Genomic DNA, 115,343 nt, shown 5'->3' on the forward strand with positions numbered 1-115,343 from the left:
TACTCTTGGTAATCAAAAACGCACGACCAGCGACCCGCTTGGCCGTAAGCTGATCGATGAACTGTTTGACCGCGACAACAGCCTGGGCTGGACGCCATTCCAGCAGCATAACTACGATATTCAGGGGCGCTGTTTTCAGTCTCTGTATGCCGATACCCTGCCCTCTCATGATGATGAAGAGGATGACGCGGCTATGATTACTCAGACAATAACCCGTAGCTGGGATGACTGGGGTCAGCTGGCAGCAGAAGCGAGTAAAGACGAAAACATAGCCGGCCATCATGTAACCGACCCGGTGCTGCTCACTGCCACTCACTGGACAACTGGCGACAATAAGGCGCAAAGCACGAAGCAGGTGACTTATCACGACGCCACGTCAAAACTGCCGATCAGGGCTGATTTGCTGACGCTTGAAGAACAGGTTTACAGCTCTACCTACCAGGACTGGGATGCAGGCCGCCGTTTGCGCCAGAATACTGACGAAAACGGGCGTGTAACGCGTTATGACTATGATATTTATGGTCGGGTCATCAAAACTACCCTGCCTGACGGATCAATGATTGAAAAGCAGTATGTGCCATTTTCATCTTCAGCGCTGCCAGTGCTGATTAGCATCACTGCTCCGGGAGACAAAGAGGCCACCACGCTCGGTACCCAAAAATTTGACGGGCTCGGCCGCCTGCTTGAGACCCAAAACGGCGGCAGAAAATATCGTTATGTCTACGTCAACGACTGGCAGCAACATCCTTCCAGCGTCACCGCACCGGATGGTGCCGTACAAAACTTCACCAGCGATCCGGCACTGGGCGAGGCGCCAACACGAATTTTTGCTAACCACAATACCTGCAGCGGTAGCGTGACGCAGACATTCAGCTACAACACCAATACTGGCCAGCTTAACAGCAGTAGCGAAGGTAGCAACACCGAAAGCCAATGGTCATACTTTCCGTCTGGCCGGGTCGAAGAGAAAACCATTGATATCTTAGCTGGCGGTGATAAATCCAGTAGTTTTAAGTATTCACTGCTGGGTTCGCTGCAAAGTTCTGAAGACATCGGCGGCGAACAGCAGCTGCGCCATTACAGCCCGCAGGGTTATCTCTCCAGTATCACTACGGACCAACTGACTATTGTTCTGCAATATGATGATTTGAAGCGCTTGTCTTCATGGACCGCCACCGATTTGATCTCCAACGACACGGTAACCACAAGCGTGACGCGTGACGAACAGGGGCGCGAATCCCAGCGCTCAATGAAGTACAGCAGTGGCGAGGTGCGCACTATTAAACAGTTCTGGGGTGTAAATCATCAGCTCAGCGCTCGCCAGCATGAACTGGGCATCCACACCGAACTGGCAGAATATTTTACCTACGACAATCGTAACCGCCTGGTGGTTTTCCGCTGCGAAGGCACTCGTCTGCCACAGCTGGAGAGTGGCGAAACCTTTACGCAACAGACCTTCAGCTTTGATGCATTGAGTAATATTGTCAGCTGCGTCACTAAGCTAACCAGCGGTGATCTGCACACTACCACCTACCTGTTTGAGAATCCGGATGATCCCTGCCAGTTAACCGGGTTGCAAACTACCGTCGGTAGCGCTGATCCGACGGTTATCAAACTGAAATACGACGCCTGTGGCCGCATGACGCAGGACCAGGCTAAGCGTATTCTCAGTTATGATGCGCTTGGCCGATTACAGGGCATTGAGGGAGCCAGTGATTACAGCTACGACGCGCACAATACCCTCGTCAGCCAGAAGATCACCGCGTCGGGTGAAAATCATCGTCTTTACTATCAGGCCAGCCAGCTGGTCAACGAATGGATCACGGCTGGCGATGGACAACAGGACGCGGCCAAAGACAAAAATATTTCGCTGCGCTATGCCGCGGGTGGCAACGTAGCGGAAGTACATCATGATAAAGGTGATACAGAAGTTAACATGATCACTACCGATGCCAAACAGAGCGTGGTGACGGTAAACGATGATCGGGTAATTACCTATTCCGCCTATGGCGTCAGTGATAACGGTAATCAACTGGAAGACGATGCCGATAAAGTCACTTCAATAGCAGAATTCCACTTTGAATACCGCGATGATTCCGCGCGCTCTGCGGTAATTTACAGTAATGGCTGGAATCAGGCACCGGTTCAGGTACGATTACTGTTATGGGACAAAGATAACAAACCCGTTAAACTGAGTCAGCAGCAACTGTTGCAGGATAATCGCCTGAAGTTTTTCCTGCATGACGGTACGCAGCTGGCAATGAAGCCGATTTCTGATGGTAATAGCGGGCTGACTTACTGGAATGTCGCCGGAGATTACGACAAAGTCGTCGAATATAAAGGCTCGGTGCAATTTACCAAACCGATTACGCGCTCAATAGCGACCTTTAACACAGTAGAATTAGAGGTAGATGCCTGGTCACCAACGGCTAAGCCAATTAAAAAACTGGTGGTCAGTTATGTTATCGATGGTAAAGAAACATTAATCGCCAGCGAGTCTTACAACGCTGCGAGAGTGAACTGGAAAGCAAACTGGTGTTTGCCTGCTGGTGAAGTCACGCTGAAGGCCACGACCACCGACAGTGAAGATCAGTCAATTGTCACCACCCACCTGTTAACCATTCCTGCTCCTAAGGATAAATCGTGGGTAATTATCAATACTCCATCAAACAATGCTGAGTTTACCGCCGCTGAAAAGGTCGCGGTCAACGTCTCATTCCAGGCTAAAGAAGGCAAAAAGTTAACCGGCGTCGCATTATCCTTCGACGGTGATACCATTGAAAATATCAACGTTGATCAGAGTTTTATTAATAAAAACTATACCATCACCATGCCAGACTACACGGCACAATTAACGGCGGCTCTGTGGAGTAATGAAAATGGTGAGGAACAACGTCACAATATTTATCTTTCTGCCCTACAGGAATCCCGCCAGGTTAACAGTTCATCCGGGCAGGATGACAATGAATCGACAGCCGTAATCTATTTTGCTACCGCTGAGACAGGTAATATGTACCAGATTTATGCTCAGCTGGATTTACCGCATGTATCGGAAACCTCTAAGGATCATGAAGAATTAACGATTGAAACCTTGCAAGCTATTAACTACTCCAATACCAGCAACTGGGAAATGACCACCATTCCTGCTGCAGATAAACAGTATTTTGATGGCTACCCTAATCGTAAACAGTGTTATATCTTCTACCAGGAGTTCAGATTTATTTATACCTCTACACCTCAGGCGCTGGTTTCTGTCAAAAATACCGGCACTACCTATAGCGGTGGTTCTATGGGGGAATGGTCAAACTTCCCTCTTTTTAAACCGGTTAGTGCTTTACTCGGCCAAAAAGGGGCCGACTATAATATTAACTTCTGGACAGTTGTACCGAAGCCATATAGCGATCCTTGGCAGATGGGGTTAGCTTTCGATACCCGCTGGAATTTACATGAATATGTTTATCAGGGGGTAACATTTGAGTATGAAATGGATGCGACTTATAACTTTACTGATAAAACCATACCGCCATATCAGTATTTCTCGATCTATCGCATGCAGATATGCAGCCCTGAGCTGGGTTCGGATTTTGATCAGATGGACTGGAACAATATCAATAACAACTCTGTTGTTGAAGTGATCGATGTTTATGGCAACCATGGCACAATCACCATAAAGTATAAAGCTGACTCATTTATCCCGCTCTTTCCGTAATTAAATCACTTCCCCCCTCTGACAGAACGGAGGGGAGGAAGTCAGCAATGATAATCATCACGCCTGCAACTTAAGGAAATTAATATGAAAACATCAAATAAAAAGAATAAGAATATTTTTTTTCGCGATATACCTGAATGCATTCAGGATAACGCAGATAAAGTTAAATATATTTCTGAATTCCATTTAGAATATCGCGATGATTCTGCTCGTTCGGCAGTAATTTACAGTAATGGCAAAAATCAGGTAGCAGCGCGCGTTCGCTTGTTATTACTTGATGAACAAAAAAATCCGGTAAAAATCAGTCAAAGCGAGCTTCTGAAAGATGGGCGTCTAAAGTTTTACCATCTTGATGGAACCCGGATTGAAATGAAACCACTCTCGGATCAAAATAAAGGCCTCACTTACTGGCATCAGGCAGGAAATAACGATAAGGCAGTAACCTATAAATCGACGGTGAAATTTATTAAACCAACAACTCATGCCTTAGACGAGTATAAAGTCGTTGATATAGAGGTGTCGGCCGCAGCGCGATCCGGAACATCAATCAAAAGATTAATTATCAGCTATAAGAAATGGCAAGGTGAATGGAAAATTCATGATATGCCTTATGACACAAAATCGTTAAAAGTGTCTAAACGCTGGTTGTTTATTGCAGAGGATTTCTTACTTCAGGCTAAAGTTATTGACGACCAGAATAAGGAGTTTGTGACTACGCACGATCTTGCTATCCCAAAACCGAAAGACTACCCATGGGTAAATATCAACTATCCTGGCGAGACTGATACCTTTTCCCCCGGTGAAAAAATAAAAACCAATATTGTTTATCAGGCACATGATGACAAAACCTTAACCCGAGTATCAGTTAACGGCGAGGGAAATAATCTTAGCGGTAACACTTATGCGATTTCAGAGCAAATTTTAACCATGGACGATAGCGAGAGATTTTTGATGATCGCGACCGGAATCGCCTCTGATAGCAAAATTGCCAGCCAGAGAATGTGGGTTTACCCAAAAGAAAATCAACATAGCCTAGAGGAAATTTCACTATCTGAGACCTCCTCCCTGAAAGAGGATACCGATAATGAATCGGTTGCGGTACTGTATTTTTCCACCGCAGAAAGCATCTCAACCTGGGAGTTTTATGCCGTACTTGAACTGGCTAATGTATCTGATACAACTAAAGATAAGGAGGACCTAAAAATCGAAACCATCGAAAGCATTAATTTCTGAGATAAACGTAAAATTATTACTTAATAATATAAGAGTGACTCTTTCGACCCGGTATCCCCACCTGAAAAATGAGTTCTTTCCCAGGTTAAATCCGAGGAAAAGCAACAAATGCATATTTAAATGGAGAGAGATATGACTAAGGTGCATATAACTACTAACATTGAATACGACATGAACAGCAGGACGTTTATTTGTCGCCATCATGATGATCTTACACTCACTCATACTCAAAGCCGTTGTTTTGAAGCGTTGCTGCAAACAGAGTCGTGGCAACCGATGCATAAGGATGAATTAATCTCTCTGCTATGGGGCAAGTGCAACCGGCATTTTAATTACGAACCTGCATTGATTCAGAAGATATATCTGTTAAGAAAAGCCCTCTCCTCTATTGGCCTTAATGATATTATTATCACTATTCCGCGTTTTGGATATCAGATAAATGAAAAACATGCCAGAGAGATACGATTCAGTAAAACAGAAACGCCGCGCAAGGGTTTTATCTATGAGATGTTTGATAAAATCAGCATTCTGTTAAGAGCATAGCCCTGAATGTGACCATTACTTAAGGAGTTGTTATGCTGCCAACAACACCCTGGTATTTGACTTTAAATATTCTCAGCGATGAACATGTCCATCAGCTGTTCAATGCTTTGATTGCAGCCAGTCTGTCGATATTGTTTAACATTTATAAGGATTGCTCATGGAAACGAAGAATTTCCGAGGGAATCATCTGCGCCATGCTGGCGTGGTTTGTGGTGGACCTGTTAATGCTGCTTAATATTTCACGCGACTGGGAAACCCTCAGCAGTGTATTTATCGGCCTGTTAGGAGCCGAAGATATTCGTAAAGGGTTTAAATCTTTTTTCCGCAACTACTGGGATAAAAAGAGTTAGCACAATTAAAACATCCCGTTAGTGCTGTTTGCGACTAACGGGATAAAAAAACTGAATAAAAATAGCCAGTGAAAAATTACACCATCAAGATCAGAATAACGACAGATATCATTTAAAAGGAGTTAAAATGACATTATCTAAAAAAACGAACACCAACGGTTTTTTTCGAGAGATAGCCGAGTGCCTTCAGGATGACGCGGATAAAATTAAATATATTGCTGAATTCCACCTGGAATACCGTGACAGCACCGATCGCTCAGCGGTCATTTACAGTAATGGCTGGAACCAGCTACCGGTAAAAGTGCGCCTGTTATTATTGGATGCGGATCAAAAACCCGTAAAACTGTCTCAGGGGCAGTTGCTGAAAGATAACAGGCTGAAATTTTTTCTTAACGATGGCACTCCCGTAGCAATGAAGCCGCTGTCAGATAAAAATAGCGAATTGACTTACTGGAATATCGCCGACGATTACGCCAATGCGGTAGAGTACAAACAGGTAGTCAAGCCACCGGCCGTAAATTTTATCAAACCCGACACGCCAGATTCATTGTCAGAATATGATTTTGTCTTTATCAAGGTAGCCGCGCAGACCGGTTCTGATATTAATATAAAAAAATTGACGGTAAGTTATATTTATCGAAATAAAGAAACCGTTATCGAAGCCACAGACTATGCCAGCAACACCGTCACATGGTCAAAATACCATACCCTTCCAGCCGGGAACATTGTCTTAAAAGCCAGCGTGACGGATCAACTGGATAATACCGCCGTAGCCACTCACAACATAGTGGTCCCTTTTCCAGAGCAGGAATCCAGCATTATATTCAACCGGCCAAATAATTTACCTAACCCCAGTTCAGCCCACGCGCGCCCAGGCGATATTGTTCCGGTAAGCGTAGCCTTTCAGACTATCGAAGATGACGATATCAATTTTATTGAATTATTTGTCGACGATGAGAAAGTCGTTAGCCAGGGTGTCGATGGAACTTTCTTTGAAAAACAGTATCAATTCACCATGGCGGATAGCGCCTACACGACGGTCAAGGCTAAACTGGGCAATCAAAAACAATTCAGCTGTTTCGTTTATAATCGTGATGAGAGCCAAAATCTCAATCTCCCCTCTGATTTATCACCGGCTGCGCATCACGCAGAAGATGATAATGAATCGTTCGCTATAGTCTATTTCTCTACTGCGGAAAACAGTATGGACTATGAGATCTATGCTCAGCTGGACTTACCCGAAGTATCAGATAAAACCAAAGATCATGAACAGCTGGAAATTGAGACACTGCAGAGCATCAACTATTCCGACACCACTAACTGGAATGTGATTGCCATGCCAACATCAACTAAGCAGTATTTTGAAACTCAACGTCCGTGGACCGGAGAAGATGACACTTATTTTTGCGATCAAGAGTTTCGCTTTGAGTTTACTCCATCGCATCCTGCTTTCTTATCAATTAATAACATCGGTGTTTTGGCACCAAGATTACCGCTTTCAGATAAAACCGTGTTCAATTACAACAATGATGTCAGTGCCTTACTGCCCTGGCAAACGTTAGACGGCGCGTTTAATATTAACACCTGGTCAGTAATGAATAACGGGGAATATTATGGCTTTATGCCGGGATATGACTCTCCGACCAGCTGGGAAACGAAAGATCTGGATGTTGAACTGGTCTCTTATTTTGAAGTGGCGGGGTCCTACTTTGTGACCGATCCTGCAACACCTCCTTTTACCTGGATCTCCGTGCATCGCTCTCAGCTGACTTACTATAAAACCTATGCCGCAACCGAAAGTTACCGCTGGGGAGCGCACAACAATGACTCGGTGATTGAAGTCAGAGATCTCTATGGTAATTACGGTAAAATTACCGTGCGATATAAACCAGATAACTGGGAACCGATCTTTCCGGTAACGGAATAAACTCTGCCGAGCGTGCTCTGCTCAGGCAGCCTCACTCTTCTCTGAAGATCAAAATATCCCGTTAGCCGCAAAACAACGACTAACGGGATGAGGGATTATTTATTAAGCTGGAACAGCGACATTCCGGACATATCGCTAAAGGTCTTATACGAGGCCTGCAGCGCAGTTTGTTGCATCATGTAAGTGGAAATAGTGCTGTTGTAATCCACATCCACCAGGTCGCTCATCTGGGTGCTGTAAATCAGACTGCGGTCATCACCCAGTGAATCAAGATTATCCAGTTCACTGAGTTGCGTGCCCAGCTCCGAGCGAACCGTCAGTACATTGTTCAGCGAGTTCCGCAAGCCGCGGTTAGTTTTATCAATTGCCGCGCTAAAGTCGGCCTTTGTCGCTTCATCTGCCCCTTCCTGTGGCGTACGCAAAGCGGTAATGGCGCTATCAAGCATGTTGAACAGGCTGGTCTCGCTGCTGCTGCCGTCAGGTTCTTTCACCGAGTTACCGGTGATCGCCATAAAAACGCTATTCCCGGTATGACTTACCGTCATGGTGCGGCTGGCATCGACTTTTTGCGTGATGGCATCATTGCCACCGACATAGCTGACGCTACCGTTGCTGTCGTCAAAGGGTGGCGTATCGCTTTTATAGCCAGCAAAAATATAGCGGCCATTACCATCGGTGGTATTGGCCATATTCAGCAACTGCGCACGAATACCTTCCAGCTGAGTAGCCAGTGAGCCGCGATCATCGTCGCTCAGCGTGCCGGTGCCAGCATTAACCATCAGCTGCTGGGCATCCTGAATGCTACTGGTAACGCTGGAAAGTGTATTCTCTTCCAGCGAGATATTCTGCGTAGCAAAGGTGCGCGCCAGTGAATACTGGCTGTTTTGCGCCTGAGACTGCGCCAGCACTACCGCACGCGACGCAGCAATCGGATCGTCCGAGGGGTTAATCACGCGTTTGCCCGTAGAGAGCTGTTCGCCCGCCTTCATCCAGGATGACTGGGCATCCGAAATGCCCTTCATTTGCTGGCTATACATCATGCTGGTACTGAGTCGCACGGTCGTTAATCCTTATTCAATTCAATCAACCACGAATGCCAATCAGCGCGTTAAAAATCGCTGAGGCGGTTTGCAGAACCTGCGCATTCGCCATGTAATACTGTTGAAACTGCTGCAGCGCGCCATATTCTTCATCGAGGTTGACGCCTGAAACCGACTGCTGACGATTACTCAACTGCGTCACCAGATTATCCTGGGTAGCACTGGTGGTTTTCAGCGCGCTGGTGTTGTTACCCACTTCACTCACCAGACTGGCATACGCCTGGCTCAGGGTGCTGTTACCGTTCACCACTTTTTTGGTCTGTAAATCCAGCAGCTTCTGAGCATTACGGTTATCACTGGCACCGCCCGCTTCTGCGGCGGCGGCAATTTTGGCCTCATCGGTAATGACCACATCCATATTCACCACCGCATTGGCGACCGGCTTCACGGTAAAACTGTCTTTCGCGCCAGGCGTACCACTGATGTTGACCTGCAGTCCATCAAAACTGAGCGTTGGCTGACCACTGTCCGGGTCCGTACCTGCGGTCGCCTTGACGCTGGTGTTATCTGACAGGCGCGTAACGTTCCAGTTTGATCCGTCGTAACTGACATTGTAATCAGTGGCCTGCACCGCACTGCTGTCCTTCAGCTGCGCGCTGAGCGTGGTCGCCGAGCTATTTTTGCTGTTACTGATGACCGTCGGACCACCGAAGCTGAAGAAGTCTTTACCCGCATCGCCATTGCTGTCGACGCCGGCTTTGTGCTGACTGTTAAAGCTGTCAGCAAATGTCATTGCCAGCTGGCCAAGACGATTGCGCGCCGCATCCAGATTCTCACTGCGGAAACTCAACAGGCCGCCCAGTGAACCACTGGCGATCAATTTTTCCGGGATCTCGACATTACCCGCCTTTGCATCAACGTAGCCGACCGTGGTGCGGGAGGGATCACTGCTGGATGCCATTGCCACCAACTGACTGGCGTTAGCGCCGTTGACCAGCGAAGTACCGTTCGCTAATGACAGGTTATAGCTGCCATCCTGCTGCGATACCGTCACACCCACCAGCTTATTCAGCTCGTTAACCAGCTGATCGCGCTGATCGAGCATACCGTTGGGTTCAGCACCGGCACCTGCGCCGGTCAGCTTACTGATTTGCTGATTAAGGTTGGCAATCTGTCTGGCATAGCCATTAATCTGGTCAACGCTGGCTGAGATCGAGGTATTGACGCTGCTATCCATACTGCGCAGGTACTGATCGGTCACCTGAAACTGATTCACCAGCCCATCGGCCTTACCCAACAGCGTCTGACGCGCAGAAGGATCGTCTGCGTTACTGACCACATTCTGCAGATTGGTGAAAAAGTCTTGCAGGGTACTGGACAGATTACTGGACGATGTCGACAGCATATTATCTATATTCGATATTTGCTGATACTGAGTACTGGTGGCACTACTTTGTGCGCTGGCACCGCGCAACTGCGCGGTAATAAACGCATCATACTCGCGATTGACACCGGTCACCGTTACGCCGTTGCCGTAATAACTGCCGCCATTAAGAGTGCTTTGTGCCTGTGCCAGAATCGCTGTCTGACGCGAATAACCGGCAACGTTGTAGTTACTGATATTATTACCGGTAGTGCTTAACGCCGCCTGCGCAGCGCTCAAACCGCTCATGGCGGAGTTAATTAAACTGGACATGTCGGTTCCTTATTATCCCGCACAATCTTCGGGCCGGCATTGAATAAAACGATTGCCGGAGTGCGTATTTCACTGCACCCGGCCTGTCAGGGTTATCGGCGTTTTACCGCAAAACTTGAGTAGAAATTCAGAACAATTTCGTTAAATCGCTGCTGTAAGCTTTAACCACTTTTTCGCCCATGCTCCTGAATTGCTGAATCATTCCTGTCAGTTTTTGCGCATATTTCGGATCGGTAGCGTAGCCTGCGGCCTGCAAGGCCTGCGCGCCCTGTTCGGCAGTTTGCGCGCTGGCAACGGCGGCATAGCGGGGATTATTAGTGATCAATTTAACGTAATCGTTTAATGCTTCGGCGTAAGAGTTGTAGACGCGAAAGCTGGCCTTCACTTTTTTCGCTACGCCATGCTCATATTCGGTGGTGGTAATCTCGGTTTTATCGCCCTGCCAGCTGCTGTTGGCTTTGATACCAAACAGGTTGAAGCTTGGCTTGCCGTCACGGGTCAGGATCTGACGCTGGCCCCAGCCAGACTCCAGTGCCGCCTGCGCCAGAATCAGATGGTGTGGAATACCACTTTCAGCGCTGGCCTGCTGCGCCGGTTGTGCCAGTCGGGCAATAAATTCGCTGCTGTCACCACTTAGCGGCACTGCCGTTGTCGGTATTTTCGGCAGCGCGCGGCGCACCCTCTGTTCCAGTTCGACGGCCGGCAGCGTATTGATAAAGCTCTTATCCAGCGGCATCGGCAGCGTACCGGCAGACTCGTCCGGCTTTGCTGCCGGACTCATCTGCCTGACGATGGTGTCGGCGAGGCCGAGCCCTTTCGCGCCAATCTGCTGCGCAATCTGCTGATCGTACATTGAGGTGTACATCCGCGTTTGTTCAGTACTGAGCATGCCATCCTGCGGCAGCGCCTGCCGCATACTTTTCAGCATCATCTGCACAAACATCCCTTCCACCTGTTTCGCCACCTGTAACGCTTTTCCCTTCGGATCGTGACTCGCCTGGCGTTTCAGATCGTTAAGCGACTGGCTGTCATACGCCGCGCTCATCAGCGATTGCGATTGATTCATCAGTCAATTTCCAGTCTGGCGCGCAGACAGCCGGCGCTCTGCATCGATTGCAGAATCGACATCAGCTCCATTGGCGTTGCCCCCAGCGCATTCAGCGCCCGCACAACATTATTCAGATTGGCGCTGGCACTCACCCGCTGTAATGCGCCACCTTCCTGACGCAGATCGATCTGAGTTTGTGGCGTCACCACCGTCTGGCCGCCACCAAACGGCGTATCCGGCTGATTAACGTCCAGCGACCGGTTCACCGTGACCGACAGATTACCCTGCGCGATGGCACAGGTGCTGAGCGTCACTTCGCGGTTCATTACCACCGAACCGGTGCGTGAGTTGATGATCACTTTGGCATCCTGAATCGGAACAGACACCTCAATATTCTGGATATCCGCCAGCAGGCGTACCTGTGAGCTGTTATGCGCCGAGGTTCTGATCTGCACGGTACGCGCATCCAGCGCTTGCGCCGCCGCGTAACCACTGCGGCTGTTTATCGCATCGGTAATGCGCTGCGCCATACTGAAGTCTTCTTCATTCAGTTGCAGATTGATCACGTTGGCGGTGCCAAAATTGGTTGGCAGTTCACGTTCAATGGTCGCGCCACCGCTAATGCGTCCGCCGTTGAGCTGATTCACCTGAACGCTGCTGCCTCCGGCGGCGACACCGGCACCGCCGACCAGGATATTGCCCTGCGCCAGCGCATACACCTGGTTATCGACCCCTTTCAGCGGCGTCATCAGCAGCGTGCCGCCGCGCAGGCTTTTCGCATTCCCCATTGATGAAACCACCACGTCGATCTGCTGCCCCTGGCGGCCAAACGCCGGCAGTTTGGCGGTGATCATCACCGCCGCGACGTTTTTCAGCTGCATATTGGTGCCCGGTGGCACGGTAATTCCAAGCTGTGACAGCATGTTATTCAGCGACTGAGTGGTGAACGGCGTCTGCATGGTCTGATCGCCGGTGCCATCCAGCCCGACCACCAGGCCATAACCGATCAGTGAGTTATCGCGCACGCCCTGCACGCTGGTCAGATCGCGGATTCGATCGGCAGACGCCAGCGAACTGACGGCAAGCAGCAGGAAAAATGCCGCGCGAAGAATAAGTGATTTACGCATTACTACCTCTTACATCGGTGACGCATTCAGGAAGAATCGTTGCAGCCAGCCCATATTCTGCGCCTCATTGATATAGCCGTTACCGACATACTCAATTCGCGCATCGGCAACCTGGGTAGAGACTACCGAGTTACTGCCGCTAATGGTGCGCGGGTTAACCACACCGGAGAAACGAATAAATTCCGTGCCCTGGTTAATGGCAATTTGCTTCTCACCCACCACTTTCAGATTGCCGTTAGGCAGCAGCTGATTGACGGTCACCGTAATGGTGCCGGTAAATGTGTTATTGGCTGACGCGCCGCCTTTCCCGGCAAAGTCATTTTTGCCTTCACCGGCCAGCGCGGTTTTATCCCCGCCCAGCAGCCCGGTCAGTGCGCGCGGCACCGCGGTCAGGCCGACGGCTGAACTGCCATCGCGGCTGGCGTTAGCCGAAGAACTTTTACTGGCGCTGACGTTTTCCTGTAACGTAATGGTCAGGGTATCGCCAATATTGCGCGGGCGGCGATCCTCGAACAGCGGCTGGTAGCCGTAGTTCATTGGCATGACGCCCTGAAAAATCGAACCGTTAACCGTCGGTGGCGATGCGGGCAGCGGCTGCGCCGTTGTCGAGCCTTCCACCAGAGGCGTGCGCGGAACTAAGGCACAACCGTTGAGGGTCAGCAGCACAGTTGCCACTAACCAACGTCCAGGCTTGTTATCTGATTGCTTCGCCACGGAATCACTACCTTTTAAAAGTCGGTTATGAAGGCGGACTGACGCCCGCCCTTACTACACCTTCAGCGGCGTTACAGCTGCGTCAGTTTCTGCAACATCTGATCGGAGGTGCTGATCGCCTTGCTGTTAATTTCATAGGCGCGCTGGGTCTGAATCATGCTGACCAGCTCTTCAGCAACATTGACGTTAGAGGTTTCCACATAGCCCTGATACAGCAAACCAGCACCGTTCAGGCCAGGAGTACTGTCGGTTGGCGCGCCTGATGCCTGAGTCTCCTGATACAGGTTCTCACCGACGCTTTCCAGACCGGCATCATTGATAAAGGTACTCAGGGTTAACTGCCCGACCTGTACCGGCTGGGTTTGCCCTTGCTGGGTTACACTGACGGTGCCGTCGCGACCAATGGTCATGCTCAGGGCATTGGCCGGAATGGTAATGGCAGGCTGGATCGGAAAACCGCCGTTCGTCACCAGCTGACCATTCTGGTCAGTCTGGAATGAACCATCGCGGGTATAAGCCAGCGAACCGTCCGGCATCTGCACCTGGAAAAAGCCCTGGCCATTAATCGCCACATCTTTAGACGAATCGGTCTGCGACAGGTTGCCCTGGCTGTGCAGACGCTCGGTGGCGACCGGACGCACGCCAGTACCGATCTGTAAACCGGACGGCAGCGTGGTCTGTTCGGAGGACTGCGCCCCAGGCTGACGCAACGTCTGGTACATCAGATCTTCAAATACCGCACGCTGGCGTTTAAAGCCGTTGGTGCTGACGTTCGCCAGGTTGTTGGCGATGACGTCCATATTGGTCTGCTGGGCATCGAGGCCGGTTTTGGCTATCCATAAAGAACGAATCATGTTTTTTTCCTCTGTCCTTAACTGCTCATGTTAAGGATCTGGTTCGCGCGCTGTTCGTTTTCGTCGACGCTGGAAATCACCTTCATTTGCATCTCGAAACGGCGTGCGTTGGCGATCATATCGACCATAGTTTCTACCGGCTTGACGTTACTGCCCTCCAGCACTCCAGGCATCACTTTCACCGTCGGGTCGTTTTGCAGCACCGCGCCACGCTGCTGCTGGGCGCTGGCGGTGAGACGAAACATCCCGTCGTCACCGCGCGTTACTTCCTGCGCATCGGCTTTTACCAGCTTCAGTCGCCCGAGCTGTACCGTGGCGTTAGGCGGATCGCCCGGATTCAGCGCGGTAATCGAACCGTCGGCCGCAATAGTGATTTCGGCATTTTGTGGAATAGCAATTGGCCCGCCGTCACCCATCACCAGGTTGCCCTGGATAGTCAGCTCGCCGGTCGGACTGATCTGCATATTGCCGTTGCGGGTATAGGCTTCGCTGCCGTCAGCGGCCTGCACCGCCAGCCAGCCATCCTGCTGCACCGCAACATCCAGCGGGCGCTCGGTGTAATCCATGCTGCCCTGTGACATATCAGCACCCGGCGTTGATGCCGTGACCAGCGTACGGGTGGGTAACGACATCCCTTCGACCGGCACGGCGCGCAGCGCATTGAGCTGTGCACGAAAACCCGGCGTCGCGGCGTTGGCGAGGTTGCTGGCGGTAACCGCCTGCTGATTGAGCGTCTGACTGGCAGCGCCCATCGCGGTATATATCGCGTGATCCATAAGGCAATCCCGTTAGCGCATCAACGCAGGTTAACCAGCGTATTCAGGATCTGATCCTGCGTTTTAATCGTCTGGGCATTCGACTGGTAGTTACGCTGGGCGACAATCATGTTCACCAGCTCTTTACTCAAATCGACGTTGGAAGACTCCAGTGCGCCCGCAGTCAGGGTGCCGAGATTACCGGTACCGGCGAGGCCCAGCAGTGGCTGGCCCGATGCGTCACTGGATGCCCAGACGTTATCGCCTTTTGAAGAGAGGCCTTCCGGATTGGCGAAGTTAGCCAGTGCGATCTGACCAAGCAGCTGGCTTTTTTCGTTGGAGTAATTGCCAACCACGGTGCCATCATCGTTAATCTGATAACTGGTCAGCTCGCCAGGTTTGTAACCATCCTGAGACGGATTACCAAAGGTATTTGCGCCGGTGTTCTGCTGCATACTGTTCAGAAAACTGAGATTAAATGTCTGCGCGTCAGAACCGCTTAATTCGCCCATATTGATTTGATGAACCGCGTCAGAAGTCATCACGCCGTTAGAATTAAAGGTCATGTTAAACGCGGTAGTTTCAGTGCCGGTGCTGCTGTCAACCGGATGAACTGACCAGCTATTGTCTGCAGTGCTGCTCTTGACGAAGTAGAGGTCAATGGTGTGCGCATTGCCGAGCGAATCGAAGGTGGTTACCGTGCTTTTTGCATTGAAACTGGCACTGTCAGCGGCATTAAAAGGCGTTACGCCTGGCGCGGTGGACGTGGAATTCAGGTTCGCGACCAGTGAAGCTGTCTGGGTCGCTTTCGCCGTCATCTGCGTCGTGGGCACGCTTAGCGTAACCGGATCGGCACCGGTCTGAATGGTTGGCGGGCTGCCTGCTGCCGGATAACCGGTCAGTGCCAGTCCCTGCATATTGACGATATTACGCTGGGCATCCAGCGTGAACTGACCATTACGACTGTAATAAACCGCGCCGCTGCTGTCCGCCATGCGGAAGAAACCCTGCTGGTTGATGGCCACATCAAGGCCACGGCTGGTGGTGGTTGGCGTGCCGTCATTAAAGTCCTGGATAACACCGGCAACTTTCACGCCCATACCGACCTTCGAACCGGCAAACATATCGGCGAAAGCGACGGTGCTGGATTTAAAACCTGAGGTAGCGGAGTTAGCGATATTGTTACCGATGACGTCGAGATTGCTGGCCGCCGCATTTAAGCCGCTGACCGCCTGGGAAAATGCCATGTGTCACTCCTGAGAAGGATAATAATTATGATGATTAAATAATCTGGCGGATCGCATCGAGCCTGGTGGTGCCCATGGTGCCCAGATCTAAAATTGCCCCGCTGGCATCGGCTGTGACACCGTTTACTAAGGCATAATTGAGTGGCTGGGCCACCAGCTGATCCGCGCCATTGCTGGCCGCCAGCGTAAAGCTGTATTTGCCGTCCGGCGCGGTGGTGCCATCGGTCAGCGTGCCGTCCCAGCTAAAGGTATGAACACCGGCGGTCTGGCTGCCTAAATCGAGGGTGCGCACTACGCTGCCACTGGCATCTCTGATGGTGACGGTGGTTTTATCCGCCGCGTTTGCCAGCTCAAATCCAAATGGCGTGGTCTGTCCACTGCCTGCCAGAATCTGCGATCCGGTCACCATCACGCCGTGGCCAATCAGCGCCGAAGCCTGTAATGACTGGTTGCTGTTAATCTGGCCAGAGATAGAACCGAGGGTGGTGTTCAGCTTCTCAATCCCGCTGACGGTATTGATCTGCGCCAGCTGAGTGGTCAGCTCGTTATTTTCCATCGGGTTGGTCGGATCCTGATTTTTAAGCTGGGTGACCAGCAGCGTCAGGAAGTTGCTTTGCAGGTCGGACGCACTGCTGGCGGTCGAACTGCTGCTGATACTGGTATTATCCAGTGACTGATTAACGTTAACTGCAATGCCCACTGCGCTTCTCCGTTATTGACCCATGGTCAGCGTTTTCATCATCATCGATTTGACGGTGTTGAGGACTTCGACATTGGCCTGGTAGCTGCGCGAGGCAGACAAGGTATTAACCGTTTCGCCTACCACGTCGACGTTGGGCATCCTGACGTAGCCCCTGGCATCAGCCATCGGGTTGCCGGGCTGATACACCAGTTTGGCTGGCGTCGGATCGTCAATCACCTGCGCCACTTTCACACCGCCGGTCGCCTGACCGGGTGCCGCGTTAACCTGAAAAACCACCTGCTTCGCCACATAGGGCTGTCCATCCGGACCGGTAACGCTATCGGCGTTGGCAAGGTTGCTGGCACTGACGTTCATGCGCTGTGACTGTGCCGCCATCGCCGAACCGGCGATATCAAAAATATTGAGAAGTGCCATAACTTATTGCCCCTGAAGGACGTTCATCATCCCTTTAATCTGGCCGCTGATAAGCGTCAGATCGGTCTGGTATTTCAGGCTGTTGTCTGCAAACTGTGTACGTTCACGGTCCATATCCACCGTATTGCCATCCATCGCGGGCTGGTCAGGAATGCGGTACATCAGATCGAGTGAAGGCGGTTGCAGATTCTGCACCGGAATATGACGTGCCGACGTCAGCGCCAGCGACAGTCCTGAACCCTGCGCACGACCCTGTTCAAGCGCACGTTTCAGTTCGCTGGAAAAATCAATATCACGCGCCTGATAGCCAGGCGTGTCGGCGTTGGCGATGTTGGACGCCAGGATCTCCTGACGCTGGGCCCGCAGGTTTAACGCTTCGGTGCCAAAACGCAGAGCCGCGTCCAGTTTGTCGAGCATGTTTCCTCCGCAAGTGAGAATTTCGAGCGGACAGGATAAGCGCGCAAGGGGAAGGGCTATCGAATGAATAGCGCTAAAAAGCGTCGCTATATTCCGGCTTGGGCTAATGCGCAGGCGAGTAGAATCAGTGCCATATTGGGAAATGGGGAGCGGATAATGCGTAGCGCAACGCCTCTGCTGGTGGGCTTGTTCGGCCTGTTCAGCCTTCAGACACCGGCTGCGGATTTAACCGCGCAGCTAAATCAGTTTTTCAAAGCACGCGATGCACAACATGCTGACAGTATGCAAGTGGTGCTTCGCACCCCTGCCGCACAGTGGCCACCCTGTGAAACCCCGCACTTTTCGCTGCCGGGCAACAGCCGCCCGTGGGGCAATATCAGCGTGGCGGCAAATTGTGGCCAGCAGCGCCGTTATTTACAGGTGCAGGTGCAGGTCAGCGGCCAGTACGTAGTGGCAGCACGTCAGGTCACGCGGGGAACCACGTTAGCCAGTGCCGATCTTCAGTTAATGCGCGGCCGTCTTGATACCCTGCCAGCACGCGCAGTGCTCAATCCACAGCAAGCGATTGACGCCATCAGCGTGCGCGATATCCCGCCGGGACAAGCGGTTACGCTATCGATGGTGCGCCAGCCATGGCGAGTTAAAGCCGGGCAGAATGTGATGGTCATTGCGCAGGGAGAAGGCTTTAATGCCAGCGGCGAAGGACGCGCGCTCAATAATGCTGTCGTCGCGCAGTCGGTACGCGTCAGGATGGGAAATGGTCAGATAGTTAACGGGAAAGTCGCTGCTGATGGGAATGTTCTGATAACGTTATAAACCCCTAAAGCCGGTGCTTTATCTGCCGATAATAAAATTAACATACAGAGTATTATTAGAAAATATTTCGCCTGAACCCACAGGAGTCAGATTATGAGCATCGACAGAACGCAAGCAGTTAACCCGGTCAGCACTGTCCAGCCACGTGAAACTCACGACGCTGGCATCAGCAAACTGCGCCCAAGCGAAATGGTCAAAACCAGCGAAGCCGGCACTCAGGTGAAACTCAGCGACGCCCAGTCTCAACTGATGAAGCCAGGCAGCGAAGACATTAACGTTGCCCGCGTTGAGCAGTTGAAAACGGCCATTCGCAACGGCGAACTGAAAATGGACAGCAGTAAAATTGCCGATGCGCTGATCCAGCAAACCAAAGACGATCTGCAGAGAAAATAACCGTTATGAACGCATTACTGACCGCACTGGATAAAATGCTGGAAGTGCTTTCGTCACTGGCGAAAGTCATGGACGCCGAGCAGCAGCAGCTCTCTGCCGGTCAGCTCAACAGCAACCTACTTCAGCAAATTACCGAAGATAAAAGTTCGTTACTGAACACCCTGAGCTACCTTGATGAAATGCGGCGTCAGGCAGAAAAACAGGCTGACTTATCTGCGCCCTATCCTGCTCAGGCGGCACTGGCCGAGCGCTGGGAGACCATCCAGCAGCGCACCGTGAAATTGCATAACACCAATCAGCACAGCGGCCTGCTGCTCAACCAGCAAATAGCCTACAATGAGCAGGCGCTCGCGCTGTTGAAACCTCACCAGTCACAGGCGTTTTATGGCCCGGATGGACAGACGTTGAGCCCTTTTGGCCGCCGTAAAATCTGAACCCCCAGCCAGCACGAAAGCCGATAACAGCTCCCGTAAAAAAATTCCGCTATGCAGGCGCGGCGACCTCACCGCGCCTGCCGGCAATTTGCCTCTGGCGTGATCAGGCCACCGTCCGGCGGGCAAAATCACGCGGGCGAAAGCCCATCAGTCCGAGCATCAGGAAGTAAACACCACCACCGACGGCACACACTGCCGCCAGCCGCGCCAGCCGCCAGGCCATATTGCCAATATCCCATGCCGGCATCAGCAGGTTCATCCCGACCAGCGCCGCCGCCATCACCAGCACGGCAATTAACAACCGCAGTAAAAAGCTAAACCAGCCCGGCTGCGGGTGGAAGATCTTTTGCTTGCGCAACTGCCAGTAGAGCAGAGACGCATTCAGACAGGCCGCCAGGCCAATCGACAGCGCCAGGCCCGCATGTTTAAGCGGGCCGATAAACGCCAGGTTCATCAGCTGGGTGATCACCAGCGTAACAATGGCAATCTTAACCGGCGTCTTGATATCCTGCCGCGAGTAGAAACCCGGTGCCAGCACCTTAACGACAATTAATCCCATCAGGCCGACGGAATAAGCAATCAGTGCCTGCTGGGTCATCAAAGCATCAAAGGCGGTGAATTTACCGTACTGGAACAGCGCAACCGTTAGCGGTTTCGCCAGAATGCCGAGGGCCACTGCGCTTGGCAGCGCCAGCAGAAAGCAGAGGCGCAAGCCCCAGTCCATCAGGCGTGAATACTCATCGTGATTACCACTGGAGAAGCTTTTCGCCAGCGATGGCAACAGAATAGTGCCTAACGCCACGCCCAGCACCCCAGAAGGAAACTCCATCAGGCGGTCGGCGTAATACATCCACGACACCGAACCTGATACCAGGAAGGAAGCAAAAATGGTGTTGATAATCAGCGAGATCTGGCTGACGGAAACGCCAAGAATTGCCGGTCCCATTTGACGCATCACCCGCCAGACGCCAGCGTCTTTCAGATTAAGGCGCGGCATCACCAGCATGCCAATTTTCTTCAGATGCGGCAGCTGATATCCCAGCTGCAACACGCCGCCCACCACCACCGCCCACGCCAGTGCCAGCACCGGCGGATTAAAGTGAGGCGCAGCAAATACGGCAAACCCAATCATACTGACGTTAAGTAACGTCGGCGCAAACGCCGGCACTGAAAAACGGTTCCAGGTATTGAGAATCGCACCGGCAAGTGACGCCAGCGAAATCAGTAAGATATAGGGAAACGTAATCCGCAGTAACGAGGACGTTAAGTTAAATTTATCGGCGGTATCGGCAAAACCGGGGGCCGTGACCAGAATCACCCAGGGCGCAGCAATCATGCCGATAAAGGTCACCACCGCCAGTACCAGCGTCAGTAATCCCGCGACATACGCGACAAACACCCGGGTAGCCTCTTCACCCTGCTTGCTTTTGTATTCAGCGAGGATCGGCACAAACGCCTGCGAGAATGCCCCTTCGGCAAAAATACGCCGTAACAGATTGGGCAGTTTAAACGCGACAAAAAAGGCATCGGTGGCCATTCCGGCACCAAATACCCGCGCCACAATCGCATCGCGGGCAAAACCTAATACGCGCGAAAACATAGTCATCGAGCTGACCGCAGCCAGCGATTTCAACAGGTTCATGGTTTACTGCAATTCCTGAAAATAAAGAAAGTCCGGTAAGTAACCGCCTGAGCGAGAGGCCCTCGCCCGATAAACAGCGGCTAGTCTACTGGTACGCAGGGAAATAACCACAAACGTTTGTTACAACGGATTATTCTTTGTCTGCTTCACGCCACAGTTTTTCCACCACCCGCTGCGCCATTAAAGCCTGTTCGCCGGAAGTTTGCGGCATAGTCTGATTTTTCGCGCAGTCGATAAAATGTCGCGCCGCGCCTTCGAATCCGCGCTGCGCCAGCGTCGTTTGCCAGCCCGGAATCGGATCGATCAGCAGCTTGCCGTCAGTTTCCTGCTGCCAGTCACGCATATCGTTGATCTGGTAAACGCTGCCGTCGCATACCGCCATGACCGATTCGCGCTGGCTACCGGCACGGCGATGCATGCTGGTGGTCAGCTGGCAGTCACCCACTGCAAAATGGTGCTCGGCATACAGCATCTCGCCAGCATCATTGGTTTGTAAAATGCCGTCGCGCAGACTCCCCACGCCGCCGCCAAGCCACAACGCGGTATCCACCACGTGCAGATAGTCGTCCAGCAGGGTGAAACGTAAATCATGCGGCCCGACACTGTTGCTGCGATGTTTATCGATGCGAATCGATGCGCAGCCGGATAGCTGTGCTTTCAGTTGCAGATAACGCGGCGCAAAACGACGATTAAACGCCACCATTAGCTTACGGCCGCGCTTTTGCGCCAGTTCCACCAGCTGTTCAGCCTCGCTTAACGTCTCCGCCAGCGGTTTATCAACGCAGACATCCACTCCGGCACGCAGTAACTCACCAACAATATGAAAATGCGTTGGCGTACTGCTGTGAACAAACACCGCATCTGACTGCGCCGCCAGTTGTTCAAGGCTGGAATAACAGGGCATGCGATAACTGTCACAGATCGCCGTGGCTTTTTGCTGATTCGGCGAGAAAGCCCCGGCTAACGCCCAGCCGTCGGTTTTGGTCACCACCGGCAACCATGCCTTCTGAGCAATGCCGCCCAGCCCGACGATGCCAACCCGCAGTTGCGTTGTCATATCAGGCTCCTTTTTCTGCCAACAGTGAGGCAAGCTGCTGTTTCAGCGTGGCCACCTCGCTTTCCAGCACCCCAACGCGCGCGGCCAGCTCATCGCTGTAAGCACTCTCTGGCAAACCGGCTTCCGCCAGTTCAGTTTCGCTCACTTCGCCGCTGAACAGGTGCATATAACGACTTTCACGCCTGCCAGGCTCGCGTGCCAGCCGCACCACAAACGGGCCATCTTCCCGGCTGAGTAACTTCTCCAGTGTCTGCTCGACTTCTGCCATATCGGCGAACTCATGCAGACGCCCACTGCGGGTACGTAATTCGCCCGGCGTCTGGGCACCGCGCAGCAATAAAGTCGCAACCACCGCCACTTCCGCACTGCTCAGTTTTAGATCGCCGAAGGCAGAGTTGCAGAAGCGCTGTTCATATTTCACTACCCGATTGCCAAAGCCGCTTAGCGTACTGAGCTGATGTTTTTTCACCAGCAGATCCAGCGTGTCCTGCACCGCATTTTCGCTTAGCGACATCACCGGTTCGCGATTGGACTTTTGATTACAGGCGCTTACCACGCCGTTCAGCGACATCGGATATTGTTCCGGTGTGGTGACCTGCTTTTCCAGCAGACAACCGACCACGCGAGCCTCGACGGGCGTCAGCACGATTTTCATATCAGGGTTCAACCTCTGTTTGTTATTGGCCGCGACGCTCGACTGTCCAGTCAGGCGCGGTTAACGACGTCAGCACATGATCCTGCCAGCGACCGTCAATCAGCAGGTAATCTTTGGCATAGCCCTCTTTCTGGAAGCCAAGCCGTGCCAGTAAATCGCCGCTGCGGGCATTGTGCGGCATATAATTGGCCATAATACGATGCATGCGCTGCTGGCGCTGCATATAGCGTATCGCCGCCTGCAGTGCCTCAAACATCATTCCCTGCCCCTGCCACTTCTCACCCAGCGAATAACCGAGATAGCAGGCGTAAAATGAGCCGCGCAGTACATTACTGAAATTGGCAACACCCCGCACTTCATTCTCGTCAGGATCTAAAATAATGAAATAGAAGGCGCTGCCCTGCTTATGCATTTCGGCAATCAGCCCCAGTCGCGCTTGCCAGCCGGAAGGATAGCAGTGGCTGTCATCGCGAACCGGCTCCCAGGGTTTTAAAAAGGCGCGGTTTTCCGCGTAATAATCCGCCAGCCGCCAGGCATCCCGCTCGTGGACCAGACGTACCACTAAGCGGTCAGTTGTCAGGCGCACTTTCGGCGCAGCAGAACGATAGCCAAACATCTTATCTCCCAAACCCATGGCCGATAAAAAAATTGATTGAAAATCACACTACGGCTAAACCCTCAGACAGAGCGCAAGCTATCCGCCATTTTTGCCAGCCTGCTTTCACTATAACCGCCATCTCTGTTCATGGTAAATTGTTGACGACAATTGTGATGACTTTTCAGTGGAAATTACTGAAATCATGACACTAATTGCACAATTAAGATGAAAAACATCGATTGGCAAGTGCTGTTTAACGCTGTGGCAAGGCCGGGATACCTGACTGAGTGGCGGCCAGCCTCCGGTTTGCCCTCTCCGGCAATCTGACCCATACTTCTTCAATACATTCAAAACATTGATAACGGCAGACGCTGCGGTCAATGTTCTTAGGAGAGGGTCTGATGAAACTGTATATCTATGAGCACTGTCCATTCTGCGTTAAAGCACGCATGATTTTTGGCCTTAAAAATCTGCCGATTGAACTGGTGGTAATGCTCAATGACGATGAAGAGACGCCCAAACGTCTGATTGGGCAAAAAATGGCCCCCATCCTGCAAAAAGAGGATGGCAGCTGCATGCCGGAAAGCATGGATATCGTGCACTTTATCGATAATAAAGATCGTGAACCGTTGATCACCGGACAAACTAATCCGGCCATCTCCAGCTGGCTGCGTCAGGTTAATGAATACGTGAATAAACTGCTGTTGCCACGTATTGCCGAAGCGCCTTTTGCTGAGTTTGCTACGCCTGAAGCACGGGCATATTTTAAAAACAAAAAACAGGCCAGCATCGGCAACTTTGAAGAACTGAAGCAGCACTCACCCGGCTTGATCAAAAAGATCAGCGACGATCTGCGTCAGCTGGATAAACTTATCGTTAAACCCAATGCGGTCAACGGCGAGCTGTCGGAAGATGATATTCACCTGTTCCCATTACTGCGTTCACTGTCGCTGGTGGCCGGCGTGGAATATCCGACGCGGGTGGCAGAATACCGTGACAATATGGCGAAACAGACACAGATAAATCTGCTGTCTTCAGTAGCGATTTAATCCCCTCGGTCAGAGAACTGAGCCGCCAAAGGCTCAGTTCTCTGCACTGCTCTCTCTGCTAATTTCTTATCCGATTTAAGTGATATCCTGGTGACTCTTGCTGCCCGCCAGGGCAAGCTATGCGCCAGTATTACCGCAGTTTGCGCGACGAAAATATCGAGGACAGTGATGAATAAAATTTTTCCTGGGCTAATTGCCCTGATTTTTGCCGGTTTGCTTGCCGGCTGTAACCAGCTAACTCAATACACCATCAGCGAGCAAGAGATTAATCAGGCACTGCAAAAGCACAACAATTATGAGAAACAATTGGGTGTTGCCGGGCTGGTTGATGCGCATATTGTGCTGAGCGATCTCAGCAGCCAGATTGGCCGTGAAGAACCGAATAAAATTACCCTCACCGGCAATGCAAAAGTGGATATCACTTCGCTGTTTGGCCCACAAAAGGCCGATATGAAACTGACGATGAAAGCGCAGCCGGTATTTAACAAAGAAGAAGGCGCTATCTATCTGAAGGATATGCAGATCGTTGATGCTCAGGTGCAACCGGAGAAAATGCAGTCGGTGATGAAAACCCTGACGCCGTATCTCGATCAGTCGCTGAAGAGCTACTTTAACCAAAAACCAGCTTATGTCCTCAGCAGCGACCGCAGTAAAGCGGAGTCGCTGGCGAAGCGATTTGCTCAGGGTATTGAGGTCAAACCCGGAGAACTGGTGATACCCTTTACTCAGTAACTCGCCGCCCTCGTGAAAACGGGGGCTTTTTTTTATCTGGCAGCACAAAGCAAGTGCAATCGGTTGCCTTTATCCCTATGCTTAGACCCCGGCTCAAAACCGCCATACGAATTCCCTTCTTAGCCGGAGCATAACTGATGACTGCACAACCCCAGCAATTACTCATTCGCCGCCCTGACGACTGGCATATCCATCTGCGTGATGATGAAATGCTGCAGACCGTGGTGCCGTTTACCAGCGAGGTGTGCGGTCGGGCAATCGTGATGCCGAATCTGGTTCCGCCGGTTACCAGCGTCGCCAGCGCGATAGCCTATCGCGATCGTATTCGCGCGGCCGTACCCGCCGGGCATGATTTCACGCCGCTGATGACCTGTTATCTGACGGATTCCCTTGATGCTGATGAAGTGGAAAAGGGTTTTAGCGAAGGCGTATTTACCGCCGCGAAACTTTATCCGGCGCATGCCACGACCAATTCGAGCCACGGCGTTACCAATATTGCCGCCATCGCGACGGTACTGGACCGGATGCAGAAAATCGGTATGCCGTTACTGATTCATGGCGAAGTGACCGATGCCCATATTGATATTTTTGATCGCGAAGCGCGCTTTATCGACACGGTGATGGAGCCGCTGCGCCGGCAGTTCCCACAGCTGAAAGTGGTATTTGAGCATATCACCACGAAAGAAGCCGCCGCCTATGTGCAGGAAGGCAATCGCTTTATTGCTGCCACCATCACTCCACAACACCTGATGTTTAACCGCAACCATATGCTGGTCGGCGGCGTGCGCCCGCATCTTTACTGCTTGCCGATTCTGAAACGTAATGTACATCAGGAAGCACTGCGCCAGGTTATCGCCAGCGGCAATGACCGCTTCTTCCTCGGCACCGATACTGCCCCGCATAGTCGCCAGCGCAAAGAAGCCAGCTGTGGCTGTGCCGGGGTGTTTAATGCGCCGACTGCGCTACCGGCATACGCAACGGTATTTGAAGAGATGAACGCCCTGCAACATCTGGAGGCATTTTGCTCGGAAAACGGCCCGCGCTTCTATGGCCTGCCGCTTAATGAAGGCACCATCAAGCTGGTGCGCAAGCCGTTTACCGTCACCGACAGCATTCCGCTGGGCGACGATACGCTGGTGCCATTCCTCGCTGGCGAGACGCTTAACTGGTCGGTAGAACTCTGATAAAAAACTGGGAAGCCGCCGCTTCCCATTTTTATGTTGCTTCCGCGATTAATTGACTGTATAAATGTACAGTATACTTATCGGAGGCTCTCATGCGTGTAGAAGTCACTGTAGCAAAAACCACCACCCTGCCCGCGGGTGCGCTTGAAGCGCTTACGCAGGAACTTACCAAACGTATCGATAAGCAGTTTCCTGAATCGGATAACCGCGTATCGGTACGCTATGCCAGCGCCAATAATTTGAGCGTGCTGGGTGCCGGAAAAGAACAAAAAGATCTCATCAGTGACATTCTGCAAGAGACCTGGGAAAGCGCGGATGACTGGTTTATCACTGATTAACCACACCGCCAGCTGTAACCATGAAATGCTGTTGTTTGCCGGGTGTCGCCATCCGGTTTTTTTGTTTTTACCGCTCTCCTCGCTTCACCTTGCTTAAACACCCACCACCTGTATAAACTATTGCTAAACGATGACCTACTTTGCGCTTGTCATGTTTTACAGGAGGTGTTACCCATGACTGCAGATAAACCCGAAGAGGCAATGACATTCGGTGAATTGCTGGCTTTGATCAGCGATCAACAGCGTCGCTTGTCGGTGCTGGAAAATGCCTTTTCATATCTTTCCTTTTGTCTGGACGAGAAGTCGAATCAGCTAATGATTCACAGTCTGCGTCTGGAAGCGCAAAACCAGAATCGCGATGAGACTATGCAACAGCATTTTACGCGTCTCGCCGATGAACTGGAAAAACGCAATGGCATCCTCAAAGTCCAGCCGGATGCTACCGTCTGATGATTAACTCCCGCTGCTGCGGGAGTTTTTTATTTTCCATATTGCTTATCTTTTACGCTTAAATATTCATCAACCAGCTATGCATTTCACTATCTGCACACTTTTCATGCTATCTGTGTTAAATATGCTGTTATAATCAATTCGCTCTATGTAAAAAAGGCCGCATTGGAACCTCGATAAATCACTTCGTTTTGACGAGTAATAAAGGGGGTTATAATGGACAGTAACAAAGACGTAATCCAAACACATCCCCTGGTCGGATGGGATATCAGTACGGTAGACAGCTATGACGCCATGATGATTCGTCTGCATTCGCTCTCATCTGGCGAGCAACCAGCCGATGAGGCTGAAGTGGGACAGACCTACTGGTTAACCACTGATGTTGCCAGGCAGTTTATATCGATTTTAGAAGCTGGCATTGCGAAGATAGAAGCAACTGAATACCAGGATCGTGATTACAAAAAGCATTAACTTTTCACTTGTTGCTTCGGGGCACCCAATATGGGTGCCTTTTTATTGCCGGTAAGTTTTTGCTATTCTGCGGAAAACGATTGCATGAGTCAGGAGTAACACAGATGGTTTACGATTTAATCGTGGTTGGGAGTGGCTCCGTTGGCGCGGCTGCCGGCTTTTATGCCACGCAAGCGGGGCTGAAAGTATTAATGATAGACGGCGCGCATCCGCCGCATCAGCAAGGCAGCCATCATGGCGAAACTCGTTTGATTCGCCATGCATACGGTGAAGGCGCACGCTATGTACCGCTGGTGCTGCGCGCACAAACGTTGTGGGATCAGCTGGAACAGCTGAGCGGCGAGCGCATTATGCAGCGCAGCGGCCTGATTAATCTGGCCCCGGTTAACTCTGAATTTATCAATAATGTCATCGACAGCGCGCAGCAATATGGCCTTGATGTACAGATTTTACAGGCTGATGAGGTTCGTCAGCGTTGGCCGCAGTTCGCGGTTCCGGATGACTATATTGGCGTGTTTGAGCCACAGTCTGGCTACCTGAAGTCAGAAGTTGCCATCAAAAGCTGGATTCGTCTGGCTAAAGAAGCCGGCTGCGCGCAGCTGTTTAACTGTCCGGTACAAAGTATTGAGAAAGATGGCGATTTTGAGGTGGTGAATACCCTCGATGGCAGTTATCGCGGCCGCAAGCTGCTGCTCAGTGCCGGAACCTGGGTCAAAGCGCTGTATGCTGACCTGCCGATGACGCCGGTACGTAAAGTGTTCTCCTGGCATCAGGCCGATGGACGTTATAGTGAAAACAACAAGTTTCCGGCATTTGCCGTCGAAATGGTCGATGGCATCCATTATTACGGTTTTCCGGCTGATAATAACGCGTTAAAGGTTGGCAAACATGAAGGTGGCCAGCCGATTGATCGTCCGGAACAGCGTAAAGCCTTTGGTGCCTTTGCCGAAGATGGCAGTGAAGTGTTTAACTTTATGCGTCAGTTCCTGCCTGGCGTAGGTGTCTGCCTGCACGGTGCCGCCTGTACTTATGATAATTCCCCGGACGAAGACTTTATTATCGATACTCTGCCCGGCCATCCTGATCGATTAGTGATTACCGGTTTAAGTGGACATGGATTTAAATTCGCCAGCGTGCTCGGCGAAATCGCCGCGCAGTTTGCCGCCGGAAAAGAATCAGAATTTGATTTAGCGCCGTTTGCTTTATCGCGCTTTCAATAAAAAATGACTCGCTAACCGTTATTCCTCAAAAATAACGCAGCGGCACAAGAAACTGTGCCGCTGAAGAGATTCAGGTATTAATCATTTATTTGCGAACCAGGCAGCAAAGAGCTGCCTGGTTATATCATTCATCGAATGATTACTTCGCGGCTTTTGCGGCATCCCTCTCTTTCTGACGACGCAGTTTCAGCTTATTAATCAGCTTGTGCGCTTCGGCTTTCGTGCCGACCGCCGGTGCTGAACCACTTAACGGCTTATTGGCTGTTTCACGGGTAAACCAGACGGTAATCAGACCAATAACCGCAGCGCCCATCAGATAATACGCAGGCATCATCAGATTGTTAGTGGTATCGACCAGCCAGGTGGTGATCAACGGTGTAGTACCACCAAATAATGACACCGACAGGTTAAAGCCGATTGCCAGCGCACTATAACGAATATCAGTGGCAAATAGCGCCGGTAGCGCTGAAGGCATGGTGCCGCTAAAGCAGGTATGCAGTACGCCGAGGATCATCAGGCCAAGGAACACCAGACCAAGGTTGCCGCTGCCAATCAGCATCAGACAAGGGATCGCCAGCAAAATAAGCCCCGCCGCACCCAGCGCAATCACCGGACGACGGCCGAGACGGTCGTTCCAGTGCCCCCAGAACAGGGTCAGCGGCATCATAACGAACATCACCACCAGCACCAGCATCAGACCACTTAACTCACTCAGGCCAAGAATACCGGTCAGGTAGCTTGGCATATAAGAGGTCAGCATATAGTTCGAGACATTAAACAGCAGTACCAGACCGATACATTTCAGCATCTGCGCGCGATACTTGCTTAGCATCTGCAATACGCCCAGGCGCGGTTTGCTGTGCTCCAGCTGCTCCTGTTTCTCCATATGCTTCTGGAACGCTGGCGTCTCTTCCAGTTTCAGACGGATATACAGACCGAACAGACCGAGTGGTGCTGCGATAAAGAATGGGATGCGCCAGCCCCAGCTCAGCAGATGCTCAGTCGACATGGCGGCAGTCATGCCGGTAACCAGTCCGGCACCCAGCAGATAGCCTGCCAGAGTACCGAACTCCAGCCAGCTTCCCATAAAGCCACGGCGTTTATCGGTAGAGTATTCGGCGATAAAGGTTGCTGCACCGCCGTACTCACCGCCGGTCGAGAAGCCTTGCACCATACGCGCCACCAGTAACAGTACCGGGGCCATTATGCCAATGCTTTCGTAACTGGGTATGATACCGATACAGAAAGTACCAATCGACATCATGATCATGGTGATTGCCAGTACCTTCTGGCGGCCGATTCGGTCGCCCAGCGGGCCAAATACCAGGCCACCCAGTGGCCTGACCAGGAAGGCGGCGGCAAAAGCACCGAAGGCAGCCAGCAGCTGTGCCGCCGGGCTGCCACCCGGGAAGAATACCTTACCGATGGTCACGGCCAGATAGCTGTAAACGCCGAAGTCGAACCATTCCATGGCGTTACCCAGCGCTGCGGCACCCACCGCCCGCTTCAGCATGTCTTTGTCGACGATGGTGATATCATCCACCGTCAGCTCTTTTTTCGGACGTTTATTCCAAAAATGCTTCTTCTGTTTTTCTGTTGCTGTTGAGTCGTTCATACCGTTCTCTCGAAAATGACGCGATCAATTTTTACAGCACCATAGCTTTCTTCGCCTGTCATAAAGACCTGTAAACTGAGGGGAAGAAAGCTATAACGCAGCAGTAAAAGCCAGGCTGTTAGTGTGGCACAACAAAACCTGAGATTAATTTACATTTCTTTAATTTATACAAAATAGCGTATTTTTTCAAGTTTTCAGCGGTAAGCGCTGTTATTTCACACAATTCAAGTCGGTATTGCCATAATAATGGCACTGAAAAAATCACATCGCGCAGGTAAATATTTTTCTCTAACAGACTCTGAAAAAAGGTTCTGACTTAGCCTGGCAGAAGAAAATAATTCTGTATTTTTCGTTTCTCACCTGGCGCCTTTACCCGATAAAACTAAGATAAATATCGCCTTTCGGGAGCAGGCTTATTTACATAAAATAACAAAATGCTGACGTAAATTTATATTAGATTCAAATTTTTAGAATGCCAGAAAACTCTCACCGGTTTTCTTCAGCCGTTATGCTGCGCCAAATAAATACTCCACCCACAGTTTGAGATGACAGTTTTACGATTATATTGAATTCAATCAGGTAATTTTATTCAAAATATTTGAATGAATTTATTTAATTTAACCCTACAATAAACATTGTCTTGATTTTTTATTTCCAGTTGTTCAGTCTCATTTCTATTCGTAAATTTGAGGATGCACCACGTGCAGTTAAAAAATACGCCAACCCGATTTGGCTCCCTGTCAATTACCTTACACTGGCTGGTCGCACTGACTGTTTATGGCATGTTTGCGCTTGGTTTGTGGATGGTGACATTGGGTTATTACGATAACTGGTATCACCAGGCACCCGAACTGCATAAAAGCATCGGTATGGTGCTGTTTGCCGTGATGATCCTGCGACTGCTGTGGCGCTTTATTTCACCGCCACCGAAACCACTGAGCAGTTATACGCCGCTGGTGCGCATCAGTGCGATTGCCGCACATCTGCTACTGTATCTGGTGCTGTTCGCCATTTTAATTACCGGATATCTGATCTCAACCGCTGAAGGCAAACCGATTGAGGTGTTTGGCGTTGTTCCGGTCCCTGCCCTGCTGGCGGGGGGCGCAGAGCAAGCCGATCTGTCCGGCGATATTCATCTGTATCTCGCCTGGAGCGTGGTTATTATTTCGGTTCTTCATGGACTGGCCGCGTTAAAGCATCACTTTATTGATCGTGATATCACTTTGAAACGGATGCTGGGTCACCGCATCGATTAACCTTGTTAACGGAGAAACATAATGTTGAAGAAAAGCGTACTGGGATTAGCCGCTGCTGCCATGCTGATGAGCGCCGGTTCTGCCGTCGCGGCAGACTACAAAATCGACAAAGAGGGACAGCATGCATTTGTGCAGTTCCGCATCAAGCATCTTGGCTATAGCTGGCTGTACGGTACTTTTAAAGACTTCGACGGTAGCTTTACCTTTGATGAGAAAGATCCGTCAGCCGACAAGGTTAACGTCACCATTAACACCAACAGCGTCGATACCAATCATGCTGAGCGTGACAAACACCTGCGCAGTGCTGACTTCCTGAACACCGCTAAATTCGGGCAGGCGACTTTTGTGTCGACCAGCGTGAAGAAAGACGGCGACGATCTGGATATCACCGGTAATCTGACGCTGAATGGCGTGACCAAACCGGTTACGCTGGAAGCGAAACTGCTGGGTGAAGGTAAAGATCCATGGGGCGGCTACCGCGCTGGCTTTGAAGCAGAAGGTAAAATCGCACTGAAGGATTTCAATATCACCAAGGATCTGGGCCCAGCTTCACAAGAAGTTGAGCTGATTATTTCGGTGGAAGGCGTTCGCCAGTAATCCAGCCGGATTACGGAGAATAACCAAGGCGGCTGCGGCCGCCCTGTTGCATTCGCCGTTACTTATTGCCGTCAGGCACAGGGATATGCAGGGTAGTATTCAGCAAGCCACGCGACTTATTAAATATCTTATTTCCATTCTCACGACCGGCACGACGCGCACGCTGCTCCTCCGGTGTCAGAGCCAGCTCTTCCATACAGAGTGGGCTGCAGCAGTTTTTAAACTTCTCGGCGCAGTCAGGACACTGAATAAACAGCAGATGGCAACCGTCATTCTTACAGTTGACATGGGTATCGCAGACAGTGCCGCACTGGTGGCAATGAGCAATCACATCATCAGAGATGCGCTCCCCCATCCGCTCATCAAAGACGAAGTTTTTACCTTTAAAACGAACCGGTAAACCCTGCTCACGCGCACGACGGGCATACTCAATAATGCCGCCCTCGATATGATACACATTTTCAAAACCGTTATGACGCATCCAGGCGCTGGCTTTTTCGCAGCGAATTCCTCCGGTGCAGTACATCACAATTTTCTTATCTTTGTCTTCCTGCAGCATATCAACCGCCATTGGCAGCTGATCGCGGAAAGTATCCGCCGGGATTTCCATCGCCTGTTCGAAGTGACCCACTTCATATTCGTAGTGGTTGCGCATATCGACAAACACCGCGTCAGGATCGTCCAGCATCGCGTTGACTTCTGCCGCTTTCAGATAGGCGCCCACGTCACTGGCATCAAAACTGTCATCGGTAATGCCGTCAGCCACGATACGATCGCGCACTTTCAGCCGCAGAACCCAGAAAGATTTACCATCATCGTCAAGTGCGATGTTCATTCGCAGATTATCCAGCGCCGGATCGAAAGCATAAAGCGTCTCTTTCATCTGCTGATAGAGGCTCTCAGGCACGCTAATCTGCGCGTTGATGCCTTCAGCTGCAACATAGACGCGGCCAAACACTTTCAGCCGGGTAAATGTCTGATACAGCGAATCACGAAAGGCTTTTGGATCGTTGATGGTGAAGTATTTATAGAAAGAGACTGTGGTGCGCGGCTCAGTTTCAGCCAGCATGCGCGCCTTCAGCTCTTCATTGGAAACAAGGTTATGTAACACTGGCATGGTGTACGTTCCTGTGAGCAATAGAGAGAAATTTTAGCGGCGACATGATACCTGAATCATCGCTGAATGATAGCGGTGACGGCATTTTTCTACCCTGCTGCTACTCTTTTCACCACCGCACATACTGACTTGACCCTGGTGACGAAAACACCGAGCATCAAATTAGCGCACTTACTATCACTATCGTGAATAAAATGGAGTCACCCATGAGTCTACTGTTTACCCCCATGAAAATCGGCAAATTGTCACTGGATAACCGCATTATCATTGCGCCAATGTGTCAGTACTCTGCTGAACAGGGGAAAGCGACAGCCTGGCACCGTATCCATTTGGGCCACCTGGCGCTGTCGGGAGCCGGATTAATGATCCTTGAAGCCGCCGCCATCGAAGCCGCTGGCCGTATCACGCCGCAGGATTTAGGGCTGTGGGACGAGGTTACCGAGCAGGCGCTGGCTGAGGTGATCAATGATGTGCGTAAATACTCTGCTATGCCGCTGGGGATTCAGCTGGGGCACGCCGGGCGTAAAGCATCCACTGACGTGCCATGGCGTGGCGGCGGTTTTCTGCCAGCCAGCGAAGGCGGCTGGCAGACCTCGGCACCTTCGGCGGTGCCGTTTAATGACAGTCACGAAGCCCCGCAGGCGATGTCACTCGCGCGCATTGAAGACGTTAAACAGGCTTTTGTCGACAGTGCTGTCCGCGCCGATCGCCTCGGTTTGGATCTGATTGAAGTTCACGCCGCGCACGGTTACCTGCTGCATCAGTTCCTGTCACCGCTGTCCAATCAGCGTGATGATCAATACGGCGGTTCGCTGGAAAACCGAATGCGCATCGTGCTGGAGATCTTCAGCGCAGTGCGCCAGGCCTTCCCTGCCAGTAAGCCGGTTGGCGTGCGTATTTCTGCCACAGACTGGGTTGAAGGCGGCTGGGATCTGCAACAATCGATCGCCCTGAGCCAGGCGCTGGAAGCCATCGGCTGTGATTATATTCACGTTTCCAGCGGTGGCCTGTCTCCACAGCAACAGATCGCTGTCGGTCCTGGCTATCAGGTTCCGTTTTCACAGGGGATTAAACAGGCGGTGAGCATTCCGGTTATCGCGGTGGGTTTGATTACTGAGCCGGAACAGGCAGAAGCCATTCTCAGTGAAGGAAAGTCTGATGCTATCGCGCTGGCGCGCGGCATGCTTTACGATCCGCGCTGGCCATGGCATGCGGCGGCAAAACTGGGGGCTAAAGTAAACGCGCCGGAGCAGTACTGGCGCTGTGAGCCACATGAAGTAAAAGGATTGTTCAAACAGTAAGCATTTTTTGCCTGCGGAGCACTCCGCAGGCCGTTTCCAGGCCACCGACAAGTATATATTTCTTTAACAAACCTCACATTACCAGCCAGTTATTTTAGCCTGAGCAAAAAAAATGGCACAATAGGCCATAATCAACAGAATAGTTAAACGCCATAATACTGGCTCATAACATCGAAACTGGAAGAATATGACACAGTTGCCACACTTTTCTCGCGAATTGTTACATCCGCGCTACTGGTTTACCTGGATAGGGATTGGTCTGCTTTACCTTATTGTCTTGCTGCCTTACCCGGTGCTCTACCGGCTGGGCTGCGGTCTGGGCCGCTTATCGATGCGCTTTCTGAAACAACGTGTGTTTGTGGCGCGCCGCAATCTGGAACTGAGTTTCCCGACGATGCCAGCCGCAGAGCGAGAGGCAATGGTGGTTCGCAACTTTGAATCAGTCGGCATGGGTTTGCTGGAAACCGGAATGGCTTGGTTCTGGCCCGACTGGCGCATCAAACGCTGGTTTGCCGTCAGTGGCCTGGAACATATCGACCACGCGCATCAGCAGGGTAAGGGTGTATTGCTAATCGGTATGCACTTTCTGACGCTGGAACTGGGCGCACGTATTTTTGGTATCTATAACCCAGGAATTGGTGTTTATCGTCCAAATGACAATAAACTGCTCGACTGGCTGCAAACATGGGGACGCATGCGCTCAAATAAAAGCATGCTCGATCGTAAAGACCTGAAGGGCATGATCCGCGCGTTGAAAAACGGCGATATTATCTGGTATGCACCGGATCACGACTATGGCCCTCGTAGTAGCGTATTTGTGCCGTTCTTTGGCGTTGATAAAGCGGCTACCACTAAAGGCAGCTATCTTCTGATTCGCAGTGGTAAACCAGCGATCATCCCTTTTGTGCCACGTCGCCTGCCGCATGGTAAAGGTTATGAGATGATTATCCTGCCGGACGTCGACGATATGCCGCTGGATGATGAAATGGCGACCGCTGCGCATATGAATCGCGTGGTTGAAGAAGGAGTATTAATGGCTCCGGAACAGTATATGTGGCTGCATCGCCGCTTTAAAACGCGCCCGGAAGGGGAACCGTCACTGTACTGAGTGCAGAACGCCGCCCTATAATTAATTGAAAATGTACAGGAGCCGCTTTCGGCTCCTGTAGTAATGGCATTCAGGGTCATTTATCCGCCCACTGACTGATCAACCCGTTACACATCGCTTCACTGCGATTAATTAAACCTATCCATTATTCATCTCTAAAATAATTAAATTCTGCCGTAATGATTTAATCGAATTAATTAATTATGGATATTTTTACAACATTGAGTCGAGATTAATAAAATCTAGCATAGCAATGTCGGGGAGCTTAACGCCCGCAAACTATTTAAGAATAATTAGCTTATCATAACCGCCGCTTTCACTGTCAATATGGGTTTTGGCATCCCGGTAATCGTTCATCACCAGCTCAACAATCTTGTTGAAGTGCTCGCAGCGGGCACCTTGCTTTCTGGTGATGGTGATTGTCGACTGTGTCTCTTCAACATGGTGGTAAGCGGAGTCCTGCATGTAGTCCATCTTGTAAACCCTCTGGAGTTTTCTCTAATGATAGTACTCTTACAGATTGTATGGGAAAAATCCTTTGGATAAAATCCGAAAAATTAGCGGTATCAGTGGATTAACTCCACTTCAATCACGTCAGATCAGTATGAACGATTTGATGTTGGACAACGATGTTCAGCCCACGATTTAGAAACTGCCAGGCAATACATTTTCCGGTCACCATACTGATGTAAACGATAAAGTACGTAACCATCCGGCCCTCAGTCCAGTGCAGCGTGGATAATTCTCTGTCAGCTGTGTGAATAGCCCAGCATGGCTCAGTCTTTATGTTTTTTCTTTTAACCGCTGTTCCGCTTTCGCTCCAGCCAAGGTTACGACTAACTGAAAATTCCCGTGCGTTACGCATCGCCTCTGCCCTATTGATCATTGCTGTTTTCCATAATAAACATAGTATGTCAGACCACTCACAATTACTGGTCCAAGAAAGATACCGATTATTTCTTGTCGAATATTGGTGAAAGTAATTTCATAAGTGTCTCTCAGTGGAAACTTTAATCCCGCCAGGATATTTTCTTTAGATATGCCTTTCACTCTCATCAATGCGATAGTTTCAGCCAACATTTCTTCCATATAGCGCAGAATAAAAGATCGTTGATACCCACTGTGGTTTAAAAAACACCTTAGTTCTCTCAACAAGTAAAATTTCGGTGTGAGAAATTGATGGACTTTTTCGTGATAAATCGTAATCAATATATCTTCAGCAGCCTCAGCGGATGTTTTCTGATGATGATCATATCTGCGACCAATTTTAATATCTCCCCAAAAATCTGCGCTCCCACTTCCAGCGTGTAATTCATTAGTGAATTTTAATGTGGGTCGATAGCGCCATCCCTTATGATTTTGCATTGCGGCTATCCTGGCCAGATCACTATTGACCTCTAAGCTGTAGCGCGGCACGATGGAATTTCTATAGGTGGTGCGGAACGTATCCCTCGGCCCCTTCTTCAGCAATAACGCCATTACCGTATTTACCCCGATCAGCGTTATGGCCTGCGCCAGATCGCTGGCGGCGGCGTCAAGATCGGCCTCATCGTTGGCATTGTAGGTTTTAGTCGCAAAATCGCAGAGTTTGCTGCCAGCGTCTATGGCAACGCCGCCAACTGCTGCCCAGCCCACGACCAATAAGATAATATCTGCAATTTCACCGATGCCGATAAAATGCGATCCAGCCCATAAAACCACCGTCGCCGCCATGGTAGCCAGTGCAGCCGGTGATGTTAACGCCAGTAGCTGATTGCCGATATCTTCAGGAAGTAAACGGGCTGCTTTAATTATTGAGGCTTCCAGCCGCGCAGGCAAATCCATTGTGGTGATATCCATATCCTGATCTCCATGTAGTGAGTCGATATTAATTCATATTCTTCTCGGTACTGCTGGCTGATAATAAACGATCTGTTGTGATATTTAACAGAGCCTCAGATAAAAAATTAAATATGCAGATTTAATTATGCTTAATAATATTAATTTTAATTAAAATAATAATCTCATCATTATCAATTAGCTTTTCAACCGCTGAGTTTATGCACTTTCCGACGAAAAAATCAGTCACCAACCGGTCCTCCGGCTAACCCCATGATAGCTGGGTATAAATTGACCTTAATTTTTTTTTCATCATCGCAGTTACCCTGCCAGATCTTCGACTATCCTTGTCAGATTAAGCCTAACTTGATCAGGGAGAAAAACTGATGAGCATGTTCTCAACACTGGAAGAAGCTATTGATAACGCGCGTGAAGAGTATCTGGCCAATAACCCGGAGCTGACTGAGGATGAAGCCTCAATCGCCCAGTTTAATCTGCAAAAATACGTGATGCAGGATGGCGATATCATGTGGCAGGCAGAGTTCTTCACTGATGAAGGTGACGAAGGCGAATGCCTGCCGATCCGCAGCGGTGAAGCGGCACAGTCGATCTTTGATGGTGATTTCGATGAAATTGAGCTGCGCCAGGAGTGGCAGGCAGAAAACACGCTGCATGAGTGGGATGAAGGAGAGTTCCAGCTGGAACCGTCCGTCGATACTGAAGAAGGCAGAGCGGCCGCTGAAGAGTGGGAAGACGACAATACTGACGCCGATAATCTCTACGCGGATGATGATCGTTAATTACTCGTAGGGGCCATGTTGCGCATCGACCGGCAGCAGCAGTGTATCGACCACTAATGACAGTGGCAGATCGATGATGGTGAGAACACGCCACGGCGTATCACGCACGTCCCACTGCACGCCAGGATAGTACTGATTACCGTGTCCCTGTCCGGGCACGGTTCTGCTGATAATACTGCCACACCCGGTTAAGGTCAGCAGGCTTACAGCAATAACAGCCACTCGGCCAAATTTGCCAGTCATGCGTATTCTCTCGGTAATCATCTGTGAACCATTGGTAAAAAAAAGGCGGCATTTCTGCCGCCTTTTTACTATTTCGCTGACTGAATCGCCAGCGGATTAAGCTTCAATGTCTGATATTTTTCAAACCAGTCATGATACTTATCAGCATCCTGCCACAAACGGTAGTGGAGGCGTGATAACGTCACCGGATCGCTAAGCAAATTCAGTCGCTGATCGCGACTGAGTTTTTCCGGCGAATCACTTAATGCCTGTTCAACCCGACGGTCACGTGCATACTCCAGCAGATCGCTTTTCAGGTGACGTGAAGTCGCCATCGCGCTCGCCAGCGCATTAAATGAAGGATGGAATAATGCATGCATAAAGCCATTCTTCAACGCGCGGTCGCGATTCAGATGCAGATAGGCATCGGTATCCAGCAGCTCTTTCGGCGGATCGTACTCTTCCGGAATCAGGAACAGCTTGGCACGTTTCGAGCCGAGTCCCAATGTTGCCCGGCTGGAAAATACCGAAACAAAGGGTGACAGAATCAACGAGAAGACTATCGGTGACAGCCACCACAGGAAGTTAAGATCCAGCCAACCCATACCGACGGCCCATACCACACCCAATAACAGCTGCGAACCATGTCGGGCAAACGCTTCGCTCCACGGGGTCGCATCGTCATCACGCTGTGGTGAGTTCCATACCACTTCCCAGCCGAGGAAGGCACTGACGACAAACACCGTGTGGAACAGCATGCGCACCGGTGCCAGCAGTACCGAGAACAGCATTTCCAGCAGCAGCGAGAAGAATAGGCGAATTGCACCACCATAAGGTTTGGCACCCTTACACCAGATCAACACCACGCTCAGCAGCTTCGGCAGGAACAGCAACACCAGCGTGGTCGAGAACAGCGCTATCGCCAGCTCCGGACGCCACTGCGGCCACACCGGGAACAACTGCCTCGGCTGCAGGAAGTACTGCGGTTCCATCAGAGTATGCACCACCTGCAAGGCGGTGGATAACGCGAGGAACATAAACCACAGCGGTGCCGAGAGGTAGGACATCACACCGGTCAGGAACACCGCACGGTGCACCGGGTGCATGCCTTTAACCAGGAACAGTCGGAAGTTCATCAGGTTACCGTGACACCAGCGACGGTCGCGTTTCAGCTCATCCAGCAGGTTTGGCGGCAACTCTTCATAAGAACCCGGCAGATCGTAAGCAATCCATACTCCCCAGCCGGCACGACGCATCAACGCGGCTTCGACGAAGTCATGGGAGAGTATCGAACCGGCAAACGAACCTTCGCCCGGCAGCGGAGCCAGCGCACAGTGCTCAATAAACGGTTTCACACGAATGATGGCGTTATGGCCCCAGTAGTGTGACTCACCCAACTGCCAGAAGTGCAGACCGGCGGTAAACAGCGGACCGTACACGCGAGTAGCAAACTGCTGACAGCGCGCATACAGCGTGTCCATACCGGATGCTTTCGGCGAAGACTGGATAATACCGGCGTTAGGATTGGCTTCCATCATGCGCACCAGTCCAGTCAGACACTCGCCGCTCATCACGCTGTCCGCATCCAGCACTACCATATAGCTGTACTGGCTGCCCCAGCGACGGCAGAAGTCATCGATATTACCGCTTTTACGCTTCACACGACGGCGACGGCGGCGATAGAAGATCTTCCCTTCCCCACCGACATCACGCACCAACTCCATCCACGCTTTTTGCTCGGCCATGGCGATATCGGCATCATAGCTGTCGCTGAGGATGTAAACGTCAAAGTGCTGTTGCTGACCGGTACGCACCACGGATTCCCAGGTGGCACGCAGCCCGGCAAACACGCGTTCAACGTCTTCGTTACAGATCGGCATGATCAACGCGGTGCGGTGCTCAGGATTGATCGGCTCATCACCCGTGGTTGAATACGATATGCTGTACTTATCGCGACCAATCAACAGTTGTAAAAAGCCCATCAGCGCGGTCCAGAAACCGGCCGAAACCCAGCAGAACAGAATGGCAAACAGGAACAGTATCCCGGTCTGCAACACGTAAGGCAGGATCTGCAATACCGACTGCTGCCAGTTCTGGTTGATCATCTCCATCGGATCGATCAGTGCCCAGCCCTGGTAGGGCAGAATGGTTTTCATATACCAGGTGGCAACCACCGTCTGCGCCAGGGTCAGCAGCAGCAGAATGTAACGGCGAATGGAGCCAACATGACGCCATTTATCTTCCCTTTTCTGCTCTTCGGCACTGGCATAGCGATGGGTGCTTTTACGGCCACGCAACGAATCCCAGGCTCGGGCCACCGGGTTGGTGCGCCAGGCTTCCGGGAACATGAGCGAGCGCTTTACCGGCGGCATCGCTTTCAGCGTGGTACGATCTAAATAATCTTTATCGAATTGCTCACCACCAGCAACAGAATCTGGCCACGTGGTTTCAATACGTGACTTGACCGATTCCAGAGGCGCATCGTCAGGACGCGCCTCAACCGGGCCATTCTGGCCCAGTTGATGATGAAGCTTGCTGTACACTTCCGCTTTCTCGCCCTCAGCAGGCAGCGAGTGCTGAAGCGCCTCTTTCCGCTCAGCGGACAGAGGCAGCAAGTCGATGTAATCAGCGGGTGTTACAATTGGCTTATTCATTGGCAGGCAACTGATAGCTCCATGTTTCCGTCAGCGTTTTGTCACCATTAACCAGTGCAGCACGCATTTCGGTCGGCTGTTTGTTGTCTTTCACTCGCAGACGTAAGACTAAACGCCAGCCTTTGGTCACCGGGTTATAGCGCACGCTTTGCTCAACCACTTCACCGTTATCACCGACGCTAACCTGCGGGGTAACCGGCGTGTTGTCGGCCAGCTTGCTCATTTCCGGGCCAACAAAATCAACCAGGAAGGCAACGGTGCCGTCCGGCTGACGCACCAGATTAGACTGCTTCACATCACCAGTAGAACGCAGTGTGCTCTTCACATAAGCAGTTTCCGGCGAGTGCAGCTGGCTTTCATCGCGAGTGAAGTGCAGACGATATTTAAAGTTCATCTCTTTGCCAGCTTCTGGCAGCGTTTCCGGCGTCCAGAAGGCGACGATGTTGTCGTTGGTTTCGTCCGCAGTCGGGATCTCTACCAGCTCAACGCGTCCTTTACCCCAGTCACCCTGCGGTTCAACCCAGCCACTTGGACGTTGATCGTAGCGATCGTCAAGATCCTGGAACTGGCTGAAATCGCGACCGCGCTGCAGCAGTCCAAAGCCTTTAGGATTCTCAACGGTGAAAGTACTGACCGCCAGATGCTTAGGATTGTTCAGCGGACGCCAGATCCACTCACCGTTACCGGCGTGAATCGAGAGACCATTAGAATCATGCAGCGCCGGACGATAATTCACCATCGGAGAAGGCTGATTTGGCCCAAACAGGAACATACTGGTCAGGGGTGCTACGCCCAGTTTGCCGACTTTATCGCGCAAATAGACTTTCGACTGCACGTCGACAGTGGTCTCTTTACCCGGATGGATGACAAAACGGTAAGCGCCCGCCGCACGTGGGGAGTCCAGCAATGCATAGATCACCAGATGTTTGTCCTGCGGTTTTGGACGCTCAATCCAATACTCTTTAAAACGCGGGAACTCTTCGCCGGAAGGTAAGGCGGTATCGATCGCCAGACCACGCGCCGAAAGTCCATAAACCTGATCGCCGCCGATAATGCGGAAGTAGCTCGCGCCTAAGAAGCTGCCTATTTCGTCATTTTTATCTTTGCTGTTAAGCGGGTAAAGCACTTTAAAACCGGCGTAACCAAGATTTTTCACGGTTTCCGGATCGTGTTTAACGTTACCGAAATTAAAATAGTCAGGATTATATTTAATCTCACGCACCGTCGTCGCGGTGACTTCGTTCAGTTTCACCGGCGTATCGAAATACATACCCTGGTGATAGAACTCAAGCTTGAACGGGGTTTTCAGCTTGCTCCAGTAAGCTTTATCATGGTTGAACTGAATCTGCTGATAATCAGCAAATTTCATGTCACGTAACTGAGAAGGCAAATTGCTTTTTGGCGCTTCGAATCCTTTACCGGCCAACTCTTTCGCCTGTTTTGCCACATCATCAATGCCGAAAGCCCAACCTGAACTTGCGTACATTGAAAGCAAAACTGCCGCGCCAATCCAGCGCATCTTCATCAGTTTTGGTTCATTTTTCATTTTAATCAGCACATCCCCCCCTTTCGTGTGCTTAAATCAATCCCATCAATCTTAATGGATAATTCAGGTTTCCGACAGCCTGCGCGGGATTATGTTCCCGTGTTTTTTGCCTCTAAGCGCCGATATCTCAAGCGTTTAGAGGATACGGATTTGGCTGATAGTATACTCTTTGTTGCTGCAGTAAAGTAAGCCCGTGCTTTAGCATGGTTCAGGGCGAACCAGGGGTTTAAAACGGTCAAAGAATGGATAATTATGAGTATAAAAAAACCACAACGTGAGTATTTTCTTGATTCAATTCGCGCTTATTTGATGTTACTGGGAATCCCCTTTCACATGTCACTGATTTACTCCAGTCATCAGTGGGCGGTAAACAGTGTTGAATCCAGTGACTGGCTGACGCTATTTAACGACTTTATCCACGCTTTTCGCATGCAGGTTTTCTTCGTTATTTCCGGCTATTTCTCTTTTATGCTTTACCTGCGCTACCAGCCCCAGCGCTGGTTGAAGGTGCGTATCGAGCGCGTCGGCATTCCGATGCTGACGGCCATTCCCCTGGTGACCCTGCCGCAGTTCTTTTTGCTTAAATACTGGACTCCGGCAATCGGTGACTGGAGCAGCTTCGACCTGTATCAAAAATACAATTCCCTGGTGTGGCATCTGGTGTCGCATTTATGGTTTTTGCTGGTGCTGGTGATCCTCACCACGCTCGGCATAATGTTGTTTAAAATATTGCGCGATGGCGGCGAAGAAAAAAGGCCAAAAGCAGACTATTCCGAACTAAAATGGCGACAGCTGACGCTGAGTTTTATTGGATTTGGCTTAATCTGGGGCAGCATTCGTCGGCTGCTGTTTATTTTCCAGCCGGCTTTACTCAGCGATGGTCTGTTTAATTTCGCCATCATGCAGACGCTGTTCTATCTGCCGTTCTTTATGCTGGGCGCAATGGCGTGGAAGCATCCGGCAATTAAAGCGCTGTTTATCAAATTTAATCCGTGGACGCTGGTGGGTTCGACGGCGGCCTTTATCGCCTACCTGCTTAATCAGCGCTACAGCACTGGCGAAGGCTGGTTATATGAAATTGATGCCGTGATTACCATGCTGATGGGGCTGTGGATGGTCAATGTGGTATTCGCCTTTGGCCATAAACTGCTGAACGCGCACTCACCGCGCATCACCTATCTGGTTAATGCTTCGCTGTTTATCTATCTGGTGCATCACCCGTTAACCCTGCTGTACGGCATTTTTATCACTCCGAACATCAGCAGTAATACGCTGGGGTTCTTTGTCGGACTGGCTTTTGTTTTTGGAATCGCCTTCGTGCTGTATGAAATTCATCTGCGCATTCCGCTGCTGCGCTTCCTGTTTTCCGGTAAGCCGCAGCGCGTCGAAAAATCATCACAGCAGGTAAACAGCTGATTTTTCCTGTTTAACCAACGGCCTGTTTCACGCAGGCCGTTAGCTGCGATACCTCAGGCTACAACAACCACTCCACCGGTAACCGCCATACCAGGCGCACCAGCAGGCGCTGCATAAAACGGGTGCGCGGTTCATGCTTGTGCACCACCTCGCCCGCTTCGCCTTCATATTCAACCCAGTTTACCCTGCCCCACTTATCAAGGCGCAACTTCCAGGCTTTATCGCGCATCCGGCTGACAAAACGCTGATGGACCGACGTGGCCAGCGCTTCGCTCTCGATAACAAAGCCCATTTCGGTGTTCAGCACTGCCGAACGCGGATCAAAATTAAACGAGCCAATAAACACTTTCTCATCGTCGACGCTAAAGGTTTTGGCATGCAGACTGGAGCCGGAATTACCGGTCAAACCCCGGTCGTGCGGCGCATCACGGTTATCATTGTGAGGTTTTAACTCATAGAGCGTAATGCCGTGGCGCAGCAGTTTTTTGCGCCATTTAGCATAGCCGGCATGAACCACCGACACATCATTAGCCGCCAGCGAATTGGTAAGAATGGCGATTTTCACCCCTTTACGCTTTAGCGCCAGCAGTTGTGCCACGCCCGCGCGCGTTGGCACAAAATAGGCCGAAATAATATCGAACTGCCGCTGGGGTTTACCGATGACCTCCAGCATGCGCTGCGGCAACAGCGTGGAGGCTTTCGCTTTGCCCAGCCCTTTGCGCGGATCGTCGCTCAGCAAGCGGGTTTTGGCCCAGATTAATTCCAGACTTCCACTCTCCAGCCGGGCAACGAACGGTGAGGAGTGCAGACGTTGTAAGTATTGCTGTACCTGCGGATTATCACGCCAGGCGGCCGGCAGCTGCACCGCAGAAAGCGGTTCGTCGCTGCTGCTCTCCACGACTGAGTTCAGTGCCGAGACCGCCCGGCTGTGCCAGTAACGCTCAAAATCAGCACTGACCTCTTTAACCACCGGGCCGAGCGCCATCACGTCAAGATCGGAAAACAGCGGTTCATCACCGGTGCCAAAATACTCATCGCCGATATTACGCCCGCCAACAATGGTTGCCGTACCGTCGGCAGTAAAGCTTTTGTTATGCATCCGCCGGTTAAGACGAGCAAAGTCGGTGAGATAGCCGAGCGCACGCAGGGTACGAAAGGAGAAGGGATTAAACAGACGAATCTGGATATTTTGATGCCGGTTCAGCTCGCTTAGCGTCTCATCCAGCCCCATGGTGTTGTTATCGTCGAGCAACAGCCGCACCTTCACACCGCGCGCGGCGGCCTCAAGCAGCGCACTGAACAGTAAACGCCCCGACATATCGTTTTGCCAGATGTAATACTGAATATCGAGGGTGCGTTCGGCCATTGATATCAGAAAATAGCGTGCGGCAAATGCATCCATGCCATCTTCCAGCGGATGTATACCACTGTGCTGGGGATGACCGTCAACCTGTGGCGCAACCGCACGCGCCAGTCGGGTCTCGCCAGCCGCATTGTCCGTATCAGCGTTGACAGCAAACGCTTCGACCATAATGATTCCTTTTATTTAACATAACAGCGCCTGACAACTCTGGATTGATTATCCCCCTGAACACCCTTTTTTGTCATGCGACTCATCTGATTGCTGGCAGCTACAGGCGAATAGTTGCTTTCAGCATTTAGTCTAGACTTAGCGGAAGCTAACGCGTAGCTATTTGCCATGGAGAAACGCCACATGCCCGCTCTAACCCATGCATCGCGGATACCGCGTCATCGTCCTCAACTGTTCAGCAGTTTTTTTCAGGGCAGCTTTGCCTGCTCAACCGCCTGCCGCGCTGAAGGCAAGCGCGTCGATCTGGTCGTCAGCAGCGGGCACGATATGTTGCTGAACAACGACTATGCCGCGCTGGCTGACCATCAACTGTTAACCGCTCGCGACGGCGCACGCTGGCATCTGATTGAGCCGCAACCCGGAGAGTATGACTGGTCATCATTTACGCCGATGCTGCACGCCGCTGAGCGCCACGGCATTGAAATCATCTGGGAACTGGCGCATTTTGGCTACCCGTCACACGTCGATATCTGGCAACCGGCGTTTGTCGACAGCTTTGCCCGCTTCGCCCGCGCGATGGCTGAAGTGATGCGCGATGAGGGCTTTAGTCGGCCATTTTTTACCCCGATCAATCAAATCTCGTTCTGGTCATGGGCCGGTGCCGACGTCGCCTGGCTGAATCCTAACGCCAGCGGACGGGGTAAAGAACTGAAGTTGCAGCTGGTTCGCGCCACCCTTGCGGCCACAGATGCGATCCGTGAGGTGCTGCCACAGGCTCGCTTCGTGCTGACGGATCCGCTGGTGCACGTGGCAGCGGCAGACGACACGGCGCAAGCGCAAGCGGATGCCCGTCGACAGCATCAGGCGCAGTTCGAGGCGTGGGATATGCTGTGCGGGCGCCTGCATCCTGAGTTGGGAGGCAAGCCGGCCTATCTCGACATTATCGGACTGAACTACTACCCGGATAATCAGTGGAACACCCGTGAAGAGACGCTGACGCCGGAGCATGCCGCCTACCGACCGCTTAACCTGCTGCTGGAAGAGGTCTGGCAGCGCTATCAGCGCCCGCTGCTGCTGGCCGAAACCGGAGCGGAAGGCGAAGCGCGAGTCGGCTGGCTGCGCAGCGTCATAGATCAGGTAAACATCGCGCTGGATAACGGCATCGCGCTGGAAGGCGTGTCGCTTTATCCGCTGGTTGAGTATCCGGCGTGGGCAGACGATCGTCGTTCACCCGGCGCGCTGCTGGGATTAGCTGATGCCAATGGTAACCGCACGGTGTATGAACCGTTAGCCTTAGAGTTGCGTAGCCAGCAGATTAAAATCAGGCGCGCTGATTAAGGCCGCGGATTGTCGCTCTTGAGATAGCAAGATTGCGCATCGACCATCTGACTGGAAGGATGACGCACGTCGGAGAGCCAGGTCATGGTGAACAGGACAATGACGCAAACCAGGCAGGCAGAGAGTAAACCAATAAGCGCAATTAGCTTGTCGTCTCTGTTTTCCATCATTTTATCCCCTTTATCACTGCTGATTCGCTGGAATGCGCCTTATGTCATCCATAGCGTAATCATCAGGACGAAGATTATAAGTGTAAAAGAAGTCACTGCAAGTACCACGATAGCAAACTGCGCATCATCCAAAGGAACACGTGGCTCTTTTTCTAAATCAGGTGGAGTCGGATTTTTCATTTTGGCTAACAATTAACAAGTGCAAAACATGTTTAAAGAGACTTCAGAACGCATGGATTTAAAGCCGCGAACATCTCTGGTGTGCAAACTTAATCACGATATATGTCCTGATGCACATATAAACATAAACATAACTAACCTATTATTATCATCATTGTCATAATCTGCTAACAGATCAATGTTGGTGAAATGACAATCATTATTCGCAGCTTACCACATAATATCAGTGAAATAACGTGAAATCTGCTTTTGCCACTCGGGCCTCAGGCAGCGATACCAGTCAGCTTCGAGGTGAATTTCGGTCGGTTCAGCGCTGAACTGCCTCAGGTTTATCAACCAGGCTTAACTGTAACGTAGTGCAGTATTTTCCACTGAAATCAGCTTCACACTACCGATCCAGCAGCAAGTGATCACAGCGACACAAATGCACCCGGATGATAAAAAAAAAGCGGATGGAATTGCTTCCACCCGCTTTTGTCGTCTGCCTGCGGCTTACCACGCCGCACCGATTATCAGAAGTCGTAACTCATGGAGACTTTCAGGGTACGTGGTTCACCCTGATAGATGTAAGTCCCGCTGTTGTCTACGCTTGCCCAGTAGTTTTCGTTGGTAACGTTATCGACACCAACGCGCCATACCAGGTCGTTCTGCTGCACTTTCATGCTGTAGCGCACGCCCAAATCCAGCGTGGTGTAGCTGTCGAGCTTTTTAGTATTGCCGCTGTTGGCATACTGCGCACCGTTATGGTTTACCAGTGCAATCGCGGTCAGCCCCTCTACTGGCTTGATATCATATTCCGCACCCAGCACCATATTGTAGCTCGGTACACCCACCGCTTTCTTGCCATCGTTGGTGCCGCTGGCGGTTTGGGTCTGCGTTGCATCAATCCAGCTGGCGCTGCCGTTAATCCGCAGGCCCAGTACCGGCTCACCAAACAGGTTCAGTTCAAGGCCACGGTTACGCTGTTCACCATCCAGAACATAGGCATTATTGGCATTAAGCACCGCGGAAGGTAACTTGATTTCATACAGCGCCAGTGAGCCACCGAAGCGCTGATAATCAAACTTCACGCCGACTTCATTCTGCTTAGAGTGAATCACATCGGTGGTACTACCGTAGTTAACCGCACCGCGCGGTGCAGCAGAACCCGGCTGCAGTGATTCAATATGGTTGGCATACAGGGAAACATGCTCCCACGGTTTGACCATCACGCCCACTGCCGGCGTCCAGCGACTCTCGCCGAAGCGCGCATCAGTGTTCTCAGTCGCGGTGCCGTAATTGTATTCGCGCGTGATCACTTTTTGATGACGGGTGCCGAGGGTTAACTGCACTTTATCATCCAGCACGCCAAGGGTATCGGTCAGTAAAATCCCCTGGGTGCGGGTACGGCCGCGCATGCCTGGATCATCCAGATCGCCACCAGCGAAATTCAGCGTCGGTGAAGTGATGGCCGGCGTATTATAAATATTGGTCGGCACCCCCGTCAGCGCCATATCGTAAGCCGCTTTATGGCGCTGGCTGGTGGCAGAGTAACCGAGGTTAACGTTATGGCTGACAAAGCCGGTATCAAATTTACCGCGAACACCAAACATGCCGCTGTAGGAATCATTGATATTGGTGACATCCATACGGCCCATGGTGGCAGAACCGTCAGCACTGGTTAGCGTTGGTGAGCCATAAGCACCACTCTCGTGCGAGTGCTGGGTGCCGACGCCGCCATACAGCGTCCAGTTATCGGTCATATCAAATTCGCCGCGCAGCATGGCAAACTCGCTTTCCAGATCGCTGTAGACCCATTTCTGACTGGTATTATGGGTCGCTGAAGGCGGTTTAGGGATAAAATCAACGCCGCTGACGTTAACGCCGATACGGCCGCCATGAAACGTCTGTTTCTGATAACCCATATCCAGTGATGAGCGCAGGCGATCGCTGCGGTAGTCCAGCCCGACGGAAGCTACCGTGGTACGGCGTTTTTCGCCATGTACTGCGGTATCGCCTTCGCGCTGTACCAGGTTGACCCGCGCACCGAACTGGTTGTCATCACCAAAACGACGGCCAGCATCCAGCGAGGTTCCAATCTGAGAAGACGACGTGTAATCGAGGCCAAGACGCGTCAGCGGCAGATCGTCAGCATGTTTTGGCTCAAGGTTAATCATACCGCCGACGCCGGTGGCAGCAGCGCCGTTCATCAGTGCATTGGCACCTTTAAACACCTCAACGCGATCGACCATGCTGGCGGAGATAACCTGACGCGGCATAATGCCTGCCAGACCGCCTAAGGTCATATCATCGCCGTCCAGCTGAAAACCACGAATGCGATAGCTTTCGCCAAAGTTGCCGTAACCCTGCACGGTCTGGACGGTAGCGTCATTGCGCACCACGTCAGCAATGGTTTTCGCCTGCTGATCTTCGATCATTTTGGAGGTGAAACCGATAACGTTAAACGGTACATCCATGGCGTTTTGCTGACCGAGCATCCCCATACGGCCACCGTTAGCAATCTGACCATCCAGATAAGCCGGGACTAATTCATCACCACCGGGATTGAAAGTACTCTCCGGAGTGGCAACCACCGTCATGGTCTGTTCGGTGTTATTACTGTCGTCAGGCTGTGTCGCCGCAACTGCCGGCAAGGTGGCCGCGCTGATGAATACTGCCAGCAACGTACGGTTGAATCGCCCGGCAGTATACAATGAGCTGTGCATGGTTATTTCCCTAATGGCAAAAGAAGTGATAATCGTTATTATTCCGATTGGGATTATCCTTAGCGACCTTACAATTGCAAGCACAAATTACACTCATGCCCGGGAACTTTTACCGGCCTTTACAATCCATTAACTCCATGTCAGGCACGACGTAACAACCAGATAAACCAGGGCGCGCCGATGAAGGTCGCCAGCAATCCTGCAGGTATCTGATACGGAAAGATTATTATCCGACCTACGCCATCAGCCAGCAGCATCAAGCCCGCTCCCGCGACTATTGCCACCAGTAACTGTGGCATTGCCCGGCGAAAACCAGCCATTCGTGCCAGATGCGGAGCCATTAAACCGACAAAGCTTAATGGCCCGACGCACAGGGTTGCAGCCGCAATCAATGCTGAAGCCAGTAGCAGGATCAGCATCCTTGAGCGCTTCAGCGGTATGCCGATTGCCTGAGCGGTAAAACTGCCTAACGGTAAAATCGTTAACCAGCGCGATAATAGCGGCGTCAGCAGCAGTAACAGCAGCGCCAGTGCAGCGGTCCAGCTGGCCTGACTGGCGGTAACCCGGTAGGTCGAGCCGGACAGCCAGCTTAATACCGAACTGATGCGCGGATCGCCACTGACGAGGAACAGCGTCAAAAGAGTGCCGTAGACGGTACTCAACGCCACCCCGGTCAGCAACATCCGCGTCGGGGACAAGCCACCGCGTTGCGCCAGCAGTAGAATCACCATCAGCGTCAGCGCCGCCCCAAGACACCCGGCGGGAAACTGCCAGATGACGTTATTACCCGGCACAAAAAACATCAGCAATACCATGGCGCAGGCGGCACCGGCACTGACACCCAATACCTCCGGGCTGGCCATCGCATTCCCGGTCATGCGCTGAATTAAGGTGCCGGCGGCCGCCAGCATTGCGCCAGCCGCCAGCGCAGCGACCACACGCGGCCAGCGGAATTGCCATACCGCCTGGCTGTCCACCCAGCGGCTCAGCGCATCACCACTGAACAACGCCAGCATTACCATCATCACCAGCAACAGAAAAACTGCCGCCAGCAGCGCAGGCGTCAGCGCCCTCTCCTTGTGCGATGAATGTCGGTGTTCGCCGGAAACCTGCTGGTGCCGCAGGCGCGTCAGCAGCCACAGCATCACCGGTGCGCCAACCAGCGCCGTTGCCGCACCGGTCGGAATCTCGATCCATACCCGCGCCAGCAGCATTACCGCCTGATCGCTGATTAACAGCAGCACGGCACCGGTCAACGCCGACAGCGCCAGTCGTGCGGGCAGCCGTCGGGCACCAAACAATCGCGCAATCACTGGCGCAAACAGGCCGATAAAACCTATCATCCCGGCAACGCTAACCAGCATCGCACTCAGTATTACCGCCAGCATCAGGCCGGAAAATCGCACCAGCGCCAGCCGCATCCCGAGATTGCGCACCACGCCATCTTCCAGCCCCAGCAAATTCAGCGGCCTGATCATCAGCACCACCAGCAGTATCGCCAGCAACATGCGCGGCCAGAGGAAATTAACCTGACTCCAGTCGTTCTGATTCAGCATGCCGCTGCTCCAGATAAACAGATTCTGCAAGCGGTCGTGGTTAAACAGCGCCAGTAAGCTTTTCACTGCGCCACAGTACATGCCGAGCATCAGCCCGGCGAGAATCAGCGTTACCGGCGACATCCGCTTGCCGCTGGCCACCAGCATCACCAACAGGCCGATGACGATAGCGCCTGCCAGCGTCGCCAGTTGCTGACCGGTCTCGCCCCAGCTGGCCGCATACAGCGTCGCCAGGGTCAGACCTAATTGCGCTCCCGCAGAGACGCCAAGCGTTGAAGGTTCTGCCAGCGGATTACGTAAAATCTGCTGAAATAACGCACCGGCCAGCCCCAGCCCGGCACCGACCAGCAGCGATAACAGGGTGCGCGGTAGCATGCTGTAGTGAAACAGCATCTGACTGATATCAAGCTCATCTGGGGTGAAAAACGCCTGACGCCACAGCGGCAGCGCCAGCTGGCTGTGAAAGTTACTAAAAGTCAGCAGCAGCGCCATCAATAATATCAGCGGAAAAATCAGGATTTTCATGCATTCTCCAGCAGCGCGTTCTCAAGCAGTTGGCAGAAACGCATGGCCGAAAAACCGGCTCCGTAAAACCATACCGCCGGAATTAAATGCAACTTTTCTTCGCGTACAAACGGAATGCTGCGCCACAGTGCGGAGTGGGCTATTTGCTGTACCGGATCGTTGTCGCCATGAATCAGGCCAACCGCTCGCACATTTTTCACCTGCGCCAGCGCTTCAATACCGACAATGGTACTGCCCCAATAGCTGCTGCCACCCTGCCAGCCATTTTTTAAACCCATCTGATTCATCGCGTCAGCGAACAGACTGTTATTACCGAAAACCATCACCCGACGGCTGTCGAGAAAAGAGAAGATTAACAGCGGCTCGCTGGCGTAAGCACTGAGACGCTGGCGATGTTGCAGAAAGCGGTTATCCATCCATTGCAGATGCGCTGCGGCCTGCTGCTGATGGTCAAGCAGTGCGCCGAGCGCAATCAGGTCACGGCGCATCAGGGTCAGCGGCATTGATTTACCGTCGGTAAAGTCGCCGCCCCATACCGGTGCGATGGAGTGCAGCGCCTCTGCTGTCGGTCCGTAGCCGTTGGAGCGAACGATCAGTGAAGGTTTCAGCCGCTGCATCATTTCGAGATTGGGTTCGGTACGCAATCCGACATCCAGTACGCCATCAGGCAGCGCCGGCTCTGCCAGCCAGCGTCGATAATTAGGAATATCAGCAATCGCCATTGGCGCGATACCCAGCGCCATCAGCAGCTCAACCGGCCGCCACTCCAGCACGATAATGCGCGTCAGATCGAACTTTTCTGCCTGGCTAAGTGAGGAAAAGAGCAGCGGCGACAGCGCCATCAGCTTAAGAAACTGGCGCCGATTGGGCGCATTAACCGTAATAGTCATGGAAACTTAATGATTATTATTCTGATTTGGGTGGCACAGTATGCAATAACGTGCGGAGGGATGCCAATGGCACTGTTTTTGCCATTCGGCCGGGACGACACCAACAATGTCAGGAGCCGTTTCCGGCTCCCGCTCTGAGCGACGTACCGCGCATTAGTTCCAGCGGCGGAAAATCAGTGACGTATTAATGCCGCCGAACGCAAAGTTGTTCGACTGAACATAGTCAGTATCAATCTGGCGCACGCTGCCGGTTATGTAATCCAGTTCACCGCAATCATCCGCAGGCTGAGTGAGATTCAGCGTCGGCGCAAACCAGCCTTCGCGCATCATCTCAATGCTCATCCAGGCTTCCAGCGCGCCGCAAGCGCCGAGCGTATGACCAAAGTAACTCTTCAACGAAGAGATCGGCGTGTCGCGACCAAATACCGCCGCAGTCGCCAGACTTTCCGCCACATCGCCACGGTCGGTGGCCGTCCCGTGAGCATTAATATAGCCAATATCCTGCGCCCGCAGCCCGGCGCTGCGCAATGCTCCTTCGATGCAGATTTGCATGGTTTCGCGCTGCGGCTGAGTAATGTGCGCCGCATCGCAATTGGTATGGAAACCGACCAGCTCAGCATAGATGGTGGCCCCGCGCGCTAAAGCATGCTCCAGCTCTTCCAGAACCAAACTGCCAGCACCCTCACCAATCACCAGCCCATCACGCTTAACATCAAACGGTGACGGGGTGCTTTTAGGCGCGTCATTACGCTGGCTGGTGGCAAACAGGGTATCAAATACCGCCGCTTCCGACGGACAAAGCTCTTCGGCACCGCCTGCCACCATCACCGTCTGGTAACCGTGACGAATCGCTTCCCACGCATAGCCAATGGCCTGGCTGCCGGAAGTACAGGCGCTGGATGTCGGAATTACCCGGCCGCGTAAGCCAAAAAATAGCCCGGCATTGACGGCGGTGGTATGCGGCATCATCTGAACATAGGTAGTACCGGTAATATTATTGGTGTGTTTCTCGGTCAGCATAGTGGCGAACTCACTTACCGGGCCAGTACTGCCGGTGGAGGAGCCATAAGCTATTCCGGTTTCGCCGTGGGTCAATACCGGATGGCCAATCAGGTTTGCCTGCTCCAGCGCCAGTTCACTGGCACGTGTTGCCATCAGTGAGACCCGCCCCATCGAGCGAATGCGCTTGCGCGTGTAGTGTTCCGGCACGCTGAAATTGTCGACTGGCGCGCCCAGCATCGTATGCAGCCCCTGATAAACCTGCCACTCCGGCATCTTGCGCACCGCGTTCTGCCCGGCGCGTAAGCCCGCAGCGACATCTTGCCAGTTCTCACCGAACGCCGTGACGCCTCCCATCCCGGTGACCACGACCCGCCGCATCACAGCATGCCTCCGTTAACCGAAATCACCTGACGGGTAACATAGCCGGCGATATCCGACATCAGATAACTCGCCAGTCCGGCGACTTCATCCGCCGCGCCCATCCGCTTCATCGGGATCATTTTCAGCGCTTCGTCGATCGCCGCCTGTTCCATCTGAATCATGCCGGTATCAATCAGCCCTGGCGCGATGCAGTTAACGGTAATTTTGCGTTTCGCCAGCTCAATCGCCAGCGCTTTGCTGGCACCAATAATCCCGGCTTTGGCCGCGCTGTAGTTAACCTGGCCGCGGTTGCCCATGATACCCGAGACCGACGACAGGGTAATAATCCGCCCCCCCTGCCGCAGACCAATCATCGGCATCACACATGGATGAATCACGTTATAGAAGCTGTCGAGATTCGTATGAATCACGCCGTCCCAGTCCTGCTCGCTCAGCGCCGGAAAGGCACCATCGCGGGTGATACCGGCGTTACTGACCACGCCGTAATAGGCGCCGTGCTGCTCAATATCCTGCTCCAGCCGTTCGCGACACTGTTGACGGTCGGCAATATCAAATCCCAGCACCCGCGCTGAGCCACCGGCCGCTGCAATTTGCGCCACGGTCCGATCTGCGCCAGCCCGGTCACTGTGGTAATGGACGATAAGGGTAAATCCGTCGGCCGCCAGCCGCAGCGCAATGGCGCGGCCAATTCCTTTACTGGCACCGGTGACTAATATTGAGCGAGTCATGAGTTGCTGTCCTGTTGCATAAGTTGAATCAATTCCTTGTCATCTGGCTGGTAAGTATTCAGCCTGCCACTGGCACAGGGTTCGCCGTTAACCATGATTTCACCTTCAAAGCTGGCAATTTTTTCATCGTGCATCAGTAGCGTGACCTTCACATCCAGCAACCCGTCGGCTGGAAATACCGGCTGGCTACAACGATAGCCACGCCCACCGAGCAGCATTCCGGGCCGCAGTTCATTATCACCACGCTGACGGGCATGCCAGCCCGACCATACGCCGATGGTTTGCGCGATAATCTCGATGCCAAACCACGCCGGCAGCTGCCCGTCGGCATTGAGAAACGGTGCCAGCACGCCATCACCGCTGACGCGCACCCGGCAGTGGGCAGTTTCATCGCTCACCGCCACTACCTGCTCCAGCAACACCATTGGTGTGGCATGCGGTAAATAGTGTTCAGCACTCAGCAATGCGGCCATCGGGCACTCCTAAAATCAGGCAGGCATTATTGCCGCCAAAGGCAAATGAATTAGACAGTATCAGCGGCTTTTCCAGCGCCTGTGGGGCAGAGAGTAATCCGCAGCGCGGCAGGCTGCTATCGATCTCACCCATTGAAAAATCCTGCGCGGGCAGCGGCAAATCACGCGTCAACAGCAGCCAGCACAGCGCGGCTTCGCACACTCCGGCGGCCCCAAGGGTATGTCCGGTCAGATGCTTGGTTGAACTGCACGGCACCTGCCCGGCAAAGATGTCATGGATCACCTGCGCTTCCACCCGATCGTTGAGGCGGGTGGCAGTGCCATGCAGGTTGATATAGCCGAGATCGCGCGGCTGTATCCCGGCCTGCTCCAGCGCCATCACAATGGCCCGCTTTGCCCCTTCGCCCTGCGGATGGGGAGCCGACATATGATACGCGTCGGACGACTCACCCACACCGAGTAAGGCTACCGCCTGCGGCTCGCGCGTTAACAGCATCAGCGCCGCGCCTTCGCCAATCGAGATCCCGTCGCGCTGTGCACTGAACGGTGCGCAACGCGCAGCTGACAGCGACTCCAGACTGTCGAAACCATTAACCGGCATGCGGCTCAGGGTGTCGGCTCCGCCGACAATCGCCACATCGGCCAGACCGGCTTCAATCAGACGCTGGCCGCTAATAATGGCGCGTGCGCTTGATGAACAGGCAGTCGACAGGGTATAAGCCGGGCCGCTAAGGCCGAGCAGGCTGGCCAGAAAGCGCGACGGATCGCCCAGCTCCTGTTGGGCATAGTGATAGCCCTCATCAGCGCCGCTGATAAAGCGGTCAGCTTCATCCACTCCGGCAGTGCTGGTGGCTAAGATCACCGCCACTCGCCCGCGACCAAAACGGGCAATGGCGTCATCAACCTCGCGGCGAATCTGCGCCAGCGCCGCCAGCAACAGGCGGTTATTGCGGCTGTTATGCCGAGCCAGTTCGGCCGGTAACTGCGGCAGTTCAGCATCAACATGGCCAATCCAGCAGTGACGCCCGCCGGTCAGCCAGTCGTTGGAAGGCCGCAGACCTGGCGCATCCCCCCGCACCAGATTAGCGGCGATATCATCCAGCGAATGCCCCAGTGCGTTCAGCATGCCGACGGCGGAAAAATAGATCATGAGGCATCCAGTTGTTGAATAAAGATCTGATAACCAAAAGCAAATTGTTGCACGCTAACCGGCTGACGCTGTTCACCACGCATCAGATAACGAATCTCGGTAATCAGCTTGCCGTCAGCATCACGCAGCTGGCGGCGGTCGCCGCTATCACGCAGCGTCCAGCCCGCGGGCAGCTGTGACTGCCACACCGCCAGTGGCCAGTGGCTCAGCATAATATCCGCCAGCACCTGGCTGGCTGGCGGCATTTCCGGCAGCGCTATCGACTGTTCAGTTTTGATGCCCTGGCTGTCGTAGCTGACGCGGAACAAACGGATCCCCAGCGTCGACAGCCCGATAAGCGTCAGCTGCTGCTGGTCGGCACTCAGCATCACCATCAGTGACTGCTGTTTGCCTTTAAAGCTACCGGTTAATAACTGCTGCTGGCTAAACGGTGGCTCAATGCCTGGTGCGGGCAGCGTCACCTGCACTCCAGGCTTGAGCCACGCCTGCGGGCGCGTCGGATCACTGTGACTGACGCAGCCGCTAAGCAATAAAGCGATCGCTATCGCCTTCCACCAGGATGTCATCGTCTTTTCCTTCTGGATTCAGGTAACGCCAGCGGAGCCAGCAAAAAGGCGGTGAAAATACCGCTGCACAGCACAATACCAAAACTGCTGATGGCCTGCGTCTGGCTGAACACCAGCATTCCCAGCGTCAGTAAGGTGGTGGTCATCGCCAGCGATACCGCCAGCAGCGAGGTGATCGGTGTCCCACGCGGATTACTGAAAAACAGCGTGTAATTAATACCAATCCCCAACACCAGCACCAGCGCCAGCAGTGAAAACAGATTCAGCGAATGGCCGCTGAACGCCAGCCCTGCCAGCCCGCCGCCGAGCGATAACACCGACGGCAATACGCTGACCAGCCCGCGACGGACGCCGAGCCGCAGCATGTAACTGATGGCGATAACCGCCAGCGCCGCCAGTAACAGCCAGCTCAGCATTACGCGATAAAAACTGAACAGCTGGTCAAAAGTGCTTTTGCGATCGATCCATGCCACACCGGGCAGCGCCTGCGCCAGCTCTGCCAGTTGCGCACTGTTATGCACGCCGCTGACCGGCACCAGTGCGCCACTGCGGCCATTCGGCAGGCTCAGCCACAAGAGTCGCCAGCCTTCACTATTGGGGCTTTGCAGCCAGGTTTCCGGCGTCACCGGCATCGCACGCAGATCGGGCTGAGCCATCTCAATGCCCGCCTGTCGGAGCTGCGCCATCACCGTCGGTGTCGCCTGTTTCAGCAGCGCTAAATCACGTTGCTGCTGCGCCTGCGAGGCCAGCGGCGGCTGACGCCATGAGGTCAGCCAGTGCTGCTGCTGCGCGAGTTGCAGCTGGGGAGCCAGCGCTTCCAGCCGTTGCAGCGTCTGTTCCGCGCTGTCGCCCCAGACCATAAACCAGGTCTGGTCGGCACGCTGCCCGGTCAGCTGCGTCAGTTGCGCATCCTGCTGCAACAGCTGCGGCGGCAGCGCCTGCAACTGTGAAATATCGTCATCCACCTTCAGTATCGCCAGGCCCGAAAGAGAAACCAGCGCCACCAGCAGCGGTAGCCCGAGCTTCAGCCAGCGCTGACGCCGCCAGGCCGCCAGCCAGCGCGCCATTAACAACATCGCCGGCACCGGACGCACCGGCAAACCGCGTACCAGCCACGGATACCAGCAGATCACCGTCAGGCAGGACGCGGTTAAACCACTGGCAGCAAAGACCGCCAGCTGACGCAGTCCGGGAAACGGCGCTAACAACATAATCAGATAGGCGATTGCAGCGGTCGCCAGCGCCAGCAGCAGCGCGGGCATCACTTTGCGTAAACTCTGCTGCGCGCTGACATCGGCACCGTGCACCATGCGCTCGGTAAGATAATAGAGAGTATAATCCGCCGAGATGCCGACAATACTGATGCTCATCACCAGCGTCATCAGGTGCAGCTCGCCAAAACACAGCAGCGTAATGGTCGTACCCGCCAGCGCGCCTATCGACACTGACAGTGCGCATAGCAGCAGCGGGCGCGGTGAACGAAACAGCGTAAAGATCAGCAGCAGCACCCCAATCACCGTCGCCACACCCAGCGTCGAGACATCATGGCGCGCCTGCTGGCTGGCGAAATCGCTGTACAGCACCGTGCCGCGCGTCAGCAGTTGGGTGTCGGGATATTGTTGTTGCAGCCGCGAAGCCAGTGACTGTAACTGCTGCACCACCGCGTGACTCTGCTGCATATCAAACGAATGGCTTGCCAGTTCACCGTGGATAAAATACCACTGGCGTCCCTGTTTATCGCGCGCCACCAGCCAGCCATCGCGCAGCGCCAGCTGGCTGGCGTTCTGCTGCATTGCCAGTTGAGCGCCGCGCACCAGCAGCAACGGATCGTTAGCCAGCTCCTGACCACTGACACCGGCAAAGGCCGAATAGAGCTGCGCCAGAATCCAGTCTGCCTGCGCGCTGCCGCCGTCGGCCAGCCGCTGGCGAGTGGCAGCATCAATCAGCGCATTACGATGTTGCCAGGCAAACTGCCCCCACCGCTGTTGCTGTTGCGCATCTATCGGCCCTTTGACATTTTTCAACGTCGGCATCGCCTGCAATGCATGCATAAACGCTTCTGCCACCGCCGCACTACCCTGCTCGCCAGGGCTAATCAGCCAGACCATTTGCCGATCGAGCCGCTGCATAAACCCCTGCTGTAAATCGTCCGGAATGACGCCCATCGCCTGCTTGGGTAATAACGCCAGCACGCTACTGTTAATCGTGGCGCGCGGCAGCAACAGCGCTAAAGTGGCGATCAGCAGCAGGCAGACGGCGATCCAGCTGAAGGCGGCGAAGCGCAGTCGCTTAGAAAACAAAGCGTTGTTTTTCATCTGCGCTTAACGTCCGTGGCGTCAGCCGCTGATTGGTGAAGCGGATCTCAGTCACATCGCCCTGCTTATCATTGAGTTCAATGGCATCCAGCTGGTTTTTTCCCTGCAAAGTGATGGTATTGAACAGCTTATCCAGCGGAGTGCTGGTTGGCGTCAGCACGATGCGCCAGCTGTCGCCCGCCAGAGGACGAAAATCGATGGCGAAATTCTGCTCCAGTACCGTGCGGTCGGCCTGAAACAGCGCCCGCAGCAAGTGGTTAAACTGAAACATCTGTGGATTGCTGTCGGCGGTGATAATCTGCGGCGGCTGGCCGTTCATCACCTGCACCATGCGTTTTTCATCCAGCACCAGCGTTAACGGAAACGGCTTTGCCTGCTGCCACCACAACCCTTTATCCTGGGCAATCAGCAGTTCACCGCTGGATTTCAGTGGCTGAGCCATCCCTTTAATCTGGCGCTGCTGGGTAAAATCGGCGCGCACCACCGGCTGGCTGGCAAAGCGCTGTTGCAGTTCATCCAGCGTTACCGCCTGAGCACTCAGACTGAACAGCATCAGTGCGGTCAGTAATAGCTTTATCATGGTGTCACTCCCAGGCGCTCAAACAGTATCGCTGGCGAGACAAAGCTGATCTCTTTCGATTCAATGCTCACCGCCACCTGAATGGTGTAGCCGCTGGTGGTGCGTTTGCCGCTGACACTATCGAAAATTTGATAAGCGATGCGCAGGCGATTTTCAAATTCCTCTATCGTCGCCTGCACCCGAATACGCTGCTCAAAACTCAGCGTGCCGCGATATTTCACCCGCGTATCGACCACCGGCCAGACATAGCCGGAAGCCTCCATCTGGCGGTAGCCATAGTTAAATTTCGCCAGCAGCGCCTCACGCGCGACTTCAAAATAACGGAAATAGTTGCCGTGCCACACCACGCCCATCGCATCCACATCGTGGAACGGCACGGTCATTTCCAGCTCGATGGAAAATCGTGGATCGTTAATCACGCTCACTCCTTATTCTCCGGCTGCGTGTCTGGCAGCGTCCAGAAATCGAAAAAATTAAACCAGTCGAGCGGCGAGATCAGCGCATGATGCGCCAGCCGTTCGGCATAGCGATCCACCACCTGCTGTAACGCCTGCTGACGTTCGGCGCGCGGTAATAACAGCGGATCGGCAAAAGACTCGCAGTAAATACGCAGCTTGCCGCGTTGTTTTAGGGCAAACATCAGCAAAACCGGACAGCGTAACGCGGCGGCAAGAATAAATGGCCCTTGCGGAAACGGTGCCGGACGGCCGAGAAACTCACTCCATACCACCCGACGTGAGCCACCGCGTTGGCGGTTTATCGCTGTACGATCGCCGACGATCGCCACCCATTCACCGGCATCGAGTTTCTCTTGCAGCATAATGGCCGTTTCCGGGCCGATATCGCTGACCGGAATCAGATTCACCCCAGACAGTGGTGCAATCTCTTCCTGCACCTGACGAAAACGCGGCGCGTTATCGGTAAACACCAGCGCATTAATCACCAGCCCACTGACCTGCTGCGCCATTGCGCGGCAGGCTTCAATATCACCGAGGTGAGAAGCAAGAATCAGCTTTCCCCCCTGGCGCGCATCAGCGATCGCCGCCTCGGCGCCTGGGGCAAAATCAATATCTTTACCCCAGCGCAGATCGCCGCGCCAGCTGGCAATTTTATCCAGCATCGCTTCGCCAAAGCGCAGGAAATGAAAGTAGCTGCCGAGCGGCGTCGGTAACGACACCTGCTGTCGGCGGGCATAACCGGCAATCTGAGCTAACCACTGCTGTGATGCCTGCCGCTGGCTACGCCCGGTCAGCCAGTAGACGGCTATTACCGGCCAGAGAAATAGCGTAAATACCCGTCGGCCAAACCGGCGGTAGATCGCCAGCATCACGCGCATGCCGTGCAGCCCCTTGCGCTCGCTGACGCCGGACCAGTGCTGCTGACGGCGTTTTCGCGCCAGCAGTGAAGGAATGCGCGGTAACATGCCGAAAAACAAGCGGGTATGCATCCATGAAATCCGCAGGTTATCGTGCAGCGCATCGAAGTGCGACAGGCCGTTCTGCGGGTAAGTGACCCGGGTGCGGATAAAGCGGCTGGGGGTGCCGGCCCAATAGAGCCGCACCATAATTTCGCTGTCGAAATCCATCCGTTTGCCAATGCTGCGCTGCCGCATCAGCTTAAGCGTTGCCGCCAGCGGATAGACGCGAAAACCGCACATGCTGTCTTTCAGCGACAGAGAAAGGGTTTCGATCCACACCCAGACGTGAGTCGCATAGCGTCCGTACAGGCGTGATTTGGGAACCGAATCATCATAGACTGGCTGACCGGAGATCAGTGACTCAGGCCAGGCTGCCGCTTCAGCCAGCAGCTTCGGGCAGTCTTCAATCTGATGCTGACCATCAGCATCAACCTGCAAAGCATGGCTGTAGCCCTGTGCTGCAGCCGCTTCGAGGCCATATTTTACCGCCGCGCCTTTACCGCTGTTTTTTTCCAGCCGCAACAGCGTGACACCGTCACAAACCAGCGTTTCCAGCAGCGCTTGCGTGGTTTTATCACTGCCATCGTCGACAATCAGCAGCGGTAAATTAAACGGTGCCAGACGTGCCAGCACCGCCGCCATTGTCGCGCCGTGGTTATAGCAAGGGATCACCACACAGGGCTTAAATTCAGCGTTTAACACAGGCGAATCTTCCCGCTGCTGGCTACCGACCGATCGCCGTTACGAATCAGGTAATAGCTAAAGCTGAGCTGTTTTTTCAACTCATCCCACTCCAGGTTCAGCTCCAGCAGGCTGCCGGGCAGCACCGGCTGCTGAAATTTAATATTTTCCACTGACGAGAACTGTTGACCGACAGCCAGACAGCCGATGCCGTAGTGCAGTACCCAGTCCAGCTGTGCCACACCCGGCAACAGCGGCTGCTGCGGAAAATGTCCGCGGAACCAGAAAAGGTCGGCATCAATACGCAGCAACAACGCCAGCTGCGTCAGTTGTTGGCACCGTGAGAGTTCAACTGGCAACATTAAACAGCTCCTCTATTTGCGGCCAGGCACGTTTGCTCTGACTGTTATGCGGGATCAGCCTGACCACCCGCCAGAAACGGGGCATTGCTACCGGCTCCAGCCAGCGCTGCAACTCCCGCTTCCACTGTGGCTTTAACTGCGCCAGCCGGTCGCTATCCTGCTCGTTATGCAGCACCAGCACCACGCCAATCGCCCGACGGCCATAGCGGCTGATCGGCAGTGCCACCGCATCGGCGATACCCGCGATCGCCAACAGACGTCGTTCGATTTCACTCAGTGAAACGCGTTTATCTTCAATTTTCACCACCCGGTCGTGACGCCCGCACAGCTGGAAACCGCCAGATACAGCAAATTCCAGTTTATCGTCCAGCAGCAGTCCATCGTTTTCGGCAATCAGCGGCGATCGGACAAGCCAGCGCTGCTGCCCATGGCGGCTAAATTTAACACCGTCAAACGGCTGCCACAGCGGGTGGGTATCAGTGCGTGAACGCCATGCCAGCACGCCGGTTTCGCTGCTGCCGTATATCTCGTCGACCGCCAGCTGCCAACGGGTGGCGACGGCTGCTGCCGTTTCATCGCTCAGTACCCCGCCCGCAGAAACGATCAGGCGACAACCGGGTGGCGTCAGGGAGAAATCAAGGCGGCGTAAAAAGGCCGGGCTGCTGATAAAAGCCAGCGGACCATCGACCGGCAGCGCGCTCAGCTGCTCGCTATACAACAGCTGAGAACTGACAAACGGCAGGCCAAGCGCCATCGGCAGCATAATGCGAAACGTCAGGCCATACAGATGTTGATGGCTGACCGATGCCACCACGCAACAATCCTGCAAACGCTCGCCCCACAGCGCAGCCAGCCACTGTATTTCAGTATCAAGACAGGCCAGCGGTTTAGTCACCTGTCGCGGCTGACCGGTCGAGCCGGAGGTAAACAGCACCAACTGTGCATCCGGCGCGATAGCCGGTAACGGCTCGCAGCAGGTGTGTGCTGCTGCATCAAGGGTTAACTGCGGGCAGAACGGCGGCAACACACAGTCCGTCAGCACGGCATCGAAAGCGCTGGCTTGTTCCTGCAATAATGAGGGTCGGCAGTGGCCGGGAATCACCGGAGTTTTACCCGCATGCAGCGCTGCCAGTAAGCCAACGGTAAACTGCCAGCTGTCGTCAAAACAGAGCGCCCAGCGCGGCTCCGGCCGCGCCAGCAGCACGCCGCACAACTGTTGCACCTGCTGACGCAGACGTTGCAGCATCAGCGGTTGCCGCTGATGCCAGCAGACAAGAGCATCAGGACGCGACGGGCTAAGCCAGTCGCTGAGCGCCAGTGCAGTCACGGTCATCAGGCATGACCTCGGATGCGCTGACGCAGCAGCCATTCACTCGCCATTAACACTCCCATCAGCAGATAGCTGATCATGCCATTCCATAGCGTCCACCAGTGCAGATTCCCCGCCAGACAGGTGGCAATGGCAACACTGCCGTTAAAGACAAAAAACAGACACCAGATTTGCGTCACCCGGCGCGTCCAGCGCACCGCTGCTGGCGAAAGTTGAGGCTCACGCAGCCGTGCCAGCCGCTCAACCAGCGGCATGCTGCTGAACAGCGATCCGCCAAACAGCAGCAGCATCACCAGGCTCACCGCCACCGGGTACCACAGCAGCAGCTGATGGCTGCGCAGCAGAAAACTGGCGAGGCATAAAGCCGCGCCGGCCAGCGCCAGCAGTTGTCCGGCGCGCGAAAACGCCCCGCTGCTGCCGCGAATTCCCCGCCAGCGCAGTAAAAACAGCAGTGCCAGTAGCGGTATCAGCCAGTGCAGTTGTGGGCGGCTCACCGCCAGCCAGACCAGAAACGGCCAGGCAAGCGTAATCAGCCACGGCAGGATACGCATCAGTAATGGCATCATTGAGTGGGTTATTGATTAGCCTTCGCGGATAAGCTGATCGACCGCGTCGACCACATCCTGTACGGTACGCACCGTTTTAAACGTTTCTGGCTTAATCTTACGGCCAATGCGCTTTTGCAGATGCACCACCATATCGACGGCATCAATGCTGTCCAGCTCCAGGTCTTCGTACAGACGCGACTCCGGCTGGATATCATCCGCATCCACTTCAAACAGGGTTACCAGCAGCCCGCTTACTTCCTGATAGATTTCTTGCTTATTCATAGGTCACTCGTATCGTAAAGTATCTGGCGCACTACGCGCTGCGTTGTGCAGTGATAAAGGCTGCCAGTGAGGCGACGGAATAAAAATGCTGTCGCATCGCTTCACTTTCGGCAGATAACACCACGCCGTAGCGATTTTTTACCGCCAGACCTAATTCGAGTGCATCGATAGAGTCGAGACCCAGTCCGTCACCAAACAGCGGCGCGTCACTGTCAATCTCATCGCTGCTGATATCTTCAAGATTCAGCGTATCGATAATCATCTGTTTAATTTCGAGGTTTAATGGGTTCATGCCGTGGTTCCACGTGTTCTGGTGTTAATACTTGCTGCAAATGACGGGTCAGACGACGAGCGGCCAGCGGCTGTGCTGCGTCGTTTTGCGCCATAAAGTGTTGACTGTCGATGTGCTGTTTCACGCTGACAGTAAACAGCGGTTTTACCGCCGGAATCTGATACCAGCGACTCTGTTTATCCAGCATGCGTTGCGTGCAGGTGATATGCACAATGCGCAATTCACAGCCGCAGCGCACCGCAATATTTGCCGCGCCGCGCTGAAGTTTTAATGGCTCGCCGTAGCGGGTGCGGGTGCCTTCAGGAAAAATCAGCAGTGTGTCACCGCGCTGCAAACGCTGGCGGCTCTCTGGCAACAGCGTTTCTGCCTGGCTGTTTATCAAATAATCCGCCGCGCGAATCACGCCGCGAAAGAAAATATTATGTTGCAGTTCAGCCTTTACCAGGCAGTCGACATCCGGCATGACCGAGGCGATCAGGACGTAATCGATTAATGAAGGGTGGTTCGCCACCACCAGGCAGCCGCGATCGGCTTGTAACTTTTCGGCACCTTCAATCTGATAGTCGAAGACGCCCGCCGCCCGACAAAAACGCAAAAAGCAGCGAAAACTAAATGAGATGCTTTTCCGTGCCAGCTGGCGACGGCGATGCCGGTCGCGCTGAATAAGCAGCAGCAGATTAAACCCTACCAGCGACAAAAGCAGACCACCGATGCTGAACAGCGTAAAACTGCAGGCGGTCATCAGCAGCCGCCAACCGTAGTTAAGGCGTGAAGCACCGCCCAGACTGAGCACCGAATCAGACATTATCGCACTCCCAGCACCAGTTTAGCTGCGCACCACGCAGGGTAAACTGACGCTGTGACGCCAGCCGCGCATGGAGAAACTGCAAACTTTGCGGCCAGTCGCTGTCAGCCGGCTCATCCGCGACCGCCGTCGTGCAGCTAAGCTGCTTGCCGGTTGCCAGCAGCAACGCAACAGCATACGGCCAGCGCGGCGCATCGGCGGCTAACCACCGCTGATAGCATTGCGGCACGCTGCCATCAAAATCGACCAGCAGCACCTGCTGGTAGCCCGCACCGTGCAGCGCCGCCACTTCTACCATCCCCTGCTGGAATGAGTCCACTCCGGCAGCCAGCGAGGTGGCAACCCGCGGCGCGCTGGCGGCAATCGTCAGGCTGCCAACCGCCGCATTGTGCACCGACATAGCAAAATCGGTTGGCGAGGGGCTTTGCTGATCCGCCAGAGCAGTCAGAATGCGTAAGTTGCGCTCCAGCTCGCCGTGGCGGCTGGTAAAGACAATGGCATCAACCTGCTGGCGCTGCATCAGCGCCAGACCACAATCGACGGCGAGACGGCTGCCGCTGCTCAGACGGCGCGCTGTCATCATTGGCAGCTGGCGACACTTTGCCAGCGGCAATGCGGCGTCAATAATCGCCTCGTGCTGTGCCCACTGCTGCCAGTCAGCTGACTCAGACAGGCCAGGCGCACTGGCTTGCCAGTCGATGAGATTAAAATGCAGATTCATACCATTATTCTTCTTCAGACGTCGTTGATTGCCGCAAGCCTCAGCATGACGCCAGCAGGCAACAAATACGATCGGAATTCGCCGTATTTGCCAGCACTTTAATCAAAATGAGCAATGACAGAATTTAATCGCGATATTACGTTTATTTCAGCGCCTGAGCGGAGAGTCGCAGCTGTATATCTTCATCGAGGTTATTTACCCAGCGATTGTAATTTCGATGGATCATGCCGCCGCTGGCCATCAAATTATGTGAACCTACATAATTGATATTGTAACGAGTTGCAGTGTAATCAATGCGAATATCCGCACTGTGACCGCGCTGCGCAAGATGTCCGTTAATTACCCCGGGGGCCACCGGCGTCATCACCCATTTCCGCGCCATTCCGGCCTCCAGAATCGCCGTTCTGACCTGATCCTGGCTGACTTTTGCATTAACCGGATGCTGAACATTCAATACTGGCGCAGTGCGTGAACAGGCGGTCAGTGTTGCAATGGCGAACGCCATCGCCAGCAGGTGATGAATTTTCATAATATCCCTTTAAGTGATTCGTCATATATAGCGAAAAAACGCGCGCATAATAGCACCAAATGTAAAGAAAGGTGAAGCGCGGGATGATCGGTGTGAACGAAAGGCGGAAAAACTCATTTTAAAGCGGAAAGATAAACCTTATTTGAACAAAGGGCGGTTTTCTCACCGCCCCTGATAATTATGACGCTGGCTTCCAGCCTCCTCCCAGTGCGCGATACAGATCGATCTGCGCCAACAGCAGGCTGTTTTTCAGCTGTACCACGCTGAGCTGGGTACTGAACAGCGTGCGCTGTGCATCCAGCTCATCAAGATAAGAAGCATAACCATTCTGATAGCGATTGCGTGCAATGCGCAGCGCTTCGCTGACGATCTCCTGCTGTTTTTCTAACTCCCGCAGCTGTTCGCCGTTGCGCTGGATCGCATCAATATCGTTATTCACCTCACTAAAGGCGTTGCGCACCACTTTCTCATAGTTGTACAGCGCCTGATTACGTGAGGCCATCGACACATCCACCTGCGCGGTCAAGGCTTCGCGATTCAGCAGCGGGGCCAGCACGCTGCCGCCCACGCTCCATAAGCGGAACGGATTATCCACCAGCTGATGCAGCACTGAACTTTGCAGCGTGCCGGAGGCCGTCAGATTCAGCGATGGCAGCAGATTAGCCTGCGAGGATTGCAGCGTCTTGTCCGCCGCCAGCAACAGGCGTTCTGCCTGCACAATATCCGGCCGCCGCTGCAACAGTTCCGAAGGCAGCAGCGTCGGTAACTGCTGCGGCATAATCTGGTTAAAGTCTGGGGTGCGGGCAATCTGACGCGGATTCATCCCTGTCAGAATGCTCAGGGCATTTTCCTGCTCGGTAATCTGATGCTGCAACTGCGGTATCTGGGCTTTGGCGCTCTGATACTCTGACGCCGCCTGCACCCACTCCAGCCGCGAGGTATAGCCGGTTTCATACTGGCGCTTCGCCAGCTGCAACGAATTTTCGCGCGAAGCGAGGGTCGCCCGGGTAACGCGCAGTTGCTCATCCAGCGCGCACAGCGTCAGATAGCCTGAGGCTACCGAGCTGGCGACGGTAAGTTCCGCTGCCGACGCGGCCGCCTGCTGGGCTGCCAGTGAATACTGCGCGGCATCAATGCTGCTGCTGCGCGCGCCCCAGATATCGACATCATAATTGGCCTGCAGCAATCCCTGAAACACCGAGTGATCGCCCGGTAGCCCGGTCGCCGCTGAAAGCGTGCGGGCGCGGGTGGCGCTGACGCCAGCATCCAGCGTCGGCAGGTTATCGCCCTGTGCGGCACGCAACTGGGCACGATACTGATCGACGCGCGAACGTGCAGTCAGAATATCCGGGTTATTACGCAGCGACTGCTCGACCAGATGATTCATATTATCGTCGCCGAAGGCGCGCCACCAGTTGGCTTCCAGCGTGGATGCCGGCCCCACCTGGTTGCGCCATTCGGCCGGAATCAGCAGCGACTGCGGCGCTTTTTCAACGTTGGTAGAGCAGGCCGCCAGCGCCAGCGGGATCAGCAACGCCAACAGCTTTGGTTGCCAGCGCATCACCGATTCTCCTTAGCCGCGTCAGTTTCAATCGTCAGCTGCACCGACATTCCCGGACGCAGCCGCGCATGATTTTCACTGGTGATTTTAATTCGCACCGGAATACGCTGGGCGATTTTAACAAAGTTACCGGTGGCGTTATCCGGCGAAATAGCACTGAACTCGGAACCTGCCGCCGGAGAGATATACTCCACTTCCCCGCTAAAGCGCTCGCCATCCAGTGCATCCACACGGAACGTCACCGGCAGGCCTGGCTTAACCCGCGCCATCTGCGTCTCTTTCATATTGGCGATCACCCACAGCTGTGCAGGCACCAGAGAGGTCAGGCGCGTACCGGCGGTGACGTAAGCTCCCTGCCGCACCGCAATCTGTCCCAACTGGCCGTCACGCGGCGCGATGATGCGGGTGTTATCAAGATCGATTTGCGCCAGTTCCAGCGCCGCTTGCGCGTTGGCAACATCGGCTTCCATCGAGGCACGATTGACTATCACCGTCTGCAAATCCTGCCGTGATACCTCAAGGGTGGCTTTGGCCTGCTGCACGTCGGCTTCGGTCTGACTGTTACTGGCACGCGACGCATCCCGCTCACGCACCGATAGCGAACCGTCTGACACCAGATTTTCTACCCGCTTCAGATCCAGCCCGCTTTTCACCGCCTGCGCTTTTGCATTGGTCAACGCCGCCTGATTACGCGCAATCACCGCCTCCGCGCTGCGCCGCTGCTGGATATTATTCGCCAGTGCAGCTTGTTTCATATCCAGCTGCGCCTGTGCCTGGTGAACGCGCTGACGATAAATGCGATCGTCGATGGTCATCAGCAGCTCCCCCTGCTTCACCGGCTGGAAATCCTGCACCTCGACGGAGGTGACATAGCCGTTAACCTGAGGGCTGATAAAGGTAATCTGGCCACGCACATAGGCATTTTCGGTACTCTGAGCGCTGCTGGTAAACGGCCACAGCTGCCAGGCGTACAGAATCACCAGAACCCCGACGATAGCGATACCGCTGCCGACGGCGATGGATAAAATACGCAGCTTGTTAGTTCTCTCGCGCTCGGAGGCTTGCGCCTGTTCCTGTTGACTCATTGTTAATCCCTGCCAGATTCAGTTATTGCTGGTGTTTGTTGTGCTGCTTGCTGGTTACGCTTTGCCTGACGCCAGTTGAGATAGCGCAGGCGGGTTAAGCGCCACAGCACCCACATCAGGGTGCACAGCGCCATACCGGCAGTCAGTAAATAGGTATCGTTATATGCCAGTACATTGGCCTGCAATGTGGCGACGCTTTGCAGCTGCACGACGCCCTCGGCATTGCGTAAAATGCCATCGCCAATCAGGCTGTTGTACAGCGCGGTATACTGGCTAAGCCGTTCCGTCACATTAGGGTCAAGCAGCGACAGCTGATCGCCCAGCAGACTGGAGTGGTACTTCTCCCGCCAGGTCTGAAAGGTGCCGAGGATCGCCGAGCCAATCAGCCCGCCAAGATTCTGGCTCATGCCGAACAACACCACAAAGCTGACCAGATTTTTCGGCTGCGTCACCACGCCGCCCACGCCCAGCAGCATCGCCGGGGCAAGGAAAAAGGCGCTGCTGAAGCCAAGTAAAAACTGGCTGAAATACATATTTTCCGGGCGCGTCAGCGGGTTAGAATCAGCATCCATTAGCGAAGCGATCATCATAATCAGCAGCGAGACGACAATTGGCCAGGCTAAGATGGGTCGGCTTAATCGTCAGCGCGCTGGCAATGATGCCGACGATCACTCCGGCAATAATCGCCAGCGCCAGACCGCGCATCTGATCGTTTTGCAGGCCAATCTGCTGTAAAAAGCCTATCGCGCCGGTATTCTGCTCGGCCAGCACCACGCGCATCATAATCATCACAATGCCCAGCCGCACTATCGCTCCGCTGCCGAGCCAGCGGGTATTAATTAACGGGTTGGTGCGGTTATGCTCCACCACCACCGCGGCGACAATCAGTACCAGCGCCAGCGCCAGGCAGACACCCAGCCACGGCGTGGTAAACCACCATTCAATGCGCCCCAGCGACAGTACGCCGCACAGCAGCGCCATGCCCGGTGCCAGCAGCACAAAAGTGAGAAAGTCGGTTTTTTCGAACACTTTATTGCGATCGCCGGGCGGCAACTTCAGCAGAAAAACGCAGCCGAGCGCAATCATCGCCAGCCCCAGCTCGAACAGATACAGCCCGCGCCACTCATCAAGCTGCAACAGCTCGGTAGAAAACAGCCGCGCCAGTGGGATCGCCAGCTGCGAGGCGCAGATACCGATGGTCAATGCTTTCAGTCGATGCTTCGCTGGCCACGCCTGAATCTGATAATAAATACCGAGCGAACTGAGCGCCGCACCGACCATGCCATGCGCGGCGCGCACGATAATCGCCGAGCTGAGATCGTTGGCAAACAGATGGAAAAACGCCACCAGCACATACAGCACCAGAAAAGCTTCGGTAAAAATACGCAGGCCAAACTGCTGGCGAAACTTCACCAACAGTAAGTTAATTGAGATATTGCCCATGACATAGACCGCCGGTAACCAGGCAATCTCATTTGAATAGGCGCCAAAGGTTCCCTGTAAATTGGTCAGATTGGCGGTAACCAGCGCGTTACTCAGCGCACCGGTAATCGAAATCAGCAGGCCAATCAGGCCAAAGGCAATGCGTTTATGGCCCGGGTGGATCGGCGTTGACGGCGATCCCGGCAGCATCGGTTTTTCATGCGGCTGCCAGTCACGCGGCCCATAAGGACTGTTTTTCGCCACGTCAGCTTGCTCCGGTTGCCGTCAACAATTGCTGCAAAACTTTCTGTGTAATCGCCAGTTCCTGCTCATCGACGTTCGCCAGCAGTTCACCGCGTAGGGTATCGGCTTCAATTTTCACCCGACGAAACACTTCACTGCCCTGTTCGGTAACCAGCAGCAGCCGCTTGCGTCGATCCTCCTCCGGCTGAACGCGCTGCACCAGGTTTTGCCTGACCAGACGATCGATTAGCGGCACCACGCTGGCTTCTTCCAGCCCGAGTATCTGCGCCAGCGCCTTTTGCGTCATCGGCTCATTTTCGCTGGCGATAGTGGCCACGGCAAACCAGCTGTTCATGCTCAGGCCATTAGCTTTTAAGCGCCGATCGATCGCCAGCCGCCACGCATGGGCAGTGAGATGAAGTAAACGCGAGAAATTATGCTGCTGAGTGTCCAACATATAGAGGCCTGATGATTAGATATCTAACTAAATAATAGCCGCAATTATACGCAAGCAGAAATCCTGTTGTGAAGTCCCTGGTTGCTGGATGTTGTGCACAAAGTGGCAAAATTCAGGTGGATAAAAGTAGTTTAGCAGCGAAAGCTAAAATAGCGCTTCGCTGCTCATTTCACTTAGCGGGCGGTGCAAAAACCTTGATGGCCTGCGGGCGAATGGAAAACTGTGCGGGCGTGGTGCCGACAATCTCACCATCTGCATTAATCGCATGTGGGCGGCGGGTGGTGATGGTCAGTGCGGTCGCCGGGAAAGCGCGCACTTTGCGCCATTTACCGTGGGTGCCGCGCCGCAGATAAGGGGCCAGCGCCAGCATCTCCCACCAGTGATCCAGCTCCAGACTGTAAACATCAAGCTGGCCGTCGTCGGGCGTGGCGCTCTGCTCTACCGTCATACCGCCGCCATAAAAACGGCCATTACCGACTGAAATCTGCATGGTTTTCACCGTTTCCTGCTGACCATGGTGGTCAATCTGCACGGTAAACGGACGACTTTGACGAAACAGCTTCAGCGCGGCAAAAGCGTAACCCAGCACGCCCCAACGCTTCTTTGAAGCAGCCGTCAGGTTTTTCGCCAGTGAGGCAGAGAACCCGATGCTGGCAACATTGAAGAATGGTCGCTCATTAACCATCCCCACATCCAACTGGCGCAGATTTCCGGCGGCAATTATCGCCACCGCACGGTTCAGATCTTTCGGGATAGCCAGCGTGCGCGCCAGATCGTTTGCGGTTCCCAGCGGTAAAATTCCCAGCGGCAAACCGGTTGCCATTAACGCAGCCGCAGCGGTGTTTAACGAGCCGTCACCGCCGCCGACGATCACCAGATCGATGCGATCGGCGCAGGCATAAATCGCCTCGCTGAGGGTCAGTGACGGATCGGGATACACAATCTCAATATCATGACGACCCAGCGCCGCAATCGCCATTTCGAAACTACGGGCGCCATTGCGTGACTGACGGTTAATTAAAAGTAGCGCTCGACGCGACATGTTACTTGCCCTTCTGATAACAGAAGCGCAATTAGACTCTCCTGCCGCAACCTGCTCAAGCGGGCTTTAACTGCCTTACATTGCTGACATTTCATTACGTTAACGTGCAGATGGCCTCGCGTATCGACATCACTTGCCAGCCAGATTACAACGGTTAGTATTATCAAATTGAATATCAGACTAAATAACAGTGAGAAAATGAATCGCTACCCGATGTTCAGTCCGCAGCAGTTGCTGAGCTTTGTTGCCGTTTGTGAGAGCGGCAGCTTCACCCGTGCCGCCGAGCGCGTCTTTCTCTCACAGTCGACCGTCAGTCAGCAAGTGCGCCGACTGGAAGAGATGCTGGGTAAAGCGCTGCTGGAGCGCTCGTCACATCAGGTGTTACTGACCGAGGAGGGTGAAAAGCTGCTGGGCTATGCGCGACGAATTATTGCGCTGAATGGTGAAGCCCATGACGCGCTGACGGATCTGTGGCGCGACGGCGTGGTACGGCTCGGCATGCCGGAAGATTTTGCCGGCCCCACTACCGCCCTGCTGGCCGAATTCAGCCGCACGCACCCGCAGCTGCGGCTGGATGTCTCCAGTGGATTAAGCAATGAACTACGCAGTGCCTGGCAGCGGGAAGAGCTGGATATCATTCTGATTAAACAAGCCAAAGGGGACAAACCGAAAGCGGCGCGCGCTGAGCCATTATTATGGCTGGACAGCGCCGAATGGCCCACGTTTGAGCAGTCGCCGGTGCCGCTGGTCCTGTTTCCACAAAATGGTTTATATCGTGATGAGCTGTGTCAGGCGATGGATGCGCTGGACCGCCGCTGGCGCATCAGTTACAGCAGCGCCAGCCTTGCCGCACTGGTCGCCGCCAGCGCTGCCGGGCTGGGCGTCACGCTGCTGCCCGCCAGCTGCCGTTTACCCCAGCATCGGGTGCTTGGCGCGGAAAGCGCCCTGCCGGCAGTTGATAATTTTGAGCTGGCGCTGTTTTATCGCGATAACGCCTCTGCCGCGCAGCTGGAACTGGCAGAAAAGCTGCGGCAATTTTGTCAGCTGGCTTAGCAGTGCTTTTTCCACTGATAACCAGTGGAAAATATCACAGCCAGCACGCGCCGATTCTTTTAGGGTGGTAACGCAATGCAAACCCTTTCCGTTCGCCTGATTAAGGAAATCGATGTGCAAAACCCTCAACAACCGAGTCGCAGAAACTTTCTCTCACAAAGTGCCAGAGTTACCGCTGGTGGCGTGTTACTGGCATCCGGTATGGCAGCCGCCGCGCCGTCAACGGCAAGCAGCATAATATGTGCCGATGACGCGCGCAGCGTTAAGCAGTTTGACGCCAGTCACTATCTGCTGCGCAATGTGCGACTCGAAGAGGGATTCGAACGCGAGGGTGAAATGATTATCGGCACCCGTACCGGGCTGTGGACGCTGGAAATCAATCACGGCAAAATCGTCGCCGTTCAGCCCGCGACGACTGCCGCAGCCAGCGACCTGCCGGTGTTTGATGCCGGTGGCTTATTGCTGTTACCTGCCACACGCGATATGCATATCCATCTGGATAAGACCTTTTACGGTGGCCCGTGGCAGGCGCCGCGCCCGCGCAAAGGCAAGACGATTATGGATATGATCGCCCGCGAGCAGCAACTTATCCCACAGTTGCTGCCTACCTCCGTGGCGCGCGCTGAAGCGATCATCGATCTGTTACATGCCAAAGGCACCACGGTGGCGCGCAGCCACTGTAATATCGATCCGGTGAGCGGGCTGAAAAGTCTCGAACATCTGCAAATCGCGCTGGAAAAACACCGTAATGATTTCAGTTGTGAAATCGTTGCTTTTCCACAGCATGGCTTACTGCATTCAAAGGTCGATGGTCTGATGCGTGAAGCGATGCAGATGGGCGTGCAGTTTGTCGGCGGGCTTGATCCGACCAATGTCGATGGCGATATGGAAAAATCACTCGACGCGATGTTCCGTATTGCGCTCGATACTAATACCGGCGTGGATATTCATCTGCATGAAACCAGCCCGGCTGGCGTTGCCGCCATCAAATATATGATTAAGACCGTCAAAGAAAACCCCACGCTGAAAGGTAAAGTGACCCTTAGTCACGGCTTTGCGCTGGCGACTTTGTCTGGCAATGAACTGGATACGGTGATTCGTGACATGGCTGAGCAGCAGTTTAGCGTCGCCTCAACGATACCACTGGGCAAACTGACCATGCCATTACCGCAGCTAAGTGCGCAAGGCGTGACGGTAATGACCGGCACCGACAGCGTGATCGATCACTGGTCGCCGTTTGGCAGCGGCAGCATGCTGGAGAAAGCTAACCTGTATGCACAGCTGTACGGCCACTCTGACGAGTTTGGCCTGACGCGCTCACTGGCAATTGCCACCGGTGATGTGCTGCCGCTGGATAGCAGCGGTAAGCGCCAGTGGCCTGCGGTCAATGATGATGCGGAGATGATACTGGTGGATGCCAGCTGCTCTGCCGAAGCGGTGGCACGTATTTCTGAAGTGAAAGCCACATTCCACCAAGGCCGTGTGGTTTTTGGCGGCGTGGCAAAAGCGTAATAGTGAAGTGGGCGGCGGCAACATCGCTGCGGTAACAACGTTACTCTTCGCCGCGTTCAGTTAACACCTTTGCATATCGTGGAGCCGTTTTCGGCTCCCGTCCGGATAAATCCTCGGCATCAACGACGATTGATCAATGCAGCGGGCAAGGCCAGCGATGCGGAATACCAAAAGCCTGTAACAGTAGTAGCGTAAATACCGCAGCAAAAAACAGTGAAATAAGCGCCGCCAGTGCCCCGGTTACCCATTTTTCGATAGCTGAATACGTCATAGTGTGACCTCACTAAATTTCAGTCAGAGAATACTGCTCAGTAATTCCCTTCTGGCACCTGTTGCGCCAAAAGCTCCCTTACTCTTCGTCGTTAACAGATAAGCAACATTGTTAAATATTGCTTATCTGTATAAGGTAGATCATCACTATAAACATCGGGGTTTTAATCGCGCGGCGTTATGTAAATATTTGTAAGCTAAAATCATATTAAACTGAAAATATTGATAATTTTCCACAATCAAAATCAAGGCAGGTCGTTAATCTGGGTGTAAATAGCTAAATCAGCATGGGCAATTATATCGATATAGCTTAAGCAGCGTCGAGGAAGGAATAGTACAACAGAGAATTTCAGACATAAAAAAACCGCCTTTCGGCGGTTACGACATTACTGCACATTGCTTTTATTTATTCTGTCTAATCACGACGTTAACACAATCGGATAATGACGCGCATTCTACCATCCGGTGGTTTTTTTTCAATAACTTTAGTATGGGTTTACTGACCCGATCGTTGTGACATTCGCGAACGCAGCTGCGCCAGTAGCCATTGCAGCGCCGGGTCGTTATCACGCCGCTTATGCCACAGTAACGAAAGCCTGAAAGGAGTAATGCTGACCGGCACCTGGCTGCTTATCAGGCCATAATGCTCTTTCCAGCTGGCGGCCAGCCCTTCCGGTACCGTAGCCAGCAGCGGCATCTGTTCAAGCATCAATGGCAGCGAAGAAAAATGCGGCGTGACGTAGCGAATCCTGCGCGACCTTCTCTGTAAGGCCAGCTGTTCATCCACTTTGCTGTGACTGGCCCCCCGATAGGAAACCAGTACATGATCGGCAGCGACAAACTCATCAAGAGTTATTGGCGTACTCAACGCTAACTGGCGTGGATGCCATAAAGTGCAAAAACGCATTTGGCGAATGTTTTCTCTGATCAGGCCAGCGGGAGTCTCTTCAGCGACCGAAATCGCTACCTCGATTTTATCCTGCTGGATGCTTAATACATCCTGGAAAGGATCGCTGGCGCTGACCTGCAACGTTATCCCCGGCGCTTCCCGTGCGGTACGCGCCAGCAAACCTGGCATCAGCCAGCTCTCTACCCAGTCGCTCATACCCATGCGAAAAGTGTGGCTGTCCGTCGCCGGTGAAAACCTCGGGGGCTGAAACAGTACCTGCTGCATCTGCTCCATCATCGGCAACAGGGCAGCCACCAGCGACTCGGCACGCGGCGTGGCGATCATCCCCTGCGCGCTACGAACAAACAGTGGATCGTTAAACATTTCACGTAATCGGCTCAGCGCGCCGCTGACCGCTGGCTGCCCAAGGTGCAATTTGTCTGCGGTGCGCGATACACTGCCTTCGCGGTGCAGCACCAGCAGCACCGTCAGCAGATTAAGATCAACGCGACTAAAATCACTTTCCCTGATGTTGTTCATTATTTTAATCGATTTGAATGATGTTCATAGCCGCAGGATACTGCCTGTCAGCTGATAACAACAACTGTTAATGAGGAAATAATGAAACTACTGATGGCGCTGATCGCCACCCTGACGTTTTCCAGCGCTACGCTGGCGGCTGAGACGCAGACACCGCTGGATCGCCAGGCTCCGGGATACTACCGCATGATGCTCGGCAAACTGCGTATTACCGCCGTCTCTGACGGCACGGTAACCATTCCACTTGAGAAGCTGCTGACCCACATCACTGCGGAAGAACTGCGGGAAAGGATGGCGAATGAGGCGATGACTCCAGAGGCAGAAACCTCAATTAATGCCTTTGTTATCGATAACGGCCAGCAGCGAATTCTGATCGATGCCGGTGCCGGCGATCTTTTTGGCCACAGCGGCGGCCATCTGCTGGAGAATCTGGCCGCGGCAGGCTACCCGGCGGAATCGATCAATGCGGTATTACTGACCCATATTCATGCTGACCACTCCGGCGGGGTGTCACGCGATGGCAAGCCGGCCTTTCCGAATGCCGAGGTTTATGTAGATAATAAAGATGCAGATTTTTGGTTAAACCAGAACAATATCAACAAAGTGGAAGTAAGCCAGCAGCACACCTTCGCCGAGTCTGAACAGACGCTGCGCCCGGTGATTGATGCCGGACGCTTCTCCACCTTTACCGCACCTGCCAGCGTAGTTGCCGGTATTCAGGCGATTCCGGCCGCCGGACATACGCCGGGCAGCGTGCTGTACCGGATAGAAAGTGAAGGCCAGGTACTGGTGCTGTGGGGTGATATTATCCATGCCAAAGCGGTGCAGATGCCTGACCCGCATGTGGCGATTCATTTTGATGTCAGTCAGCCTGATGCGGTGCTGACCCGTGAAAAAGTGCTGGCGCAGGCGGCAGATCAAGGTTACTGGGTGGCAGCCGCACATATCGCCTTTCCGGGGCTGGGACATGTGAAGAAAGCAACTGATGGCTACCGCTGGGTGGCGTCGAATTATACGACCCAACTGGCACACTGATTTTCTCCCGTGTATCAGCTGGTGCACGGGAATTATTACGGACTCTTCAGTCTGAAATCGGCTTTGAATAGATCGAATACCCAGTCATCCTGCCACTTGCCATAAAGAAAATAGTTTTCACGCAGCGTACCTTTCTGCACTAATCCCGCTTTTTCCAGCACCGCTTTTGACGCCAGTTGCCTGCGGTAACGTTAGCGATTAACTTGCGAAAATGTGGCAGTGAAAATGCTCATTATCACCTTTTTTCCGTATGACCAGACACAGCCAGTGCGTGCTGCCTGGTGTCCAGCGCGGCAGTCGGCTATCGAAGGAGTCGCATTGAAATGATGTAACGCTAACATCAAAATTAATATGCGAAAAGTGCCGTATTTAAGGTGGTATCCGGCAGTCACTTACCGTGATACAGCATATTCTGTGCTATACTGCCCATCCCGGAAATTTTGCATATGAAATCAGAAGACACGCTTGACTGGTATCCAGCCCAGCTCCCACCGGTAAAACTCATTCTTGGCAACGCGATCCTTGAGGTCTGCAAGCTTGGCCGTCCGATCAATACCCGAACTCTGCTTGAATATCTGCAAGTCGCTCAGGCTAAGCAAAAGCGCCGCGATGACAAGATTGCTATGCAGACGGCGATTGATGTGCTCAGAGACAATCAGCGTATTAATGGCCGGTTGTAACGCTACGCAGCCGCCAGTCATTTATCCTGCAATAAATTAGCCACCGTTTGTCATTAACATTTTCTAACGTCTGAAACCATCATCTATAACAACAGGTTATGGAAGAATCGGTCTGCCGCACTTGCACTCTTTGAGGTGACTGCCAGGGTTAATACAGTAATTTAGCCAATAACAGCAGCGAACAAGGAGTCAAAATGGCACGTTTTAATCAAAAAGTTGTGGTGGTCACCGGTGCCGGTTCTGGGATTGGAGCAGCTACCGCCAAACGCTTTGCCAGTGAGGGAGCGGCAGTCGTTTTAGTCGGCCGCACTGAACAAAAGCTGGAAAAAACCCTTGCCACACTCACTCCCGGCAACCACCTTGTGGCCCCCTGCGATGTCGGTGAGGCTGAACAGGTTGAAACCTTGTCACGCCGCGTGCTGGAGAAATATGGTCAGGTTGACGTGCTGGTGAACAATGCGGGCGTTATCGTGCAGGGACGTATCCATGAAGTGGCACTCGACGACTGGAAGCAGTTGATGAAAGTGGATCTGGACGGCGTGTTTCACTGCATTCACTACTTTATGCCCGCACTGCTTAGCAGCAAAGGTAACGTGGTAAACATTTCTTCGGTATCTGGTTTAGGTGGCGACTGGGGAATGAGCATTTACAATGCGGCCAAAGGTGCAGTAACCAACTTTACCCGCGCGCTGGCCATGGACTACGGTACCGATGGCGTGCGCATCAATGCCGTCTGCCCTGGCTTTACCCTGACTGAACTCACTGAAGAAGTGGAAAGTAATCAGCAACTACTGAATAAGTTTTACGAGCGCATCCCACTGGCTCGTGCCGGTCAGCCTGACGATATTGCCGCTGCGGTCGCCTTTATCGCCAGCGATGATGCCGCTTATATTACCGGTGTTAATTTGCCGGTTGATGGCGGCCTGACGGCCTCAAACGGGCAGCCTAAACAGGCGTAACCGGCATAATGACCCGGGCGACACAGTGTGTCGCCTTCGTTTTGCCCTGCCCGACTTATGCTGCGCGGTTAATCTGGCGGCTTAAGGCAATCTTTTCCGCCTGCAGCAGCAGCTCCTGCAAATCATCTTCATCGATATCAATCAACTGCCCCTGCATCAGCGCTTCATGCAAATCATGACGCGTGATCGGTACGTCAATGGCTACCGGCTGCGGTTTAGCTTCAACTGCGGCCAGCGGATGAGGATAGCGACGGCCTGCCAGGTTATTAAACACAATTGCCAACAGCGCCAGGGACACAGAATTAAGTAATATTGGCGTAAAGGCAAACAGATAACCGGCCTGATGCGTCGCTGACCCGCCCAGTATCACGGTTAATGCCACCGCACCACCCGGTGGATGCAGACAGCGCAGTTGGAACATCAACGCAATGGCAAGACAGGCGGCAACGCCACAGGCAATCGCCGGATTGCTGATCCACATACTGACAGTGACGCCCGACAGTGCAGAAACAAAATTGCCCCCCACCACCGACCATGGCTGCGCCAGCGGGCTGTTCGGTACACCAAACAGCAGTACGGCAGATGCCCCCATCGGTGCCACAAACCAGAGATTTACCTCTCCCAGCAGCCAGTGGCTAAACAAACTGGTGATTGCCAGACCAATGCCTGCACCCAGGCTGGCCAGCAGTATCTGTTTGCGTGCCACCGCCAGCGGATGCGGCCACAGTCGCCCGAAGAAAATGCGCATTTTTTTCGCCAGGCGGGGTGGGGATTGTTGTTCCATTACTTAATTCGCTCGGTCATAACAAAATCTTATCTCAGAAAGCGAGGATTTTCCCTGATTGACGGCGCAGTAACAACCTGAATAAATTTGTGGTAATTAATTTTTACCCTGCTTTAACCCTCTGATAGCATGCATAAACGCCCTGCCCTGGTCGCTTATTGTGAAATCGATCACAAAGCTTTAATGTTAACGTTAACAATAGTGATCGGCATCGCATAATTAAGCTTATGATGCTTCAAAAATCACAAAGTTAACGTTAACAATACTGCCAACCTCGTTGATAAGCGGAAAAAAGCGCAACATGAAAACCAGTAAACGTAGTCACTACCTATTGCTTAGCGGGCTGCTATTTTGCTTTTTTTACACCTGGTCCTCGGCATTCTCACTGATCTCCTTATGGCTGAGTCAGAAAGTTGGGTTGCGCGGCAGCGAAACCGGACTGATATTTTCCGCCACCGCACTGACGGCGCTCTGCGCTCAACCGCTGTATGGTTTTATCCAGGATAAGCTGGGATTGCGCAAAAACCTGCTGTGGATGATCGGCGGGTTGCTGTTGATCAGCGGGCCATTCTTTATTTTTGTCTTCGCGCCGCTGCTGCAAATTAATATTCTGCTGGGCGCGGTTGCTGGCGGCCTGTATGTCGGTGCGACTTTTTTTGCCGGTATCGGCGCGCTGGAATCCTACACCGAACGCGTCAGCCGCATTCTGGGCTTTGAGTTTGGCAAGGCGCGGATGTGGGGTTCGCTTGGCTGGGCAACCGCCACTTTCTTCGCCGGTTTTCTGTTTAATATCGATCCCAATCTTAACTTCTGGATGGCATCGTCAGCGGCGGTAGTATTCCTGCTGCTGTTAGCCTGCCTGCGCGAAGTGAAAACGGAGGCGCTGAGCCAGCTGGAATATGGCAAATCCGACGGCCTGACGCTGGCGGATGTCGCCGCTCTGTTTCGGTTGCCGCGCTTCTGGGCGCTGATTGTGTTTGTCTCCGGCGTCAGTGTGTATAACGTTTACGATCAGCAATTCCCGGTGTACTTCTCGTCGCTATTTTCTGACGTTAAAAACGGCAATGAGATGTACGGCTTCCTTAACTCATTCCAGGTGTTGCTTGAGGCGGGTGGCATGTTTCTCGCCCCCCTGGTGGTCAACCGTATCGGTGCCAAAAATGGCCTGCTGCTGAGCGGCATGATTATGGCGCTGCGGGTGATTGGCTCCGGGCTGGCGGCGGATGCAGTGACCATCTCGCTGATGAAGCTGCTGCATGCGGTCGAGCTGCCAATTCTGCTTATCGCGATGTTTAAGTACATTACCACCCGCTTCGACGCGCGACTCTCCGCCACGCTGTATCTGGTCGGCTTCCAGTTTGTCACTCAGGTTTGTGCCAGCGTGCTGTCACCGCTCGCCGGACACGGCTACGACCTGATCGGTTTTGCCAATACCTACATGATCATGGGCACGCTGGTACTCGGCCTGACCCTGATCTCCTGCTTCCTGCTGCTGGGTGACAAAGCCAGCATGCCCCCTTCCCTGCAATTGAAACAGAGTGAGTCCTTATGAAACAGCGACTGGAACGCGCCGAACAGGCGCTGAGCACCGCGGTTAAGCAGCGTGATGATGCTTTTTATCCCCATTATCATCTGGCTCCGCCAGCAGGCTGGATGAACGACCCGAATGGCTTGATCTATCATCAGGGTCTGTATCATGCGTTTTATCAGCATCATCCGTTCAGTGAAAACTGGGGGCCGATGCACTGGGGACACGCCACCAGCCATGACATGGTGCACTGGCAGCATCAACCGATCGCACTGGCGCCAGGCGATGAGTACGATGCTGATGGCTGCTTTTCCGGCAGCGCTGTCGACGACCACGGCATCCTCAGCCTGATTTACACCGGTCACGTCTGGCTAAACGGTGAAGGTAATGACAGCGCAATTCGTGAAGTGCAGTGTCTGGCCACCAGCGAAGACGGCATTCATTTCACCAAACAGGGCGTAGTGCTGACACCGCCACCGGGCATTATGCATTTTCGCGATCCGAAAGTATGGCGTGGAGACGACAACTGGTGGATGGTTATTGGTGCCCGTGACGCTGACGATCGCGGCCAGGTACTGCTTTATCGCGGCAGCAGCCTGCGCGACTGGCAGCTGGATCGCGTGCTGGCGCAGGCCGACGATCAGTGTGGCTATATGTGGGAGTGCCCGGATTTTTTCCCGCTCGGTGAGGAACACATTTTACTTTGCTCGCCGCAGGGTATCGCCGCACAGGGTTATGATTATCGCAACCTGTTTCAGAGCGGCTGCCTGCGCGGCCAGTGGCAGCCAGGCAGTGATTTTACCGTCAGCCATCAATTTACCGAACTGGATCACGGGCATGATTTCTATGCACCACAATCGTTTATCGCCGCAGATGGTCGGCGGATAGTGATAGCGTGGATGGATATGTGGGAATCGACTATGCCATCAAAAGCCGGTGGCTGGGCGGGCTGCATGACGTTACCGCGTGAGCTGACCCTGCAACACAATCAGATCCGCATGTCACCGGTAGCTGAAGTCGATACGCTACGCCGCACTCATCACGCCATTCCGGCCGCTCAGTTGCGCAATTGTGACCAACCGCTGGTGGCTGAGGCAGATGCGGTCGAATTGATTACCCATTGGGATCTCACTGCATCGACTGCCGAAAGCTTTGGCCTGCAACTTGGCGATGGCCTGACCATTGCGGTTGACAGCCAGTCCCGGCGGCTGATTCTGCAACGTCACTATCCGCAGCATGATATTCAGGGATATCGCAGCGTAGCTTTACCGGCGACGGATACCCTGCATCTGCGGGTCTTTATCGACAGCTCGTCGGTAGAGGTATTTGTTAATCATGGTGAAGCGACGCTCTCCAGCCGCATCTGGCCGCAGCAGGATCAGCGCGCACTGTCGCTGTTTGCCCGCAATGGTCAGGCTGAATTGCTAAGCGGCGACCACTGGACGCTGGCCGCCAACTAAGATTTATAAAGAAGCCCGCTCCAGCAGGGGCGAGGCTATTTTTACTAACCCCTGACTGCCGCGTTGCTCAATCAGATGCAATACCGCTTCGCGGCCAATTTCGACATGTGGAAGCTGTACGGTCGTCAGCGGCGGCAGAAACAGGTCGCCAATTCCAACCATATTGTCATAACCCAGCACCGCCACCTGTTGCGGTATCGCAATCCCTCTGGACAGCAGCACCTGATAGGCAAGAAACGCGATGCGGTCATTGCCACAAATCAGCACGTCAAAATTCGCTTTGCCCTGCACTATCGCCGCGTCCAGTATCGCCACCACATCACGATAATGCTCGTCTCCCCACGTCATATGGACCTGGCGCAACTGCGTCTCAGGCAGCCCGGTTTCGCGCCATGCCTGCTCAGCGCCAGCACGGCGGCTGATGCTGGCGGGCGTGCATTGCGGTAACCAAAAGCACAAAGGATGACGATAGCCACGCTGAATAACCGTTTTCATCGCCTGATACTGGCCAGCAAAATCATCCGGAATATAGCCCGGCAGCGGCTTGCCACGGTTAATGCAGTTAGCCAGCACCAGATTTTTATCCAGCAGATTGTCAGGGATATCGACCTCACGCAGGCCCATACTGGTGTAAATAATTCCGTCGGGGCGCTGAGAGAGCAGCTGATTCACCGCCCGCTCACTGTCCTGCTGCGAAGTAATACTGACCAGAAAGCTGCTCCAGCCAAACTCTCTGGCGGTCATCTCAATTGACAGCAGCATCTCAACGGAAAACGGCGTAGTGGCGGTTTCCAGCGCCAGAACGCCGAGAGTAGAGACTTTACTGCTTTTGCCGCGAATTTTGCGCGCTGAGAAATCGGGCACGTAATTCAGCGCATCAATGGCACGCTGGACTCGCGCCAGCGTTTCAGGCTTCAGCTGCTGCGGTTGATTGATTGCTCTTGATACCGTCATCAGCGAAACCGATGCCAGCTTTGCCACTTCTTTCAGCGAAGCCATAACTCTCCCAGGGACCAATGCCAATAGCCTGATCCTACACAAAAAGCGCCTGGCTGCACCTGGAAAAATGACATTCCGCGTTGATTAAGACTGCGGCGTCTCTGAGGCTGGTGCGGACTCTGAGACTGGCGCTGAATCTGAGGTTTTTGCAGTTTCAGATGCCTGACGGGTCTCCGTTGCCTGCATGGTTTCGGTGGTCTGATCCACTGGCGTTGCCGCAGCGGCTTCTGCTGCCTGGGCTGGCTCTGCTGCTGCGGTTTCGGTGGTCTGAGCTGCCTCCGCTGCCGGACTGGCTTCGGTTGTCTGAGTCGGTTCTGCTGCCGGAGTCGCTACCGTTGCCTGAGCCGGTTCTGCTGCTGCGGTTTCGGTGGTCTCCGCCGCTGACGTTGCCTGAGCTATCTCAGGTTTCTGAACGGTTTCCGCCGCCGGCGCCGGCTCTGTTTTCTGAACAGTTGGCGATATTTTTGCGCTCTCGCTTTTGGTCGCTGCCGGAACCGGCGGCGTTTCTGGATGCGGATCTTCGCTCAGTTCAGTAAACAACGGTTTGCTTTTGGTCACGGTGTAAGCAACATAACGAGTACTGTCGGGCGCGGTAGTGATTTTTACCGAGGGGATAGTGACACGACCAATCAGCGACCGCGCATAGCCTCCTACCTGATGTGCGCCTGCGGGCACATGGAGCGCCATACTTTCACCCACCGGCAGAGCACCCGCTTCGCTACCGTCGACGGTAACAAATATCGTTGCCCCATCAGCGGTACGCGCCGGAAGATGCGTCACTTCGACCAGCGTGTCACCCTGGCTAAAATCGGCCACGGTTTCATTTACTGAATGTTTTGCGCATCCGCTAAGTGATACAGCCGCCGTAATCGCGGCCAGGGTAAATCGGTTAATCATGATGCTTGTGCTTCCTGAGAGGCTTTTTGTGATCCTGCGCAGCAATATAGCGGATATCGCGAATGAGATGAACGTGCGCGGGGGCGATCTCAGAGAATTCTGTTGCCCACCTGCCGTTGATTGCACAACAGGTGAGCCGCGCCACTAAATATCAGAGGATTTACGTAAACCTGCCCGATGCAGCGTGGCGACAATGGCTGATACCGCCACCAGCATCAGCACCACGCCGAGAGCAATCATCGCCACAAAACCAAACCATCTGAACAGCAAAAATCCGGCAATACAGCCAGAGAGAAAAGAGAAAATTGTCGTCAGATGCGTATAAAGCTGTTTCTGATGCAATCGTCGCTCGGCATAAGCTGCATGGGTGACCAGTGACGAGATAAACGATCCTAAGGCAATACCCGCATCGGTCAGCGTACCGGTAACGTGTGTTGACCTCACCCGGCCGTTTGAAAGCTGGGTCGAGGTGGAGTTATGCACGCCCATCAGAAAACCGAGCAGCATCAAAATTTCATTGTTGTTTTTTCGCGCGTAGAAAGCGGTCTCAAAAATTGACGTCAGGGTTAATGCCACCCCTTCAACCAACAGAATAAGACAATAAATCGTCCGCAAATTTTTCTTCAGGCCGGCAACTACACTCAATCGGGCAGTGGTTGAGCCGACGATAAATGCGCCGATCAGCAGCGCAAGAAACAGCAGATCATCAAGATCGGAACCCGAAACTTCCGTGGAGATTTGAGAGGCATTACCGGTCATATGGGAAGGGAAAAAGCCAAATGCACCAAAGGCCATCGCATTAAGCACACCTGCTGTTGTCGCCAGCACTAATGCCAGCGAGCGGTCTTCAGTATGAGACCTTGCTTTCTTCTTTTTAATCAGCAAATTATTCACCATTATGGTTATGGGAAAAAGCCTGTACTCCAGTCATAACTTATTCAGCTTAGCCTCAGATAACAGAAGCGGAAGCAGAATAAACTGAAACGATGCTGACAGCGTGTTGATATAAATTATATTTATTAACTTTCTCATCTACTTTTAAAATAGCCAGCCAGCAAAGTAACGATGAAAAACGCCTGCCTGATATCTGCTTTATTTTTATCGGAATAGCAGAAATAAAACGGCTTCAGGCCTCGTTGCTTAACAGCCCACTATTGTCCTTCAGAGAACAAGCCGTGAAAGAATTTGACTATCAGCAGGATTTCAAAACGATCAATTTTCGTCAGCAGCCTGAACGCTATCAGGTCGGTCGCGGCGAGCAAGGCGTACTGATGGTGGAACCGTATAAAAGTGAAATATTGCCGCACTGGCGGTTCAAAACTCCGGCGATTGCTGAGGTATCAGCCAAAAAAATCTTTCAATTATACGAAGAATATCGCGCGGCTGAGGAGTTTGTCGGTATGGATATGGCGCGCAAGTTTATCCAGATGGGCTATACCCGCGCCCGGCGTTACGCCAATCATCAGGGCGGACGCAAATATGATGCTGACGGTAAGGTTTTGCCTTATCAACTGAATGAGGAAAAAGCCGAAGCCGCCGCCATCTTTAAGTCTTACTGGGATAAAATTCGTCAGGATAACGATTACCTGGCGCGTAAAAAAAATCATCAGGCTAAGTATGGTTGAAGACGCCGCCCCGTAGGACAGCAGCAGCTGCGCAATAAAAATTTTTTATCGCCAATGCTTCAGCTAAGCGAAAAATGCGACATAGATCACATTTAGGTTGAAATTTGTTAAGGCGGGCCTAAAATCTCCCGCTTTCTTTTTCACCACCTGAGCTGATTGCCTATGTCTGATATCAACGCCGTTTCACGTAAAACCGCCTGGACACGCGTACTGACTCTCGCTGTGGCCGCCTTTATTTTCAATACCACCGAATATATCCCGGTAGGGCTGCTCTCGGACATTGGCAGTAGCTTTGGTATGGCATCAGCACAAACAGGAATTATGCTCACCGTCTATGCGTGGATTGTGGCGCTGATGTCTTTGCCGTTGATGCTGATGACCAGCCATATCAATCGCCGCACGCTGCTGATTACGGTATTCAGCTTGTTTATCGGCAGCCATCTGCTGTCATTTTGGTCCAGCAGTTTTAATATTTTGCTGGTCAGTCGCGCCGGTGTCGCTCTGGCTCACGCATTATTCTGGTCGATTACCGCCTCGCTGGCAGTACGGCTGGCACCAGCCGGTAAGCGGGCGCAGGCGCTCGGACTGATTGCCACCGCTACAGCACTGGCGTCGGTACTCGGCTTACCGCTCGGCAGAATGATTGGCCAGGGTTTCGGCTGGCGCGTCACGTTTCTGGCGATCGCCGCCGTGGCGTTTCTGCTGTTATGGCTGATAGTAAAAGTGATGCCGAACTTGTCTTCCGAACATGCAGGCTCCATCAGAAGCCTGAACGCGCTGTTTCGCCGTCCGGCGCTGCTGGGGCTTTATCTGCTTGCCGTCAGCATCGTCACCGCGCATTTCACCGCGTTTACCTATATTGAGCCTTTTGTCGCGAAGGTCGCGGGGTTCAGTGAGAATTTTGCCACCCTGCTGTTATTAGTGCTGGGCGCAGCGGGCATCGCTGGTAGCTATATTTTCAGTAAATATGGCGAAGCTAATCTGAACCGGATTCTCACCGGATCGATCGCGCTGTTATTGCTCTGTCTGATGTTGTTATCTGGCGCGGCGGTCAGTGAAACAGGCATGGTGATCCTCTGCTTATTATGGGGAGTGGCGTTTATGATCATCGGCATGAGTATGCAGATGAAAGTGCTGACGCTGGCACCTGATGCCACTGATGTGGCGATGGCGATGTTTTCAGGCATCTTCAATATCGGCATTGGCGCAGGCGCACTGCTGGGTAATAAAGTCAGCACTGAGATCTCAATGGCTTCAGTGGGCTATATCGGGGCGGTACCTGCATTGCTGGCGCTGGTAGTGGCTTTCCTGATGTTTCGAAAATCCACCAGCCAGACTCGCCACGATGAACAATCACTGGTAAGCGAAGTTAAATAGCGAGTATCGCGAACAATCGCCTAAAATACGGGTGTTGTGCCTGCCTCAACACCCGTATCACTGGTTAACGGCTTTGCCTGTAATCCCGTAAGCAATCAATGACGACTGGCACAGCCACATTTTGACATTTCGCCCTGCACGGTTTTACCCAGATGCGAATGACGAATTTGCAACTCACCTTGCTGCCATGCGCCGCTGCGATCGGCACGATTATCTAACAAGCGGTTTAACGCCTCGGTAATCTGTAAATCTTGTCGCTGCGCCCAGCTGGTCAGATGCCAGGTTGATGAACGCGCTTCATCTACATCATCAAAACCCACAACCGCAATATGCGCACCCTGGCCAAAATCGCGAACGGCCTGCATCGCACCAAACGCCAGCAGATCATTTTCACAAAATAGCGCGTTGATACGCTCGGATGCCCGCGCCTGTTTCAGGTAACGCATCATCGCCTGATAAGCCAGCTCCCGGTCATTGCTGCCCGCCACCAGAAGCTGATCAACGATGATGTTAGCCGACGCCAGACTGGCGGCATAGCCCTCCATCCGCCGTTGATGGCTGGAATCATCCCGCCCTTTCATATAGCCAAAGCGCTGAAACCCCTGCCCAACCAGCAAACGGCCTATTTCCGCGCCAGCATAGTAATCATCTGCGCTGACGACCTGCGCATCGGCGTCTTCACTGCGACAAAGATAAACAGCCGGAACAGAGGGTAACTGAGCGGCAGCGAGATTCAGTTCTTCACTGCAAACGGTGGCGAGGAAAACCAGCCCATCAATCTGTAGCCTTCCCGCGTTCACCAGTAGCGATGAATAGTTCTCTGGCGAGTCGACGTTCAGCAACAGGGTGATAAAGCCACGCTTATCAAGTTGCCGGGTCAACTCATTCAGCAGCTTTAGGCTGGCAGGATGCGTGAATTGATCGCTGACGACTCCGATGATATGGCTGCTACTCTGCTTTGGCGGCATCTGTTGTAGGGTGTGATTCATCATTCGTTATCCGATTTCTTCGCAGAATTGACTGATAAAAACACAATAGCAAATTTGGCGGATAGAGGGATTACTCTGTCGACTCTCTGTTATCAGTCAGACACAAGTAACCCTCAGAAATGGAGCATACTACAGTGACAAGTCACAAATTTTTTTCTCTGACCGCATTAAGTCACCGCATAATCAGCAAGCAGAGTTACAGCCCTGCTCTGGTCAGAACAACCGTTTACAATGTATAGCGACCAACAATTTTTAACGCATGAAAGTAAAAACCAGCCTCATCTGACACGCCAAGTTTACGCATTGCCGAGCGTTTATAATGACTGACGGTTTTAAAATTTAAATATAATTTTTTGGCTATTGAATTGGTATTCAGTCCCTGACCAAAATACTTAATAACACTTATCTCTCGTTGGTTTAAGGCAGAATAATCGGCTATGATTCCTTTATCCGGAATGCAGAACTCTGCGGCGGAAACTTCATGAAATAAGGAGATGGCCCGGGATATCTTGGCTCTGGCTCTGGCGAGATCATCGTCACGCCAGATAATCAAATTGCAGGCATGGTTACAAGTATCGGCGCAATAATCCCTATCACTCTCCTTTGCAAGCAGAACAAAAACCTGAGTTTTAACTTCACAAATCCTGATCCCAGGAAAATTTAAGCTCTGTTCAGACTCACTGAGCACAATATCAGATTCAAAACGCCCCTGTTCTCCAAAAATTATCAGCGGACTTTCACAGACAGTGTCATGATAAACGTCTTTGATCAGTTCGAGTAACGCATTAGCATAAAAATTATTTTTAGTATTTATTGAAATATTCATATTAAAACTCATTTAAAAAAGATACATAAGGAATTCAATACAATATTCATCTCAACCACAATAAGTTTGATTGGTAATAAAAATATATTTACCTAAGCGCTTATAATGCCTGCCTGCCTTGCCAGCGGGTTCCCAGATCATTTAAAGCCTCATACGCAACGCTATCAGAGAGCGTGACTCCCGCCGCTATCGGCAATGCAACCTTTGAATAAGGCTCAACCATCAGCGGCGAAAACTCTGCCTTACCCAGTTTTAATCCAGCCAGCGAAATATGCCAGGGGGTCGGATTATTAATAATGAGCTTTTTTTCTGCTCCGATGCCGACCACTTCAAACTTCATTTTATTAACATCGGCCTCTTTTAATTCACCAATGCTTTCAGGCCTGACAAATACCTTCATCCTGATTTTCAGCGGTAGTACCAACCGCCTCGCTCCGGCTTGTTGGCTGGCGGTATTAGGGGGAATCTGGAAAATATTAAGCCAAAATACGCTTTCCCGATCCTGCGGCAAGTTACCCGACGACAGTAATATCAGTCTCAAGTTACGTATCTCTCCCGGCTTCATTTTAAAAACCGGAGGATCAATCACAATCGGCGTCTGCACTTTATCCGGTGTGACCGTTGGGTCACCTTTATCAGTCCAGACCTGGACCACCACTGGCTGTTTCTCTGAGTTCACTAATGAAAGTGATTCAGACTGGCTACCCGAGTTAAACACCACCCGAGTTTTTTCCGCATTCACCACTGCATTGGCGTTAAACGCCGTGCTGCAAAGCATAAAACCCATTATAAAAAGGGTTTTATTGAAAACTGACCACCACCTGAAGCTGTGCATTGACGGTACCTGCTGTAGCTGTTTGACCACTGATGGCCTCAAGAGAGGCAGTGAAATTTCCGGTATACGTTGTGACACCGTCGGTAGAATCACCCTGACTGGTAGTTAGATCTTTATAAGCGTACCAACCGCCGGCATTGCCGGTGCGGGTAGTTTTTGAAGGTAGTAAATTAAGTACATTACCACTCTCACCATAAATTCTGATACCAACACCAGAAGCTACCCCCTCCGAATCGTAATTAGTATCAAGTAAATGTGTTATTCCACCTGAGGTTGTCTGCAAACCAAGATTGGTCGCTGCAGTAACAGCCGACGGCTGGTTAACTAAGAATCCCATTGCTACAACGGATGATGCCGTAACTGTGCCAACATTGCCGACACCGGAGACGGCTGAGTCCTCACAAGAGAGACTGATGGAAAATGTACTCTGACTTGTGTCACCATTATTAAGTGATGAATTACTTATGGTTGGAAGATTAACAACTGAGGGATATTCTTTAACCATACACATCGCACCACGAACGAAAGTTACATCATTATATAGCCCGAAACTTCCCGGCCAGTTATCATACCAGCCACAAATATTAGCACTTTCTAGCACCCCATCAACTATACAAGCACTTGGTAAACCAGGTCCGCGAAAAGCAATAAAACCGGCATCATAAGCGTAAAGGTATAGATATGGAGTTGTAGTTATACCAGTAATTGCTTTAGATGCAGTTTTAAAGACTTCAACATAAACATCAGAAAACGCGCTGGCCGGAATGTAGATATAAGTATCATCCTGAACCCAGTCTTCAGAGGTCAACTTACGAGATTGCCAACGCCCAGTAAAATACTTACCCGTTTTTTGATTAGTTAGCCTGACGGCAACCCCATCAACATATGTATGATAAGCACTCTCAATGTCGGTAGTTTCCGTACCACCTGAAAATGGGTAGTATGATTGCGCGGTATATACTTCAGAAAGAGAATCCGCGTCTGCTAAAGCACATCTGAATAGTATTTGATTCGCAGTAAATGCAGTTGACTGCGCTCCAGTCAAAAAACTTGCCGATGCGCTGGCAAGCAGTGTTCCTCCGGGCATAAATGAGTTATTTGTCGTGATGGATATCTGTGGTGGTAGGCCCAGCTTACCACCACATGTAGCATGACAAGCACCAAGCCAATTGGCAGCGGTGTATCCTGAGGAGATTAAATCTGCCGTTAGCAACGTTGTGTTAATGACCCGAACACAGACTGCATGGGAAATAATTGGAGTAGATATCAATAGCGTAGCTATTAATATCTTTATTTTCTTTAACATATATCACCAATATGAATTACTGACCCATAAGGAAAGTCAGGGAACCTTGGGGCGTGGCTATATCGTTAAGCCTCGCCCACACCTTTATCACCAATAATGAACATAAGTCATCCCGCTGCCAAATAATAATAATCAGCGTTCATTTGTAATCTTATCAGGATTAGCCATAGCACACTTCGCTATCAGTTGAACAAGCTCATTTCCCGAAGCTATCGGAAGTTGATAATTAATCCTGCACTGTTGAACCTCATCATCCCCCCATTTAACAAACAACACACCTGACTGATTATTAATTCGGGCGTATATCTGTCCACCCTGACCGACCATTCCAAGATTATTGCCATCTTTATCCATAACATCGGCTCCCATTGGTATCACCTGGCCCTGATCAAGTAAGGTATTAATTAATACCTGCTGGCCGGATAACGTTTCAAAGTTAACCTGGACAAAGGCACCGGCATACGGCACCACCTGCTGACTCCCTCCCTGAATCTCAATCTGAGAATCAAGCCCTTTGGGATCCAGACTGACGGTGTTGTATTGGTAAGGCGAAAGTGAAGGCAAAATCGCGTAACCAAAACTGTCTATTTTTGCACCCTGGCCATTTTTAATTTCAGCTCCTTTAGCCCCTTCCGCTTTTACCAACGCAAAAGTATCGCTGACGTATGGACCATAGGTGACACCACCAGGATGTATCAACAAGGTTCCAGAGGTTCCCAGCCCTAATTGCTTATAATCGTTGCCCTGAGAGTATGAGCCACGGAATGTCCCCTTCGCAGTATTCTGCTGCAACGATCCGCCCCACGTCATGGTATTACTGCTCTGTTGATAATTCTCTACGCCACTGTAAAGCGAATATGACAAATTCCTGTTTTCGGTCAATGTTCCTGACATCGAAGTGGTTAGCGACTCTGAAGACTTATTTTTGTTCATATTGACTGAAATATTCGGTCGGCTATCACCCCATTCCAGCGGCATCGAAAACCCTACTGATATTGTATTTTCCGTATATTTCTGTCGGCTTTGATCGTCTTCATAATTACTGACATAATTATTTCTGCTGCTGTAACTGGTTCTCTGTCGTCCAACATTGATGCTGTAACTGATTTTTTTATAGCTGTTACTGTAACCCAGCTGAAACTGGGTAATCCGTGAATTATTGCTGTAATAGTCCGACGTACTGGCATTTAATGACAGCGATCCCAAACTATCAAAATTTTGTACTACTGTAGCGCTAAAGCGGTTCTTTTGATTCAGTGAATCGGAATAATATTGTGTATCCCCGTTCTGGTAACGTCTGACCCCAAGCACATCCTGTAAATCCCTGAAGCCACTGGTCGAATAGCGATAAGCCGCCAGCGTCAGGTTGGTTCCACTGTCAAATGTACGGCTGTAACTGGTTTCGGCACGCCAGCCGGACTGCGTCTGGTCATCCTCCGCTTTAGCGTGCGAGTAAGTGGCGTTAACCCCGACAGCACCGAATTGTGTGGCCATCACACCGCCAATCAGATACGCCTGATAATCTTTTGCCAGTCGTATGCCAGCATTACCGGTAAAGCGATTACTTAGCCCATGTTGTAAAACACTTTCAAAGAACTCGTTATCAACTTCGTAATGCTGCCGGACCCGACCCAAAGCCAGTTGATAGTTCCAGATCCCCGGGCGCACAGAATCCGGCACCGCGGAGTAAGGCACAGTAAAGCTTGAGGTCTTGCCGTTAGCTTCAAATACGGTTACCTGAAGATCACCCTGACCGCTGGTGTTATATAAATCATCAATAACAAACGGGCCGGGTGAAACCACGGTTTCATAAATGGTATTACCAAACTGTTTCACGACCACCCGCGCAGTCGTATCCGCACTGCCGCGCACTTCCGGCGCATAACCACGTTTACTTTGTGGATACATGCGCAAATCATTTTCCAGTTTAACGCCATTAAACGCCAGACTGCCGAAAAGGCTACTCTTAGTATAACTGTCGCCCAAAGTGACCAACGAACTGATTGAGGGCAGCGGTCGCTGTGCAAAAGTACGCACGCTATCCCAGCTATGGCTCCTGACGCTGTTATTTTCGCTGTAACGTAGGTTAGACAGATTCCTCAGTTGCCACAGACCGATATTGGTACCGCTATTAATGCTGCTCCACAGGGTCTTGGTCTTGTAGCCGCCGCTACTGTGGGTTTCATAATAGTTAGTGTTATGTTTACTGAACAAACCTAATGCGCCACTGTCCCACTGCGAAACAGGAATAAACCCGCGCGGCTGCCGGTACAGCGAGCTTTGCGGAATCAGTAACTTTAATTTCAGTGTAGACTGCTCAAGCTCCCATGAAGAACCTGCTGATAAATCTGAAAACCATGCACATTGTCCATCTACAGGATTTGCCGCCACTGAGTCTGGCTTAAGCTGAATCAGTTTAATATCCTCTGCGCTAAAACAGGGCTGTGTTGCGGCCGCAGAGTCACCGGGCTTAGAACCAAAAGCGATCTCCAGATTCTCCTTAATTAACCTGTTATTAACAAAGAGATCAACCCGATAGCGCCCGGCTTCAGTTTCTATCACCTTTTCATTTAATTTCGCCAGATTAATCGATAACCCGGTCCCCTGCAGCAGCCCTGGATCAAAATAAAAGTCCTCAGCCAACACCACAGGCTGGTAACAAGCCAGGATTGAAAGCGTTATCAAGGAATAAGGTTTTGCCAATAAGCTATCAGTCAGTGATTTCATATACATGATTCACATATGCACCCTGATCGTTAATAGAGGTTAGCTCCACGCTGAAATTCTTCATTGATGGCAACTTTTCGAATTTAATTTCAGTCTGGGAAAAAGGTGCTAACATATCGGCACTGCGGTTATATTTTTTATTTCCTGATTTGATATTAACATTCACCAGCGAAACAAAAAAAGGTGATGTATTATTGATTTTCACTATCGTTTTATCACCAGCCTGACGGGTGGCAATCTGAATATCGTCTTTATTATTTCTGATTTTTTTAGCGATTGACTGAGGACGATAGAAAATCTTTACGCGATTTTTTAACATCACCAGCACTGAGTTACGTTTTTGCTCGCTGTCTTTATCCAGGTTAGCGGGTGGAATCTGTAAAAAGTTAAAGAAAAAAACCGATTCTCGATCCTGAGGTAAGTTTTTTCCACCGCTGTACGCCAGACGCAAAACCTGACCACTGCCTGGCATAATGCGGAACAACGCAGGAGCCGCAACAAAAGGAGCTTTCGCCGTTGCTGGCGTCGATTCTTCATCGCCACTGTCAATCCACACCTGCACCGCATAAGGAATAATATCCTTATTAGCGAACTCAACATTCACTGATGCGCTTTCAGCAGGATAAATTATACGTGTACCGATCATGGTGACGCTGGCATTGGTCAGTGTGGAAAAAATCATCAACGCGACCAACAGTACAATGCCCTTAATTCTGTTTATCGCAGTAGTATCAGCAATCATTTTTACAACCTAATTTATTCTTCACCACGTCGACTCTGAATAAAAAATCTCAGACTGGATAAAATATGATGGCAGGATAACCGCCATCATATTCTGGTTCAGACCGGCTTATTGATAATTCAGTGCATATTGTACAGAGGCTTTAACCGTACCTGCAGCAGCAGCACCCGTTGCAAAATAGCGGGCATAATAGGTTTGCGTTGCGACCGCAGATTCAGCTGCCAGCGCAATATCTCCTTTGCCTGTCCAGGTAGAATTGAGATCAATTGGTGCACTTGCACTGTCCAATAGCTGAATATTGACATTGGTTGCTGTACCCGTATTACCGAGTGTTCCCGCTCCTGCGGTAGAAGTATCAACTGCATTACCGGTGAATTTCGCACCGATAGTGGAAGCCTCGTCAGAGGTTGTGCAACCACTAACATTAAATTCAAAACTGGTGGTGCCAGCAGTGGTACCCGCAGTTTTTAAATCCTCTGTGGATACGGTTGGTAATAAAACAACCGGGCTCGCCTGACCATTTACCAGTACGGTGCACGTTTGCGCCGTCACCTCACCTTCAAAACTGATGGTGTTGTCCGAAACTGCTGCAGCACTCACTGAGTAAACTGATAGCAGCACACTGCTTAAACACATCACTTTTTGACTAACTTTCATTGCTTACGCCTCAATTTGATCCAGCACTTATTAATAAAAAAATTCACATTTACTTAGTTTGACCTGACCGCATAATGTTAATCTTTGCCAAAAAAGCATGGAACTATGTATTGGTAATTAAGAAAAACACAACAGATTTGACTGCACTTAAGGTTAATACATGTTTTAAATGACAAAAAAAAGTATTAAAGCAGTATTTTACACTAAGAATATTAAGGAATTAATCAAGAGGGCTCTTGTCTTTTCGACGGATCATGCTGATAAATAGCGTTTTTTATCAGCTCAGAGGAGGGAGTACTGGAAATAAACAGGTGTAGAGCAGCCAAGCGGGTTGGGTAGCATTACAAGATGAAGGGGTGTTCAGAGTGTAGGCTGTGAAGGGTTTAACGGTAAGCAGTGACACCCCCGCATCATTCAGAAGCAGGGGGTATCGACTATTTATTACATGTCATAACATAAATCGGTTCGTTGTAGCGAGTAACTACCACTTGCGAAGAGCTTATTATCCGCGTGCTGAATATCATGCTGCCTTTATCCACAGACAAATATTCTGGTAAAGTTGCCCCCAGCAATGAAGACATGTCACGGTCACTGAGCGTTCTGTGTATGCCGGTTATTTCCATAATATTTTTATTATACTGATAGTTAAAATCTATCCTTCCGCGCGTTAAATATTCCTGCTGTTCATCAAAAATTTTACCTGAGAACTCCATATTTCCGGATTGATTGCTGTTGAAGAGAAAAAAAAGCCTGATATTAGCAGTTTTGATATTATCATTTCTAAAATCAAGTAATTTTAATTCAGCTTTACAAATCCGGTAAGGAAAAATGCCAGGCGCACTCCCTTTTCTGTTTTCGCTGAAGGTCAATAAAAAAGCAAGAAAGATAAATAGTAATATATAGACTCCACCTTTAAGTTTTCTGCTAAAAAATGTCATAATGAAACCTCATCATCGACAATGATATTAAAGCAGTCTTGCGGATTGGGGATGGTGCCAGACAGAAGTGTACAGTAGTATATTAACTTATATCCTCTCTCATTAGAAAAATATACATTGGCATCTCTGTTGCAATCCAATTTATATTTTTCCAGTTTAGATTTCACCTCATTGACAGCCAGATTATCCAGGCCCGGTAAAGCTTTCTTTAAGGGATAAATGTTGCAATTATTTATTTTATCAATTGGAGGATAATTAAAATAAACCTGATTACTTTTGTAGTAACTTAGAAAAATCACTAAAATGATTACTAACAATATACAAAAGCCTGCAGCAATAGCTATATTCCTCTTATAGCTTACAAAATTAAATGGCTTTTTTTTGATATGCGTATTGTTTTCTGTTAACTTAATCTTGTGAAGGTCCTGCTTATCAAGAACCTCTTCCACATAAGGCAATACGTTTTTTTTCTCTTCACTTTCGGTCACTATTGATAAAGCCTTCATAGAAAATCCGACTTTTGGCAGTGTAACGATAATATTGTCTTCTCCGAGACTTGCCAGGGATTTCCTGATAACCGAGATGTAGTGATACAGATTATTACTCGACGCCACCAGTCCATGATTTTCCCAAACCTCTGTCAGTATCTCATCACGGGTAAGGACTTTATTATTGTTCTTAATCAACAGGATCAATAACCTTGATGCTGGCGCAGCAAGGATAGTTGGGTCTTCACGCCCTTCTGTAAGGCTTAAAGAGCCCATTTGATCGTTAAAAATAACACGAGAGTTGATGGTATAAATAGCCACAAGCTACCTGCTAAAATTAATTAATAACTTAATATTTACTATTTATTAATAAATATTTCACTTGTTAACTGCACTTAATGATTTTAAATTTTCTTCGATAGCGAAGATCCACAACCACAATCCCGTCACATTAACTAAACATATAGACTACATTACATGAATGTGCCAGAATCGTTGCAAACTTATGCAAAAGGTTAATCAATATTTAAGAATTGGTGAATTTACGTTAAGTACAACTGTTAGTCAGGTCATGGCCAGTATAATAGGAATTTTCCCAATTTTAAACTATACAGCAAATGCTATTTAGTTTGGCATTAGGCGAGAAAGCTAACATTTTTTACCATACGCAAAATGACAACCAGTTGATTACCTTAATATACCACCACTCTACGGGACAATCTGCTAAAGTAAATTAGTTAAATGCTGACAACTCTTCAGCCCTCTTAACCCGGAGCAGGTTTGCTGACCTCTTTCAACGCGGAAGTCGAGTCTCTGTTTATTTTACCGCCACTCGCACAAAACGTGCATTCCTGTTCAGGAATTATTCTTAATCCCCTAAGAGATAATCCTGGTCAGTAAATTATCCTCTTACTGCAATCGGCTTAGTTATACATAAATCGGATCTTATTTTTGATGTTATTAGTCGCGAGATATTAAGAATATTGCTAATTTATAAATATATCGTGAATCTGCTTGATAGCTTGCCAATTACAGTTTCACTTCGTACTATATCAACCTAAAATCAAATGGATATTATGATTGAACCTATTCACGCTCAAATTTTACCATCTCTTAACTGGATGGATACCCTGAGCGCCAGCGGTGAGATCAAGGTCACTGCCAGCTGGATGGGTGTTGACCTGTAATGGAGAAGAAAAACATGAAACTCTGCCGGCCTTGCTTACTGGTGTGCCTTAACAGCTTTATATTTCCTGCCGGTGCGGCATACTTTAATTCTCTGGTTTTCGATATGCAGCCGGACGAAAAATTTATCTCTCGCCCGATGGTCAATGACACATCACGTACCAATCTGTACACCGTATCGGCGTATAAAATCGATAAGCCCGGTAAACACGGGGAAAACCGTATCGACGGCGGAGAGATGGAAGTGGTGTACTCACCGCTGAAATTTACCGTTCAGCCTGATGGCAAAGAGTATTTCAAGTTGTACTATCGCGGCCCGCAGGATGATATTGAGCGTTATTATCGGGTAGTATTCAAAGAGTCACCCATTCAGATTTTCCCGTTCAGGAATCAAAACCAGAATACCGATATTATTCCGGTGGTATCCATGAGTACCTTCCTCGTGGTCAGACCGCGTAAGGCGAAACTGGAATTCAAGATTGATGAAGCCAACGGCACGATTCATAACACCGGCAACACCTTTTTTCGGGTGATTATTCAAAAAGGCTGTAATGGCGATGATGAAAGCTCTACTCAATTTTATATGCTGCCCGGTGAGGAGTACCGCTCCCCCATTGCCAAAGCCAATAATAAGAAGTTTATTGTCGCCATGGGACGTTATCAAAATCTGGGTGAAGGTTGTTTTAAATCAGCAAGCTAACTTTTAGCTTGTTTAGCCTTGTTGCAGGATAGCATGCTGAAAAAAACGCCCCGCATCTACGGGGTGTTTTCAGCTACGACTGCGTCATAAATCCGTTAGCCGTCAGTTATTACGCTTATTAAACTCTTCATAACGGAAGTACATATCACACGACATCATAAATTCGTTATGCCAGTGCCAGTATGTATGCAAGAAGTAATAAGCCAGGCAAGGCATAAAACAGAGTATAAAGTAGGTTTCAAATCCGATCTGCCACTGTAACAGGCTAAGTGCGCTGCTGATACAGACAATCCACACTGCCACAACCAGCAGCAATAGCAGAACTCTGATGATAAACGGCTTTGCATACAGCGAATGGATAGGGATTGATTTTGAGAAGAAAAAGTCAATCTCCTTTAAGAACACTCGGCCGAGAAAAACATACCGTTTTGATAACAAGGAAAATATCAGGTTAATCGCCAATACCACCGCACATAAAATCAGCATGGCAATCATTAGCCTGGCTGAAAAGAATCCCTCAGTTAAGGAAAAGTCCGAATTAGCAGCCAACGGACTGACAGATATCAGGTTAATCAAGGCAACCGGTAAAATATAGCATCCCAGATATTGATAAAGATTTCTATAGCGTACTCCAGTTGAAACCGTTGTCAGCAACTGCCTGATATAAACGGTCCTGAGCCAACGAAATATCAACAAGATATATAGCGGTGACAAGACATACAGACAGATGACGCTGTAGATCATCGAGGGTAGCATCAGGCAACATTTAACGATGAGCCAAAAGACGAATATTGACAGCGCACTGATAATCGTTGGCCGTGATAAAAAAATCAGCGCAGGACTACAGTGTTTCCCTGTAAAAGCATCGACATCGACACGACCTATAACATAACTGTATGCCCACCAGGCTTTTAGTTCATAAATAAAATTAAACAGCATAATAGATAGTAGCCCACTAATGAACCACACATCGTGCTGTGTCACCTTGTAGTCATTATTCTTCCAGTAAAAACCCAGAACAACAAACAGCACAGAATAGAAAAAAAGAACCAGCCTTTTATCCTGAAAACGGATAAATTTAAGATAATCGGGAATCATAGCGCACCAGTAAATATTTAAAACTTTCTGCAATGCAGCGTCATTTCCGGCGCGAAGCCGTCAAAATCATTCAGCATATGCCCGAGATAAGCTTTATTACTCACCTCAATCAGCAATGGTGCCATAGGATTGTTTAATAAATGCTCCATCGACTCAGTCCATTTTACGGTATGGGTTAAGTGCAGCGATAAATTCTCTTTAATCATCGCCGGATCGGCTTCTGGCCTGCCGGTAACATTCATCAGCACGTCGTACTGTGGGCGTTTAATCTCTACCGTGGCTAAAAAGTCTCGCATCTGCTGCACTCCCGCTGCCATCAGTCGGGTATGCCAGGCGCCGCTGACACCAAGTTTTGCCGTCTCATAGCCGCCAGCCGTCAGAGTGCGGGAAAATTCCGTCAATGATGCACTGGTTCCGCCGATAACCTGCTGCCGATGACTATTATCACAACTGACATCCACTTCAGCGTCAGATCGGGCAATCAGGTCGATTATCGTTTGATAATCAATACCTTTTACGGCGTACATTGCACCTTTATTCACTTTACTCAGATCATTCATCAACGTTGAGCGAAAGTGGATCATTTTAAACAGGTCTTCGAGCGTGACGGAATTGGCCGCATATAATGCAGCGTATTCACCTACACTGTGGCCACATAATCCCACCACCTTTGACGTCTCAATTTTCTCACGACACAATGTAAACAGCGTGGCATTAATCGCCGTAACCGCCACCTGTTGACAGGTGGTTTGCACCAGTTTATTCATTGGCCCTTTCAGACAAAGACGGCGAATATCCGTCTGAGAAATATCGCTGGCACAATCCCAGATCTGCCGGGTAACATCATTAATATCCCATAAATCTGAACCCATACCGATGACGGGATTGCCCTGACCGGCAAACATAAAGGCGACCGGCTGTGATTGCTTAATTTCCATAACAAAAACCTTAGAAATGATAATTAAAACCTAAATAATTTCCGAGCGTTTCGCCAAACAGGCCGAATTCGGAATCCTTGTTGCCAAAAGCGGCATACACGCCGGTGTAGATTTCCAGCTGCTTGCTCCATTTATCCAGCGGTTTGGTATAGGTAATCCCCACAATCGAACTCTTATCAAGCATATTAATCACAACCCAGGGTTTCAGGCTGGACTGATCCTGCATCAGGATACTGGCGTAACTGTTAAGGTAATGCCTGCCCAGCAAGTTACCTTTACTGGATGTGTTGTAGATTTCAGATGCCATTAAATATTTATACGCATCGAAGGCGTTATCCAGCGGCGCGTAATGGGTTCTCTGATTGAGAAATTTTATTAAATCGGTCTGTTTGCGCCATTGCGCAGCAGAATAGCCTTCGCTCTGAAAATAATACTCTACGCCAAACTGGCTAAAGCGGTCGGTGGTGTACTGCATTCCCAGCGCCAGCTCAATTCCCTGTTTATCATTGGTGCGGTACAGCTCCTCTGGAAAAGCGTAATTCTGCACTCTCTCAGCACTATCCCTATCCAGATGACGCCACTGCTGTTGCATATGCCAGGCTAATTCGGCATTGAAGATCAACTGCGGAGACAGGTTGTAACTGTTAGCCAGCGCCAGGGATTTTGAATCACCCAGCATGAGGCTGGCTGACGGCGTAAAATTGTCAAAGCGATAATCGGTGTAAGTCAGTAAATAACGATCGCTGCTGTTCGAACGTTCGAGCGCAGACCAGTTACTGGAGGACTCATAGCGCTTATCAATGTGCGTAAATTTTGGCGCTACCGTTAATGACAGGGAGCGATCCGCACTATCCTCTGACAGCACTGCGCCCCAGAAGGACTCGGTATAGGCCTGCTTCATAGCGGGATGGTTTATCCGCGTCGGTTTAAATCCTGCATAGTCGTTATTCAACAGACCAGCCGGGGATTTAAGGTAAAACAGCCCTCCCTTATTTCTGATTTTGCCAGCATCCAGCCTGACAGTATCGGAAAGGTTGTAAGAGAGACTTAACCGATCAAACAGCACTCTCATCCGGTTATCATCTTTTTCAAATGCGCCGGTTGTCTGGAACGGATAATAAGCCAGCCCATACAGAGCAACACTGAAACTCAGCCGATCTTCAATCAGCTGACAGCGATTACTGTATTTAACCGCCAGGTCGTTATAACCATTATTGGCGCGGTATGGATTATCCCCGTCTATTTGCCAGGCTGAAGGCATTTTCCGCACGTAAGCGATCTGGCCAAACAGTTCCAGATCGGCGTCAGACAGGCAGGCCGCCACCCTTTCCGCTGGCAGCAACAGCATCGGCAGCATCAGCCAGCGAATAACAGACATTAATTGCCCCCCCGCTGAATATACTCCTTAGTAAAATGCGACAGCGGCAGCGATTCAAATCTTAAATTGCTGTATTCCATTACGGTATAACCACTGCCGTGGCGCGCATCGGTTACCACGATTTTCGCTGGCCTGTGCTTACCAAGCAGCGGCTGGTAATCCTGATACAGCACCTCTTTCATAAGTTTGTCATCCAGTGAAAAATAGGCGGCTTTAAACGGACGATAGCTACCCTGTTCAACGAGATAGTTTACTTTTGGATAGGTTACATCCGGCGACTTGCGCTCCAGCGCCAGCTGGTAGCAGATATTGTCACCGCAAGGTTGGTCGTCCAGCCGCTTAGCGTTATAGGCATATTCAAAGTTAGTGACAATGACGTCCCCATTGGAAATCTGACCTAACAGTCTTTGCTGGCGGGAGATGGGAATTGGGCGTCGCAATTCCGGCGTGTAAAACCACAAATCATACCAGTCGGATAACATCACTTTCCCCCTGTCCCTTGGCGGGAAAATAAAGCGTACCAGCGAGCGTGCATCGGCCTCGCTATTCGCCTCAGGTTTAAGAAAGCGCATGGAAACATCCAGAACCTGCTTGTTGGTCGGATCGGCCGCGCCCGGTTTATACTCCAGCACCGTAACGGTGTAGCGGAAGGGTTGATTCGGTGAACGTACATCGTCAGACTGGCGAATAATTTCCAGCGCGGTAGTTTGTGCAGAATCAGCCCATGCCAGCGTCGAAAGCAGCAGAGAAGAGAATAACGATAAAGATGCGCAAACTTTCATTTGGTTGTTCCTAGACTGATTTAAATGCATCTGAAATATTGAGTCTGGATGCCTTAAGCGCCGGCAGTATTGATGCCAGTGACGCCGTCAGGATTGGCAGCACCAGGGTAATCCAGTACAAATCGAAGTTATCGGTTTTGATAAAGGCGTTGTAACCCTGGGACTGGCCCGGTGACGGCGGCATCGCAATGCCTTTCAGGTTAATTATCCCGGCCAGAGCAAAACCGATAATCAGACTGCCGATCGCGCCAATCGCGCCAATAAAGATTCCCTCTAACAGAAACAGTCGCGAGACATGGGCAGGCCGCAGACCAATAGCCCTCAATGTGGTGATTTCACGGGTTCTTTCGAGAATGTTCATGCTCATCGAATTACCGATCATAAAGATCACGATCAGCGCGACGATCACTTTGATAAAGAAGTAGATACCTGACAGCAGACCTTCTACCTGCTGATAAAATATCGATAACTCTTTCCAGTTTTTCACTATCAACGGCAGCTGCTTATCAGCGATAAATTTTTCCAGCTTGATGCTAAATTCATCCAGTTGCCGATCGTCTTTCAGCAAAATAACAAATTTGCTGACGCCGTCAGTGGCCATCACTCGCTGCGCGGTTTGCAGCGGCATTTTCATTGCGACATCATCGTAATCTTTAATTCCTGAAGAAAAAATACCGCGAACCTTAAGCGATAATGCCCCCTGTCCGCCGTGACTGTTGACCACCAGCAGATCCACCCAGTCGGCATAGCGTGCGCTGAGGGTATTTGCCAGACCACTTCCCAGGGTTATTTCGTCATGTTTAATGCGTGACAGATCGCTACCGGAAACCAGTTTGTCGAAAGAACCGAGTTTTAATGCCGGTAACGGCTCTACTCCCAGTGCGGAAAAATAGCTGGAGGTTTCGTGCTCATATTGTGAAATTACCCCGGTGAACTCAAGCTGGCCAGAGATGGTCGAAATATACTTCGATAACTCCGGATCATGAATAATATCGGCTTTCAACCCCTGATAATTATTAATGATGCTTTTACTTTTGTTCGAGGTCTCAAAGTATGACTTATCATAGATCTGAATATGACCGATATTGGTACGTACCGTTTGCTGCTTCAGAATCCAGAAGGAGTAGTCGATAAAGCCGCCGTAGAGGAATATCGCTACGCCACCGAGGATGATGGCAAAAATGGTCGAAAATGAGCGTCTTTTATGCCGGAACAAATTCAGAAAGGCAAATTTGGTATCCTGCGCGGTGAATAACACGCTATACATTAAAAAGCATAAAATCATTAAAACAGCAATGCTGGTTAATATCATTCCAATATTCATTTACTCACCTTTTACCAAAGGCATCAGAATCTGTGAGACTTCATTCAAATCCCATGCAGGCGTGCTGTCAGCCTCCAGCGCCAATAATCTTAATTGCGTCGCGCTGCCGTTTTTCATCTGTTTCAGCAATGCATCAGCGCGTGCATTTTCCTTGCAACTGGACAACGCGCGATAACGCATATAGTTAATCTGCGCAAGGATATCAGCATCAAATTTATCGCTCTGTTTTAACAATATATCGGTATCATTCAACGTAACCACGCAGCGCCCCAAACCTGCCGGTAAATAAGCATCGATACGCGCACGTAAATAACGAACGCGCAGATTCTCTTCATGGGAATCCACCGCTTCATCGAGGTAAAAAAATCCCAATTTGGCGTACTCTGAAGCGTTGACGTAGTCGTTAACCGCTTCAAAGTGATTTGCCAGTCGCAGCATGGCGTAGGAGTAAAATATCAGTGAGGTGATATTTTTTTCGCTGTGATATTCATCAAACAGCTGATTGCTGGTGTTTAACAACGCGTCAGCCTGGCTGGGAAAACCTTGTTGTATCACTTTCTCCACTGCCGGCAGCGGTGCAGCCACAGCGATCTTCTGTGCAGCAATGAATAAGCCAAGCAAAAAAAACAGCATAAGTTTATTTAGCGGAGTCACGGACTAACTCTCCATCTTCAATTTCGATAACACGTCTGGCCCGATCTTTTAGCTGGGTTGAGTGCGTTGAAATAATAAATGTGGTGCCGGTGTCCTGATTAATCTTCATTAGCAGGTCGAGAATCGCTTCACCGGTTGCGAGATCAAGATTACCGGTTGGCTCATCGGCTACCACCACTTGCGGATTATTTGCCAGCGCTCGGGCAATGGCTACGCGCTGTTGCTGACCGCCCGATAGCTGGCCTGGTTTACGATCGCGCAGCGTGCTAATGCCAACGCTGTCGAGGTAATGCAGTGCCTGCTCTTTTGCTGTTTTTTTGGTGTAATTTCCGTTCAAAATCAACGGGTAACAAACGTTATCAAAGGCACTCAGTACCGGAATCAGGTTGAAAAACTGGAAGATAAAGCCCAGGTGTTTACTTCTGATTATTGACAGCTGATTTTCATTTAAATCGTTAAGCGCTTTGTCCAGAAACAGTGTCGATCCAGCCGTTGGTTTATCTATACCTGACAATATATTGAGCAAAGTGCTCTTTCCACTTCCTGATGGGCCGCATAATGCGAGAAACTCCCCTTTGTTAATCTCAAGGTTAATATTCCTGAGCGCATCAACTTTGTTATCTCCGACGCCATAACTTTTGAAAATATCAATCAATAGTATTGCCGGCAGTGCTTTTATGCTGCTTGCCATCATTTATCCCTGCCAGTATTCGTTAATAGCGGGTATCGAACCAGCTAAAGCCGCCAAAATTATCGGGTATCACCGTGCGCATTTTGCCGTGACAATCTGTTTGCTGGTCAAGATAGATCCAGCTCAGCGCAGGCGAAAGGCATCCGCTGCCGCCATAGAGTTCAGTGAGATTAATCGTTTTAATTTCCGATCCAGCCGTATTGCTCAGCAACTCACGCTCGGTGGCGCTTTTTCTTAAACCGGAGAAGGTGATCAGATTAATATCAGAATCCTTTCCCATCATTTCCATGCTCAAGCTATTATCAGAGTCAGCAGCCGAGTAATGCCCGCAGTTAATCTTAAGATCACTTTCGTGATGACTAAAAATAAAACAACCCGTTCGCTCAACAGACAAGTTCATTTTGAATTCCTTGTCTCTGAATTTTTCTTTCTTATTAATCGGAATATCTTCTTCAGAGAAAACCAGTACCGGTATCGCCCGATAAGCGGCTAATATCACCACAAAGTCAAAAACACCCCAATTCAGGTAGTCCTCTGCTACTCTCATCGCCTGCACCAGAGACTGTTTTTCCCCTCTGATTTTGCAGGTAAAATCTTTTACCGAAAATTTCTTTACTAAATTTTTCGGTAGTGTATCGATGATTGCCGTATGCAGTGCACTGGAGATATCTTCCAGCGGGCCGGATTCTCCCCAACTATCAACATAAATAAATGCGGTGCGCGACTTTAGCAGCTGCATACGCTGTTTAGCAGTTAATTGCTGCAAAGCGGCGTCAGAAACTTGTTCCATCGCATCGATATACTCTTTATAGCGAGGAGTTCTGATCATCTCTCTGGCATAGGCATCTTTATGGGTGCCAAAACGTTTAAAGCCCCACGCGTGCGCCGCTGTCGACTTAAGTGCCTTCTTATACAGATGAGACTCCCAGACGTTTAACCAGCAGGGATGGTATAAATAAATGCTTTCCTGTGGTTCCGTCATCGAGAATGAAGATAAATACATCACACTTCCTAAATCAGTTTACTGACCAATGTCATTATCAGACATCACCACAGCAATAATAGAACCATCAACACCCAGCCCCACTTTCAGCAGATGATGTTTATCGTGTTTGACGATGCCTTTATTCAGCAACAGATGCCGGGCCATATTTTCACGTATTGCCGTGGTTCCCACCGGGGAAATTAATTCACCGCTGCATAATGAATAGTGACCAATAATTAAATCAACAATGCCAGATCCGGTCGGGGTATAGCCCATCTGCCCTTTATAGGCCAGCACCGGTATAGAGTGTTCAGTTAATAACGCGGCAATCGCCTGCGCCTCCGCCTTATCTGTGGCCTCTGAACCATTACCGTGTGGAACAATGGCACACAGACTGTCAATACTGATGCCGGCTTTGTCGATAGCCTTATTGATCACTTTTAGCCAATTAGCGCTCAGCTGCGTCGCATCGTTTCCTCTGCCGGAGCTAATTTGTGCATAGCTGGAGGCTAAGCTGATGCCATGCGACAGCCCTCTGGCACGGCGATGTCTGGCACTTTCCAGCACCATCGCGCAATGGCCTTCGGCAAACAGCACACTTTTGCTCTCTTCGCCAAAGGGTTGCACCACTTCACTGTCCAGCATCGATTGCCCGGCAAGAAAAGCAATATCCTGCGTGGTGATCTGCGAGCAGTTAATCACCACAACCAGGTCAATGTCACCACTCTCTATTGCCTGAATCGCCAGATGCACCGCAGACAGAGACGAATTACTGGTGCACTGCAAATTCGGAGGACTGTATTTCAGGCGATATTTTTTTGTGAGACGGTGTGCCAGTTTATCCTGACCCATTTCTCCAACGTGTAAATGAGTAATCGACTTATTGAGCGTGACATCTTCAATATCATTGTGATCATAAAAAGCCAGATAATCGATCACGTCCGCTCTGGGGCCAAGACCGGTAAGATATACCCGGACGTTTTCACCTGATAAGCAATGCTCATCGAGCATTGCTTGTTTCAGTGATTGATTAATCAGGCCACATATCCGTTCAAAAAAATTTTCTTTCGCTGGCGCAAGCCTGGCTGCAAGCTTATTTTCTTTTACTCCGCATTTAATTGCGGCTCTGTCAGATTCAAACCAATAATCCTTCGCAACCGTTCTACCCTGCTTGAGGTTATTGATTAATTCTTCACAGTCGTTAGCAAACGCCAGGCTCGCGCTGTAGCCAGAGATGATAGTGGCATTATCCAAAATACTATCCCTTAATCACAAACGCATAGTAGTTCCCGCCTTCATTGGCGCCGACCAGCAGGACATGCCTGATGGCCTTCTTCAAAGGCTCACGAACAAAGTTAATACGATCGTCACAGAAGGTTTCGGTATAGGGGATAGCAGGAACGGCTTGTTTCTTAATACAGTCAACGATCACCGCAAGGTTCATCAGCGCAGCGCAAGATTCTACAAAACCAAAGCAGGCGTTATAGTTAACCACCGGCACCTGCGGATTTTCCTGCTGGAATGCCCGATGAATGGCGCCGAGTTCAATTTGCACGCTCTCATCTGCGCCGCTGGTGGTACCGCAGACCAGGTCAATATCCCGCGCCGAGATACCCGCGTCAGTAAACGCCCGTTGGATAGCCAGTGCCATGGCATCGGCCTTCTCTTCTGTCTGCTTCGCGTCAAAATAGCTATTGCTGTTAGATTTGCCGTAGCCGATGATTTCCGCCTGCACCTCGACATTACGCGCCTCAGCCGCTTCCAGGTCTTCAACCAGCAGCATGCAGGCACCTTCGCCCGGTACAAAACCTTTTGGATTTTTACCGTACACCTGGTATTCACGCGCATCTGACGTCATCTGGATTTTCTGCGTTACCGCATCCATATACAGCGCCATTGAAGGGAAATATTCATCTGCGCCACCGACCAGCACCTGAGACTGCAACTGCTGACGCACAATTTCATAGCCATAGGCCAATGCACCAAGCGCCGCGTTCTGGCCGGTTGCCAGCGTAGTGGTGTAGCCTTTAATGCCTTCAGAGATACCACAGAAGGTGGCGATCGAGTTCATCAGCGATCCAGGAAACTCGGAGGTACGCACTTTACGCGGGTCCGGCTTCAGGCTTTGCAGATATTTGTAGGTTGTCTCCTGCGGGCCACGTGACATCCCCATAACCATTCCCAGCTCTTCGCCATCGCGCTTGATCTTCCGCTTCGCGCTGTTTAGTGCTTCGGCCAGGGCGATCAATGCAAAGGTACCGCCACGCGTTGCTTTGCGCGGATCAAAACGACGTAAGTGTTTACGCGGCTCGAGGTTCTGAACCTGGAAGGTTTTAAAGTTCGCTTCATTTTCCGGCAGCGCGTGTGCTTCACTGGCATAATCTGCCCCAAGCAGCGCTTCAAACTGGCCGGTGGTGTTAAGCACATCGAGTAACTCTCTGGCCTCTTCCAGCGTATCTTCATAGAACGCCACCGAACCCAGCTCAACGGTTTTATCGTTAGCCCAGATATGTTCGAGAATTTCGTTGATGCTGTGGCCAATGGCTGAAACCGCACCGATACCAGAAATTGCGACGCGCTTCGCGTTATAGGAGGTAACCGGCGTGGTGCCTGGTTTGGTACTGACAATCATGCAGCAGTTATTACCGCCGAACGCATAATTGTTTTTCATAAAGATATTAACTTCTTTTTCTCTGAACTCGTTTGGCACATAGTCCAGATCGCAATTTGAACGCGGTACGGTGAAATTCAGCGTTGGCAACAGGTTGTTTTCCGGCAGCGTCACCAGACAACCGATCAGCTCAACAATACCGGCGGCACCAATGTTATGGCCAAAGAAAGATTTGGTTGAACTGACCGGCAGATTTTCCACCTGCGGAAACACTTTTTTCATCGCCAGCGTTTCGATACGGTCGTTAGCTTCGGTGCCGGTGCCATGCACGTTGACATAGTCGATCTGATCCGGCGTGACGCCGGCATTCTGCATCGCTTTGTTCATTACCTGCACCGCCCCGCTGGCACGCGGGTCTGGCCCGGTCTCGTGATAAGCATCGCAGGAGGTCGCGTAGGAGAGAATTTCGCCATAAATTGTGGCGCCACGGGCAACCGCGTGCTCATACTCTTCCAGCACAATGGCACCCGCGCCTTCACCGATTGACATGCCGGAGCGGCCAGAGAACGGGGTGCAAGATTCAGAGTGCATCACGTTCAGCGCATAAAAGCCGGCGAAGGTCGGCAGATAGATCGGCTCGGTGCCGACTGCCAGCATGGTTTTACTCTTACCATTCTGAATAAAGTCAAACGCGATACCGATCGCGTTCGGGCTGGCGGTACAGGCCGTGGCGACCAGCTCCGTGCCGCCTTTCAGGCCCAGCAGCGTCGATACGCTGGAGCAGCAGGAAGAGAAGCCGCCGGAATACATCGCTTTCTTCAGCGAGAAATCTTTAATACGCTGCTCAAACAGCGGCAGGAATGCTTCGGTACCGGCGGAAGAGACGCCAATCACTAAACCGGTGTTATCAAGGCTGGCCTGATCGTTAACCAGACCCGCCTGGCTTAAGGCATCTTTGCTGACTTTATACGCCCAAAGCGCGGCATTATCCTGTGATTCAAGAATATCTGCCGGAATATCTGAATAATCAATCTCATGTAATATTTCTGCAGCGCGGGCATTTTCAAACCATTGGGAAAAGCGCACGCTGTCAGTCACGCCGCATTTTTTACTCAGTAATGCCTGCCTGAAGTCGGCGATATTGTCCGCCAGGGAGGATAAAATTCCCATCCCGGTAATTACGACTCTTTTTCTGTTCGTCTTCATAACTAATCCACTAAACCTTTATTCCTGACGTCACGCAGGCAGCGCAAATCTGTTATGGCTCACAGCCGCAAAAATTTACGCTGCCAGGGAAATTAAAGCGTTGCTCTGGTACACACTTAAGGTGCAATTAACATCACAGCGCGCTTTTTGGCTTTGATGCGTCGATATAACTGTGTTCAGTCGGGTTAACCAACATACTGAAGTTGTACAGGAACGGTACGTTATGCGTTTTAGCGGCAACGTCACCCTTGCGGGTCTGAATATCGAAACCGGCGATGTCGGACCAGGCATACTGGCTGTCAATCAGCGCCAGCGCGATATAAGACTGCATGGCCGGCGAATAAACGCCCTTAACAATCACTCCGACCTCAGCGCCATCAACCAGCACTTTGTCATCGGCAGCAATGCCGTTGCAGTCGGTCAGCGGGATCATGCCGACTAATTTGCGTGCAGCACCGGCGCTGGAAAGCCCTTCAACCGCAGATTTGCCAATAAAATCTTCTTTGTCATACTGAACAGCCCACTGCAATTGCAGTTCAACCGGATTGCGGGAGTAGTTTTGATAAACTGACGCATCCCAGCACGGGTTCTCAACGCGCAGTACATCCTGATAATCCAGGCCGCCGGTTTTCAGCTGATACTTTTCACCCTTATCAAGCAGCTGATTCCATACCTCAACCAGCTGCTGCTGTTCACCCGCCAGCAAATAAGCGAATTCACCGTGCTTACCACAGCGGAAAGTAATCAGGCCATCGTCAGTATTCATATATTCGTGGTACGGCAGGCCAACAATGTCGAAGCCATAAATCTCAGACAGCAGTTCCCAGGCGTACGGGCCTTCCAGCAGGATAGCGCCCCACTCTTTGGCATCCATGGAACTGATTTCAGGGGTTTCCTGAATATCCAGGTCCTGACCGTTTTCTAAAATACAGTTCAGTCGTTCAATAATTTCGCTGCAAGTTAGCGACTCGGAAAGAATGAAATAGCCTTCATCGGTACAAAGAACGTAAGCGTCCCCCCACACCGAACCATCTTCATTCAGTATCAGCGTATAAATACCCTGCTCGTCGCGAATAATCGAAATATCGGCCGAAGCCATGTGATTAACCAGCGACCACGCATCTTCCCCGACCACGCTAACGATCGACATATGTGAGTAGTCTACCAGTACGGCATTTTCTCTGGCGGCTTTGTAAGTCACGTCCGGGGCGTTATAAGAGGACGGAACAGTTTTTCCGTTGTAAACGCCCATTTTTACGTTCTTTTCTAAATGCATATTATAGAGAGCGCTCATAAAATAATCCTGTAGATTTAAATTGAAATAATTAGTGTTGAGTTCGGTTTTTCAGTACAAAGGATGCCAGGTTGTTAATACTTCTCATATAAGAAGGATCGTCGCTTTCGCTGACCTGGATACCAAAGATTTTATCCAGCAGTACCAGAATTTCAGTGGCGTCAACGGAGTCCAGCTTCAGCCCGTTACCAAACAGTGCGGTATCATCATCGATCTGCGACTCATTTTTCTGGATATGCAGACGTTGAATAATTTCCGTTTTAATGGTTAGTAAAACGGCTTTACGCTCTTCAATATTTTCTTGCATGGTATTCATGGTTGTTACTCCGTACTTTGGTTATTTTGTTTCTCGAAAATTAATGATTACACCCTGACTAATCAGCTTTTTGCCCACATGAGCAGATACCGCATAATGCTTGAAACCATTGCTGTCTGCGAAGGAGAGCTTACTGACGACCTCAATGGTATCCCCCGGCCAGGCAATTTCTTTGAACTTCAAATTTTGTGATGCCAGCACGCCGCGAACCTGAGAACGTCGGGTGCGGATAATCGAACGCATATTTTCATCGTAGATATTGCTATGAATATCGCGCAGCGTTCTCATCTCTTGCTGATATTTCTCTTGCCAGATATCACAGATATCCGTCAGGAAAGAGAGATATTCACTTGCCTGACCAAATATTTCTGAGATAAGCACGCCGGGCATAATTGGGTCTTCAGGGAAGTGCCCGGCCATATAGGGTTCATTATAAGTTACATGTTTTATAATCTTGATGTAGCCATTGTCGCCATATTTATAATCATCAATTCTGTCGACCATCACCAGCGGCTGACGCCAGCCGCCCATTTCCAGAAATACTCTGGAAGGAATCGCATATTTAGACATAAATCACCGCATCACCAGGCCACCATCGATAACGATGGTCTGGCCAACAATATAGCTGGAAGCTGAAGAGCTTAAATAAACGATGGTATTAGCGACTTCCTCACATTTTCCCAGGCGTCGTAATGGCACGGAAGCGATCACATCGCGCACCACGGTACGCGGCACCTTCTTCACCATCTTTGATTCGATCATTCCCGGCGCTACCGCATTAACCCGCACCCCTCGAGGGGCCAGTTCAGCCGCCAGCGTACGAGTGAATCCCAGCAATGCGCCCTTGGATGCGCTGTAATTACACTGGCCGACACTGGGGATAATGGCGGCGATAGAGGCCACGTTAACAATTGCCGCACTTTCAGATGCTCTTAACAGCAACAGCGCTTCTTTAGTCAGAACAAAAGTACTCAGCAGGTTGGTATCAATGACCGTATTGAAGTCATCAAAACTCATTGAGGCAAACAAGCTGTCGCGCACGATACCGGCATTATTAACCAGAACATCCAGCTTTTTAGCCTGCTGACTCAGATGCTGACATAACTGAATCACTGAATCTTTGTCAGCCAGATCGCATTGCAGAATATGCAGTCGATCACCATGAGGATGCGTCTCTTTCAGCTGCTCCAGATCCGCAGAATTTGATTTATACAGCGCATAAACATGGCTTTGCTGCTGTAAAAACTCGGCGCATATTCCCAGGCCAATATCACCACTGGCACCGGTCACCAGGACATTCTTGTCAATAAGGTCGTTATATTTATACATAGCTACACTTCAGATAGTTAATAATTAAGAAAGAATCGTGACCGCAATAGCATGCGTTCGACAATGCGAAATACTTAACGATATTTTTGATAAGCCTTTTTCATGAATAATTTCCTTTAGCCGACCCTGCAGCAGAAAGCATGGCGCGCCAAATTCATCGTGAGAAATTTCAGCGTCATGAAAACGAATCCCGTTACGAAATCCTAAGCCTGTCGCTTTGACAATTGACTCTTTGGCTGCCCAAAAACCCGATGCCCTTTCATAATCAGGATTTTTAGCATCAATTTTAACAATTTCCGCCTCGGTGAATATTCGCTGCATAAATGCCATATCGAGGCGCACAATCGCATGCTTAATACGTTCGACTTCCACGATATCCGTACCGACAAACATTATCTTTCCTTGACGTTTACAGTTGATAGTAAATATTAAAATTAGCGGTAAACTTATCGGTATTAAAAGCATCTGGAGAGATCAATGGCCTGGATAATGAAATATCATAACCCAATGACTTGAAGCTGCCTTTTAAACCGGTGGTTGCGCCCAGCAACTGTTTATTATTATAGCTATCCTGCGAATTATGATCATTGAAAATAGCGCCAT

Annotated in this window: 112 protein-coding genes and 1 pseudogene (2 of these 113 running past the window's edge); 32 read left to right on the forward strand and 81 right to left on the reverse strand. The window is 51.4% G+C overall.

Features of this window, described 5'->3' with window-relative positions; translation table 11 throughout:
- From ACP3TC_RS12620 to ACP3TC_RS12640, 5 genes are all read left to right on the forward strand, one after another.
- Window positions 1-3,709, forward strand: the 3' portion of a protein-coding gene (locus ACP3TC_RS12620; RefSeq protein ID WP_426816572.1) for a hypothetical protein. It extends 1,937 nt beyond the left edge of the window; the window shows 3,709 of its 5,646 coding nt (coding positions 1,938-5,646); the start codon falls outside the window, past its left edge; its stop codon occupies window positions 3,707-3,709.
- Window positions 3,710-3,793: 84 nt separating this feature from the next.
- On the forward strand, window positions 3,794-4,942 hold the full coding sequence (locus ACP3TC_RS12625) for a hypothetical protein (protein ID WP_426816573.1): 1,149 nt from the start codon (window positions 3,794-3,796) through the stop codon (window positions 4,940-4,942).
- Window positions 4,943-5,074: 132 nt separating this feature from the next.
- A complete protein-coding gene (locus ACP3TC_RS12630) occupies window positions 5,075-5,485 on the forward strand; it encodes a winged helix-turn-helix domain-containing protein (protein WP_313857017.1) in 411 nt (136 codons plus the stop codon).
- A 32-nt stretch (window positions 5,486-5,517) separates the two neighbouring features.
- Window positions 5,518-5,835: a phage holin, lambda family gene (locus ACP3TC_RS12635; protein ID WP_313857016.1), complete on the forward strand. Its 318-nt coding sequence runs from the start codon at window positions 5,518-5,520 to the stop codon at window positions 5,833-5,835.
- Window positions 5,836-6,136: 301 nt separating this feature from the next.
- Window positions 6,137-7,762 (forward strand): hypothetical protein, encoded by a 1,626-nt coding sequence (locus tag ACP3TC_RS12640; RefSeq protein WP_426816574.1) that lies wholly within the window; start codon window positions 6,137-6,139, stop codon window positions 7,760-7,762.
- A 95-nt stretch (window positions 7,763-7,857) separates the two neighbouring features.
- On the opposite strand, the gene flgL is transcribed toward ACP3TC_RS12640, so the two are convergent.
- The 11 genes from flgL to flgB form a co-directional block, all read right to left on the reverse strand.
- Entirely contained in the window at window positions 7,858-8,820 is a 963-nt protein-coding gene (gene flgL, locus ACP3TC_RS12645; RefSeq protein ID WP_426816575.1) for a flagellar hook-associated protein FlgL, read from the reverse strand.
- Window positions 8,821-8,845: 25 nt separating this feature from the next.
- Window positions 8,846-10,498: a flagellar hook-associated protein FlgK gene (flgK, locus tag ACP3TC_RS12650; RefSeq protein WP_426816576.1), complete on the reverse strand. Its 1,653-nt coding sequence runs from the start codon at window positions 10,496-10,498 to the stop codon at window positions 8,846-8,848.
- 127 nt (window positions 10,499-10,625) lie between these two features.
- Entirely contained in the window at window positions 10,626-11,564 is a 939-nt protein-coding gene (flgJ, locus tag ACP3TC_RS12655; protein WP_426816577.1) for a flagellar assembly peptidoglycan hydrolase FlgJ, read from the reverse strand.
- Window positions 11,564-12,673: a flagellar basal body P-ring protein FlgI gene (locus ACP3TC_RS12660; RefSeq protein WP_426816578.1), complete on the reverse strand. Its 1,110-nt coding sequence runs from the start codon at window positions 12,671-12,673 to the stop codon at window positions 11,564-11,566. Before ACP3TC_RS12660 ends, flgJ begins: the two co-directional genes overlap by 1 nt.
- Window positions 12,674-12,682: 9 nt before the next feature.
- Window positions 12,683-13,387, reverse strand: a complete 705-nt coding sequence (locus ACP3TC_RS12665) for a flagellar basal body L-ring protein FlgH (RefSeq protein ID WP_313857009.1) — start codon at window positions 13,385-13,387, stop codon at window positions 12,683-12,685.
- Between the two features lie 71 nt (window positions 13,388-13,458).
- Window positions 13,459-14,241 (reverse strand): flagellar basal-body rod protein FlgG, encoded by a 783-nt coding sequence (flgG, locus tag ACP3TC_RS12670; protein ID WP_052897830.1) that lies wholly within the window; start codon window positions 14,239-14,241, stop codon window positions 13,459-13,461.
- A 17-nt stretch (window positions 14,242-14,258) separates the two neighbouring features.
- Window positions 14,259-15,017 carry a flagellar basal body rod protein FlgF gene (locus ACP3TC_RS12675; RefSeq protein ID WP_313857007.1) on the reverse strand — a complete coding sequence of 253 codons (759 nt, stop codon included), beginning with the start codon at window positions 15,015-15,017 and terminating at the stop codon, window positions 14,259-14,261.
- Between the two features lie 20 nt (window positions 15,018-15,037).
- The gene (gene flgE, locus ACP3TC_RS12680) at window positions 15,038-16,243 is read right to left on the reverse strand and encodes a flagellar hook protein FlgE (RefSeq protein WP_313857006.1); all 1,206 of its coding nucleotides are present in this window, start codon (window positions 16,241-16,243) and stop codon (window positions 15,038-15,040) included.
- 34 nt (window positions 16,244-16,277) lie between these two features.
- Window positions 16,278-16,943 (reverse strand): flagellar hook assembly protein FlgD, encoded by a 666-nt coding sequence (flgD, locus tag ACP3TC_RS12685; protein WP_313857004.1) that lies wholly within the window; start codon window positions 16,941-16,943, stop codon window positions 16,278-16,280.
- Between the two features lie 12 nt (window positions 16,944-16,955).
- Window positions 16,956-17,360, reverse strand: coding sequence for a flagellar basal body rod protein FlgC (gene flgC / locus ACP3TC_RS12690; protein ID WP_313857003.1), 405 nt, complete (start codon window positions 17,358-17,360; stop codon window positions 16,956-16,958).
- A gap of 3 nt (window positions 17,361-17,363) precedes the next feature.
- The gene (gene flgB / locus ACP3TC_RS12695; RefSeq protein WP_313857002.1) at window positions 17,364-17,777 is read right to left on the reverse strand and encodes a flagellar basal body rod protein FlgB; all 414 of its coding nucleotides are present in this window, start codon (window positions 17,775-17,777) and stop codon (window positions 17,364-17,366) included.
- Between the two features lie 156 nt (window positions 17,778-17,933).
- Here flgB and flgA point away from each other — a divergent pair, with 156 nt between their 5' ends.
- The 3 genes from flgA (at window position 17,934) to flgN (ending at window position 19,420) form a co-directional block, all read left to right on the forward strand.
- On the forward strand, window positions 17,934-18,593 hold the full coding sequence (flgA, locus tag ACP3TC_RS12700; protein ID WP_426816579.1) for a flagellar basal body P-ring formation chaperone FlgA: 660 nt from the start codon (window positions 17,934-17,936) through the stop codon (window positions 18,591-18,593).
- Between the two features lie 93 nt (window positions 18,594-18,686).
- Window positions 18,687-18,986, forward strand: a complete 300-nt coding sequence (flgM, locus tag ACP3TC_RS12705) for a flagellar biosynthesis anti-sigma factor FlgM (RefSeq protein WP_313857000.1) — start codon at window positions 18,687-18,689, stop codon at window positions 18,984-18,986.
- 5 nt (window positions 18,987-18,991) lie between these two features.
- Window positions 18,992-19,420 (forward strand): flagellar export chaperone FlgN, encoded by a 429-nt coding sequence (flgN, locus tag ACP3TC_RS12710; protein WP_313856999.1) that lies wholly within the window; start codon window positions 18,992-18,994, stop codon window positions 19,418-19,420.
- A 103-nt stretch (window positions 19,421-19,523) separates the two neighbouring features.
- Here flgN and murJ read toward each other — a convergent pair whose 3' ends face one another.
- From murJ to rimJ, 4 genes are all read right to left on the reverse strand, one after another.
- Window positions 19,524-21,062 (reverse strand): murein biosynthesis integral membrane protein MurJ, encoded by a 1,539-nt coding sequence (murJ, locus tag ACP3TC_RS12715; RefSeq protein WP_313856998.1) that lies wholly within the window; start codon window positions 21,060-21,062, stop codon window positions 19,524-19,526.
- A 130-nt stretch (window positions 21,063-21,192) separates the two neighbouring features.
- Complete coding sequence (locus ACP3TC_RS12720; protein WP_426816580.1) at window positions 21,193-22,119, reverse strand: Gfo/Idh/MocA family protein; 927 nt, start codon at window positions 22,117-22,119, stop codon at window positions 21,193-21,195.
- Window position 22,120: 1 nt separating this feature from the next.
- The gene (locus ACP3TC_RS12725; RefSeq protein WP_426816581.1) at window positions 22,121-22,774 is read right to left on the reverse strand and encodes a YceH family protein; all 654 of its coding nucleotides are present in this window, start codon (window positions 22,772-22,774) and stop codon (window positions 22,121-22,123) included.
- A gap of 22 nt (window positions 22,775-22,796) precedes the next feature.
- The gene (gene rimJ / locus ACP3TC_RS12730) at window positions 22,797-23,390 is read right to left on the reverse strand and encodes a ribosomal protein S5-alanine N-acetyltransferase (RefSeq protein WP_313856994.1); all 594 of its coding nucleotides are present in this window, start codon (window positions 23,388-23,390) and stop codon (window positions 22,797-22,799) included.
- 383 nt (window positions 23,391-23,773) lie between these two features.
- On the opposite strand from rimJ, the gene grxB reads away from it, so the two are divergent.
- From grxB to solA, 7 genes are all read left to right on the forward strand, one after another.
- Window positions 23,774-24,421, forward strand: a complete 648-nt coding sequence (gene grxB / locus ACP3TC_RS12735) for a glutaredoxin 2 (RefSeq protein ID WP_313856993.1) — start codon at window positions 23,774-23,776, stop codon at window positions 24,419-24,421.
- A gap of 168 nt (window positions 24,422-24,589) precedes the next feature.
- Entirely contained in the window at window positions 24,590-25,153 is a 564-nt protein-coding gene (locus ACP3TC_RS12740) for a lipoprotein (protein ID WP_313856992.1), read from the forward strand.
- A gap of 137 nt (window positions 25,154-25,290) precedes the next feature.
- Window positions 25,291-26,337: a dihydroorotase gene (gene pyrC / locus ACP3TC_RS12745; RefSeq protein WP_313856991.1), complete on the forward strand. Its 1,047-nt coding sequence runs from the start codon at window positions 25,291-25,293 to the stop codon at window positions 26,335-26,337.
- Window positions 26,338-26,429: 92 nt separating this feature from the next.
- On the forward strand, window positions 26,430-26,675 hold the full coding sequence (gene dinI, locus ACP3TC_RS12750) for a DNA damage-inducible protein I (RefSeq protein WP_313856990.1): 246 nt from the start codon (window positions 26,430-26,432) through the stop codon (window positions 26,673-26,675).
- 174 nt (window positions 26,676-26,849) lie between these two features.
- Window positions 26,850-27,125, forward strand: coding sequence for a hypothetical protein (locus ACP3TC_RS12755; RefSeq protein WP_313856989.1), 276 nt, complete (start codon window positions 26,850-26,852; stop codon window positions 27,123-27,125).
- Between the two features lie 216 nt (window positions 27,126-27,341).
- A complete protein-coding gene (gene bssS / locus ACP3TC_RS12760; protein ID WP_313856987.1) occupies window positions 27,342-27,596 on the forward strand; it encodes a biofilm formation regulator BssS in 255 nt (84 codons plus the stop codon).
- Between the two features lie 104 nt (window positions 27,597-27,700).
- A complete protein-coding gene (gene solA / locus ACP3TC_RS12765; RefSeq protein ID WP_313856985.1) occupies window positions 27,701-28,816 on the forward strand; it encodes an N-methyl-L-tryptophan oxidase in 1,116 nt (371 codons plus the stop codon).
- 139 nt (window positions 28,817-28,955) lie between these two features.
- Here the strand turns inward: solA and proP are convergent, their stop codons facing one another.
- A complete protein-coding gene (proP, locus tag ACP3TC_RS12770; RefSeq protein ID WP_313856984.1) occupies window positions 28,956-30,431 on the reverse strand; it encodes a glycine betaine/L-proline transporter ProP in 1,476 nt (491 codons plus the stop codon).
- A 701-nt stretch (window positions 30,432-31,132) separates the two neighbouring features.
- On the opposite strand from proP, the gene ACP3TC_RS12775 reads away from it, so the two are divergent.
- Together ACP3TC_RS12775 and ACP3TC_RS12780 are read left to right on the forward strand one after the other, a co-directional pair.
- The gene (locus ACP3TC_RS12775) at window positions 31,133-31,687 is read left to right on the forward strand and encodes a cytochrome b (RefSeq protein ID WP_313856982.1); all 555 of its coding nucleotides are present in this window, start codon (window positions 31,133-31,135) and stop codon (window positions 31,685-31,687) included.
- A gap of 24 nt (window positions 31,688-31,711) precedes the next feature.
- A complete protein-coding gene (locus ACP3TC_RS12780; protein WP_313857675.1) occupies window positions 31,712-32,284 on the forward strand; it encodes a YceI family protein in 573 nt (190 codons plus the stop codon).
- 58 nt (window positions 32,285-32,342) lie between these two features.
- Here ACP3TC_RS12780 and ACP3TC_RS12785 read toward each other — a convergent pair whose 3' ends face one another.
- The gene (locus ACP3TC_RS12785) at window positions 32,343-33,401 is read right to left on the reverse strand and encodes a rhodanese-related sulfurtransferase (protein WP_313856980.1); all 1,059 of its coding nucleotides are present in this window, start codon (window positions 33,399-33,401) and stop codon (window positions 32,343-32,345) included.
- 206 nt (window positions 33,402-33,607) lie between these two features.
- On the opposite strand from ACP3TC_RS12785, the gene ACP3TC_RS12790 reads away from it, so the two are divergent.
- Together ACP3TC_RS12790 and ACP3TC_RS12795 are read left to right on the forward strand one after the other, a co-directional pair.
- Window positions 33,608-34,702 (forward strand): NADH:flavin oxidoreductase/NADH oxidase, encoded by a 1,095-nt coding sequence (locus ACP3TC_RS12790; RefSeq protein ID WP_426816582.1) that lies wholly within the window; start codon window positions 33,608-33,610, stop codon window positions 34,700-34,702.
- A 187-nt stretch (window positions 34,703-34,889) separates the two neighbouring features.
- The gene (locus ACP3TC_RS12795; protein WP_313856977.1) at window positions 34,890-35,810 is read left to right on the forward strand and encodes a Kdo(2)-lipid IV(A) acyltransferase; all 921 of its coding nucleotides are present in this window, start codon (window positions 34,890-34,892) and stop codon (window positions 35,808-35,810) included.
- A gap of 279 nt (window positions 35,811-36,089) precedes the next feature.
- Here the strand turns inward: ACP3TC_RS12795 and ACP3TC_RS12800 are convergent, their stop codons facing one another.
- Window positions 36,090-36,284 (reverse strand): hypothetical protein, encoded by a 195-nt coding sequence (locus tag ACP3TC_RS12800; RefSeq protein WP_313856976.1) that lies wholly within the window; start codon window positions 36,282-36,284, stop codon window positions 36,090-36,092.
- 408 nt (window positions 36,285-36,692) lie between these two features.
- Entirely contained in the window at window positions 36,693-37,649 is a 957-nt protein-coding gene (locus ACP3TC_RS12805) for a hypothetical protein (protein ID WP_426816583.1), read from the reverse strand.
- Between the two features lie 365 nt (window positions 37,650-38,014).
- Between ACP3TC_RS12805 and ACP3TC_RS12810 the strand changes: the two genes are divergently transcribed.
- Window positions 38,015-38,428, forward strand: a complete 414-nt coding sequence (locus ACP3TC_RS12810) for a MysB family protein (protein WP_313856974.1) — start codon at window positions 38,015-38,017, stop codon at window positions 38,426-38,428.
- Here ACP3TC_RS12810 and ACP3TC_RS12815 read toward each other — a convergent pair whose 3' ends face one another.
- The 3 genes from ACP3TC_RS12815 to mdoG form a co-directional block, all read right to left on the reverse strand.
- Window positions 38,429-38,671 (reverse strand): YceK/YidQ family lipoprotein, encoded by a 243-nt coding sequence (locus ACP3TC_RS12815; protein ID WP_313856972.1) that lies wholly within the window; start codon window positions 38,669-38,671, stop codon window positions 38,429-38,431.
- Between the two features lie 68 nt (window positions 38,672-38,739).
- Entirely contained in the window at window positions 38,740-41,304 is a 2,565-nt protein-coding gene (gene mdoH, locus ACP3TC_RS12820; protein WP_313856970.1) for a glucans biosynthesis glucosyltransferase MdoH, read from the reverse strand.
- Window positions 41,297-42,832: a glucans biosynthesis protein MdoG gene (gene mdoG / locus ACP3TC_RS12825; protein WP_313857674.1), complete on the reverse strand. Its 1,536-nt coding sequence runs from the start codon at window positions 42,830-42,832 to the stop codon at window positions 41,297-41,299. The genes mdoH and mdoG overlap by 8 nt, the downstream gene beginning before the upstream one ends.
- A gap of 270 nt (window positions 42,833-43,102) precedes the next feature.
- Here mdoG and mdoC point away from each other — a divergent pair, with 270 nt between their 5' ends.
- Window positions 43,103-44,266, forward strand: a complete 1,164-nt coding sequence (mdoC, locus tag ACP3TC_RS12830) for a glucans biosynthesis protein MdoC (protein WP_426816584.1) — start codon at window positions 43,103-43,105, stop codon at window positions 44,264-44,266.
- 58 nt (window positions 44,267-44,324) lie between these two features.
- Here the strand turns inward: mdoC and ACP3TC_RS12835 are convergent, their stop codons facing one another.
- Window positions 44,325-45,797, reverse strand: a complete 1,473-nt coding sequence (locus ACP3TC_RS12835; protein WP_426816585.1) for a phospholipase D family protein — start codon at window positions 45,795-45,797, stop codon at window positions 44,325-44,327.
- A 183-nt stretch (window positions 45,798-45,980) separates the two neighbouring features.
- On the opposite strand from ACP3TC_RS12835, the gene ACP3TC_RS12840 reads away from it, so the two are divergent.
- On the forward strand, window positions 45,981-47,135 hold the full coding sequence (locus ACP3TC_RS12840; RefSeq protein ID WP_426816586.1) for a beta-glucosidase: 1,155 nt from the start codon (window positions 45,981-45,983) through the stop codon (window positions 47,133-47,135).
- On the opposite strand, the gene ACP3TC_RS12845 is transcribed toward ACP3TC_RS12840, so the two are convergent.
- The 26 genes and pseudogenes from ACP3TC_RS12845 to ACP3TC_RS12970 all read right to left on the reverse strand — a co-directional run bounded on the left by ACP3TC_RS12845 (window position 47,132) and on the right by ACP3TC_RS12970 (window position 73,133).
- Window positions 47,132-47,305: a hypothetical protein gene (locus ACP3TC_RS12845; RefSeq protein WP_313857858.1), complete on the reverse strand. Its 174-nt coding sequence runs from the start codon at window positions 47,303-47,305 to the stop codon at window positions 47,132-47,134. The two genes, ACP3TC_RS12840 and ACP3TC_RS12845, sit on opposite strands and share 4 nt — an antisense overlap.
- Window positions 47,306-47,997: 692 nt before the next feature.
- Window positions 47,998-50,190, reverse strand: coding sequence for a TonB-dependent receptor (locus ACP3TC_RS12850; RefSeq protein WP_426816587.1), 2,193 nt, complete (start codon window positions 50,188-50,190; stop codon window positions 47,998-48,000).
- Between the two features lie 140 nt (window positions 50,191-50,330).
- Window positions 50,331-52,271 (reverse strand): Fe(3+)-hydroxamate ABC transporter permease FhuB, encoded by a 1,941-nt coding sequence (gene fhuB, locus ACP3TC_RS12855; RefSeq protein WP_426816588.1) that lies wholly within the window; start codon window positions 52,269-52,271, stop codon window positions 50,331-50,333.
- Window positions 52,268-53,161: a Fe(3+)-hydroxamate ABC transporter substrate-binding protein FhuD gene (fhuD, locus tag ACP3TC_RS12860; RefSeq protein ID WP_313856961.1), complete on the reverse strand. Its 894-nt coding sequence runs from the start codon at window positions 53,159-53,161 to the stop codon at window positions 52,268-52,270. Before fhuD ends, fhuB begins: the two co-directional genes overlap by 4 nt.
- Before the next feature lie 153 nt (window positions 53,162-53,314).
- Complete coding sequence (locus ACP3TC_RS12865; protein ID WP_313857673.1) at window positions 53,315-54,541, reverse strand: beta-ketoacyl-ACP synthase; 1,227 nt, start codon at window positions 54,539-54,541, stop codon at window positions 53,315-53,317.
- Window positions 54,541-55,272 carry a 3-ketoacyl-ACP reductase FabG2 gene (locus ACP3TC_RS12870; RefSeq protein ID WP_426816589.1) on the reverse strand — a complete coding sequence of 244 codons (732 nt, stop codon included), beginning with the start codon at window positions 55,270-55,272 and terminating at the stop codon, window positions 54,541-54,543. The genes ACP3TC_RS12865 and ACP3TC_RS12870 overlap by 1 nt, the downstream gene beginning before the upstream one ends.
- Entirely contained in the window at window positions 55,269-55,745 is a 477-nt protein-coding gene (locus ACP3TC_RS12875) for a 3-hydroxy-fatty acyl-ACP dehydratase (RefSeq protein WP_426816590.1), read from the reverse strand. Before ACP3TC_RS12875 ends, ACP3TC_RS12870 begins: the two co-directional genes overlap by 4 nt.
- The gene (locus ACP3TC_RS12880; RefSeq protein WP_426816591.1) at window positions 55,723-56,895 is read right to left on the reverse strand and encodes a beta-ketoacyl-[acyl-carrier-protein] synthase family protein; all 1,173 of its coding nucleotides are present in this window, start codon (window positions 56,893-56,895) and stop codon (window positions 55,723-55,725) included. The genes ACP3TC_RS12875 and ACP3TC_RS12880 overlap by 23 nt, the downstream gene beginning before the upstream one ends.
- Window positions 56,892-57,461, reverse strand: coding sequence for a DUF3261 domain-containing protein (locus ACP3TC_RS12885; RefSeq protein ID WP_313856955.1), 570 nt, complete (start codon window positions 57,459-57,461; stop codon window positions 56,892-56,894). Before ACP3TC_RS12885 ends, ACP3TC_RS12880 begins: the two co-directional genes overlap by 4 nt.
- On the reverse strand, window positions 57,458-59,776 hold the full coding sequence (locus tag ACP3TC_RS12890) for an MMPL family transporter (protein ID WP_426816592.1): 2,319 nt from the start codon (window positions 59,774-59,776) through the stop codon (window positions 57,458-57,460). The genes ACP3TC_RS12885 and ACP3TC_RS12890 overlap by 4 nt, the downstream gene beginning before the upstream one ends.
- On the reverse strand, window positions 59,751-60,356 hold the full coding sequence (locus ACP3TC_RS12895; protein WP_313856953.1) for an outer membrane lipoprotein carrier protein LolA: 606 nt from the start codon (window positions 60,354-60,356) through the stop codon (window positions 59,751-59,753). Before ACP3TC_RS12895 ends, ACP3TC_RS12890 begins: the two co-directional genes overlap by 26 nt.
- A complete protein-coding gene (locus ACP3TC_RS12900) occupies window positions 60,353-60,775 on the reverse strand; it encodes an acyl-CoA thioesterase (RefSeq protein WP_313856952.1) in 423 nt (140 codons plus the stop codon). The genes ACP3TC_RS12895 and ACP3TC_RS12900 overlap by 4 nt, the downstream gene beginning before the upstream one ends.
- Before the next feature lie 2 nt (window positions 60,776-60,777).
- Window positions 60,778-62,475, reverse strand: coding sequence for a glycosyltransferase family 2 protein (locus tag ACP3TC_RS12905; protein ID WP_426816593.1), 1,698 nt, complete (start codon window positions 62,473-62,475; stop codon window positions 60,778-60,780).
- On the reverse strand, window positions 62,469-62,816 hold the full coding sequence (locus ACP3TC_RS12910; RefSeq protein WP_426816594.1) for a 3-hydroxyacyl-ACP dehydratase FabZ family protein: 348 nt from the start codon (window positions 62,814-62,816) through the stop codon (window positions 62,469-62,471). The genes ACP3TC_RS12905 and ACP3TC_RS12910 overlap by 7 nt, the downstream gene beginning before the upstream one ends.
- Entirely contained in the window at window positions 62,803-64,149 is a 1,347-nt protein-coding gene (locus tag ACP3TC_RS12915; protein WP_426816595.1) for an AMP-binding protein, read from the reverse strand. The genes ACP3TC_RS12910 and ACP3TC_RS12915 overlap by 14 nt, the downstream gene beginning before the upstream one ends.
- Window positions 64,149-64,712, reverse strand: a complete 564-nt coding sequence (locus tag ACP3TC_RS12920) for a hypothetical protein (protein ID WP_426816596.1) — start codon at window positions 64,710-64,712, stop codon at window positions 64,149-64,151. The genes ACP3TC_RS12915 and ACP3TC_RS12920 overlap by 1 nt, the downstream gene beginning before the upstream one ends.
- A gap of 15 nt (window positions 64,713-64,727) precedes the next feature.
- Window positions 64,728-64,976, reverse strand: a complete 249-nt coding sequence (locus ACP3TC_RS12925; RefSeq protein WP_313856946.1) for an acyl carrier protein — start codon at window positions 64,974-64,976, stop codon at window positions 64,728-64,730.
- Window positions 64,977-65,007: 31 nt separating this feature from the next.
- Window positions 65,008-65,268: a phosphopantetheine-binding protein gene (locus tag ACP3TC_RS12930; RefSeq protein WP_313856945.1), complete on the reverse strand. Its 261-nt coding sequence runs from the start codon at window positions 65,266-65,268 to the stop codon at window positions 65,008-65,010.
- Window positions 65,243-66,073 (reverse strand): lysophospholipid acyltransferase family protein, encoded by an 831-nt coding sequence (locus tag ACP3TC_RS12935; RefSeq protein WP_313856944.1) that lies wholly within the window; start codon window positions 66,071-66,073, stop codon window positions 65,243-65,245. The genes ACP3TC_RS12930 and ACP3TC_RS12935 overlap by 26 nt, the downstream gene beginning before the upstream one ends.
- Entirely contained in the window at window positions 66,066-66,794 is a 729-nt protein-coding gene (locus ACP3TC_RS12940) for a beta-ketoacyl synthase chain length factor (protein WP_426816597.1), read from the reverse strand. Before ACP3TC_RS12940 ends, ACP3TC_RS12935 begins: the two co-directional genes overlap by 8 nt.
- A gap of 142 nt (window positions 66,795-66,936) precedes the next feature.
- On the reverse strand, window positions 66,937-67,323 hold the full coding sequence (locus ACP3TC_RS12945) for a hypothetical protein (RefSeq protein ID WP_313856941.1): 387 nt from the start codon (window positions 67,321-67,323) through the stop codon (window positions 66,937-66,939).
- Window positions 67,324-67,501: 178 nt separating this feature from the next.
- Window positions 67,502-68,884: an efflux transporter outer membrane subunit gene (locus ACP3TC_RS12950; protein WP_426818275.1), complete on the reverse strand. Its 1,383-nt coding sequence runs from the start codon at window positions 68,882-68,884 to the stop codon at window positions 67,502-67,504.
- Window positions 68,884-69,969: an HlyD family secretion protein gene (locus tag ACP3TC_RS12955; RefSeq protein ID WP_313856940.1), complete on the reverse strand. Its 1,086-nt coding sequence runs from the start codon at window positions 69,967-69,969 to the stop codon at window positions 68,884-68,886. Before ACP3TC_RS12955 ends, ACP3TC_RS12950 begins: the two co-directional genes overlap by 1 nt.
- A 2-nt stretch (window positions 69,970-69,971) precedes the next feature.
- Window positions 69,972-71,601: pseudogene (locus ACP3TC_RS12960) on the reverse strand (MFS transporter).
- Window positions 71,602-71,656: 55 nt separating this feature from the next.
- Window positions 71,657-72,091, reverse strand: a complete 435-nt coding sequence (locus ACP3TC_RS12965; protein ID WP_390902504.1) for a MarR family winged helix-turn-helix transcriptional regulator — start codon at window positions 72,089-72,091, stop codon at window positions 71,657-71,659.
- Between the two features lie 169 nt (window positions 72,092-72,260).
- Window positions 72,261-73,133 carry a lipid kinase gene (locus tag ACP3TC_RS12970; protein WP_426816598.1) on the reverse strand — a complete coding sequence of 291 codons (873 nt, stop codon included), beginning with the start codon at window positions 73,131-73,133 and terminating at the stop codon, window positions 72,261-72,263.
- 198 nt (window positions 73,134-73,331) lie between these two features.
- Here ACP3TC_RS12970 and ACP3TC_RS12975 point away from each other — a divergent pair, with 198 nt between their 5' ends.
- Together ACP3TC_RS12975 and ACP3TC_RS12980 are read left to right on the forward strand one after the other, a co-directional pair.
- Window positions 73,332-74,186, forward strand: a complete 855-nt coding sequence (locus tag ACP3TC_RS12975) for a LysR family transcriptional regulator (protein WP_313857669.1) — start codon at window positions 73,332-73,334, stop codon at window positions 74,184-74,186.
- A gap of 75 nt (window positions 74,187-74,261) precedes the next feature.
- Window positions 74,262-75,698, forward strand: a complete 1,437-nt coding sequence (locus tag ACP3TC_RS12980; protein WP_426816599.1) for an amidohydrolase family protein — start codon at window positions 74,262-74,264, stop codon at window positions 75,696-75,698.
- 133 nt (window positions 75,699-75,831) lie between these two features.
- On the opposite strand, the gene ACP3TC_RS12985 is transcribed toward ACP3TC_RS12980, so the two are convergent.
- Entirely contained in the window at window positions 75,832-75,969 is a 138-nt protein-coding gene (locus ACP3TC_RS12985; protein ID WP_313856936.1) for a hypothetical protein, read from the reverse strand.
- 495 nt (window positions 75,970-76,464) lie between these two features.
- A complete protein-coding gene (locus ACP3TC_RS12990; protein WP_426816600.1) occupies window positions 76,465-77,397 on the reverse strand; it encodes a LysR family transcriptional regulator in 933 nt (310 codons plus the stop codon).
- Window positions 77,398-77,478: 81 nt separating this feature from the next.
- Here ACP3TC_RS12990 and ACP3TC_RS12995 point away from each other — a divergent pair, with 81 nt between their 5' ends.
- Window positions 77,479-78,432: an MBL fold metallo-hydrolase gene (locus tag ACP3TC_RS12995; protein ID WP_313856934.1), complete on the forward strand. Its 954-nt coding sequence runs from the start codon at window positions 77,479-77,481 to the stop codon at window positions 78,430-78,432.
- Window positions 78,433-78,467: 35 nt separating this feature from the next.
- Here ACP3TC_RS12995 and ACP3TC_RS13000 read toward each other — a convergent pair whose 3' ends face one another.
- Entirely contained in the window at window positions 78,468-78,593 is a 126-nt protein-coding gene (locus ACP3TC_RS13000; RefSeq protein ID WP_313856933.1) for a hypothetical protein, read from the reverse strand.
- A gap of 285 nt (window positions 78,594-78,878) precedes the next feature.
- Here ACP3TC_RS13000 and ACP3TC_RS13005 point away from each other — a divergent pair, with 285 nt between their 5' ends.
- The gene (locus ACP3TC_RS13005) at window positions 78,879-79,112 is read left to right on the forward strand and encodes a hypothetical protein (protein WP_313856931.1); all 234 of its coding nucleotides are present in this window, start codon (window positions 78,879-78,881) and stop codon (window positions 79,110-79,112) included.
- 194 nt (window positions 79,113-79,306) lie between these two features.
- Window positions 79,307-80,071, forward strand: a complete 765-nt coding sequence (locus tag ACP3TC_RS13010; protein ID WP_313856929.1) for an SDR family NAD(P)-dependent oxidoreductase — start codon at window positions 79,307-79,309, stop codon at window positions 80,069-80,071.
- Between the two features lie 55 nt (window positions 80,072-80,126).
- Here the strand turns inward: ACP3TC_RS13010 and ACP3TC_RS13015 are convergent, their stop codons facing one another.
- Window positions 80,127-80,855, reverse strand: coding sequence for an HPP family protein (locus ACP3TC_RS13015; RefSeq protein ID WP_313856928.1), 729 nt, complete (start codon window positions 80,853-80,855; stop codon window positions 80,127-80,129).
- Window positions 80,856-81,156: 301 nt separating this feature from the next.
- Here ACP3TC_RS13015 and ACP3TC_RS13020 point away from each other — a divergent pair, with 301 nt between their 5' ends.
- Window positions 81,157-82,407 (forward strand): MFS transporter, encoded by a 1,251-nt coding sequence (locus tag ACP3TC_RS13020; RefSeq protein WP_313856926.1) that lies wholly within the window; start codon window positions 81,157-81,159, stop codon window positions 82,405-82,407.
- The gene (locus ACP3TC_RS13025; protein WP_426816601.1) at window positions 82,404-83,843 is read left to right on the forward strand and encodes a glycoside hydrolase family 32 protein; all 1,440 of its coding nucleotides are present in this window, start codon (window positions 82,404-82,406) and stop codon (window positions 83,841-83,843) included. The genes ACP3TC_RS13020 and ACP3TC_RS13025 overlap by 4 nt, the downstream gene beginning before the upstream one ends.
- 3 nt (window positions 83,844-83,846) lie before the next feature.
- Here ACP3TC_RS13025 and ACP3TC_RS13030 read toward each other — a convergent pair whose 3' ends face one another.
- The 3 genes from ACP3TC_RS13030 to ACP3TC_RS13040 all read right to left on the reverse strand — a co-directional run bounded on the left by ACP3TC_RS13030 (window position 83,847) and on the right by ACP3TC_RS13040 (window position 86,624).
- The gene (locus tag ACP3TC_RS13030; protein ID WP_313856921.1) at window positions 83,847-84,842 is read right to left on the reverse strand and encodes a LacI family DNA-binding transcriptional regulator; all 996 of its coding nucleotides are present in this window, start codon (window positions 84,840-84,842) and stop codon (window positions 83,847-83,849) included.
- Window positions 84,843-84,926: 84 nt separating this feature from the next.
- Window positions 84,927-85,739: a hypothetical protein gene (locus ACP3TC_RS13035; protein WP_313856919.1), complete on the reverse strand. Its 813-nt coding sequence runs from the start codon at window positions 85,737-85,739 to the stop codon at window positions 84,927-84,929.
- 144 nt (window positions 85,740-85,883) lie between these two features.
- Window positions 85,884-86,624: a YoaK family protein gene (locus ACP3TC_RS13040; RefSeq protein WP_313856917.1), complete on the reverse strand. Its 741-nt coding sequence runs from the start codon at window positions 86,622-86,624 to the stop codon at window positions 85,884-85,886.
- 290 nt (window positions 86,625-86,914) lie between these two features.
- On the opposite strand from ACP3TC_RS13040, the gene ACP3TC_RS13045 reads away from it, so the two are divergent.
- Both ACP3TC_RS13045 and ACP3TC_RS13050 read left to right on the forward strand, forming a co-directional pair.
- Window positions 86,915-87,364 (forward strand): DUF4385 domain-containing protein, encoded by a 450-nt coding sequence (locus tag ACP3TC_RS13045; RefSeq protein ID WP_426816602.1) that lies wholly within the window; start codon window positions 86,915-86,917, stop codon window positions 87,362-87,364.
- 162 nt (window positions 87,365-87,526) lie between these two features.
- Window positions 87,527-88,741, forward strand: a complete 1,215-nt coding sequence (locus ACP3TC_RS13050) for a sugar transporter (RefSeq protein ID WP_313856914.1) — start codon at window positions 87,527-87,529, stop codon at window positions 88,739-88,741.
- A gap of 95 nt (window positions 88,742-88,836) precedes the next feature.
- Here ACP3TC_RS13050 and ACP3TC_RS13055 read toward each other — a convergent pair whose 3' ends face one another.
- The 9 genes from ACP3TC_RS13055 to ACP3TC_RS13095 all read right to left on the reverse strand — a co-directional run bounded on the left by ACP3TC_RS13055 (window position 88,837) and on the right by ACP3TC_RS13095 (window position 98,570).
- A complete protein-coding gene (locus ACP3TC_RS13055; RefSeq protein ID WP_426816603.1) occupies window positions 88,837-89,733 on the reverse strand; it encodes a substrate-binding domain-containing protein in 897 nt (298 codons plus the stop codon).
- 223 nt (window positions 89,734-89,956) lie between these two features.
- Entirely contained in the window at window positions 89,957-90,556 is a 600-nt protein-coding gene (locus ACP3TC_RS13060; RefSeq protein WP_313856912.1) for a helix-turn-helix transcriptional regulator, read from the reverse strand.
- 100 nt (window positions 90,557-90,656) lie between these two features.
- Window positions 90,657-91,334 (reverse strand): fimbria/pilus periplasmic chaperone, encoded by a 678-nt coding sequence (locus ACP3TC_RS13065; RefSeq protein ID WP_313856909.1) that lies wholly within the window; start codon window positions 91,332-91,334, stop codon window positions 90,657-90,659.
- 22 nt (window positions 91,335-91,356) lie between these two features.
- Window positions 91,357-92,697, reverse strand: coding sequence for a fimbrial usher protein StbD (stbD, locus tag ACP3TC_RS13070; protein ID WP_426816604.1), 1,341 nt, complete (start codon window positions 92,695-92,697; stop codon window positions 91,357-91,359).
- A gap of 132 nt (window positions 92,698-92,829) precedes the next feature.
- Window positions 92,830-95,424, reverse strand: coding sequence for a fimbrial outer membrane usher protein (locus tag ACP3TC_RS13075; protein ID WP_426816605.1), 2,595 nt, complete (start codon window positions 95,422-95,424; stop codon window positions 92,830-92,832).
- Window positions 95,408-96,166: a fimbria/pilus periplasmic chaperone gene (locus tag ACP3TC_RS13080; RefSeq protein ID WP_426816606.1), complete on the reverse strand. Its 759-nt coding sequence runs from the start codon at window positions 96,164-96,166 to the stop codon at window positions 95,408-95,410. Before ACP3TC_RS13080 ends, ACP3TC_RS13075 begins: the two co-directional genes overlap by 17 nt.
- A gap of 108 nt (window positions 96,167-96,274) precedes the next feature.
- A complete protein-coding gene (locus tag ACP3TC_RS13085) occupies window positions 96,275-96,823 on the reverse strand; it encodes a fimbrial protein (protein ID WP_426816607.1) in 549 nt (182 codons plus the stop codon).
- A 434-nt stretch (window positions 96,824-97,257) separates the two neighbouring features.
- A complete protein-coding gene (locus ACP3TC_RS13090; RefSeq protein WP_426816608.1) occupies window positions 97,258-97,761 on the reverse strand; it encodes a hypothetical protein in 504 nt (167 codons plus the stop codon).
- Window positions 97,758-98,570, reverse strand: a complete 813-nt coding sequence (locus ACP3TC_RS13095) for a winged helix-turn-helix domain-containing protein (protein ID WP_426816609.1) — start codon at window positions 98,568-98,570, stop codon at window positions 97,758-97,760. Before ACP3TC_RS13095 ends, ACP3TC_RS13090 begins: the two co-directional genes overlap by 4 nt.
- 880 nt (window positions 98,571-99,450) lie before the next feature.
- Between ACP3TC_RS13095 and ACP3TC_RS13100 the strand changes: the two genes are divergently transcribed.
- Complete coding sequence (locus tag ACP3TC_RS13100; protein ID WP_426816610.1) at window positions 99,451-100,134, forward strand: molecular chaperone; 684 nt, start codon at window positions 99,451-99,453, stop codon at window positions 100,132-100,134.
- Window positions 100,135-100,236: 102 nt separating this feature from the next.
- Here the strand turns inward: ACP3TC_RS13100 and ACP3TC_RS13105 are convergent, their stop codons facing one another.
- The 16 genes from ACP3TC_RS13105 to ACP3TC_RS13180 all read right to left on the reverse strand — a co-directional run.
- A complete protein-coding gene (locus tag ACP3TC_RS13105) occupies window positions 100,237-101,265 on the reverse strand; it encodes a hypothetical protein (RefSeq protein ID WP_426816611.1) in 1,029 nt (342 codons plus the stop codon).
- Complete coding sequence (locus tag ACP3TC_RS13110; RefSeq protein WP_426816612.1) at window positions 101,250-102,170, reverse strand: ACP S-malonyltransferase; 921 nt, start codon at window positions 102,168-102,170, stop codon at window positions 101,250-101,252. Before ACP3TC_RS13110 ends, ACP3TC_RS13105 begins: the two co-directional genes overlap by 16 nt.
- 10 nt (window positions 102,171-102,180) lie before the next feature.
- Complete coding sequence (locus tag ACP3TC_RS13115) at window positions 102,181-103,548, reverse strand: hypothetical protein (RefSeq protein ID WP_426816613.1); 1,368 nt, start codon at window positions 103,546-103,548, stop codon at window positions 102,181-102,183.
- Window positions 103,548-104,330: an outer membrane lipoprotein-sorting protein gene (locus ACP3TC_RS13120; protein ID WP_426816614.1), complete on the reverse strand. Its 783-nt coding sequence runs from the start codon at window positions 104,328-104,330 to the stop codon at window positions 103,548-103,550. Before ACP3TC_RS13120 ends, ACP3TC_RS13115 begins: the two co-directional genes overlap by 1 nt.
- A 10-nt stretch (window positions 104,331-104,340) precedes the next feature.
- Window positions 104,341-105,654, reverse strand: a complete 1,314-nt coding sequence (locus tag ACP3TC_RS13125; RefSeq protein WP_313856895.1) for an ABC transporter permease — start codon at window positions 105,652-105,654, stop codon at window positions 104,341-104,343.
- Entirely contained in the window at window positions 105,655-106,239 is a 585-nt protein-coding gene (locus ACP3TC_RS13130; protein ID WP_313856894.1) for a hypothetical protein, read from the reverse strand.
- A gap of 52 nt (window positions 106,240-106,291) precedes the next feature.
- Window positions 106,292-106,999: an ABC transporter ATP-binding protein gene (locus tag ACP3TC_RS13135; RefSeq protein ID WP_426818276.1), complete on the reverse strand. Its 708-nt coding sequence runs from the start codon at window positions 106,997-106,999 to the stop codon at window positions 106,292-106,294.
- A gap of 22 nt (window positions 107,000-107,021) precedes the next feature.
- On the reverse strand, window positions 107,022-108,002 hold the full coding sequence (locus ACP3TC_RS13140) for an ATP-binding protein (protein ID WP_426816615.1): 981 nt from the start codon (window positions 108,000-108,002) through the stop codon (window positions 107,022-107,024).
- Between the two features lie 18 nt (window positions 108,003-108,020).
- Entirely contained in the window at window positions 108,021-109,238 is a 1,218-nt protein-coding gene (locus ACP3TC_RS13145) for a beta-ketoacyl synthase N-terminal-like domain-containing protein (RefSeq protein WP_426816616.1), read from the reverse strand.
- A 4-nt stretch (window positions 109,239-109,242) separates the two neighbouring features.
- On the reverse strand, window positions 109,243-111,801 hold the full coding sequence (locus tag ACP3TC_RS13150) for a beta-ketoacyl-[acyl-carrier-protein] synthase family protein (RefSeq protein WP_313856891.1): 2,559 nt from the start codon (window positions 111,799-111,801) through the stop codon (window positions 109,243-109,245).
- Between the two features lie 133 nt (window positions 111,802-111,934).
- Window positions 111,935-113,095, reverse strand: coding sequence for an aminomethyltransferase family protein (locus ACP3TC_RS13155; protein ID WP_426816617.1), 1,161 nt, complete (start codon window positions 113,093-113,095; stop codon window positions 111,935-111,937).
- A 31-nt stretch (window positions 113,096-113,126) separates the two neighbouring features.
- Window positions 113,127-113,411: a phosphopantetheine-binding protein gene (locus ACP3TC_RS13160; protein ID WP_426816618.1), complete on the reverse strand. Its 285-nt coding sequence runs from the start codon at window positions 113,409-113,411 to the stop codon at window positions 113,127-113,129.
- A gap of 21 nt (window positions 113,412-113,432) precedes the next feature.
- Window positions 113,433-113,981 carry a 3-hydroxyacyl-ACP dehydratase FabZ family protein gene (locus ACP3TC_RS13165; RefSeq protein ID WP_426816619.1) on the reverse strand — a complete coding sequence of 183 codons (549 nt, stop codon included), beginning with the start codon at window positions 113,979-113,981 and terminating at the stop codon, window positions 113,433-113,435.
- Window positions 113,982-113,984: 3 nt separating this feature from the next.
- Window positions 113,985-114,740 (reverse strand): SDR family oxidoreductase, encoded by a 756-nt coding sequence (locus ACP3TC_RS13170; protein WP_313856887.1) that lies wholly within the window; start codon window positions 114,738-114,740, stop codon window positions 113,985-113,987.
- A gap of 24 nt (window positions 114,741-114,764) precedes the next feature.
- Window positions 114,765-115,133: a holo-ACP synthase gene (gene acpS / locus ACP3TC_RS13175; RefSeq protein WP_313856886.1), complete on the reverse strand. Its 369-nt coding sequence runs from the start codon at window positions 115,131-115,133 to the stop codon at window positions 114,765-114,767.
- Between the two features lie 16 nt (window positions 115,134-115,149).
- Window positions 115,150-115,343, reverse strand: the 3' end of a protein-coding gene (locus ACP3TC_RS13180; protein WP_426816620.1) for a ShlB/FhaC/HecB family hemolysin secretion/activation protein. It continues 1,465 nt past the right edge of the window; only the last 194 of its 1,659 coding nucleotides appear in the window; the start codon falls outside the window, past its right edge; the stop codon is at window positions 115,150-115,152.

The sequence above is a fragment of the Winslowiella sp. 2C04 genome (assembly GCF_050037805.1).
GTDB classification, from domain to species: domain Bacteria; phylum Pseudomonadota; class Gammaproteobacteria; order Enterobacterales; family Enterobacteriaceae; genus Erwinia; species Erwinia toletana_A.

What these genes read in the sequence shown, in the direction of transcription:
- ACP3TC_RS12625 (WP_426816573.1), top strand. Translation starts at nt 3,794, where the DNA reads ATGAAAACATCAAATAAAAAGAATAAGAATATTTTTTTTCGCGATATA.
- ACP3TC_RS12630 (WP_313857017.1), top strand. Translation starts at nt 5,075, where the DNA reads ATGACTAAGGTGCATATAACTACTAACATTGAATACGACATGAACAGC.
- ACP3TC_RS12635 (WP_313857016.1), top strand. Translation starts at nt 5,518, where the DNA reads ATGCTGCCAACAACACCCTGGTATTTGACTTTAAATATTCTCAGCGAT.
- flgK (WP_426816576.1), bottom strand. Translation starts at nt 10,498, where the DNA reads ATGTCCAGTTTAATTAACTCCGCCATGAGCGGTTTGAGCGCTGCGCAG.
- flgJ (WP_426816577.1), bottom strand. Translation starts at nt 11,564, where the DNA reads ATGAATCAATCGCAATCGCTGATGAGCGCGGCGTATGACAGCCAGTCG.
- ACP3TC_RS12660 (WP_426816578.1), bottom strand. Translation starts at nt 12,673, where the DNA reads ATGCGTAAATCACTTATTCTTCGCGCGGCATTTTTCCTGCTGCTTGCC.
- flgG (WP_052897830.1), bottom strand. Translation starts at nt 14,241, where the DNA reads ATGATTCGTTCTTTATGGATAGCCAAAACCGGCCTCGATGCCCAGCAG.
- ACP3TC_RS12675 (WP_313857007.1), bottom strand. Translation starts at nt 15,017, where the DNA reads ATGGATCACGCGATATATACCGCGATGGGCGCTGCCAGTCAGACGCTC.
- flgE (WP_313857006.1), bottom strand. Translation starts at nt 16,243, where the DNA reads ATGGCATTTTCCCAGGCGGTCAGCGGCTTAAATGCGGCGGCCAGCAAT.
- flgC (WP_313857003.1), bottom strand. Translation starts at nt 17,360, where the DNA reads ATGGCACTTCTCAATATTTTTGATATCGCCGGTTCGGCGATGGCGGCA.
- flgB (WP_313857002.1), bottom strand. Translation starts at nt 17,777, where the DNA reads ATGCTCGACAAACTGGACGCGGCTCTGCGTTTTGGCACCGAAGCGTTA.
- flgA (WP_426816579.1), top strand. Translation starts at nt 17,934, where the DNA reads ATGCGTAGCGCAACGCCTCTGCTGGTGGGCTTGTTCGGCCTGTTCAGC.
- flgM (WP_313857000.1), top strand. Translation starts at nt 18,687, where the DNA reads ATGAGCATCGACAGAACGCAAGCAGTTAACCCGGTCAGCACTGTCCAG.
- flgN (WP_313856999.1), top strand. Translation starts at nt 18,992, where the DNA reads ATGAACGCATTACTGACCGCACTGGATAAAATGCTGGAAGTGCTTTCG.
- murJ (WP_313856998.1), bottom strand. Translation starts at nt 21,062, where the DNA reads ATGAACCTGTTGAAATCGCTGGCTGCGGTCAGCTCGATGACTATGTTT.
- ACP3TC_RS12720 (WP_426816580.1), bottom strand. Translation starts at nt 22,119, where the DNA reads ATGACAACGCAACTGCGGGTTGGCATCGTCGGGCTGGGCGGCATTGCT.
- ACP3TC_RS12725 (WP_426816581.1), bottom strand. Translation starts at nt 22,774, where the DNA reads ATGAAAATCGTGCTGACGCCCGTCGAGGCTCGCGTGGTCGGTTGTCTG.
- rimJ (WP_313856994.1), bottom strand. Translation starts at nt 23,390, where the DNA reads ATGTTTGGCTATCGTTCTGCTGCGCCGAAAGTGCGCCTGACAACTGAC.
- grxB (WP_313856993.1), top strand. Translation starts at nt 23,774, where the DNA reads ATGAAACTGTATATCTATGAGCACTGTCCATTCTGCGTTAAAGCACGC.
- ACP3TC_RS12740 (WP_313856992.1), top strand. Translation starts at nt 24,590, where the DNA reads ATGAATAAAATTTTTCCTGGGCTAATTGCCCTGATTTTTGCCGGTTTG.
- pyrC (WP_313856991.1), top strand. Translation starts at nt 25,291, where the DNA reads ATGACTGCACAACCCCAGCAATTACTCATTCGCCGCCCTGACGACTGG.
- dinI (WP_313856990.1), top strand. Translation starts at nt 26,430, where the DNA reads ATGCGTGTAGAAGTCACTGTAGCAAAAACCACCACCCTGCCCGCGGGT.
- ACP3TC_RS12755 (WP_313856989.1), top strand. Translation starts at nt 26,850, where the DNA reads ATGACTGCAGATAAACCCGAAGAGGCAATGACATTCGGTGAATTGCTG.
- bssS (WP_313856987.1), top strand. Translation starts at nt 27,342, where the DNA reads ATGGACAGTAACAAAGACGTAATCCAAACACATCCCCTGGTCGGATGG.
- solA (WP_313856985.1), top strand. Translation starts at nt 27,701, where the DNA reads ATGGTTTACGATTTAATCGTGGTTGGGAGTGGCTCCGTTGGCGCGGCT.
- proP (WP_313856984.1), bottom strand. Translation starts at nt 30,431, where the DNA reads ATGAACGACTCAACAGCAACAGAAAAACAGAAGAAGCATTTTTGGAAT.
- ACP3TC_RS12785 (WP_313856980.1), bottom strand. Translation starts at nt 33,401, where the DNA reads ATGCCAGTGTTACATAACCTTGTTTCCAATGAAGAGCTGAAGGCGCGC.
- ACP3TC_RS12790 (WP_426816582.1), top strand. Translation starts at nt 33,608, where the DNA reads ATGAGTCTACTGTTTACCCCCATGAAAATCGGCAAATTGTCACTGGAT.
- ACP3TC_RS12795 (WP_313856977.1), top strand. Translation starts at nt 34,890, where the DNA reads ATGACACAGTTGCCACACTTTTCTCGCGAATTGTTACATCCGCGCTAC.
- ACP3TC_RS12800 (WP_313856976.1), bottom strand. Translation starts at nt 36,284, where the DNA reads ATGGACTACATGCAGGACTCCGCTTACCACCATGTTGAAGAGACACAG.
- ACP3TC_RS12805 (WP_426816583.1), bottom strand. Translation starts at nt 37,649, where the DNA reads ATGGATATCACCACAATGGATTTGCCTGCGCGGCTGGAAGCCTCAATA.
- ACP3TC_RS12810 (WP_313856974.1), top strand. Translation starts at nt 38,015, where the DNA reads ATGAGCATGTTCTCAACACTGGAAGAAGCTATTGATAACGCGCGTGAA.
- ACP3TC_RS12815 (WP_313856972.1), bottom strand. Translation starts at nt 38,671, where the DNA reads ATGACTGGCAAATTTGGCCGAGTGGCTGTTATTGCTGTAAGCCTGCTG.
- mdoH (WP_313856970.1), bottom strand. Translation starts at nt 41,304, where the DNA reads ATGAATAAGCCAATTGTAACACCCGCTGATTACATCGACTTGCTGCCT.
- mdoC (WP_426816584.1), top strand. Translation starts at nt 43,103, where the DNA reads ATGAGTATAAAAAAACCACAACGTGAGTATTTTCTTGATTCAATTCGC.
- ACP3TC_RS12835 (WP_426816585.1), bottom strand. Translation starts at nt 45,797, where the DNA reads ATGGTCGAAGCGTTTGCTGTCAACGCTGATACGGACAATGCGGCTGGC.
- ACP3TC_RS12840 (WP_426816586.1), top strand. Translation starts at nt 45,981, where the DNA reads ATGCCCGCTCTAACCCATGCATCGCGGATACCGCGTCATCGTCCTCAA.
- ACP3TC_RS12845 (WP_313857858.1), bottom strand. Translation starts at nt 47,305, where the DNA reads ATGATGGAAAACAGAGACGACAAGCTAATTGCGCTTATTGGTTTACTC.
- ACP3TC_RS12850 (WP_426816587.1), bottom strand. Translation starts at nt 50,190, where the DNA reads ATGCACAGCTCATTGTATACTGCCGGGCGATTCAACCGTACGTTGCTG.
- fhuB (WP_426816588.1), bottom strand. Translation starts at nt 52,271, where the DNA reads ATGAAAATCCTGATTTTTCCGCTGATATTATTGATGGCGCTGCTGCTG.
- fhuD (WP_313856961.1), bottom strand. Translation starts at nt 53,161, where the DNA reads ATGACTATTACGGTTAATGCGCCCAATCGGCGCCAGTTTCTTAAGCTG.
- ACP3TC_RS12865 (WP_313857673.1), bottom strand. Translation starts at nt 54,541, where the DNA reads ATGCGGCGGGTCGTGGTCACCGGGATGGGAGGCGTCACGGCGTTCGGT.
- ACP3TC_RS12870 (WP_426816589.1), bottom strand. Translation starts at nt 55,272, where the DNA reads ATGACTCGCTCAATATTAGTCACCGGTGCCAGTAAAGGAATTGGCCGC.
- ACP3TC_RS12875 (WP_426816590.1), bottom strand. Translation starts at nt 55,745, where the DNA reads ATGGCCGCATTGCTGAGTGCTGAACACTATTTACCGCATGCCACACCA.
- ACP3TC_RS12880 (WP_426816591.1), bottom strand. Translation starts at nt 56,895, where the DNA reads ATGATCTATTTTTCCGCCGTCGGCATGCTGAACGCACTGGGGCATTCG.
- ACP3TC_RS12885 (WP_313856955.1), bottom strand. Translation starts at nt 57,461, where the DNA reads ATGACATCCTGGTGGAAGGCGATAGCGATCGCTTTATTGCTTAGCGGC.
- ACP3TC_RS12890 (WP_426816592.1), bottom strand. Translation starts at nt 59,776, where the DNA reads ATGAAAAACAACGCTTTGTTTTCTAAGCGACTGCGCTTCGCCGCCTTC.
- ACP3TC_RS12895 (WP_313856953.1), bottom strand. Translation starts at nt 60,356, where the DNA reads ATGATAAAGCTATTACTGACCGCACTGATGCTGTTCAGTCTGAGTGCT.
- ACP3TC_RS12910 (WP_426816594.1), bottom strand. Translation starts at nt 62,816, where the DNA reads ATGTTGCCAGTTGAACTCTCACGGTGCCAACAACTGACGCAGCTGGCG.
- ACP3TC_RS12915 (WP_426816595.1), bottom strand. Translation starts at nt 64,149, where the DNA reads ATGACCGTGACTGCACTGGCGCTCAGCGACTGGCTTAGCCCGTCGCGT.
- ACP3TC_RS12920 (WP_426816596.1), bottom strand. Translation starts at nt 64,712, where the DNA reads ATGATGCCATTACTGATGCGTATCCTGCCGTGGCTGATTACGCTTGCC.
- ACP3TC_RS12925 (WP_313856946.1), bottom strand. Translation starts at nt 64,976, where the DNA reads ATGAATAAGCAAGAAATCTATCAGGAAGTAAGCGGGCTGCTGGTAACC.
- ACP3TC_RS12930 (WP_313856945.1), bottom strand. Translation starts at nt 65,268, where the DNA reads ATGAACCCATTAAACCTCGAAATTAAACAGATGATTATCGATACGCTG.
- ACP3TC_RS12935 (WP_313856944.1), bottom strand. Translation starts at nt 66,073, where the DNA reads ATGTCTGATTCGGTGCTCAGTCTGGGCGGTGCTTCACGCCTTAACTAC.
- ACP3TC_RS12940 (WP_426816597.1), bottom strand. Translation starts at nt 66,794, where the DNA reads ATGAATCTGCATTTTAATCTCATCGACTGGCAAGCCAGTGCGCCTGGC.
- ACP3TC_RS12945 (WP_313856941.1), bottom strand. Translation starts at nt 67,323, where the DNA reads ATGAAAATTCATCACCTGCTGGCGATGGCGTTCGCCATTGCAACACTG.
- ACP3TC_RS12950 (WP_426818275.1), bottom strand. Translation starts at nt 68,884, where the DNA reads ATGCGCTGGCAACCAAAGCTGTTGGCGTTGCTGATCCCGCTGGCGCTG.
- ACP3TC_RS12955 (WP_313856940.1), bottom strand. Translation starts at nt 69,969, where the DNA reads ATGAGTCAACAGGAACAGGCGCAAGCCTCCGAGCGCGAGAGAACTAAC.
- ACP3TC_RS12965 (WP_390902504.1), bottom strand. Translation starts at nt 72,091, where the DNA reads ATGTTGGACACTCAGCAGCATAATTTCTCGCGTTTACTTCATCTCACT.
- ACP3TC_RS12970 (WP_426816598.1), bottom strand. Translation starts at nt 73,133, where the DNA reads ATGTCGCGTCGAGCGCTACTTTTAATTAACCGTCAGTCACGCAATGGC.
- ACP3TC_RS12975 (WP_313857669.1), top strand. Translation starts at nt 73,332, where the DNA reads ATGAATCGCTACCCGATGTTCAGTCCGCAGCAGTTGCTGAGCTTTGTT.
- ACP3TC_RS12980 (WP_426816599.1), top strand. Translation starts at nt 74,262, where the DNA reads ATGCAAACCCTTTCCGTTCGCCTGATTAAGGAAATCGATGTGCAAAAC.
- ACP3TC_RS12985 (WP_313856936.1), bottom strand. Translation starts at nt 75,969, where the DNA reads ATGACGTATTCAGCTATCGAAAAATGGGTAACCGGGGCACTGGCGGCG.
- ACP3TC_RS12990 (WP_426816600.1), bottom strand. Translation starts at nt 77,397, where the DNA reads ATGAACAACATCAGGGAAAGTGATTTTAGTCGCGTTGATCTTAATCTG.
- ACP3TC_RS12995 (WP_313856934.1), top strand. Translation starts at nt 77,479, where the DNA reads ATGAAACTACTGATGGCGCTGATCGCCACCCTGACGTTTTCCAGCGCT.
- ACP3TC_RS13005 (WP_313856931.1), top strand. Translation starts at nt 78,879, where the DNA reads ATGAAATCAGAAGACACGCTTGACTGGTATCCAGCCCAGCTCCCACCG.
- ACP3TC_RS13010 (WP_313856929.1), top strand. Translation starts at nt 79,307, where the DNA reads ATGGCACGTTTTAATCAAAAAGTTGTGGTGGTCACCGGTGCCGGTTCT.
- ACP3TC_RS13015 (WP_313856928.1), bottom strand. Translation starts at nt 80,855, where the DNA reads ATGGAACAACAATCCCCACCCCGCCTGGCGAAAAAAATGCGCATTTTC.
- ACP3TC_RS13020 (WP_313856926.1), top strand. Translation starts at nt 81,157, where the DNA reads ATGAAAACCAGTAAACGTAGTCACTACCTATTGCTTAGCGGGCTGCTA.
- ACP3TC_RS13025 (WP_426816601.1), top strand. Translation starts at nt 82,404, where the DNA reads ATGAAACAGCGACTGGAACGCGCCGAACAGGCGCTGAGCACCGCGGTT.
- ACP3TC_RS13030 (WP_313856921.1), bottom strand. Translation starts at nt 84,842, where the DNA reads ATGGCTTCGCTGAAAGAAGTGGCAAAGCTGGCATCGGTTTCGCTGATG.
- ACP3TC_RS13035 (WP_313856919.1), bottom strand. Translation starts at nt 85,739, where the DNA reads ATGATTAACCGATTTACCCTGGCCGCGATTACGGCGGCTGTATCACTT.
- ACP3TC_RS13050 (WP_313856914.1), top strand. Translation starts at nt 87,527, where the DNA reads ATGTCTGATATCAACGCCGTTTCACGTAAAACCGCCTGGACACGCGTA.
- ACP3TC_RS13055 (WP_426816603.1), bottom strand. Translation starts at nt 89,733, where the DNA reads ATGATGAATCACACCCTACAACAGATGCCGCCAAAGCAGAGTAGCAGC.
- ACP3TC_RS13060 (WP_313856912.1), bottom strand. Translation starts at nt 90,556, where the DNA reads ATGAATATTTCAATAAATACTAAAAATAATTTTTATGCTAATGCGTTA.
- ACP3TC_RS13065 (WP_313856909.1), bottom strand. Translation starts at nt 91,334, where the DNA reads ATGCTTTGCAGCACGGCGTTTAACGCCAATGCAGTGGTGAATGCGGAA.
- stbD (WP_426816604.1), bottom strand. Translation starts at nt 92,697, where the DNA reads ATGTTAAAGAAAATAAAGATATTAATAGCTACGCTATTGATATCTACT.
- ACP3TC_RS13075 (WP_426816605.1), bottom strand. Translation starts at nt 95,424, where the DNA reads ATGAAATCACTGACTGATAGCTTATTGGCAAAACCTTATTCCTTGATA.
- ACP3TC_RS13080 (WP_426816606.1), bottom strand. Translation starts at nt 96,166, where the DNA reads ATGATTGCTGATACTACTGCGATAAACAGAATTAAGGGCATTGTACTG.
- ACP3TC_RS13085 (WP_426816607.1), bottom strand. Translation starts at nt 96,823, where the DNA reads ATGAAAGTTAGTCAAAAAGTGATGTGTTTAAGCAGTGTGCTGCTATCA.
- ACP3TC_RS13090 (WP_426816608.1), bottom strand. Translation starts at nt 97,761, where the DNA reads ATGACATTTTTTAGCAGAAAACTTAAAGGTGGAGTCTATATATTACTA.
- ACP3TC_RS13100 (WP_426816610.1), top strand. Translation starts at nt 99,451, where the DNA reads ATGAAACTCTGCCGGCCTTGCTTACTGGTGTGCCTTAACAGCTTTATA.
- ACP3TC_RS13110 (WP_426816612.1), bottom strand. Translation starts at nt 102,170, where the DNA reads ATGGAAATTAAGCAATCACAGCCGGTCGCCTTTATGTTTGCCGGTCAG.
- ACP3TC_RS13115 (WP_426816613.1), bottom strand. Translation starts at nt 103,548, where the DNA reads ATGTCTGTTATTCGCTGGCTGATGCTGCCGATGCTGTTGCTGCCAGCG.
- ACP3TC_RS13120 (WP_426816614.1), bottom strand. Translation starts at nt 104,330, where the DNA reads ATGAAAGTTTGCGCATCTTTATCGTTATTCTCTTCTCTGCTGCTTTCG.
- ACP3TC_RS13125 (WP_313856895.1), bottom strand. Translation starts at nt 105,654, where the DNA reads ATGAATATTGGAATGATATTAACCAGCATTGCTGTTTTAATGATTTTA.
- ACP3TC_RS13135 (WP_426818276.1), bottom strand. Translation starts at nt 106,999, where the DNA reads ATGGCAAGCAGCATAAAAGCACTGCCGGCAATACTATTGATTGATATT.
- ACP3TC_RS13140 (WP_426816615.1), bottom strand. Translation starts at nt 108,002, where the DNA reads ATGTATTTATCTTCATTCTCGATGACGGAACCACAGGAAAGCATTTAT.
- ACP3TC_RS13150 (WP_313856891.1), bottom strand. Translation starts at nt 111,801, where the DNA reads ATGAAGACGAACAGAAAAAGAGTCGTAATTACCGGGATGGGAATTTTA.
- ACP3TC_RS13155 (WP_426816617.1), bottom strand. Translation starts at nt 113,095, where the DNA reads ATGAGCGCTCTCTATAATATGCATTTAGAAAAGAACGTAAAAATGGGC.
- ACP3TC_RS13160 (WP_426816618.1), bottom strand. Translation starts at nt 113,411, where the DNA reads ATGAATACCATGCAAGAAAATATTGAAGAGCGTAAAGCCGTTTTACTA.
- ACP3TC_RS13165 (WP_426816619.1), bottom strand. Translation starts at nt 113,981, where the DNA reads ATGTCTAAATATGCGATTCCTTCCAGAGTATTTCTGGAAATGGGCGGC.
- ACP3TC_RS13170 (WP_313856887.1), bottom strand. Translation starts at nt 114,740, where the DNA reads ATGTATAAATATAACGACCTTATTGACAAGAATGTCCTGGTGACCGGT.
- acpS (WP_313856886.1), bottom strand. Translation starts at nt 115,133, where the DNA reads ATGTTTGTCGGTACGGATATCGTGGAAGTCGAACGTATTAAGCATGCG.